The sequence below is a fragment of the Rossellomorea aquimaris TF-12 genome (assembly GCF_001648555.1).
Lineage (GTDB): Bacteria > Bacillota > Bacilli > Bacillales > Bacillaceae_B > Rossellomorea > Rossellomorea aquimaris.
Map to the genome: position 1 here is coordinate 1 of NZ_LQXM01000020.1, position 115,343 is coordinate 115,343.

The following is a 115,343-nucleotide window of genomic DNA, read 5'->3' on the forward strand; positions in this document are numbered from 1 at the left end:
CCATATATGGCTTAGAGGTTTTTTTACTTTTATCTTTATGTGTATCAAAATCCTTGCTAATAATAACTACCCAATGTCTTTAACATCAGAAGAACTCTTTTTCTTCCTTTTGCTGATTCCTTCTTTTTGAAAAGAAAGAATTAATCCATATGTCATTACAAATAAGATTATTCCTAACGGTAATGCCGTGATGATCGTAGCAGCTTGTAATCCGCTAATACCTCCTGTACCCATTAGAATGGCTGCGATCGCTGCCAAAATAAGTCCCCAACTAAACTTCACAAAGAAGGGTGGGTTTAAACTACCGTTTGAGGTTTGCATCCCAAGTACGAACGTGGCAGAATCGGCAGATGTAACAAAAAATGTAATGATTAAGAATAGTGAAATGACTGATAAAACGACACTTAAAGGCATCTGATCATAAACATAGAACAGAGCAGTCTCGAGACTTTGCCCCGATACATCTACACCTTGTACCAAGTCATAATACAATCCCGTTCCACCGAATACACCAAACCATAAAGCACATACTATTGTAGGCACAATGATGACGGCAATGATGAATTCTCGAACCGTTCTTCCTTTTGATACCCTAGCAATGAAGGTTCCAACAAATGGAGTCCAAGAAATCCACCAAGCCCAATAGAAAATCGTCCAATCTTTTACCCATTGGTTGTCCTCAACATTAAATGGAGAGAACCTCAATCCCATGCTCGGTAAATTTTGCACATAGCTACCAAATGTGGTTGAAAATAATTCAAGAACAAATTGAGTAGGACCTAAAATAAGAAATGTGAAGAATAATAATACTGCTAAGACCATATTAGCATTACTTAGATATTTTATCCCTTTTGATAGTCCGGAAGCAGCAGATGAAATAAATAAAACTGTGGCAACCGCCATAATGACAAGCTGTACTTTAAAATTAATGGGAATATCTAATAAGTAATTTAGTCCACTATTTATTTGCTGAGCTCCAATTCCAAGTGAAATAGCAACACCGAAGATCGTTGCAAATACTGCCACTATATCAACAATATAACCAATTGGACCTTTCACTTTTTCACCGAGAACCGGGTAAAGAGTGGCACTCATTAAACCTGGCATCCCTTTTCTGAACTTGTAATAAGCCAATGCTAATGCGACCACTGCATAGATTGCCCATGCATGGAATCCCCAATGCAGATATGTATAACGTAAACCAACCTTAGCAGATTCAATGGTCCCTCCTTCACCAAAAGGAGGAGATGAGTAATGAGAAACTGGCTCTGACACACCATAAAACAATAACCCAATTCCCATTCCAGCACTAAATAACATGGCAAACCATGTTGCAGTTGAATACTCTGGCTTGTCATCTTCTTTACCAAGCTTAATTCTTCCATATTTACTAAAAGCAAAGAATATTGCAACGACAAAAAAGAATGTTGCCGAAAATTGATAAAACCATCCAAACTTATCTAATAAAATTCCCTGGATGTTCGACATGACGTCCATTAACTGATCTGGTAATATTACTCCCCAGGCAACAAATATGACACCAATCGTAAAGGATATCCAAAACATTGGAGTAAAATTCTTCAACTAACATTTCCCCCTTATTTTTTTGTAGAGTTTAATTAAATGAGTAGATATGCAGAGGATTTAACAAATACACAATTTTATTAATACCCTATATTCGAATACTTAAACAGAAGTGGTTAACATTTGAGGGACGGACCTCCAAAATTGGAGGTCCGTCCCTCAAATGTTTTGTGTTTGGAATTGTTGAATTGCTTTTTGGAATTTGTCTCGCTCTTCCAGGAATGGGTAGTGGTTACTTTCTTCAAAAATAATCATTTCACTATTTGAAATACCTTCATGCATTTCATATGTTAGTTCCACTGGGCACTGAACATCATGCCTTCCACAAAGTAAGAGTGTTTGAGCAGTGATTTGCGGTAACTTGTTGGTAACATCATATATCAACAGTTCCGATGAAAAATGATTCAATCGGAGTACATTCATTTTTTTTTGAATCTTTCCATTAAACCAATCATGGTATTTTTCTGAATGGTACAAAGACAATTTTGTTCTCTCTTCTGAAAGTTCCTTTCTTTTTACTGTTGACAATTTTGGATTTTTTAGAGCAATTAATAAATCTTGCATAACTTTAAATTGAGGGTGCTCCTGATGATAAATACATTGCTTGCAATCTGTATAATCTCTCGGGGATGCTCCAGTAATGATAAGTTGTTCCAAGCTGGAAGAGTACCGTATTCCATAAATCACACCCAGTATACCACCTGTAGAATGTCCCGCGAAACTCCATGATGTATAACCCAATGACATTCTAATTTCTTCTAAATCAAGAAGGGTATAAATCATGCTTAAATCAAACGGTTCTTCAGATAAAACTGAATGACCACATTCCCTAAGATTAACCAGTATGACATGATAATACTGAGTAAAACAATCAGCATAATGGTCTCCTGTTTCATTAAATTCTGAATAAAGATGAGTAATACATAGGGGTTGACCAACCCCTTTCCTAAACACTTCGAAAGTTCCTCTTTTAGTATGAACCAGTTGTTGTTCCCATTGCATAGTCGGCCCCCCTATATATCAATCTAGAATTAATGCTTCTTAAAACGCAAACTAATATTGAGCTTCTTTTCTGTAAAGATTATGTAGACTATTTTTTGAATGTGTACTATCTATAATTATGATCCATAGAAATGACCCTAACTCAGCCTAGCATTGCCCACTAGTTAAAGGTATGTCAATCGTACCATTTTTATCTGTTTCTTCAAATATTCCCCTATCATACTCATCTTATTGTACTCTATAAATATATGAAAAAAGGAGGAAAGTTGCTTTGTTAAAATTAAATCATTCCATAAACTTATTAATTGTATTCTTAGCTTTTCTCTTAACAGGTTGCACTGAACTACCATCTAACTCTATTTCTCAACCTGACACAGTCCAAAAAATCCAGCCAAATGTTGAAAAAAACCTGGAAAACCTTTCAGTGAAAGAAGCAATGGAAAATCAAGATGGACGTATGGTTAGAGTTAGCGGTTATATTGTAGGACAACCCATTTCTGAGTCGAATATTGTTATGGACAATTATTCAAACAATTTCTCGCTTGCATTGGCTGATTTAAATACAGAACAAGATCCAAAACATATTCTCTATGTACAGATTCCATCTGAGTTCAGACATCGTTTTGGCTTACAAAGCAATCCAAGCTTAAAAGGGAAAAAGCTTTCCTTAACAGGCAATTTATCATTATATTTCTCTCATCCCGGTTTAAAGTCCCCCTCTGAAATATCTTTTATAAATGAGGATGATAAAAACGAGGATCCTAAAAATCCACCAGAATTAGAAGTGTATTATGCATCTGCTTCAGGTAAAAAAGGAGATGACTTAAAAAAAGCCCTTCATGAAATCATAGACAACCACACTGAGCTTTCCTACAAGGATGTGTGGGATGCACTAAGAAAAACAGACGAAGACCCAAATAACCCAAACAATGTCATCCTCCTGTATTCAGGGCGTTCACAATCAAAATACTCTAATGGAGGAGACATTGATGATTGGAACCGTGAACATGTCTGGGCTAAATCTCACGGAGACTTTGGAACAGCTAAAGGACCAGGGACGGACCTCCATCATATACGACCAACAGATGTTACCATTAATTCATCGAGAAGTAACCTGGATTTTGATTCAGGAGGATTACCTCACCCTGAAGCTCCTCTCACCTTTTATGATCAAGATTCCTGGGAACCACGTGATTCAATTAAAGGCGATGTTGCAAGAATGCTCTTTTATATGAGTGTTCGATACGAAGGGGACAACGAAGAAATTGATTTAGAGTTAAATGACATTGTAGAAAATAACCATAATCCTTTTCATGGAAAGCAATCTGTTCTATTACAATGGCATAATGAAGACCCTGTAGATGATTCAGAAAGACGAAGAAATCAAATAATCTATGAACAGTACCAAGGAAATCGAAATCCATTTATCGATCACCCTGAGTGGATTAATGAAATGTGGTAATCAAATGTACCTTCTGAATGAATGTCAAACTCTTAATACTTCCCTCCCAATAAAAATATCCATTAATTAATGTCGTGTATTATTTTTTGGCATCTCGGGCAAATTAAATGATATGGAGGTGATAATCATGACAAACAACAATAACAACAAAAAACCACAACAACAAAAAAATGAAGCTGAATTCGCTCAAGAGCAAAATGCTGCTCAAAAAGCTAGAAAAGCTGCTAAGCAACAAAACCAACAAAACCAACAAAATCAAAATAAGTAATCTAACATACTGACACAAACACTTACTTAAAAAGAGACTAGTTTACCAAAACTAGTCTCTTTCATGAGGTCCGTCCCTCCCTAAAAAGACCTTTTATTTTCCCGTTTTCTCTTTCTTTAGGGACTGGCGAATAAGGTTTAGCCTCTTTAATACTCTGGTGTATTCTTCTTCTAAACCATCCATATCCTTTTCTTCTTCTGGAAAACTTAATCTGCTTATTAATTCAACAAGTTTATTTTCTAACATCAGCTGTTCATCATTGTTATGACTCTTAGGTAAAGTGTGAGAATTCGATTGCTCCCAATCTCGTAGAGATCCGTCAAACATTTCCACTTGATTATCTTTTATGATCCATAGCTTATTTGCTACATTTTCAATAAACCGTTTGTCATGAGATACGAGCAAGATAGTACCTGGGTAATCGATTAATAACCCTTCTAGCGCTTCTAAAGTATCAAGATCCACATGGTTTGTTGGTTCATCTAATACCAGTAAGTTAAAGTCTCCCACTAATAATTTACCAATCGCAACCTTTACTCTTTCCCCACCGCTTAAATGGTTAATTTTTTTATGCACATCTTCTTCATAAAAGCGTAAACGAGCTAAAATGATGCGAATAACATGTTGCGGCAATGTGCTACCATTCATAATAAATTCAAGAATCGTTTTATCTAATGGCAAATTGGAAAGCTGTTGATCAAAATAGCCAACCTTCACACTTTTAGATATATCAACCCTATCGTCTTTTTCTTCTAGAAGTTGACGGATTAAAGAGGTTTTGCCGCTTCCGTTCTCCCCAATACACGCAGTTTTACTGCCTGTTTTTAATTTCAACTGAGAAATGGAATACAAACGTTTTTGATGAAATGTTTTTTCAATATCCTTCGCTATAAGCAATTGCTTTCGATGGACGGGTGATTGAACGGTATACTCCATTTTGACTTTTTCCCACTCAAATGGCTTTTCAACCTTTTCTAATCTTTCCACTCTTTCACGAATCACATTAGATACTCTTTCAATTTTCCCCTTTTTCCCAGCAGCTTTTCCTTTATAAAGACTTGACTCGGAAGTTCCCATTCTAGAAGGTGGTTTGTTCATATTTTGGGACTGCTGAACCTTTTTACGATACCGTTCCATCAACCGTTTCTTTTCTTTTGTATATTCTTCATATTTTTCCTCTTGTGATACTTTTTCTCTTTCTTTTGCTTTAAGATAGTCTGTATAATTTCCTTCATATTCTTTGAATTCCCCATGAGATAACTCCCATATTTTTGTGCAAACACCGTCAAGTAATGATCGATCATGTGAAGCTATAATACATGCTCCCGACCAATTTTTTAGCCTTACCTTTAAATCTTCCACTTTAGACCAATCTAGGTTGTTTGATGGTTCATCTAAAAAAAGTATATCCGGGTTATGAGCGAAGACTTCATTTAATTTACGAGTTGTTTTCTCTCCACCACTTAGTGGTTCGATAAAATCACTTTCACTACTTAATTGCTCAAAATAGCCTGTTGTCCCATACCATTCAACCTCTGTTTTATTAGAATTTATACCAAGCAGTGTTTTAATCAGCAATGACTTCCCTTGTCCATTTCTCCCAATAAGACCGATTTTTTCTCCTTTATAAATCGATAACTGGGGTAAAGAAAAGAATGTTTTTTCTCCAATTGAAAAGTGAATATTTTTAGCTTTCATATACAACATAAAAAAACCTCCCCGAAATGCTCCGGAAAGGTTATTTATAGCATATTCCTTTATAATCATTCTGTGCACATAATCAGAAAAGCCATCAGTTTATTTATAGAAAATAATTCTGTGGACTAAATAACACAAGTATCACTTGTGCTTATATATGAGCAATGAATGCCAAAAGGGCATACTACACCTATCCGGAACGAGCAAAATAAAATTATTAAAAATAGCTAAACTCGTTTGGGTCTGGACAGGTCATTTACTTCATTGCTCTACAATTCAGTCCTTTCATACTTTATATTTTCATTATATAAACCAAGAATATAAAGTGCAACCAAATTTTAACTTTTTTTCATTTTTTTAAACGGTTTATAGGCAATGATTACAGCAACAACTGCTGAAATCACATTTATCAATGTACCAATGATTGGATTTCCTCCATATCCGGAAGGGTAAAGATATGTTAACAATAGTCCTACCACAATACTCAATAGAAGCGTCATTAATACAAAAATTCCAATAAAAACGAAAAACTTTCTAGCATACTTCCACAAAACAAAATCACCTCTGAACTCTTTAAAATGGTATGTATGGGTTTACTATATCACACACAAAAAATGAAATAATGATTACATATTATAAATATTTATAAGAATTCAATATCCCTTTTATGTATGGTGTTTTTTCCGGAATGGCCACCCCACAACGAATTAATTCGCTCCATAAATATCGATCTAAGGAATAATAATCTCTATTAATTTTATTTTTTAAAATCCAATGGGGGATTTGTATTTCGTACACCTTATGTTCGTAAGTTAATAGTAGTTGATAGGTTGACCCCCAACCCATTATAAGGACAGAGCTATTTTGATCCCAATCCAATAATTGTTTTTCTACACATTCGATTACATGAAAAAAAAATTCTTTATGGGAAAATTCAGCTGCAATATGGTCTCTGGTCAAATCATAGAAATTCATTATCGATCTCCTTCGGAATGTAATGTACTACTATGCTATATAAAAGTAAACACTCCCTGCTAAAAGTATGGTGGAGTGTTTTTTTAAGGATATGTAGGGAAAATTCTAACAGATCTATATCATCACTATATTAGTATAGTACTTTTTCGATATATTGAATAGTATGATTCATTAAACTCTTCGATAATTCCTCAGATAATTTCAAACAACCTATAAAAAAACAGAGTACGTCAATGACGTACTCTGTTTGGAAGTTTTTACAATTGAATTACTTTTGAACGTTTGCTGCTTGTGGTCCACGAGCACCTTCAACGATTTCAAATGTAACGTCTTGACCTTCTTCTAATGATTTGTATCCTTCACCTTGGATTGCAGAGAAGTGAACAAAAACATCGTCTTGACCTTCTACTTCGATAAAACCGAAACCTTTTTCTGCGTTAAACCATTTAACTTTACCTTGTAACATAAAACAAGTACCTCCTAGTGCAATTGCACATTAAAAATTTATATTCTTGCTCTGATTAAAGTTCAAGACGAATGTTTTCAATCATGAGTATTAATCGAACAAAAATAACTATCTATACTATAACAGATTCAAGTTAGAAACTCAAGTTTGTAAATGGGACTAATTGTAAATCTCACTCAACGGTTATACGCTCTTTTTCTTTGATATGTAGTTTTTTTATCATACGAATTTGGCCTCTATGGTTAATTTCATCTTCGAAAACATGATACCACTTAAAGAAGTTGTTTCCTTTTTGACCATACCACCAATCGGTTTCTTCATAAAGCCATTCTTCCTCTTTCTCTCTAAATTCATAAATGGTCTTTTCTCTACTTTCTTTAAGTATATCCAAATAATACTCAACAGAATTCCCTTTAATGGTCTCAGCAGCTTTTGCTCCTAAACTTAAAGCAGGTTCTAAGGTTTCAGCATATTCCTCAATCTCATCATTATTCCAATTGGTAAAGGTAAGGGCTTGATAGATTTTCTCCACTGCATCAAAATGAGCAAGAAGCATACCAATTGAATTGGCTTCATCATGGCAACGATAATCCAATTCTTCAATCGATAAATTTTCAACTTCACGTATCGTCGTATAACGAGCATACTCCATCATAGATACTAAAAGTGAAAAGTCTTTTTTTAGACCATTCTTTTCTTTAATTAAATAAATTGAGTTCAAGTCCATTTATATTCCTCCATTTTTCTTCTGTTCTATATACAGATTAGATAAAAACATTAAATCCCCTTCAAAAATATGGATTTCTCTGTTGGAAATTTAATTTTATCTTCTATAAGCTACTTAAAAATCAACCTTCTAATTGGATCTGTAATGTCATCAAACTTTTCAATGTCATCGAGGGAAATCCATTTCAAATCAATAATATCATCATTGCATTTTTCCTTTTTATCTAAATATACATTTCCACCAATTTCTTCTACAAGAAAAGTATACTTGCCGTCCATTTTATGTAGCAAAGAGCATATCTTAACTTCCAAACCTGTCTCTTCTTTTACTTCCCGGATACAGGCTATTTCAGGGGTTTCACCCTTCTCAATTCCTCCTCCTGGAAAAATCCATACAATTGCTCCTCTCTGAACTCTTTGTTGTACCATTAATACTTCATTGTTTCTGAGGATAATTCCTCTAGCATGCATCGCTCCACCCCTTTCTGTATGATTTATCTAATATTACCATTTTAATACATACTTTTGTGGTGGGTAATCGTACATTCTGCTAAACTATTGTTCTATACAAAAAATGAGAAGGAGTTGGGTACAGTGTTGTTTCCAATTAGAATTAGAGCAGGAGCACTTATTATAGAACAAAATCAAATATTGCTAGCCGAGTTTCAAGATGAAAAAGGACTTCACTACAACCTTCCCGCTGGTGGCGTGGAAGAAGGTGAAGGAATAAAGGAAGCTGTGCGCCGCGAAGTGCTGGAAGAAACGGGAGAAGAGGTTGAGGTTGGTGATTTAGCTTTTGCATACGAGTATGCACCCCATTTAAATGAAAATTTTTATGGTGAAACTCATGCCTTGTCATTGTTCTTTCGGTGCATCAGGATGTCCAAGTCAGAAGAAATTATTCCTCAACAACCTGACCCCACTCAAACAGGAGCAAAATGGATTTCATTATCAGATCTGGATTCCATCGTTCTTTATCCAAAAATTCAACACCAAATTCTTGAATATGCTCGTCATTCAAATACAGATATTTTTATTGAAGAAACTTCTCTTTCAAAATAGTATTTACACTTGAAATCCCCATATCCTTTATTGTACTGATACAATAGAAGTGGAGGAGGAATAATATGGTATATATTTGGTTCATCTTCATTTTATATGCAATATTATTTGCACCTGGAGAAGAATTAAGGAATGACCCCATTGTTCAAGGTCTTTTAACTGGCCAATTTAAAAATTTAGATGCTCTTGTTGTTACGGTATTCATCTTTTTAGGACTTTTCCCATTATTATTTGCTACCCTTTTACTGCCTAAGGATAAAAACATCGTTCCAGCATGGCCGTTTGTTTTAGGATCGATGTTGTTAGGAGCATTTAGTCTTTTACCCTATTTTTTCTTAAAAAAAGACGGAAATTCACTTCCAGTACGAATACCAAGTTGGATGGTCACTCTACTTAACTCAAGATGGTATTCAATGCTTCTCTTTCTCATAACCATATCTGCATTAACGTATCTACTAAATGGATTTTCTTTTAAAGCCTATTGGCTATCTTTCAAGGAATCTAAACTCGTAAGTGTAATGACAATTGATTTCTTAATACTTACTTGGCTTTCCTATTTCATCATAAAAGAACAATACGGTATAAAAAAGTATACTTGGTTTAGCTTCTTTCCTATACTAGGTCCTCTTATGTTACGATGGAGGAAACTTAACGGGAGGAAACTGAAATGATTTTCACAAAAATTCCAAAAGAACAGAGAGATGAAATGATTGAGAGAATCCAAACGTTTTATTATGAGCAAACCGGGGATGAAATCGGAGAATTAGGAGCAGAGAATTGGTTTGATTTCTTCATGAAAGAGATTGGTCCTTTTCTTTATAATCAAGGAATTTCGGATTCTAAGGATGTGCTAATGGATAAAATGCTTCTTTTAGAAGATGACCTTTATGCTTTAAAGAGACCACTACATAACAAACGTTAATTGAATGTAAAAAAGTTCTGCCATCGGTTTTGTCAATCAGATTGGTTATATGGGGGAAGAAAAATATCGAATATAGTTTTCTCTGTATATTGCAAAAAAGAGTAAAGCTCATGAGCTTTACTCTTTTTCTATTTTATGAAGAACCATTTCATCGATTTTTCCGTTTTCATTTACTATTTCAACTGTGACAGTTTTTTTATCTTTGTCTTTAATTTCCTTAATCAATTGATCAATCTTTTCAGATTCTTTTATTTCGATGGTTTTCTCAACGCTATACTTTTTAGATTTTTCATTTTTTTTGTGACTTTTTAATTCTTCATCTGTGTAAACCAGGTCTATTCCAAGAGCATTCCTAATTGTACTCCCTTCAAGAAAGAAACGGGCTTGAAATGGAGTGTTTGGTTCTAATGCTTCATCCGTTAAGACACTTATAAATGTAATGGTTTTCAAATGTTCATTTATAATGACATGCCCATCAGTGACCATGTCTGCAGCATTACGATTACAGCCACTTAATATTGCAATAAATAATACTCCAACTATAAAAATTACCTTTGATGCCTTCACTCTTTTTCCTCCTAATATGTAAATGCTCTTCTATCTTATCAAAAAAAAAACATATCGTGCCAGAAGAACGGAAAATGTGTATGATACTAGCAAATAATAAACTTATTTATTCCTCAAATGGCAGCTCAATCATAAAAGTCGTTCCTTCTTTAGAGCTTTTAACATCTATTCTTCCTTGATGACTCTCAATAATTTTCTTAGAAAGGGACAACCCTAAGCCTGTTCCATCACTTTTTGTTGTAAAGAAAGGGTCAAAAATATGCTCCTGCATGGATGGACTAATTCCTATACCATTATCTTTAAACGAAATGACTAAATTACTCCCAATTTTTTTCGTTTCTATTTCAATAGCAAGTACATCATTGTTCTTCGCTCCAAGTGCATTTTGAAAAAGATTAATAAAAACTTGTAAAAGCTCGTCTGTGTTTACCTTCACTCTCAACTTTGTAGAGTCTTCAGACAGATGAAAATTCAAAGTCACATCGTGTAGTAAAGCCTCTGTTTTCAAAAACTTTCCGATTACATTTTTTATTAGGTGGTCAGATTGATACAGTTCCCTATGTAATTCTGTAGGCTTTGCAATACTTAAAAAATCAGAAATGATTTTATTAGCACGATCAATTTCAGGAATTAATAAGTTTCTAAATAATGACTCATGGTCGATATTTTTATCAGCAAGCAACTGTAAAAAACCACGAACTGTGGTAAGAGGGTTACGGATTTCATGTGCAATCCCTGCAGCTATTCTTCCGGCCAGAGCTTGTTTTTCAAATTCTTTAATGGCATTAAGAAATAAAAAAGTTCCAATTACTCGTTGGATATTCCCTTCTTCATCTCTTATTATTTCTGTATTCATTATTCCGTAATTACTGTCGAAGACTTCTTTGTTTTGAATTGATACTTCGGTCTTCAATGTTTGAATCATAGCAATATCATCATCAGGAATTTTTAGTAACTCCCTTATATGCTTTCCAATAATTTCGTTTTGATCAACCTGTAAGTCTAAGGCTGCTTGTTTATTACAAAGCGTTATGACACCATTGGCATCAATAAACGTAATATGGTGAGGCACAAGATCAAGAATTGGTAAAACAAAAGCTTCTAGCACCTCAATTGGAAGCTGGTTCTCCCCTCCCCATTTGAATCTGGAGCTTGTTTCACCTATATCTGTTTTGGGGATTTCAGTTAGGTTAACGGATTCATTCGTTTTATTCATTTTTAATCCAAGCTCAGGATTCCTGTACTCAAAGGATTGAGGAAGATCTTTAACTAAAGTTCGAAGGAACTCATTTTCTTTTTTCATCTGTTCCATATGTTGGTTCATAATGACTCCTCTGTATATATATAGGATATATGTACTATATTACCATAATTGATCTCTTTTCACTCTTTTAGTATTTTACCAGAATTCCACCACGATGTTTATTTTCAATGAAAATGGAAAAATAATAATTATAATTGGACGAGAGGAGTATATTTTCATTGATTGAAAAAATAGGAGAAGCCGCGTTTACTTCGTTAGGATTTTTTTGGAAATCCGGTTGGGCTTTTGTACTAGGGTACTTCATCAGTTCGATGATTCAAGCCTTTATCCCCCAAGATAAAATGGGTAAATATATGGGGAACGCAAAGCTTAAATCAGTTGGACTTTCCACTTTTTTTGGAGCGATTAGTTCTTCATGTTCTTTTGCCGCTCTTGCAGCCGGAAGAAGCTTATTTAAAAAAGGAGCTCATTTTATTCCAACACTTGCATTTTTATTTGCTTCCACTAATTTAGTCATAGAATTAGGCATCTTAATCTATGTATTTCTCGGATGGCAGTTTGTTGTTGCTGAATTAATTGGTGGAGTTGTATTAATCTTCGTTACTTGGATATTAGTAAAGCTTACTTATCCTAAGAAATTAATAGAGGATGCTCGAGAAAATGTAAATGACGAAGGGGAAGAAGAAGAGCAATTTGATTGGAAGAAAAAAATAAAAACAAAAAACGGTTGGCTGCAAGTCGGTCATGAATTTGTGATGAATTGGAAAATGGTATGGAAAGAAATCACAATCGGATTTACGATTGCAGGAATTATGGCAACGTTTGTTACAGATAATACATGGAAAACATTTTTCCTAGCTGATCAATCTGATTCTTTTTTGAAAATACTTGAAAATGCCATTATTGGACCATTGGTTGCCATGTTAACATTTATTGGCTCTATGGGTAATATCCCCATCTCTACCATATTAGCATCTAGTGGTGTCGCATTTGCAGGAATCATGGCCTTTATATACTCTGACTTAGTTGTACCACCTATTGTAGCTGTCCACAAAAAATATTACGGCTTAAAAACCGCACTTTATATAGCTGGAATTTTCTATATTTCAATTATTTTAACTGCTTTAGGGATGCATTACTCCTTCACTGCTCTAGGCATTATTCCAGAGCAGGCTAAGCAGATTATGAATGAACAGCCATTTAAAATTGATTATACTTTTTGGTTAAATATTGGTTTTATTCTTATTACAGCATTAGCTCTTTTCTTAAATTACAAATTTAAGCATAGCGATGCTAAAGCTTCAATGATGAAAATGGAAGGAGATTCCTCAATAAAAACGTGGATGACATATCTTTCTATTATATTTCTTGTCGTAGGAGTCATTTTAAAACTATTCATCTAAATTTCTTACTGTCTAAAGGGTCATTTCTTTAGACAGTTTTTTATCTGGCTACCTTTCTTCGTTTATCCTCAAGTTTAAACTGTTTGTTACACACAGCATTAAGAATAAACATCTTTTCCTGCACACTTAGCATTTTCCAACACTTTGCACGAATAATCATTCGTTACCCTCCCCAATGTTACTATTTAATAGTCTTTACCTCCTATATAACAAATACAAACACTTCAAATCATTACAAATAAGCAAATAAAAATACTTCCTCCGACAAGAAAACTTATCGAAAAAAGTATGAATTGAATACCCGTGTCAATATATATATAAAATTGAAGAAAATTATTTACTTATTTTTTTCAAGAAATTCGGTTTAGTGTTATCTGAACAAAGTGATGTAGCACACGAGCAGTAAGTCCCCAAATGACCTTATTTTCATAATAATAAAAATGCTCTTTCATATGACGGGCTTGCCAATCATAATTTTCGCCTCCAGGAATGTGTTCAAATGGAAAGCTGGCTTCCGGCTCCATTTTGAATTGAATATTATACAAATCAGGATCCTTTTTCACAAGAAAATCTAAAGGCGTTGTAAAGATTTCACTTACTTCATCTGGATTGGGGATTATTTTATCTAAGGACAAGTCAAGTTTTCCAACGTAAGGGTATATGATAGTCCCAAATGGAGACACAATATAGTCTAATGGATAAACATCTGAAATTTTATTACTATTAATCCCTAACTCCTCGCATGTTTCGCGTATGGCAGCGGACTTACTATCTGAATCACTTCGATCAACTCTGCCTCCTGGAAAACAAATTTCTCCAGGCTGTCTTCTCATGTTTAATGAACGTACCTCAAATAACACATGAATTTCTTTTTCAACCTCTATAAGGGGTAGTAAAATAGCATATTCAGAAAATTTTTCACTACCTAACACTTTTGGTGTTCTTGTTTTCATTTTGTTTAGAATGTCATTAATATTCATTCAGTCCACCTCCAAACTCTATGAACGATTTTCTTTATTATAGTATGAACCTATCCTGGGACCAAGTATAATGATTGGGCGTTACAATACTTTCATCCTATTAATCTATGATATAATAGAATGAACTTCTAGCTATGATAAGGAGTTCGTATGTAATGAAGAAAGGATTTGATGATATGTTCGGAAAAGTAGCAGCAGATGTCTTAGGCTTGAGTGATATTGGTACGGTTATTCCACCGGAAGATTACCACATGACCGATTCAGATGATTATATTATGCATGAAGACGGAGAAAAAGTTTACTTTCTTATCAAATCCAAATCTGACGAATATTGTTTTACAAACAAAGCTCTTATTCACTTGGATGGAACAAGCGCAACAAGTAAAAAACGTATACTTCGCCGCTTTGATTATTATAAATATCATTTATCGAGTGTTCTCCTCGAAACCGCTGGAACAGTCGATTTAGATGTAGAGATTAAATTCAGAATCGGTGCAGAAGCCTATTCGATTGATGTTCATAAAAAGCATTTATCGGATGTGAAAGACTTGTATAAGTCTTTAATTAAAATTGGAGAAATTATTAGTGATAATGAAGATTACTCTTCTTTTGCCAATAACAGCCTGCAATTAGCATCATCTACATTTAATGATGTAAAGTCTCAAGAAATGAATATGGTTGAACAATTCAAGGAGCTTAATGAATATGCTTTCGATTGGCTATCTCTGAAAAAGAAGGAGTATTCATTAAAAGACTTTGGATTTGTTTTTGAAAAATTCATCCAAAATTAATTCACAAAAATCCGGCTGGTACCCTCCAGCCGGATTTTTCTTTTTGCTGTATTTTTCCTATTGCTCCTTTTCCGCCTTCCAATTTTGAATACCGTTATCTTCAATAATTCCTAAAGTTACATCAGCTATATCAGGATCTTTCATTAATTTGTCCTGCATCAAAAATTTTATATCATCTGCCTCTGATAATGGTAATCCTTTTTTTAATTCAAGATAAGCTTCTACATGATAATACCTTCCTTCTTGTGTGATTCTTAGTCTATAAATATCTATGACGGCTTCATTTTCTAAAATCATATTTGCAACTCGATCTTCCACTTCTTTTGGAGCAGCAACTCCAATGAGACCTACCATATTGTCATAGCCAACTCGAAAAGCAACAGCAACCATAAGGAATCCAATGATTATCGTAACAATCCCATCTAATAGATCAAAAGCAGAGTAATAGGAAATTAAGACAGCTATCAATGCAAGAATAGCTCCTGTCACCGCTACAATATCCTCATAAAAAACAAGCCTTGTAGGAGGAGAAGCTCTTTTTACATTTTTAAATGCACCTGCCAAAATCCCTACTCCTCTTGCTTCTTCTCGTGCCTCTTGACCAATTTCTTTCATTACTTTTAGGAGAATTGCACCATCGATGATAATATTTAAAACTAAAACGGATACGTTTAACCAAATCCCCTTTACTTCTGCTGGATGTTGTAATAAGTGAATGCCTTCTCGAATCGTTTCATACGCCATGATGGAAACCACTATAACGGCAATCATACAAAAAAGATTAATGACTCTACCAAATCCAGTTGGAAACTTTTCAGTTGGTTTCTTTTCTGAAAGGACGCTTCCTATAAAGACGAAGCCTTGGTTAACAGCATCGGCTAATGAATGCATGGAGGATGCAAACATTGCCCCACTCCCACTGATAAAATAGGCAACTCCCTTTGCTACGGCTAATATGGCGTTTCCAACCATTGCAAAGAAAGATGATTTGTTTCCTTTTTTGACTAATGAAAAAAAGGATTGATCGTCCATTACTTCTTTCACTCCCCAAATTAAATCTATATTGGGTAGTATCCCTCAAAGTTTAACTTTCATGAGTTAATTGACGAACAGTTATACCTTTTCTATACTTTAACAATGAGCAAACAAGATTAAATACATAAATTATAGAATAGACAGGAGTACTTCAATGGATTTCATAATACAGAACCTTTCCTTTTATTTAATTCAAGTGGATGGAAAAGGAGAAGAAGCAGATAAACGTCATAAACATTTTCAAACCTTATCTCAATCTGAATACGATGATAGCCCATTAAAAACCTTTTTAGATGGTGAGTTAACTAAAATCGTAAAAAGAAAAGTAGATCGTCATGCTAAATCAGAATCTGTTCCTACTAAAATTGGTCGCTTTGTCGTCGAACCGGGACACGAGCTTACCTCAAATCCAAACTATAATTTATTTCATAAAACTCGATTCGCTGAGACGAAAGAGGATTTTCGCGAAGCCTGTGATCAAATCGTTCAAATGTACATTGACACGAGTGCGATACGAGGTGGAGCATTTTTAGTTGCCACTGCTAAATTAACCAAATTCTTTGATGATCCTTTTGTTTTTCTTATGAAATGTGATTTTGAACAAAAAGTAGCTACAATCACTGATGAATCCACTCTTATTCACAATGTAGAGATGGCTATTACAACCAAAAACATGAAATCCATCCAATACCCCTACATGCCTGAAGAAGGCATGATGGATTCAGCCGAGTTAAAAATCCATCAAGCATCCCATGCACGCTACTTTGAAGACTTCCTTAAATGGGTTGAGTATGAGAAGTCCATGCCCGAAATTGTGAAATCTCAAGTATACGGGATGGTAAAAGAACATATAGAAGAAACGTATGTTGAAGAGAGTGACGAGCGTGTAGAGTTCGAACAAGCGATGGAGGAATGGGCCATCAGTCCTAAGCGTGAGCTTCAAGAACGTTTCTCTACGGAACAAGTGGTAGAAGCTACCTCTCAAATCGTCGAGCAGTCACCTGAAGTTGAATTAAAGGTCAAGCTTGACCATGTGTCAGTGAAGGCTCTTCTCTCAGATTTCGGAGACAGCATTCATTTAGCGAAAGTAAACGGCCGGTATGTATTGATGATTGAAAGTGAATCGGTCATGTTTGAAAAAGGCTTTTCTCCATTAGAGTTTTTGAAGCCTGATGAATTACATGAGGTGATTGAGAGGATTCAGGGGAAGGAATAGTCGTTCAATCATGAAAAATAGTACTTGTTTCTTTTCTCTTTTTTTCATAAAATTTTGGTAAGGATTTCTTTTATGATAAGGGGATAACATATGCTGACATCTGAACAGCTCCAAGATATCAAACAATTACAGATTCGTTGCGAAAACTTTGATGATATTAATTTAAAATTAAATTGGGATATGCTTCAAAACAGAAATAACAAGTTAGATGATTTCTTTTATTACGAAGAAGATATATTAATTGGTTTTTTGGCTCTCTATGGATTTGGTGATACTTATGAATTGTGTGGTATGGTTCACCCTGATCATAGAAGGCAGCACATTTTTCAAGACTTATTTAAACAAGCTATTCTATCCCTTAACAATAGAACATTTCACAAGTTATTGATCAATGTTCCAGGTACTTCAACCTCAGGAAAAGGCTTTCTTTCTTCAATTGAAGCAGCCTATGATTTCACTGAATATGAAATGAAGTGGCATGAACAACCTTTAACCATTGAATCAGACCAAGTTTCTCTGCGTAATGCATCTCAGAAAGATATTGATTATATCATTGAACTGGATGAAAAATGTTTTTCTGTTATCCATAATGATGCTGTTACTTATACAAAAAATTTATTTAAAGAGTCTGGACTGGGAAACTTAATGATTGAGAATAACGGTCAAACCGTTGGGAAAATTCGTGTCCAAAGGTTAGAAAATCAGAGCGGGATTTATGGGTTCGCCATTGATCCTTCATTTCAGAGCAAAGGGATTGGTCGTACTGCCCTTTCTCTAACTGTACTCGAAGAAGCAAAACGAACTAAAGACATTTTTCTTGATGTTGCTGCTGACAATAGTACAGCATTAAAACTTTATGAATCAAGCGGTTTTCGTACTATTTATAGTCAGGATTATTATCGTTATCCATTAAGATGAAGTGATTTTATAGTTTTCCAGATGAGAAAGTTTGGTTGTTGGATTTAAAAAACGCAAGAGTTGTGAACTCTTGCGTTTTTTTGTGAATTTTTTTTTAGATAATTTCTCAAACTATACTATTTTTTCATATTTAAATAATAGAAGTTTTTCAGTAACTTGGACTTGATCGATTTTAACGTAACCTCTTTTTTCATAGAAATGTTGATTTCTTTTATTCAAATATGGTGTATATAGACTCCAATCTTTAATGGATGGAAATTCTGATTCTATTCGTTTTATTATTTTACTTCCCAGACCTTTGTTTTGGTATTCAGTAGACAAGAATAACTTACTTAACCGCATTCTTTTTTCATCCAAGGGGCGAATATCTATCCCACCAATTACCTGTTTACCCATCCATATTGTGAAGTGAATATAGCGTTCCATATTTTCCATTAATTTTTCTGGTGTATCATTAACAGGTGTAGAATCATGATCTTCATATATTGCATAATCTTCTGCAAAGACTTCTTTTTGAATTGATATTAATGTATTAATATCATGTGATTCAGTTCTTTTAATGCTCAACTCCATTTACAAACACACCCCTAATGTTTTTCTAACATTAACATAAAGATAGTTTACTATAATTAAGGATAGACATTATTCTTTCTCCAAAGGAATATCTATATATTTTTCATACCTTTGGGCTTCCGTGTTTAACTCATACACTCTAATAAAATCCACTTTGAAAATAGGGTATGGAGTCAATTCTTTTTCAGCTAATTTCTCCATATCCTTAAGATCTTCTTTCTTTAGTCCATACTGTTCTTTTCCAAGCGTTAAGTGAGGAACATAGTCTTCAAGTTCAAAATACTGTTTTATTAATTCTTCTGAAGGCGAAATTTCTCGGACTATTTTTTGATGTAATACGTATAAATCATCTGAAATAACGCTTAAATATAGAATGTTATCACCAAAAAATTCGGGTTTATCTAATGATATTTGAAAGGTTTTATAATTCCCACAAACCTTTATAACCTTATTTATCCACTTTTCATCTTGAGATAGCCCTCCTTGAGCTTTTAAGGTTATATGTGGTTCAACAGCAAATTTCATCCTACATTTTCGTTGGAAATTCACAATTCGTTCCATATATCTTTCAGGTGGGACAATCCCAATGAAATACTCTTTCTTCACTCTTTTCCTCCCCTTTATTTTTATAGATTTTCCCATTCATTTCTTAGCAAACTATAAGTAACTACGTCATTGTAATGATCATTTATACGTTCAGCATCACGACTTATCCCTTCTTGTTTAAACCCAAGGCGTTCAGGTATCTTTCTGCTTTTAATATTGGTTTCCGCACATTGAATTTCAACTTTGTTGAGTAACAGTTCTTCAAATGCAAAATTCATTAGTGCTTTAATACAACTTGTGATTATCCCTTTTCCTTCAGTTTCTTTTGCCAGATAATATCCTATGCTTGTATATTTTGTTTTCCAATTAATAAAATGAAATGATACCATCCCAACCAATTTTCCATTCAAGTAAATTCCTGCATTAAAGCCGTTATTTTCAGCAAACTGGTTTAACCAGATTGGTATAATCGTTTGACGGTAATCATCCGGAGATTTAATGTTATCAACCCAGCCGAGCCATTCTTTAAGATGTGTTCTATTCCTGTCAACTAACGCATAAACTTCCTCTGAATGGTGAGGTTGCAATAAACCTAAGGTAATTTCTTCATTCACCTTGAACTTAAACATAAGATTCCCTCCAGATATTCACAAAAACTGTTTTCGTGAAAATGTTGTTCTTAAGGTTTGTGCTTGGAGCAGGTGGTGTGAAACTCCTGAAGAAGCAGCAAGAGTGGTATAAATAATTAAAAACGGCCCCAAATGATAGGGACGAGTTTAAAGCACGTTACCACCCTGATTCAAGATTAGATCGTTTCCTTACTTCCTTCAGATGCCTATTCTATTTGGTACCATTATTCTATTACTCATTAATGAAAATAGAAATATTTGTTAATAAATACTATAGATCGTTTTAAGAGAACGTTCAACAAATAATTTTAATTAGTAAAAAATATATGTTCTATCCTCCACCCTTTCTCCATTGTAAGGATACCGTAAGAATAGAATGGCAGTTTGCGTTTGTCTACAGGAGACCCGGAATTAAATAGAAGTATTCCATTGGTATATCGTAAATATGGTATATGAGAATGACCGAATATAATAATGTCTACTTTTTCATTTTTAAATGCTTCCATCGCTCTCTTTTCCGTTGTTTTTCCTTTACCATCTCCGTGAACAATGCCTATTTTCACACCAAACAATTCTATCACCTGTCTTTTTGGTAAGACTGCTTGCAATTTTTCATCATCAACATTGCCAACGACACCTATTAAATCACCATATTTCATAATGTTGTTGTATACTTCTATGGTTTGAAAATCACCAGCATGAATGATAAGTTCACTACTTTCTAAGTCTTCTTTAAGCTGAGGTGGAAGATCTCTTCCTTTTTTAGGCATATGGGTGTCAGACATAATGACAATCTTCATCGTATCCTCCTATTCTAATAACCCTTGGAGTATTGGACTAAATATCCCCTCTCCAAATCAATCGTTTCTAAATCAATTCTTTCAAATAAGGGTGCTACATTTTCAATTGTAAATTCATTTGGTAATTCAATAGGATGCCATTTAGGTTCCTCTCCGATCTTTAGTTGTTCCCCAATATTTTGCGATGTAAAGGGTAGGAACGGGTGGATCAGGTTTCTAATAGAAGTTATGATATAAATAAAATCAATTAAGATAGACTTCCCTTTCTCTCGATCTTCTTTTATGATGCTCCAAGGTTTTTTTTCGTCAAATTGTTTATTTGCCCATCGGACAAAATCAAAAATAGTCTCTAGGCTAAAGCGAATACTGCCTTCCTCAATCAGTTCCCCCACGTTTTCAAAGGTTTCCTTTACTTTTTCTGTTATTTCATTGGATACCGTTGTAACGACAACTCTTTTTCCAAATTCCTTTTCATAGAACTTTATCGTACGTTGTGACAGATTTCCTAAAGCTCCAAGCAATTCACTATTGTGACTATAAATAAACTCTCTCCAAGAAAAGTCTGTATCTCTTTTTTCTGGAGCGTTAATGGTCAGATAATACCGAATGGAGTCAGGATGGTACCGATTAAGTAAATCCGGTATCCAAACCGCCCAATTGCCACTTGTAGAGATTTTTTTCTTTTCAAGAGTTAAGTATTCATTTGAAATGATAAAATCTGGGAGATTCTGATTTTCAATCCCGAGAAGAATAGCTGGCCAAATAATACTATGAAATGGAATATTATCTTTTCCATGTACATAATACGCTTTCGTTTCACTACTCCAAAAATCTTTCCAGTTACGATTGTTGTCTTTTGCCCATTTTTTTGAAGCACTTAAATAACCGCTCACTGCCTCAATCCAAACATAAATTTTTTTATCTTGAAAACCATGAATTGGGACCTCTACACCATTTCCCAGATCCCTTGTAACAGGCCGGTCATGTAGCCCTTCTTCTAGATATCTTTTAGTTAAATGAATGGCATTCTCTCTCCACTTGGATTCCCTTTCTTTCAGAAAATGTTGCAAAGGTTTTTGGAATTTTGATAATGCAAAATATAAATGCAATGTTTCCTTCAAGATTGGCTCTTGACCACAGAGTTTACAAGTCTTAACGATTAATTCTGTAGGATCTAGTACTGTGGAACAATGGTCACATTGATCTCCTCGAGCATTCGCTCCACAAACAGGGCATATTCCTTCAACAAACCGATCTGGTAAGAACTGTTTGTCTTTCTCACAATATGTTTGTTGGACTCTTTTTTCATATAACCATCCATTTTTGTGTAGAGTAGTAAAGATGTCTTGAACAACAGCATGGTGTTCTTTATCATCGGTTCTTGTATATATATCATAACTAAAACCCAATTCTCGAAAACAATCAGCGAATTCTTGATGAAATCGACTGGCTATTTCTTTAATCTCCTTGCCTTCCTGTTTAGCTCGAATGCCTATAGGTGTACCATTACAATCGCTTCCTGATACATATAAGACATCTCTTCCCTTCATTCTATAATACCTTGCCAAAATATCTCCGGGTAATAAGGCCGCTATATGTCCTACATGTAAAGAACCATTTGCATATGGCCAAGCGCCACCAATAAAAATTGACATTATCATTTCCTCCTCTATTCCTGTTCAAAATAAAAAACCCCTCGTCCTTAGATATTCTATTGAATATCTAAGGACGAGGGGTTAGCTCGTGGTACCACCTTAGTTTATAGCTTGCTCACACAAGACTATCTCGACAAGTACGGAGCGTGTGCTCGATACCGTGACATTGATAACGGATGTACACCCCCGTTCTACCCTACACCACACTGGCTCGAATAGAATGCTCCGAGATCATTTTCCATAAAACTGTACCTTTGCTTCTTTTCAGCTACCGAAGCTCTCTGATAAAGGACTATTCTATGTACTCTTCTCATCAATGCATGTTTATTTGTTTATATTATGCCACTATTTTCAAAAATTGCAACAAGGTTTTAACTCATCTATTCTGTGGAAAGATGCATATATAATGAAGATACTTAAAAAAATCCATTACATGAAGGTTGAACAAGAAAGAATAGAGGTGAGACATCGTTGTTTTCATTACAAAAACAATTTAAACGCCCAAAAGGTATTGTAGGGTGGGTTATTGGAAAAGTCATGGAGTTTGATAATAGAAAAATAAACAACTGGTCTATTAATCAATTATCCATTCAAAACAATGATCAAATCCTTGAAGTAGGTTTTGGTCCAGGGTATTGCATTCGACGCATTAGCACTAAGTTCCCTGATACAACCATCCATGGGGTAGATATTTCTGAAACAATGAAAGAAGCAGCAGCGAAGAAAAATCATCAAGCTATTCTTAAGGGACAAGTCTCTCTCTATGTACATGACATATCCAAGTTTGAACTAGATAGAGTTCAGTACGATAAAATATTCTCTGTCAATAATTATCCTTTGTGGACTGATAAAAAGAGCGCACTTTCCCATTTATACAATATGTTAAAAACAGGTGGAACGATAGTGATTACTGTCCAGCCTAGAGGAGATGAAGAAAAAGATAGTAGGGCACAGGAATATGGCGAGAGTATTTACTACGCACTTCATGAAGCTGGATTTAAAGATATTACTCTTTCCTATAAAAACATTAAACCTGCTATAACTGTTTCTGTCCGATGTACAAAGTAACAATATTGACGAGTATAGGACTATTTTCTATAAAAAAACTCCTTAATATTTATTAAGGAGTTTTCGTAATAATATAGATTTTCAACCGGTACAAATCATTAATAAATTTCCGTTCACATCACGAAAATTAAAATAAGAAAAGTCAGGAAAAGATATGATGTCTGACTCAATCACCACTTTTTTTGAAAGAAAGCTGTCACGAACTTTTTCAATTTGATTTGTATGTATATTACAAATTGGAATTTTTGAAGGGGAGGGTGTGAAATCACTTTCAACTTCGAGAGTAAGTGATGTTTCTCCCATTTGAAATGTATACACAGGAAGCTGTTCTATTTCTTTATATTGCTCTTCATCTACCTCAAACCCTAAAATACTTTGATACCAATTCACTGATTCTTTTAAGTTAGCAACAGGAATAAAAACTGTGTTCAGTTTCCTTTCAATCATTGAAACTCCTCCTTATTCAACAGGTTTTTCTAGTAATTGAAATTCAATATGATCTTCTACAACAACAAGTTTAGCTTTGATTCCATTCGGAAGGATAAACATAGGATCTGTATGTCCGAAATCTAGATCTGATATGATTGGAAATTCATATCCTTCTGTTACTCGGGAAAGTATGGATGATAGTTGATTATCCTTAAACCCCACATGATCATGAAAGCGGCCAACCAGAAGACCTTTAATTTTAGAAAATACGTCTAGGTGACGTAATTGAGTTAAGTAACGGTCAATTGAAGATGGGGTTTCATCCGGATCATCTTCAATACAGAGGATTGCTCCTTCTAAATCTGGAAAGTATTCGGTTCCGGCTAAAAGCAGCATCGTTCCTACATTTGCAGCTATTATTCTTCCTTCAGCTTTTCCTTCCTTAACGATGCTAGGTCCCTTATTCTCTAGTTGATTTCTTTCCCTGCTGTCTTCTTCGTCCCACCATAGATGTTCCATTACATACTGGGTAGATGGTTTGTAGTGAATGGACTCTCCTTCTACGAATGTCTTGATAAAGTGATGTTTCGTATAAGGGAGAATACCTCCAAATTCACCAAACTGAGGAAGAACAGCAGGTCCTAAATAAGTTATAAGAGATGTTTTCAGATGGATGGCCGTATGTAATGCAGTAATATCACTATACCCTAAAAATATCTTTGGATTTTCCTTTATTAATGAATAGTCCAAGTGTTCGAGAAGTTGGTGAGAACAAGTTCCACCTATGGTCGTAATGATTGCCTTCACCTCTGTATCTTTAAAAAGGGAATGAAGGTCCTCTATTCTCTCTTCAACAGTACCAGCCATATATTCTTGAACCCTTAGGGTGTTTGGAGCTACCCTCACCTTAAAACCCATACGTTCTAATTCCTCGATTCCTCTTTTCAGCCGCTTTGGGCAATGGGCAGCGACCGGAGATGAGGGTGAACAAATTCCGATGGTATCTCCTTTTTGTAATTTCTTAGGAATAATCATGATCAAATGCCTCTCTATTAGAAAATTCTATATAGTAAAAGATTAATAGTAATTATTCCTAAAATCAACATAAGATTCCAAATAGTTTATTCTCAATAACAGGATCTGGATTTTTCTTTATCTTCCACTCAGGTAGGTTTTATAACCCCCGCTTAAATTACTTGCTTTATACCCATTGTTTATAAGAATTTTTGTGGCAAGATACCCCCTTAACCCTACCTGACATGAGACGTATATATGCTGGTGTTTTGGTAATTCATGTAGACGTACTCTTAATTGTCCTAGTGGGATATTGACTGAACCAGGAATAAACCCACTCTCTCTTTCCTCCGGTTCTCGAACATCAACTAAAATACCTCCTTTTTTCACAATGTCATCAATTTCATGATGATGAACAATACTTAAATCCCCTTCAATGATATTTGAAGCAACGTAACCCGCCAGATTAACCGGATCTTTAGCAGAAGAATACGGAGGGGCATAAGCAAGTTCTAAATCTGCTAAATCCCATACTTTTAATTTACCTTTAATCGCCGTTGCAATAACATCAATTCGTTTTTCAACTCCTTTATACCCCACTCCTTGTGCACCAAATATGTCTCCTGTTTTCGGATCAAACAACAATTTCAACGATAACTGACTACCCCCCGGGTAATAAGTAGCATTGGAAAAAGGGTGGGTGTGAATCGCCTCATATTCTATTCCTAAACGTCGTAAAGCCTTTTCATTATTACCTGTTGCTGACACAGTTAAATCAAATACTTTTGCCACTGAAGTGCCTAGTGTTCCTTTATAAGAGATGTCTCTTCCATTGATATGGTCTGCCACTAACCTGCCTTGACGATTTGCCGGCCACGCTAGTGGTATCATGGTAGGGATTTGTTGAATATAGTCTTTCACTTCGATAACGTCTCCAATGGCATAAATATGTTCATCTTCCGTTTGCAAGTGCTCGTTTACTACTATTCCACCCCGTTCCCCTACTTCTAAACCTGCCTCAATAGCTAACTCATTTTCAGGACGCACTCCAATAGATAAAAGAGTTAAATCACTATTTAACTCTTTGCCACTTTGTAATACAATCTTTCTTCCTCCTTCTTTAAATTCTTTCACTCCATCCTTCAGAATGAGATTTACCCCATGACTTTTCAGTTCCCTGTGTACGAGAGCAGCCATTTCAATATCTATAGGGGCCATCACTTGATTTCCAACCTCAACTACTGAAACCTTTAATCCACGATGGTGAAGATTTTCAGCCATTTCTAAACCAATAAATCCTCCACCGATAATAACTGTTTCCTTTGGACTGTTTTCATCAATCCAAGCTTTAATTTTGTCTGTATCAGGAACATTCCGAAGTGTAAAGAAGTTTTTTGACTCAGTTAGACCTTCAAATTTAGGGACAATAGGACGAGCTCCTGGAGACAAAATTAATTGATCATAGCTCTCTTCATATACTTCTTGAGTCATCACTTTTTTAATAGAGACGGTCTTTTTCTCCCGATTGATTCCAATTACTTCACTGAGATTACGAATATCCAAGTTGAATTTTTTTGACATTCCATCCACTGTCTGAACCAGCAATGCATCTCGATTCGAAATGACTTCCCCAATGTAATAGGGTAATCCACAATTCGCAAAAGAAATGTACTCTCCTTTTTCAATAAGGATAATTTCATCTTCTTCACTTAAACGACGTAGTCTGGCTGCTGCAGTCGCTCCACCTGCAACTCCCCCAACAATCACAATTTTCTTTTTCATGATTATCTCTCCTAACCCATATACCCATAACGGTATTATTTTTGTTAAATTTTTTTAATTTCATACTTTTATTTTACTCTAGAAAAAGCAAATTTCAGTATACCCCTATATGTATATTTAGTGACAATTTCATATACAGGGCTAACGATTGCGAGGGGTCTCCTGGGGAAGTACGAGCGTGCCAAGAGCCTGAAAACGCAGGCGTTTTATATAAACACAACCTTTAAATAAAAATAAACAGCCAGTCCATAATGGACTGACTGTTCTTTATTATTATTCTTCGGTGCTACCTTCTTCAGTGTTAGATTCTTCTTCCATGTTTTCTTCTGTACCTGTGTCTTCTTCTGTGTCACTGCTGCATCCGGCTGCGAAAGCTACGACTGATAGTGCTGTCATTAACATTAATAACCACTTTTTCATACTTTTCATTATTAAGCCTCCTAATTATGCTGCATGTAATCAACTACATCTCTATCATACTGATTATCTGCGAAAACAGAAGGCTTTTTACTTTTATTTAACATAGATTCAGACTTTATTTACACTCTAACTACACCATTTACAATTCACCTATCTTGTAGACTTGGTACTTTCACAGGAGCAATCAATGCCTTTATTTCATCGATGTTATTCTTTTGAATAAGATCAATAATTTTACTTCCTACCACCACTCCATCACAACTTTTTGTCATTTCTATAACATGTTCAGGAGTAGATATTCCAAACCCCGCAAGAACCGGAACATCACTATATTCTTTTAGAATGTTGAGATGGTTAGAGATACTATTGTCAAATCCCCTTCGAGCACCTGTAATACCATTGATTGTAACAGCATACAGAAATCCTTCAGTCTTTTGAGCTAGTTCTTGAATTCTTTCAATAGAACTGGTTAACGTAGCCAGCTGGACGATGGCTATTTCATACCGTTCTGAAGGATTTTTAACTAAATCATGATGTTCTAATGGTAAATCTGGAATGATAACACCATCTACTCCGGCTTTCTGACAATCATGAAAGAAACAATCTACTCCATAAGCGAAAATAGGGTTAATATAAGACATAAATACTAATGGTACATTAATTTCATTTCTTCTTTCTCGTAATTTCCTAAACACTAGAGATAGTGAAGTCCCATTTTTTAATGCACGCTTTCCAGCTTCTTGTATCGTTGGACCGTCAGCCACAGGGTCGGAAAAAGGAATTCCCACTTCAATAGCTGTAGCTCCATTCTCTTCAAGCATAATGAGGTCATCAATGAATTGTTCCATCCCTCCGTCCCCAGCCATTACATAAGGGATAAATAGTTTATTCCCCCGGTCTAATTCAGATTGTAGCGTTTGTTCAAGAAACATCTTACCCACGATTATTACCTCCTATCAGCTCTTTTACTTGTTCAACATCTTTATCTCCCCTACCTGACAAACAAATAACAACGGATTCATCAGAATTCATTTTTTTTGCGAGCCTAACAGCGTATGCCACAGCATGTGAGCTTTCCAATGCCGGAATAATTCCTTCTGATTGAGATAATAGTTTAAATGCTTCTAAACTTTCAGAATCTGTAATAGATGCATAGTTAACACGATTGATTTCTTTTAAATAACTATGTTCAGGACCTACTCCTGGATAGTCCAATCCGGCAGAAATGGAGTGAGCTTCTTGAATCTGTCCTTCCTGGCTTTGGAGGAGATACATCATACTTCCATGTAATATACCAACACTGCCTTTTGTTAAAGTGGCAGCATGCTTTTCTGTCTCTACTCCAGAACCCGCTGCTTCTATTCCATATAGCTTTACTTCGTGATCGTTAAGAAAGGGATAGAACATTCCTATTGCATTACTTCCCCCTCCAACACACGCTACAATTGCTTGAGGTAATGAATTCTCCTTTTGTAAGAATTGTTCCTTCGTTTCTTTCCCTATTACACTTTGGAAATCCCTCACCATTTTAGGAAATGGGTGTGGCCCCAGTACTGAACCAATGATGTAATGTGTGTCTTCAACATTTGCCACCCAGTAGCGTAGAGCTTCATTTACTGCATCTTTCAAGGTTGCACTTCCTTGCTTGACACTAACAACTTTTGCACCTAATAGCTCCATTCTAAATACATTCAGCTTCTGTCTTCGAATATCTTCTTCCCCCATATAGATGACGCATTCCAGGTTAAGAAGAGCACATACTGTGGCTGTTGCAACTCCATGTTGGCCTGCTCCCGTTTCAGCCACAATTTTTCTTTTCCCCATTCTCTCCGCTAATAATGCTTGACCGATTGTATTGTTAATTTTATGAGCACCTGTATGATTGAGATCCTCACGTTTTAAGTAAATCTTTGCTCCACCTATCTGTTTAGATAAATTTTCAGCGTAATAGAGTGGGTTTTCTCTCCCAACATAATCTTTCAAGTAACTTGCTAATTTTGTTTTAAATTCTTCATCCTTTAAAGCCTCTTCATATGCTACTTCTAATTCCTTCACTGCCTTCATTAATGTTTCTGGAACATATCTCCCACCAAATTGTCCAAATAAACCCTTATTATCCGGTTGTGCATATACCATGTAATCTCCTCCTAGTTTTATAGGTTATAATGATAAATTTTCGTATTCTTCATCAGCCATCTGGACAATTCTCACAAACTCTTTTATCTTCTTTTGATCTTTTATCCTTTCTGTCTCTACTCCGCTAGATACATCCACCATATAGGGACGGACCTTCATTACTGCTTCACGGACATTTTCTGAGTTCAATCCCCCAGCTAAAATCAATTTTTTCCCTTTTAAATCTATGCTTTCTAAATAGTTCCAATCAAAAACGGTTCCATTTCCCCCTCGATAAGGACCTTTACCACTATCCACTAATACCATTTCTTCTTCATAATCCTTTACAAGAAGTAAATCGTATTTTTCTTTTACCGAGAATGCTTTCACATAAGGTATACCTAATTGCTTACAGAATCTCGCTGTTTCATCCCCATGGAGTTGAACATAATCTAGTTGCACTCTTTTGGAAATCTCGATTAATTCCTGTTTCGTCGCATTTACAAAGACACCTATTTTGATGACATCTTTAGGTAGTTGTGCACTAATATTAGCAGCAGACTCCACATCTATGTTTCTCCTGCTCTCTGCAAAAACAAACCCAATGGCATGAGCCCCTGCTTCAATGGCCCATTTTGCCTCCTCTATTCGTTGAATTCCACAAATCTTTATTTTTGTCATCGGATCACGCCCTTTGGTACCTTTAGGGTTACTAGTTTAGAAGATACATTGTCACTTTTCATTAATGTTTCCCCAACTAATAGACCATGTGCACCTGCTTTAGCTGCACGAGCAGCATCCGCTTCATTTTCAATACCGCTTTCACTTATGAAAACAATATCCTTATCTTTCATGAAAGGCCCTAGCGTTTCAGTAATGGCTAAATCCACTTGAAATGTTTTTAAATTTCGATTATTTACACCAATGATTTTTGCACCAATGAAAAGGGCTGTTTTTAACTCATCTTCATTATGGACCTCTACAAGTACTTCAAGATCTCGTTCCGTTGCATATACATATAGTTCTTGTAATCGATCAAGCTTTAATGCTGCTACTATTAATAAAATGACGGTTGCCCCTGCATCTCTGGCTCGATCAATTTGAATCTCATCAATTATAAAGTCCTTACATAAAATGGGGAGATTGACTGCTTCCCGAACATTCGCCAAGTCATCTATACATCCTTTAAAGAAAGGAGTATCGGTTAAGACCGATATAGCAACAGCACCTGCTCTTTCATATGCCAAGGCTTGGTGGGGCGGGTCTACCTCCACCTTAATATCTCCTTTAGAAGGAGAGGCTCTCTTTATTTCTGCAATGACTTGTAATGATTGAGCATGTTTCAATGAATGGAATAAAGAATGGGTAGGGTGAGGCTCTTGATTGAAAATCTGATATCCTTTTTTCTTTAACTCCATTACTTCTGTTTTCTTTTTTTCAATGATTGTATCTAACATCGTTGTCATTTACATCACCTGCTTTCTTTGTTCCTGACTAAACCTGATAAGGGATTGTAGTTTTTCTCTCGCACTGCCAGAGCATATGCTTTCCCTTGCTAATTTCACACCCTCATTAATGGAGGATGCTTTCCCATGAGCAAAGAGAGCGATACCAGCATTAAAAAGGACTGTATCCAAATAAGAGCCTTTTTCCCCCTTTAATACTTGTTCAAGAATGCCCGCATTTTCCTTTGCATTTCCACCTCTAATTTCGGAATTTGGATAATAAGGTAACCCCACTTCCTCACCAGTTATGGTAAATGGAGTGAGCTTTCCGTTCTCCAGAAGGACTAAATGGTTTTCTCCAGCTAGAGATGCTTCATCCATATAGTCAGCTCCATTTAGAATGATGGCTCGACTTCTTCCTAATTCATGTAAAACCTTCCCCATTGTTTCAAGCTTATCCCGGCGGTAAACACCAACAAGTTGTGAGTCTAGCTGAATGGGGTTTGTTAAGGGACCAATTAAATTAAAAATGGTGGGAATGCTCAATTCTTTGCGTACATTCATTATCTTCTTTAGTCCAGAGTGAACATGCGGTGCAAAAAGAAACGCCATGTTGAATTCCTCAAGTAAGTTCTCTATCTCATCAGGTTGAAAATCTAGGGCTATCCCAAGATGCTCAAGAACATCGGCACTTCCCGTTTTACTGGAAATACTTCTATTTCCATGTTTCGCTACCTTCACTCCAGCTCCAGCTAAAACAAATGCACTTGTAGTACTAATGTTAAAGCTTTGAGAACCATCTCCACCTGTTCCACAATTATCTATTACACCAGACACACTACTCTTAATTGGCATGGCTTTTTCCCTTAACACTTCGACTAAGCCTGTAATTTCTTCAACTGTTTCACCCTTCATTGTTAAAAAAGAGAGGAAACTGGCGATTTCACTTTTCTTTGTTTCTTCCAAAAACAATTCTCTTACTGCTCTTCTCATCTCTGCTCTGCTTAATGAATCACCGTTAGAAAGTTTCAATAGATACTGTTTCACGGTTATTCTCCTTTCTCATCTCATCTAAAAAATTTCCAATCATTCTTTTTCCTGAAAGTGTACCAATGGATTCAGGGTGGAATTGGACCCCATATAATGGGTATTTTCTATGCTTAATGGCCATTATTTCTTCATCATCCATAGCAAGTGCCACAGCTTCTATTGATGGAGGCAACGTTCCTTTTTTTATAACAAGTGAGTGATATCTCATCACTTCCAGTGGTTGTGATAAATACTGAAACACCCCTCCTCCATTGTGTTTAATAAGTGACGTCTTACCGTGCATAATTTGTTTAGCCACTTCAATTCTCGCTCCAAAAGCTGCCCCTATCGCCTGGTGACCTAAACAAACACCTAAAATCGGAATATCTGCATGAAAATTCCGTATAATCTGAATACAAATCCCTGCATCCTCTGGATTTCCTGGTCCTGGAGATAAGACAATTCCTAATGGATTCAATTGTTTAATCTCTTCCAGGGAAATTCTATCGTTTCGTTTGACGATTACGTCTTCTCCTAACTCTTCTAGATATTGATAAAGGTTATACGTAAAAGAATCGTAGTTATCAATGAGTACTATCATTCTTTCACCTCCAATAAAGACTTTGCTTTATTCATGGTTTCTTCATATTCACTTAAGGGATCTGAGTCATAGACAACACCCGCTCCAGCTTGGACGTATGCTATATTGTCTTTTAGTACCATTGTTCGAATGGCTAATGCAAAATCCAGATTTCCATTTACCCCAATGTATCCAACAGCTCCTGAATAGACTCCACGTTTTGCTGCTTCTAGCTCATTGATTAGTTGCATTGCTCTAATTTTTGGTGCACCGCTAACTGTCCCAGCTGGCAAACAACTTTTTAAGGCTTCTAAAGGAGAGACCTCTTCTTTTAAAACACCTTTCACTTCTGAAACGATATGCATCACATGTTTATAGCGCTCTATAATCATTGTTTTAGATAGTGAAATCGTGCCAATATCACATATTCTACCTAAATCATTTCTTCCTAAATCAACAAGCATTCGATGTTCTGCTAATTCCTTTTCATCTGACAGTAATTCCTTTTCTAAATCATGATCTTCCTCTTCTGTTACCCCTCTCTTACGAGTACCTGCTATTGGATTAGTCGTAACGGATTGCCCCTGAACACTTACTAAACTTTCCGGTGATGTTCCAAGTATTACATATTCATCAAAATCAATAAAAAACATATATGGAGAAGGATTTGACTTTCTTAAGCTCCGGTAAAAAGAAAAAGGATTTCCACTAAAAGGAGCTTCTAGTCTCTGAGATAGTACCACCTGGAACACTTCTCCTTTTTTGATATGCTCTTTGGCGATTTCCACTTTTTTCATAAATTCTTCTTTTGATGTACTACTTTCAAAGTTCATTTCATTTACTCGATCTTTGTCTATATCTAGATATACACTGGTTAATTCATTTTCAATCTCTTCGACCTTATCATGAAGGTTAACCTGTTTTTCTTTTATCCATGGTTCTAAAACAACAATAAACACCTTTTGTTCAGCGTGATCAAATACGACGATATTTTCATAAAACATGAGATGAATATCTGGCATCTTTATCTGATCACCTATTACAGGACCAATCTCCTCAAATTGACGAATGACATCATAAGCCAAGTATCCAACCCCACCTCCAACAAAAGGGAGATCAACTTCCATTAACTCATTTGTAGGAATCATTCCCTGAATATGCTCAATTGGATTTCCTTCCAGTTCTTCCACTTCACCTGAATGTAGATGGTTGATTTGAATGTGATTCCCTGTAGCTATGCATTCTAAAAATGGATTACTGCCGACAAATGAATACCGACCGGATTGTTCATGCTTTAAAGAACTCTCCAATAAAAATTTTTTCCTGCCCTTTAAGGATTGAAATAATGAAATAGGAGTAAATAAATCTCCATTTATTTCTTTTACCTCATATTTTAACGATTGTTTTGTTATCAATTGAATTCCTCCACTTCTTACTTTCATTTCAGACCAACAAAAAAAGCCCCCTATGAATCACATGTTTTCTGTGTTCATAGAGGACGATCCTAACCGCGGTGCCACCTCAGATTGGGGTAAATGCATTACCCCCTCTTCTTCAAGTACGGGGTTTTAATAACCCGATACTCTATCCTGATAACGGTGGAATTCCGTACAATCCTACTTCCATTCAGACTGTCTCTCATAAGTCCATTCCAGACAAGCTATCATGTTAAGGTCTCACCATCCTTAACTCTCTGTAATGCATCACTTGAATGTACTCCTCTTACTCAACGATTTACTATTAAAATGTTAGCTGAAGAAATTTGAAAATAAAAAAAGGCACCTCGATATCCTAAAAAAGGACGAGATACCCGTGGTGCCACCTTCGTTGACTGTAAAAACAGTCCACTTAATCGTATCGAAGCCAACAAAGCTTGAATACGTGTCTTTTGTAACGATAAGACATTCGCCAAAGCCTACTCTCTGGAAAAAAGATTTCGGTTTGGAAGCTCAGAAGTCCATTCCTTTAAACATTCACACTAGTTCACACCAACCACTAGCTCTCTTAAGTGCCTGTTCAAAATACTCCTCTTCGTCAAAGCCATTCGCTCATTTAATTAATTGTTTATTATAATAATAGGTTTGTGATTGAATGTCAACCAAATTTATTAATCATTTTATTTAACCAACTCTTATTGCTTATTTTAAGGTAATCATTATGGAATCACATATAGGTTTAAAACCTATGTTCATATAGATTTTATTAGATGTAGGGTTGTCTAGATCTGTGTAGAGAGTACAAAACGAGTAGTTATTTAATAATTCACGGCTTAGCTCAGCCACAACTGAGGATGCATATCCTTTCCCCCTATATTTCTTAGGCGTATATACTAGGTTGACGGTTATTCCATTATCCGTCTTTCTTGCCCTTCTAGCCATGGAAACAGGGTGATTATCAACTACCCAAAGATATACAGACTGCTCATTCTCCACCATTTCTTTCGCACGATCAAGTGCATTTTTCATTGCCATTTCGCCAGTATTATCGATAAACCCAAGTAACCATTCTGATATTAGTTCGATATCTTTTGTATCAGCTCGTACCATTTCCCCTTCTGATATCGGTATCTGATTGACTTCGTCTAGTTGATAAATTCGCTGATTCATGCGTACTTCATAACTTTTTCCTGTTAAATCACACCAAGCATGAGTTAGGAGAAGTGCTGTATTTTTTTCAGCAATTATCCCCGGAAAAGCCATATCTGATTCCTTACAAAATTGAAATAGTGCTTTTGCCACAGTTAAAACATCTTCTTTCTCAACTTCTTTTGTACTGACAAGATAATGAGGAGGTGTAAGGAGTCTCAACTCGCGCCCCGCGGAAAGCGAGCACCTGGAGCGGAAATCAACTACTACTCGCTTTATCAATACCCACAAAGTTTACGAAAACAGTCTTTATATTTTATTTCCTCTACTATTTAGTACAACGTAAAAAAGGATGGGTTATCCCCACCCTTTTTGATTATTTGACTTAGTAAAAATTGAAACGACAATATACACAACAAAGGAAAGAATGATTGGAAAGACAACTGTATGCATATCCAGGTAATTAGGTAAAAACATATGAAATAGAATATAGGAAACCAAACCCGTTACCATGGATGCCAGTGCTCCATTAGCATTCCCTTTTTCCCAATAAAGCCCAAGAACAATTGGCCAAATAAATACAGCTTCAAGTCCTCCAAAGGAGAATAAATTTAACCAGATAATTAATTCCGGCGGACTTAAAGCCATAAGGAAAACCAAGACTCCAGTAATACTCGTTACCCAAAAGCTTATTTTCTTTACTTGTTTTTCTTCTGCATCTTTATTGATATAGTTCATGTATACATCTTTTACAATAGCAGATGACACAATGAGTAATAATGAGTCGACAGTCGACATAATGGCGGCCATAGGAGCTGCGAGGACAATTCCCGCTAACCAGGGGGGCAGCACTTCTAATGCAAGAAGCGGCATTACTTTATCTGCTACTTCAATTCCTGGTACAACCGCCCTGGCAAGTACACCTGTTAAGTGCATTCCTAACATAATCGCTCCAACCACAATCGTTCCTATTATTAGCGCACGATGAAGAGATCTGGAATTCTTATAGCTCATTGCTCTAACGGCAACTTGAGGTAAACCAACTACACCGACACCTACTAAAATCCAAAAAGAAGAGATATATCGTGAGCTTAACTCTCCATTTGGACCATGAGGACTTAGTAGGTTAGGGTTCTCTGTCTGTAAATCCATCATGATCTTTTCCATGCCCCCACCAGCCATAATAGTGGCACCTAATAAAATGATCGTCCCAATAAGCATTACGACACCTTGAATTGAATCAGTAATAGCTACAGCCTTGAATCCACCTATTATGACATACACCAGAACAGATACAGCAAAGATAAACAAGGCGCTTTCGTAAGTTAGCCCAGTTAAAGATTCAATTAGTCGAGCTCCTCCAACCCACTGAGCAATCATGGCAGCAAATAAGAATAGAATAATGCTAATTGCTGCTAGAATGGTAATGTAATTGTTTAGGTAACGTCCTTGTAAGTAATCGATAAGCGTAACGGCTTTATATTTCCTTGACATAATGGCGAATTTTTTCCCTAATATTAACAGAACAAAATACCCTGTTACAACTTGAGACATGGCGAGAAGTACCCAGGATAGACCATACGTATATGCAGCACCGGGACCGCCTATAAAACTACTGGCACTGCCATATGTCGCAATCATCGTCATCGCTAATATGAAACCACCAAGTTGTCTACTCCCTAGAAAATATTCTTGTACAAAAGAATCCGCTTTATAGATATTTTTTGCAGAATATATTCCAACTAAGAAGATTATTACTAAAAATACAAATAATGGAATAATCGCAATGCTATTCATGATACTCCTCCTCTTCATCATCAAAAGGAATATCTGTTAGTAAGTATTTTACAACGAAAATAACGAGTAGGACCATCATAAGGAACCCTACAATACAACTATAAAAAAACCAGGCGGGCATCCCTAAAATCCAATCATATTCCGAAACGGATTGTCCCCCTAAACCAAAAGCAAAACCATACCACCACAAAAAATTGATGAGTACGAGAGCGATTCCAATTAAAGCTTCGTAATAAGCAATGCGAAACCGTTTATCTTCTCTTTGGTTCACTTACGCATCCCCTCCTTTCAAACAGTTTTCTTTATACAATTTACGACAGAAAAAAGTGAAATGCAATAAACATTTGGATTTGGTCTAATCAAGTATCAGAATTATATCTAATCTATCTCTACATCAAAAAACAACCCGAGACATATGGTCTCGAGTTGTTTTTGAAAGGGGGGTTCTCATGAATCATTCTTATTTAATTAAGAGGGGGAACTCTTTAGTCTAATGAGAATGATTTTCAATATCATTGTAATTCTAATCGTTTCAAATGTCAATCACCTTTACAATAATCAAAGTGCATGTGTTGTATCACTTGTTCGATCAGTAAGTCTACTCCTTCTTCTCTCTAAATAAGTGAAAAAGAGAAAAGTAATGAAGAATACTAGCATGCCGGCTAATTCTAGATTCACTATATAGTAGATGCCTTCCCCAAACCATAATAAAGGTGTGTTTCCTTCAGGAGGTCCGCCTAGAAAAAAATAATTGGAACCTATCCACCAATTTAACAGATAAATTGGAATGGCCAATATATTTAATAACACCATCCCATATACAATTGATTTCTTTGGAATCTTATAGTTATCAGAGAAAAACAAATACAATACCATAAAGGGAATTGCTGTGTGGTGAATAAAGTATTTAATGTATCTAAAGTGAGGAAAGCTATATGGGATATCTGGTGTGATGAGGGCGAGAATGGGGGGAATAAATCCAATATATAAAAATAAGAAAAAAATCTTTTCACTTCGTTTATAAAACAGGTAAATCCCTAAGAATGTACTGATACTGCATAATTGAAGGGGCAGAGTAGATTGTACAGTCCAAAGACCATTCATTATTGACCAGGTTTGAAAGGTTAATTCAGAAATAAGTAATGTCCAAACAAGGATTATACCAATCTTTTTTATATATATTGAAGTTGAAAACGTAGTAATAAACAGAACAATCATGATCGTAAATAAAAGAAGTGTCATGATATGTTCCATGGAAAATAACTGAAAGTCCATCATATCATCAGGTGAAAACATGAATTCCTCTCCTTTCCTTCACACGGAAAAAAATGGTGCACAGTTCTTTTCTAAGATACCCACCACTTTACGAAAAGAGCCGTTGAAAAATGAAAAACCCTTTATACAAGTAAATATGAATTATGTTTAACCTCCATTGTATTATATGGATGAAAACAAAAGAATAGTCAAAAAATCCTTTAAAATGTAAATGTTTCAATCCGTCACAATAAAAATAGACCTCTGTTATATTTAATGAAGGACCTTGTCCAAAAGGAACACTCTCATATAATTGTAGTCTGTCATATACATGAATTTAGACAGGAAAAGAGCCTAATAGTAAAAATTCTATTAGGCTCTTTTTACAGTCTATTGTGGATTTTTATTTTTCCAATGATTGCGTTTATAAAAATAAGTATATAAAACGATACAAAGGGTTAACCATGCTCCTCCTGCTGTAAACCCAGCTAATATATCACTTGGATAATGAACTCCTAGATATACTCTACTTAAACCGATTAGTAAAACCAACGTACATACGAACACAACACTTGCCCATTTGTATCGCTTATGATCTAATGCACGGAACAGAATAAATGCCAGCGCTCCATAAAAGATAAAGGATCCCATGGAGTGCCCACTAGGAAAACTATATCCCCCCTGCTCTATTAGCGCTTCAATATCCGGTCGTTCCCTTTTAAATATCCATTTTAGTAGCCAATTAAATCCTGCTCCTGAACTAATGGTTAAAGCAATAAATAAAGCTAATAGATGTTTTTTTAGAAATAATAGAATGACTACGACACAAATAGTAAAAATGGTCAACCATTTCACTCCACCCATAAAGGTAATGGATTTCATAAAAGTGGTTAATTTAGGGGAAATAAAGGCATGGACAACTGCAAATACCCCATTATCAAAATTTGCAATTTCATTCTCCTTCCACTCTTCTACAAGCGTGACAAATCCCCACGTAAATAATGCAAAACTTGTTATAGATAAAATGACAAATAAAACTTTTTTAATTTGTTTCTCCTCCACAGGGCTTCTCCACTCCTTGTTCAAACGACTTTTATTGAGCTTTCTTCTTTGTTGTCGTTTTCTTTTTTGATTCTTTCCTTTGCTTTTTTGGTTTTGTTGAATCAATGGATGCTTGCAGGGCCGCCATAAGATCCGTCACATTTTCTTTAGGTGCTTTTTCCTTCGCTGTAACTACCTTTTCCCCATTTTGCTTCGCTTCAATCAACTGACTTAAACGTTCACGATAATGATCTTTATAATTTTCCGGTGAAAAATCAGTTGTTAGTTGTTCAATGAGCATCGTTGCCGTTTCTAATTCTTTTTTTGTAATATCATTTTCTTCAGGGACGTTCGGGACATCCCCAGTCCCCCTCACTTCATCAGGGTAATGAATGGTTTCCATTACTAAAGTGTTTTCGTACACTCTGACTACAGATAGTTGTTCTTTGGAACGCATTGTAATCTTTGCGATCCCTACCTTCCCAGATTCCTGAAGGGCTTTTCTCAGTAAGGAATATGCTTTTTTCCCTCCTTCATTTGGAGATACAAAATAACTTCGATCATAAAAAATCGGGTCTATTTCTTCCATCTTTATAAAATCGAGGATTTCCACAGCTTTTTCTCCATCAATTTCCTTCAATTTCTTGAGTTCCTCGTCTTCAAGAACAACAAATTTTCCTTTTGTTACTTCATATCCTTTAACAATTTCGTTTTGTTCTAGTTCCTTCTCACATACAGGGCAAACTTTCTCATATTTAATCGGTGTATGACACTCTTTATGAAGTGAACGAAGCTTGATATCTCTATCTTCTGTTGCTGAATGAAGTTTTATGGGAATATTAACGAGACCAAAACTGATGGATCCCTTCCAAATGGTATGCATATTCATACCCTCCTTAACTTTTCTTTTAGCATTTAGTTCTTTCCCTGACTTCATTCCCATAAAGATTTGGAAATAATATACGTCTCACTGGTAAAACTAAGGGTAAAACTAAGGTGATACTGTCATGAGACCAATGATTCCAACACTACATCTAGATCCTCCAGGGAATGGAGATTGGCTTTTCGAAGTGAAATATGATGGGTTTCGAGGAATACTAAACATCCAATCAAAAGATTCCATTAGTTTAAAAAGTAGAAATGGGAATGAGCTACTCCCTTTTTTTCCAGAAATAAAGGAACAGATTCTTACAATGATCAATGATCATAAAGTTCAATTACCTATAAAACTCGATGGAGAAATCGTTCTTTTACGATCCCCTAATAGCTGTGAATTTTTTGAGCTTCAAAGAAGAGGGAGAATGAAAAACCAAAAAAGAATTGAAGAAGCTTCTAAAATTAGACCGGTTAAATTCTTAGTCTTTGATTTACTTCATTCCGAAAAAAAAATATGGGCAGATGAACCCTACATGAAGAGAAAAGAAGAACTTCAAAAGTTTTTTACCGCTTTCGACCTTCCACTTGAACCTACTCCTAACCACCCTTCTTGCCTACAGATGATTCCCAATCATAAAGATTGGAATAAGGTGTGGGGCTATGTAGTAAACGAGGAGGGTGAAGGTGTTGTTGCTAAAGCTAGAAAGAGTAAGTGGGAAGGAAAACGAAGCACTTCTTGGATAAAAATCAAGAATTGGAAAAGATGTCTATGCTTTATTACTGCATTTGATTCGAATAATGATTACTTTCATATTGGCGTTTACCAAGACCAACAGGTGGTATCAATTGGACTGTTCCATTTCGGAATTTCTCCCAAAGAAAAAAAGATATTAAAAGAAATTATACTTAAAAACACCATCAATCAGGAGGGTTCACTCCATATTGTAAATCCGGGAATTTGCGTAGAGGTATTTTACCTTAATTTCCATGATGGCCAAATTAGAGAACCACATTTTCATCAATTTATGCTATCTTCTTTACCTGAAGAATGCACATTGGAACAATTTCTTCTCGATGAAGCTTCATTACCAGTGAATGTGGAATTAACCTCTCTTGATAAAGAATTATGGAAGAAACCTTTCATTCAAAAACTTGATTACATTCGATTTCTTAGAAAAATGTCAGTGGTCATTCTTCCCTTCTTAAAAAACCGACCACTAACTTGCATTCGTTATCCACACGGTATATTTGGCGACTCCTTTTTCCAAAAAAACCGACCGGAATATGCTCCTTCGTTTATCCAAACGGTACCTTTAGATCAGATTAATTATATTCTTTGCAATGACTTATCATCTCTAATTTGGCTTGGAAACCAACTTGCCCTAGAATTCCATATTCCTTATCAAAAATGGAACCAAGTGGATGTAAATGAAATTGTATTTGATTTAGATCCACCTAATAGAGATAGCTTCCCCTTAGCTATTAAAGCCGCGAGAGTGATGAAAGAAGTGTTTGACTCTTTGGATCTACATAGCTTTATAAAAACTTCAGGCAACAAAGGGTTACAAATATACTTACCTCTCCCTTCAGGTTACTCGTGGGAAGATACAAGTTTATTTACTGAATTCATTGCAGATTATCTCGTTTCTAATTTTCCAGAGCACTTTACTATTGAGCGGTTAAAGAAGAATCGGCATGGTCGACTTTATGTGGATTATATTCAACATGCAGAAGGCAAAACGATTATTGCTCCATACTCATTAAGAGGAAATGATCATGCATTAGTGGCTACACCTCTTTGGTGGAGCGAGGTCACGGAAGATCTTAACCCTGAGAATTTTACAATGGATGTCGTTTTAAAGCGATTCCAAAAATTCGGCTGCCCATTCAGTCAATACGATAGGGTTAAAGAAATTCAACCGTTTAAGGAAGTCATTCAATTTTTAAAAAAACATCCTGAAGCTCATTGAGATTCAGGATGTTTTTACTTATGCACTATGAAATACAGTTGAATTAACAACAGTCTTCGCGTGGGATTGTAACAGTTGATACTCTTCTTCTTCAGCAAAGTCATCATGGGATAGTATTTTATACTCGAGTGGTTGAGACGGGGACCACTCAATCTGTGATTGATATAAATAAGTGGCATTACCAATTAACTCCATATAAAAAAGGTCTTCACCTTTGCGATTCACAATAACTCGGACCTTACCTCCATTATTATATACGTCAATTTCTTTTCCAAATTCATTTTGTTGAAGTAAGCAAGATACTAAAGTAGAGGCTGACATGGCAGTACCACAAGCATTTGTAAATCCTACTCCTCTTTCAAAGGTACGTACATATATGGCTCCCTCCTTTAATGGATGAACAAAACTAACATTCACACCATCTGGAAAAAGATTGTTTGGTCCATTAACTGTTTCTGCAATTCTTTTTTGTTCATTGGATACAATATTTTCTGTATTGACGATACTGATTAGATGAGGATTTGGTACAGCTAATGCGGTAAAAGTTAACAAATCTGAAATCTCAGGGATGCTTTCATTTATTAAACTAGACCGATCTAAGTTCATTGGTAATTTATCAAGTGCAAATAACACTGGTGATATTTCCACGTTGTACGTGGGAATGTTTTCATAAATTGAAGGTGCTGATGACACTCTTAAATCCGCTTTCATTGTCTCGATCACAATCGATGGCTTATTCAATCGTTCACAGACGTAACGTCCAACACATCGAAGTCCGTTTCCGCACATGGAAGCTTCTGAGCCATCGGCATTGAATACTCTCATTTTCGCGTCACAAGTTGAGCTTTTTAATACAAACAAGATTCCGTCTGCTCCGATACCTTCCTTGCGTTCACATAATGTAATGGCAAGATTTTGTCGGGCATCCTCGGTGAAATCATACCCGTGTGTCATTTCATCAATAAGTAAAAAGTCATTTCCGGAGCCATGACATTTAATAAGATTCAGATTCATCGTGAATCCCTCCACGTACTATTCTAGTAAACTATATTCTTAATAGTCTAAGCTTGCCACAAACAAGCTTAATTCGCAATCATCAGATTTTCATATAATAAGATGAATATTGATTTATTTTATTAGCTGTTTTGGTAAACTTTGCTGATATCTAATTGCAGCGAGAGGTACTCGCTTTCCGCTGGGCGTCAGTTGAGCCTCCTCGTGCTATGACCTGTGGGTTTTCACTGTTTAGCTTCTGGGCTTAGTGCTCTAGGTCATAGGCGATTCCTGCCAAAAAAGAAAAAACACTTTTCTGGCAGGAATCACTTTATGCTTGTCTCTTCTGAACAAAGTCCCTACGACAGAGCCCTGGTAAGCCATGTGTTTTAAAAAAACAATCTTTGCTAAACGAGGATTTTATTAAAACTAATTAGTTGAACAATGGTGTCTTAATAAGAGACAATAAAGATGGTGATAAAAATGAAAGAAGAATATTCTTTTCGGTTCCGAGTACAAAAAGTTGAAGGTTCAGGTGATGAATACAACTCTTTAGTCGTATTTGTTTTCGCAAGAATGTTCAATAACAAAAAAGACCTCGTACAAGAAGGTCTCTTTCGTGTGAAATTTAATTCAATTGGCATTTATCCAGTTCCTCATGATGTGGCGAAGCAAATCACATCAAAACATATCCAGCGTTTACTCATAGTCGAATTAAAAAGATATATAAAACCACAAAGAAAATTTTTAACACCAGGAATATACAAACCTGTATGGTAACGATGGTTATTTTTCTGTTAATTCATGGGACATTAATTCCTTTGACCATTTACAAGCCTCCTGATAACTGGCTGTAATGTCCTCCCTGGATAAATTAAACTGCTGCATTTTTTTATCTAATAACACCCAATCTGCCTGTTCAATGGAAATCACTAAGTCTAACATGTCTTTCAAACCATTTGACTGCCCTTTCAAGGCGTTGCTTATTTCATCATTTAAAGGTAGATCAACAAGAATCCGATCGATTGGAATGGATAATATGGTCTCCATTAATGAAAACATACCCGTCAGGAAATAACTTGAGACAAGATGATTTTTTTCCTTTTTAAGCGCTAATAGCTCACACATTTTCGCTCTTGTTAAACATAATGTAATCACTTCATTCTCAAGTTGTTTTCTTTTTCCAACTTGTTCACGAACGGCTAAGACGTAAATCCAGCGTTTTATTTCTAATAAGCCTAAAAGCACAATGGCTTGCCGAATAGAATGAATTTTGTGTTTTGGACGATATGCTGGAGAATTAATCAGCTTCAATAGCTTATAAGAGAGAGATAGATCTTGTTCAATTAATTGACTGATAACATCAATACTAGGTTCCGAGATTTCTAAACTTTGAATGATAGAGTAATAAGAGTGAAAATAAGTGGGAATATCATGTGTTGAAATCACTTTAGGTTTGCTAAAGAAATACCCTTGAAAGTATTGGTATCCTTTTCTTTTAGCCTCATGATATTGATCTTGCGTTTCTACTTTTTCCGCCAAAAGCTTAAAACCTAGTAAGCCTGAAAGTATTTCAATACTCCCTCTTGCTTCTTCTGTGGTGCTAAGAAAATCAACCTTTACATAATCTGCAATCTTCATTAACTCTCTACAATACGGATTCGATTCTACAAATACAAAGTCATCCAATGCTATTTTATAGCCTAACGATTTTAGTTCTTCGCAAATAGAAACAATCTCATTGTTAGGTATAACACTTTCAAGAATTTCTACTACAATTTCTCTTGGATTAAAATATGTAGGTACTCTAAGCTTTAATAGGTTCTCTGTAAAATTTATAAAACAAGGCTTTCCTGATGATAACGAATCGATCCCAATATTTAAAAAGCTATTTATAATGACATCAGCAGTTGCTTGATCTCCATCAATATTAGGAAACAGGTTTAGTTCATTATTCCTATATAATAGTTCATAAGCAACTGTTTCCTCATTTCGATCAAAAATTGGCTGCCTGGCAACAAATACTTCCATTAAGTTCACTCCTGCTAAGTTCCTTTTCAACTCAAGACGTCTGCACTAGTCTAAAAGTAACATTCTATAGTAATCTTATAGTATCAAGAAATATGTGGAAAGTCTATGCGAATTGGAAATGATAGTATATTCCATAAAAAGTCATAAAAAAATTGATCCAACTAGTGAATTACTTTCATCTGGTAAAGATAAAATAATTCCTAATTGAATCAATTTTTGTTTTCTTAATGAATGGAATGAACAAAGAAGTTCATTAAAAACAATCCTGCAATAATATAAAGTGGAATGGATACCTCTTTAGCTTTACCAGTCGCCATTTTAAGAATAGGATACAGAATAAATCCAATGGCAATTCCATCAGCAATACTATAAGTAAAAGGAATCATAGCAATGATAAAGATGGCTGGAAATGCTTCAGTTAGGTCACGAAGATCCATATGTCGTATATTTTGAATCATTAGGCCACCAATGATAATAAGAATTGGGGCAATGGCATGATCAGGAATCCATTTTAAATAAGGAATAAACAGTACAGACCCTAAAAATAACACTCCAGTCGTTAATGAGGTTAATCCTGTTCTTCCCCCTGCAGTCATAGCTGCTGCACTTTCCACCGTTGATACCGTTGGACTTGTACCTAAAATCCCTGATGTAAAAGCAGAAAAAGCATTTGCTTGAAAAGCTTTGGAATATTTGTGCTGTTGATTAATCATATCAACATGCCCATGAACAAGGCCAATGTTTTCAAATACTAGAACCATTGTTACCGAGAACACAGCAATCCAAAAAGGTATTTCCAAGATTGAAGCAAATGAGATTTGTCCAAAGACTTCTCCATATTCACTCCATTTAAACGTACTTCCTTGAATAGACGGCTCGATGCCAAATAAGAATCCTAGTACGGTTCCAAATGCGATACTCCATAAAAATTGTCCCTTTACATTCCGAATAAAAAGAAATATCGTCACCAAGAAGGTAAGCACAGTAGCCAAGACCTTCAACTCCCCAAAATCACCAATCGTGATTAAAGCACTGTCTCCTCTTTGAATAAGACCGCCCTTTTCAAGACCAATGAACATTAAAAACATACCTAAACCGACTGTAATGGCTTCTTTTAATGTCTTGGGAATGGCTTCGGATAATACTTTTGATAATTTTGTAAATGCAATGATCATAAAGAGTATTCCTGACACCACAACAACTGCTAATGCTTCCTGCCAAGTTAGTCCTGATGACTTCACTAAAGTAAAGGTAAACATTGCATTAATTCCCATACCTGGAACTAGAAGAATAGGTGCATTAGCCCAAAAAGCCATGACCAAACATCCAATAAAGGAAGCGAGGATAGTTGCCATAACTGCTCCTTCAAATGGAATTCCAGCTTCAGAAAGAATGAGAGCGTTAACTGCGATAATGTACACAATCGTAAAATAGCCGATTGCTCCAGCCATTACCTCTTTCTTCATTGTGGTACCATGATTCTTTAACTGAAAAATACTTCCAAGTGCTTTCATATAATCTTCCTATAAAACTGCCCTCTCCCTACCCGCTCCTCCTACATGAGGGGAGCCACAAGATTCTATTCTAGCAAAAAGGATTGAGGTTGCCAACATAAATCACATAGGAAATTTATTAATTTTTAACTATTGTTTTTCTATGAGCACATACGCCAGGCTTAAAACTCTAGTTTTTTGAGAAGTTTCCCCACCTAAGAGCTTTTGGAAATTGAACAAGCCGATTTCCATATGGAGATCGGCTTGTTCTTAATTCATTCGAACGATTATTTTTCGATATCGCGTATTAGGTTAGCCATTTCAATTGCAGAGACAGCCGCTTCCCATCCTTTATTTCCTGCTTTTGTTCCAGCACGTTCAATAGCTTGTTCGATCGTGTCAGTCGTTAGCACTCCGAAAATCACAGGTATATCTTCTTGTAAGCCAAGATTTGCTACTCCTTTTGCTACTTCTCCGCTAACATATTCAAAGTGAGCGGTAGCTCCTCTTATGACAGTCCCCAAAGTGATCACTGCATCATATTTTCCCGAACGAGCTAACTTTTTTGCGATCATCGGAATTTCAAATGCCCCTGGGACCCAAGTTATTGATACATTTTCTTCTTCCACACCGTGTCTTCTTAATGCATCCTCTGCTCCTCCTAATAGCTTAGAAGTAATAAACTCATTAAAACGTGATACCACAATCGCAACTCTTAATCCAGTTCCTACCAAATTACCTTCATATATCGTTTTCATACTAAATTCCTCCTACAATTTTATAAGTATTGTTTACTGATGATTATCTATGAAAAGGCCAATCTGCTCTTTTTTTATGGTGATACTTTGATTACCATAATGGCCTACACTAAAACTTCAAAATATGACCTAATTTTGAATGCTTGGTCTTTAAATATTTTTCGTTTTCAGCTTTTGATGGCATTTGAATTGGAACACGGTCAACAATCTCTAATCCATATCCATTTATCCCTGCAATTTTCTTAGGGTTATTGGTTAGCAATCTCATTTTGGTGATGTTTAAGTCACTTAGTATTTGAGCCCCAATTCCATATTCTCGTAGGTCATCACCAAAACCTAACTTTTTATTTGCTTCTACAGTGTCATACCCTTCTTCTTGGAGCTTGTAGGCTTTTAGTTTATTGATTAAACCAATTCCTCTTCCTTCCTGACGCATATAAAGGAGAACCCCTTTTCCTTCTGCTTGAATTTGCGTTAATGCAGTGGTTAATTGTGGACCACAATCACACCTATTCGATCCAAATACATCTCCCGTCAAGCATTCTGAATGAACTCGAACAAGAATAGCTTCATCCTCGGACCAAGTTCCCTTTACTAAAGCAATATGCTCTTTTCCAGTAAGGTTTTCAGTGTAGGCTACGGCTTTAAATTGACCAAATTCAGTTGGTAGTTCGATTTCAACTTCACGAGTGATCAATTTTTCTTTTTTTCTTCGATAGCGAATAAGGTCTTCAATTGAAATCATCTTCAAATCCCATTTTTCTGCCATCTTCATTAATTCAGGAACTCTTGCCATTGTTCCATCTTCATTCATGATTTCACAAATAACACCAGATGGTGCCGATCCTGCAAGCATAGCCAAGTCAATAGCTGCTTCTGTATGACCGGCTCGTTTTAATACTCCGCCTTTTTTTGCAACGAGAGGAAATATATGTCCTGGACGTTTAAAATCTTCTGGCTGTGAAGCTGGATTTAACAATTCACGAATCGTTGTTGATCTTTCAAATGCACTAATTCCGGTTGTAGCAGACTTATGATCTACTGAAATGGTAAATGCAGTACCATGAGGGTCTGTATTTAATGTTGCCATGGGTTCCAATTTTAATTTAGCAGCTATACCTTCCGTAATAGGCGCACAAATTAACCCTCTTCCTTCTTTTGCCATAAAGTTAACCACTTCAGGAGTCGCCTTATCTGAAAGGGCAATGAAATCACCCTCATTTTCACGATTTTCATCATCAACTACAATAACCACTTTTCCTGCTTTGAGATCTTCAATGGCTTCTTCAATACTATGAAACACGGCTCTTCCTCCTCTATACGTTACCAAATCCGTTTTTGGTTAAGAAATCATAACTAATTCCACCTGAAGTGCTTGATGATTCTTTACTAACTTCATAGAATCGATGGAAGTACTTCGCCATCACATCACACTCAAGGTTGACTATATCTCCTATCTTCTTTTCCCCTAGGATGGTGTCTCCCCTTGTTTGTGGAATAAGAGAGACTGTCAGGGAGTCTTCAGTAATTCTAAATACTGTTAAAGAGATTCCATCTATTGCAACAGAGCCTTTCATGATAAACAAGTGCTGTAATTCTTTTGGAAAGGAAATATCTACATAGATAGCATTTTCAACTTGTTTCATGTCTTTAATCAAACCAACGCAATCAACATGTCCATTTACAAAATGACCGCCAAATCGACCATTGGCTGACATAGCTCTTTCTAAATTAACCTTTGAACCAATTGTCAACTTTCTTAATGTCGTTGCTTCAAAGGTTTCTGGCATGACATCAACTTGAAATTGTTTATCTGTAAAACGAGTTACTGTCAAACAAACTCCATTTACACTGATGCTATCACCTATATGGGCATCACGTAAGACATTATTTGCTGAAATAGAAAGTTCCATAGAAGATGAAGACTTTTTTATTCCATTTATCCTACCAATTTCTTCTATAATTCCAGTAAACATTCCATTCTCCCCCTTTAATCCATTAAGTTAGCGGGATATTTCTATTTTTGGCAAAGCAACTATTTTTATATCCGGACCAATTCGATTAATATACTGAATATCCATCTTTAGCCCTTCTGCAATCGTATTAAAGCCTTTACCGCCAAAGCTTTGAAATGCATCACTTCCCCCAACAAGAGTCGGTGACATATACATGATCAGCTCTTGAAAAGCTTTTTCTTTAAGGAAAGTAGAATGAATCGTTGATCCACCTTCTACATACAAAGAAAGAATATTACGTTTCCCTAATTCAACAAGAACAGTATTGATATCTATCTTTTCCATTTGAAGTGAAATAATTTCACATCCTTTTTCCAGATAGGGTTTTTTCTGCTCTTCCGATATTCCATTTCTTGTGAAAATGATAGTAGGACTTTCATTGTCCTGTACAATATTTGAAAGTATAGGTGTTCGAAGGTTGCTATCTAAAATGACTCGAATGGGGTTTTTTCCGCCTTGGGGCAAACGGGTGGTAAGGTGTGGGTTATCACGAATGATTGTATTCACTCCAACTAATATCGCGTCATGCCGATGACGATCATAGTGGACATTTTCTCTAGATGCCTCTGAGGTAATCCATTTGCTATCTCCTGAAGCAGTTGCTGTTTTACCATCTAATGTAACAGCAGTTTTTAATGTTACAAACGGTGTACCGAATTGAATAAAATGAAAGAAATGCTTATTCAGTTCTAATGCTTCCTCTTGATGGTCGCCAATTTCCACCTCAATGCCTGCTTCAATTAATTGTTTTATTCCCTTACCTCCTACTAACGGATTTGGATCGGTACTTGCAATAAAGACTTTTTTAATACCGCTTGAAATAATTAATTGAGAACAAGGAGGTGTTTTACCATAGTGTGAACAGGGCTCCAGAGTAACATAAATGTCCGCTCCTTTTGCTTTTTCCCCTGCTGCAGTAATTGCATGAACCTCTGCATGACCACCACCTGCCTTAAGATGAGCACCCATCCCGACAATTTCACCATCCTTGACCACGACAGCACCAACTGCAGGATTTGGAGACGTTTGGCCCAGAGTAGACTTAGCCATGTTAAGAGCAAGTTCCATGTAATCTATTCCATTCATTCTGTTCACCTCCGATTTTTATAAAGTCTAAGAATAATAAAATTTAAAAACCCCAAGTACAAAAAACTACTTGGGGGGAAGTTTGGCATGACTAAATAAAGCACTCATAGGTATAATTAAAAAATGAATCATTTCATACATTAAACCATTAGAATACTGCCGTTCCTTCTCCCATCCAGACTTTCACTGTCGGCTTTGGAGTTTCACCAAATCCACCGCCTAATATAGCATTAGCCGGGTCACGGACTAAGAGCCATTGCTCATCACCGCCGGTAGGGAATTTCACCCTGCCCCGAAGGAAACCTATTCGATTACCTCTGATTATCTATGTTAGAATACTTAACTGTCAAGTTTTCCACTTTATCATATCGGAGGTGTATTTTGGGGTTCTCATTCATTTGCACTATTCCATTAGAGTTTACTGATATAAATAGAGATAAAAATTGAGAGTGAGGACTGTTAATTATCATTCCATTTAACTGTTTGTACATTTTTGGAAGGAAATGTCTTAATTTAAGTTCTTTTCGTAAGTTTTTCTGCTTTTGAAAAGAGAGTGGAGGTTGATTTCCGCTTCACGTGCTCGCTTTCCACGGGGCGTGAATTGAGCTAAGGAGGATAGGCCGAAAGCTAGCTGTAAGCGGAGCAGTCCCCCTCACCATCTAGCGTATACTGTTTGACAGAGACACAGGCAAAAATTTTTCAAAAAAATAACAAGCCTTGCGAAAACAGCCTAAATTTTAAACTTATTTATATTTATCGTATTAATAAGGAAAGAGCTTCAGTATGGTAAATAACAAAAGAGATGGAAAGTCCCATCCCTTTCGTTATTTATTTGTTTCCTTAATTATTGATTCAACAAATTCAAATGCTTTTTCTTTATTCAATCCTTCTCTCAAAGCAAAATCAATCGAATAAGAGCCTTCATTTACGTTAAAGAACGTAAATAACCTTTCTTCATCCTTAACCATAATTTCTCTAACATTAACAGCTACACCATTAATGATCTTAGTTTCGCTATCGCCGTTTCCATCTGAAAGTTCATAATTACTGTATGTTATCCTAAAAAGGAAAGGTTCTCCATCATACAATCCGTATAAAACTTTCGAACCTACATTTTTTTCGTGGTTTTTAATGAAATTCTCATCCATCAATTCACCTTTTTCTTTAGAATATACAACAGTTAATTCCTTTTTGTCGCCAGTAGGTGGATATATTATCTCTGCTGATGTGATAGGGTACTCTTCATACTCGGGTATAAATAGTTCTGTGCCAAATTCTTCTGTTGATTTTTCCAAAAAAGAATCTACAATTCCATTTGATTGAGAAGAACAACCACTGACAATTAACAACAAGCCAATTAGCAAAATAATAATTCTCTTATTCAATTCATCAGACCCCTATATTTTTATTGTGTCTTCATTATTTCATTTTAACATATACTTCCATAATCTTTTTAAATAAGGAAAAGTTTTACAAGAAAATTCAGTAGACAGGATAGCTTCTGTTAAGTTAGCGACAGACTTGAAGACTCATTTCTTTTCCAAAGAGATTGTTGACTGCACAACCAATGTAAGTGAGTATGACGCAGATTATATAGCAAACTTGATATTAAATGTTAGTGACAGACCAACCAATAATTTTATGCAACATATCAGGCGTAGGTTATCAGTGCTCGAAAGACCACTTGTGACAGCTAGAGGAAAGGGCAAGAGCTATATATATGCGAATTTCAACCCGAAGTATGCTCAGATGTCTTCGACCATTTTGAGAACATATTATAATTTTTGTCTAGAATCGAAGAAGACAAAGCTCACGCCAGCTCAAAAACTGGGCTTAACGGATAAACAGTTTACATTAAATGACGTTCTTTATTTTAAATAGGCTTGTAAAAATCCTCCTGTAATTGAGGGAGGATGATTTTTTAAAAGGTAAAATGGAATTTTATGTTAAACTAATAATAAGATATTTGAAAATTGCTTATTCAATTAACGGGCAGGATTATTTAATAAGTCTATAAATAAGGATGATTAACAAAGAGGAGGTGCTTGATAATGAAAAGGAGGAAACTATTGTTTGTTACTTTTGGTATATTGGTTGTTTCAATTTTAACTTTTTATTTTAATGGTACCAAACAGTTATATGGGAATGATGAAGCATCAATAGTTAAATTAATTAATTCTATTGAGGGATATGAACATAAATTAATTGAAATCTTGGAGATAAAAGATTTTGATGATTTAAGAATTGTAGCGTTTTTAGCTAATAATAAACCAGGCTACATAGAGTTTACTGAAAATAAAAAAGGTAACTTTATATGGAGATATATAGAAGTTAAAGAGAATGAGACATTTAGTTCTTTTAATATTTCTCCTCGAAAAATGATGTTTGTGACCAATAACGAAAATAAAATTGCTAAATTGCAAGTAGATATAAATGAGCAAAGATTTAAATGGGATTTTATCCCGAATAAAGCAACTGTAACTTGGGCTGATTTACCACAAACAGATAATAACCAATATACATTTCGGAACTATAAGTATTTTAATAAAGATGGAATTATTATTAAGGAATTTGAATAACCAGCTAGTAAACAATCGGGTGCATATCAAAAGCAATTCGCATGTTCTATCGATTCAAGTATTCCAGAAAAGGGCGCTTTATTTGAATAAGACATTCTAAACTTAAAAGGACTGACTCTAATTTAGAGTCGGTCCTTTTAAGTTTAGAATTATACTGTGGTTTACTCAGAGAAATTTGTGTGATTTTATATGAGATTTTATACGTTTTTTATCTGTTTGCACCTCACAAGTAAACCCGTTATTCTCAAAAAGGGGGGTTATTATTTAGTGAATTTCACTTCTGAACAAGGTCAATATTTAAATAAGTTTTCTACATTCCTCAGCACAATCAAAACACGCTTTTGCACAATCCTGACAATGCTGATGGTCATGTGACTTGCACTCACTTCCACAGGCGTCACAAATTTCTGCACACAGATTTAAGATTTGAGGTACAAACTTACTGCTCCGTTGCATGGCATTTATTGTGTAAGAACAAATATCAGCACATTCTCGATCCAGCTCAATGCAGGCCATCATTCTTTGTTCTTCTTTTAAGGATGCATGATAACATACATTGCAAGCCTCCAGACATCTTTCTAATGCAGTTAAACATTGCTTGTAATCGGCATTCATATCCTCACCTCCATACACATTCCTTAATAGAATACCCCATTTAAAAAAAAGGATAACTTAAGTGGAAACAAAATAATCACTATCGATATACCATAGAAAGATGAGAAGCCAATCCTGCTCTTCTGAATAGGTTTCAAAAAAAGAGATGTAGCTATGATGGAAGTCAAATAACTGTTGAATACTTTGAGGAAGGTATCCCTTTTGCAAGGATAAATAATTTTTCCCATTATAATTTAATATCCATCGCTTGTTCCCCCTGTAAAGAAGGATGGTTTCACCACTTATTGATTTCCATTCAATGGCTGTAGAACTTTGATACTTTAATTGAAATGACATTTTTACATTTTCATGATCAATTTGAATACTCTTACTCCATTTAAGGAAAGAGACAGCTTGCTTATCTTTACGGTGAAGAATATAGTGCTTTGGCTTATTCAATAGGGAAGTTCTTTGAATAAAATAATCAGACCAGCCATTGGTCTTTAAGTAATAAAACCCTTCATTTGTATTGACACCTATTAACGAATGTTGGGAAACGGGCAGATCCTCGTAATAGAGTCTACTAGCTTTTTTTATTTCCTTTTTACAGGTGAAGCTTAAGTAAAGGTTCGAAAACGCAGGTAAAAAAACTAGTAAGGGAAAATAGAATAACTTTTCCATTACTATCAGCATACCTACACCAATAAGAAAATACATCACGCTACGAAAAAGAAATGTATATTGTTCATTTTTATAAATATGGTAGAGGTTCATGAAATGCTCGTCCTTTCAATGAATCTTTACCATATGTATGTGACTATTCACAAATTAGAACAATGTTAAAGATGTTGTTCACTTTCTAAAACGCTCCTTTCGTCACCCTTGGTGGGTTTGAGAGTCAATGGATGAAAAGCAGAAATCTTTTTGAAACAGCTTATTTATTAAAAGAAATAAATTCTAAAACATTTCATACTTTATGAATTTACTGATTCTTGTAGTTGATCTGAACTCCATTCACGAATTTGATGAAGTTTTTCTTTCGCATCATGGTATCCCTGCCAATACAATTGATCTAGTTTTTTTCGATTTTTTTCAATTCGGCTTACTTTTAACGGTACTTGAGGTTGTATGATAAGAACTTCTCCGTTTTTTTCCCTTTCCTCTAGCTCTGCCACCGTTTGATTATAATGTAAATAACGATTCATCATGGTTTCGTGTAACAGTGGGTATTGTGGATATTTTCTTTTGATTAAAAAGGAAAATCGGGATGGCTTTTTTAAGTATCCCTTGTTTCTTGTTAAAATGACTACATTTTTTTGATAGCCATCTTGTTCAGCTTTCTTAATTGGAACAGGATCACTAATCCCACCATCCAATAAGTGTTGGGATTGATGCTCTACAATCGGTGCCACAAATGGAAGGGAACTGGATGCACGAATAATCGTCAGAAGATCCTCACCATAATTTTCTTTAGAAAAATATTTCGGTTTGCCTGTATGACAATCCGTCGTCCCTATGACAAACTCAGAAGGGTTCGAATGAAAAGTTTCATAATCAAATGGAACTAGTTTATTAGGTATTTCATTAAAAACATAGTCCATCCCAAATAGCTCCCCGGTTTTCCAATAATTTCTCCATGAGAGGTATTTAGGATCTCGGATAAAGTCTACATTCACTTTCTTATTGCGACCGTTTTGTTTGGATAAATACGAAGCTGCATTACATGCCCCTGCTGATACTCCTATAACATAGGGAAACTCTATTCCTTTTTCTAAAAAGCATTCAAGAGCTCCTGCTGTGTAGATCCCCCTCATTCCCCCACCTTCTAGAACGAGTCCAGTATTTTCAATCAACATGTTTAGTACCTCCCTATTGCTTCAAAATACACATACATACTTTTTAGAAAATAAGTTTTAACAGAACCAAATATGTTCCAATTTCACATTTTCTCAAGCACCTGTTTCAAACACACCTCTAATTTTCCCACAAAAAAATAAGCGTGAGTACCATTTTGCTTAAATGTTAACGTATGTTTAAATTCTATTTCATTACCAGGTTCTTTCATAGCTTCTTGGAGTGGGATATTTTCAAAACGATTTAAATCATCTCTTTTTTTCTAGTGGAATGAGTCTGGCCTCACATGTCTTTTCATAAAATTCAATGGGTCCAGCTTCTTTTAATAGTGCGTACATATACCCTTTTTCTTTCATTTTTTGAAGAGCTGTATAAAGTAGACCTTTCCCTACACCTTTATGTCGTGTTGTAGGAACCACTCCCATTGGCCCATATATGCCTTTTTTATTCTGAAACACATCGAAGGCTGCAAATCCAATAATTTCATCATTTTCTGAAGCCATTACAAGTGGAATTTTTTGGTGTGAAGGATGAAACCCATTTAGCAATGTTTTTGACCAAAGCTTTCCAAAATGGGTTTCAACAAATTGGGTTAGAGCATTTTGGTCATGATGCTGTACTTGTTTAATTAGAATAGAAGAATCGATTGAATAGGACCAATCTTTCTTTACTACATTCACTATCAAATCCCTTGCTGTTGTGGCGCATTGGATGATTTCCTCATGAGGTAGCCCCTTCAGTTCATATTTCAGTTGGGGATTTTCATGGAGATGGGTGTAAAAAGCCTTAATGATATGTCCTTCATTTAAGAACGTTTGATTATATCTCCTCATGACCTCAACAGATGTTTTCCAGATTCTCATTGCTTTAGTGGATAATGACATGGTAAACGGTACGATTCTTTCAAGGCTGGATTTTTCACAGGGAGTGTCTTCATAGATGCTTTCCAATTGGTCTTTATATGGCTCAATTAGATGATACATCTCAAGTAAGGTTCCCTCTTTTACGAGAGCTGCTCCTAAAAATAAATCTAAGCTTCCAACTGATTCTCGATTACTGCTTTTAGCCCTTGATTCAGCATGTTGGATCAGAGTTTTTACTTTATTCGTAAGTTTATATGGCTCCATGTAGGTCCGTCCCTCCTATTTCACTATTATTTCGACAAAAATTTTGGAAATCCTGTTGCTTGGGAGAGGTCCGTCCCTAAAAAAAGCTGACTTATTGTCAGCTTAGTTCTTTTTTCTTGAAGAGGACGGGTGTGATGAGAAGAATGATAAGGCATAGTGTGCTTGTTAGGATTATGGTGATGGTAAGATTTTTTGGCCAGGTTTGATTGAACAATATATTATCTAAGTAGTTTGAAAGCTGCGCTGGTGACCACTTTAGTTTTTTTGTAAGATAGCCAGATACAAAGTTTAGAAGAATGGATAGTCCAATTGTAAAAAAGGCAGCTAGTCCAGATACATTTACAATACTACTGAAAAAAATCACCAGGGTTATAATGAAGGTCAGCCAAATACCATATACAAAAAGGGTTTGAAGAAAGGCAGCTGCTTGAATGTCTTCAAATAATAAATTGATATAGTACCAGCTCGATAGCATTCCGAGAATGTAGGAAACCCATATTAGTACCGTAGCAGATAACCACTTAGAATAAATATAAGCATGATAGGATACAGGCTTAACCAGCACCATTACAGCATTTCCACTCTTTCTTTCTCCTGAAACGATTCCCATAAAACCTAAAACGACAACTAGGATACCAAACGTATTAAATTGACTAATAGTCGACAATAAGACTTCTTCAGAGGAAGGTGTTGGAATTTGAATAACGGTGCCTTCTGGTAAATCTCCTACAGAATTTAATATTTCCGGTAAGTAGTATGCTGTTAACGGTTCTGTTAGACCAAAAAGAATAAACACCATTGGCATCCACATCCATTTGTAATTTCGTGTTAATTCCATCATTTCTTTTCTAAATAAAACCCACAGGATTTTCATTTCTTCATCACCTTCATAAAGAGTTCTTCCAAGCTATGGTCACTGCTTTCAAATCTTGATACAGGCAAGTTCTTTTCTGCGATGAGTGTGAATATTCTTGCTCTATCCTTTTCCAATTCCTTTACTTCGAGTGATAATGTATTTCCTTCAGCTCTAACTTGCTGAATCCACTCTTTATTCACAAAGTAAGACTTATATACCTCAGCACCATCGTTAAAATGGAGATTGAACTTAGGAGTCTGATGTTTTTCTTTTACTTGAACTAATGGACCTTGTTCAATTAGAACGCCTTCGTGTAAAAACAATACATCATCACATACTTGCTCTGCATCATTTAGAATATGAGTCGAAAAAAGGATTGTCGTTTCATCCTTTAACTTCTTTAAAAGCTCCAGCACTTCTCTTCTCCCAAAAGGATCTAAAGCAGATACAGGTTCATCCAGAATGACGAGATTCGGTTTGTGTATAAGCGCCTGAGCAATTCCTAGACGTTGCCTCATTCCACCGGAATATTGACCAATTCTTCTATTTTTACCTTCTGAGAGCCCAACTAACTCTAGGATTTCATCACAACGCAATATAGAATTCTTCCTTGAAAGTCCAGCAATTTCACCCGAAAACACAAGATATTCAACCCCCGTCATCCAATCAAAGAAAGAGGGGTACTGTGGTAAATAACCGATCATGCTCCGCATGTCTTTGTTAGAAGTATTGGGATTCAAAATAGTTCCAGTAGTCGGGGTAATTAACCCAGCCAGCATATTTAAAGTGGTTGTTTTACCTGCTCCATTAGGACCTAATAATGCTGTACAGTTACCTTTCTTCAATTGAAATGAAACTGATTTCACTGCATGTTTATCTTGGTACTTTTTTTCTAATGAAATTACTTCTAATACATTTATCATCCATTTTGCCTTCTTCCAAAGATAAAATAAAGGATGGGTCCGATAATATTTACAAATAAAATAATGAGGAGCCAAACCCACTTAGGACCCTTTGTTTCCTTTATTCGAATTACATCCACTAGAGCCACCACGATTAATAATAATTGTATTAGAATGACTGGAGCAATTAATCCCCAATTAATGCTTTGTAAAGCTTCTTGAAATTCATTCATTTACATTTCCTCCTCTACATTAAATAACTATAAGACGGTTAAGTACTGAAATCGTTCATAAATTCAGAAGAAATTTATTTTCTATTTTTTCGCATTAAAAGAGCCACTATGGTAGTGGCTCCAAATTAGGGTTGATATAACTTGTTCATTTGTATCACTTCTTGTTTTACCTTTTCTAATAAGGAAGGCGGTGATATGATTTTTGCTTGATTTCCAAAGCTTAATATCCAATTAATCAATCCGTCACTGACAAGTGCTTTTGTAGATAAAACAAAATAGCCATCCTCTGCTTTCATGATTTCTACATCTTTTCCAAACTTATCGATAATTACGTTGATCAGATGATTCTGGAACTTTATTTTTATCCACTCTTCATTCCCTGCAAACATATGAAATGTAGATTGGACATACTTTGAAACATCAAAATATTCATATGGGAAGCTCTCTTCAAGTGCTTCTACATTTCTCAATCGATCTACTCGATAATGTCGAATTTCCTTAGCTTCATAGTAATAAGCAATTAAATAATAATAATCATTTGCCCACGTTAAAGCGTAAGGCTTCACTTTATATGTACGACCCTTATGACTTAAGTTGAATTTTTTATCCAAATCATAGCGTCCGTATTGAAACGTTATGATTTTCCGTTCAGAAATAGCTTCATGTAAATCATGAATGATTAATCGAATTTGAGGACTCTCACTTTTAATAGATGAATCAATCTGTATTTCATTTTGAAGTTTCTTTCCTTCATGATCACTTGTCAGTTTTTTAATTTTAGAAATTAACTGTTTCGTTTCTTGCTTAGTAATAAATTTAGCAGACACAACGGCATCAATGATCATCCGAAGCTCATACAATTCGAAAAGACGATATTGATGACTATAAAACTTTGGTAATCCATCCTTTACTTGATTAATTGTTACATCAAATCCACTTTTAATTAAGTGATCAATGTCATCCTTTAATGAATTCTTATTTAATTTTACATCTGATCCATATACCTGCCTGAAGCGAAGGATAATATCATCTAATCCTAATTCATGATCCTCATCGGTTTCACTACTCAAAATATCCATCAGCTTTAACAATCTTTCTTTATTATCAATTCTGGTCATTGCCTCACACCCTTCCTTGTAAAACACTTATTCAACACTACACCCAATTTCTTAATACCAATTATTTCAAATTATCCTTATTAACTCAATCCTATATTTCATAAAATAATATTTCTATAGACATGTAATCATACCTCCTTTCTACGATGTCACAGGAAATCGAATTCATCCATTTGAAATTCATCCATTTTTCAAATAGATGTTCTTTCAAATTGGCATCAAGGTTACGCTGACTTTTTAAAAATACTCGCCTTAGCCTACAATTGAATAATCAAAAATATTTTCCTATCCATATTACATAATGTAATTTATAACTGACATTTTGTAATATATTTCATAGTATAAATATGGAAGGAGATGAAAGTTTTTGAAAAACAAAAAAATGAAGATTGCCAGAATTGAAGCTGATGTATCTCAAGAAGAATTAGCAGGTATCGTTGGAGTTACAAGGCAAACCATTAATTTAATCGAAGCAAGGAAATATAACCCGAGTCTCAACTTATGTACAGCAATATGTAAAGCATTAAATAAAACATTAAATGATTTATTCTGGGAGGAATGAAAAATGAGTAGTAATAAAATCATTAAAGAAACAAAATTAACCATCAGTGTATCGTTACTGATTAGCATTTTCCTTTTAGTAACTTGGGCTGTTTTCGAAACAATGGATATTTCCTTTACTGACAACAAAGCCTTTTTAGCTCTATCGCTGATTCCATTTAGTACAGCAATAGCTTTTTTCATTAAACTAATGAAAATAAAGAAGGATCCAAAAGTGATTGTATCGGAGACAGATGAGAGACTTGTAGCCGAGAAGAATGAAGCCGATGCGAAAACATTGAAGGTACTTCAAGGATTATTGTTCTTAATATACCTGGGTTACACATTTATGTTTCCAGAGGAGGTTTTTAAATCAATAGGATGGTGGATCGCGTTGATTATTCTATTTTTCTCTATATTCGCTCCTTTCATGTTTCGACATATCGTAAAAGAAAATTGGCAATGATGCTTTAAGAAAAGCCGGATCATTCCTTGTGTATCTTGTTTTCGCTAAACACCACTGCTTCAAGTCCATTTGTTCCCGATACAGATTCTACCCCTCACAGTCTGTTGATTTCTACACATTTTACAATCATCCTTATGAAAACAACTTTTTCAACAAAATGAATCGTTTTAGCTCAATAAAAAGAACTCATAGGTATTCTCTATGAGTTCTTTGAACGTTTATTTAATTATACGAAACACAGTTGGAATTCTGTAGCTTTCACCTTCGTAAGCTTTAATTGCTCCTAAAATCGTAAAGATTAGTGCTAGAACGCCAACAATCGGTGCTAATACAAAGCCGATTAATACGATCATCAAAATAGAACTGACAATGCCATATACTGCATACGAAATTAAAAAGTTTAAATACTCTTTCCCATGAAAATCTACAAATTCTGATTCATCTTTTTTAATCAACCAAATAATGAGTGGTCCAATAAATGTAGTAAATAAACTTAAGATATAAATAAGTGCAGCCATCATTCTTTCATCTTTTGTAGGCATACTATTCTACCTCCTTTTCTGCTTGCCAACTACTCGTGTCTAACTCTTTAAACACTGGGTTGTTGTCAGCGAATCTTACTCTCCTTATATTTACGTTTTTCATTGCTGAAAGTTTCATAAATTTTATGTTCTGAGATTTTATTTACCATTTTTCATTTATTTAGGTTCAGTTCTCATGAAACGCCCGAGACTCGAATATATGTAGAAAAGAGATGTTTGTCCATAGAGAAGCATTCCTCAAATCCATACATTTTGTGAAGGGTAGAGATGTCTATGAATAAAATAGAAGCGTTTATCCTAGGGATCATCCAAGGTTTAACCGAATTTCTTCCTATCTCAAGTACTGGTCATTTATATCTCGGGAGACGGGTGTTCGGTTTAGAGGAAGCAGGATTATTCCTTGATACCATGCTACATATCGGAACTCTCATTGCCGTTTTAGTTGTTTATCAAAAGGAACTTCTTTTTATGCTACGTCATCCCTTTAGTAAGTTATCCTTTATCCTTGTGATTGGAACCATTCCGGCAGTCATTGTTGGATTGCTGTTTGAAGATTATTTTGACGCGATTTCTAAAACAGGCTCCACTATCGGCTGGGAATTTATCGCCACTGGTTTCATAATGTATTTTGCAGATGGGGTGAAAAATGGTTACAAAAAGTTAGAAAATATAACCTTCAAAGATGCTTTCGTGATTGGAGGTTTTCAAGCTGCAGCTATCTTCCCCGCCCTTTCACGATCCGGCCTTACCATAGCAGCAGGGTTATTTCGTAAGCTCGATCGAGAAACTGCTGCATACTTTTCCTTTCTTCTTTCTACTCCCGCCATAATAGGTGGTATTGTTTTTCAAGGAAAAGAGATGCTTTCCGGTCATACAGAAATCGTACCGTTCTCAAGCTTGGCAATTGGTACCATAAGCGCAGCTGTGTTTGGATATTTCGCCATTGTTACGATGGTTAATTTTTTAAAGAAACATTCATTAAAGATATTCTCCTATTATGTTTGGGCTTTGGGTTTTCTTATTCTCATACTTCAATATTCAGGAATTATGTAGGAGGATTATGATGAATCATGATTGGATAGTCACCATTCTTGCACAGCTTACGGATTGGGGGTATGTGGGCATTGCACTTGCTCTCATGATTGAAGTGATTCCAAGTGAGGTCGTCCTTTGTTATGCAGGGTTCATGGTAAGTTCAGGAAAGCTACATTTTGTTGGGGCATTCATGAGCGGAGTAATAGGTGGAACCCTTGCCCAGATTTTTCTTTACTGGCTTGGATATTACGGAGGGCGCCCTTTTTTTGATAAATACGGGAAATACCTTTTTATCAAAAAAAGCCATTTAGAAGGGGCTGAAAAATGGTTTGAACGTCACGGCACTATGGTAATATTCACAGCTCGATTTATACCAATCGTACGTCATGCCATTAGTATTCCAGCTGGAATTAGTCGAATGCCTCTCTCCATTTTTATTTTGTATACCTTTGCGGCTATGCTCCCTTGGACATTATTGTTTATGGTAGTTGGCATGGAGCTCGGCATACACTGGAAGCATATTGAAGTGATTGGCGGAAGATATATTAAGCCCTTAAGCATTATTGCTATTTTGGGGATGGGAATATACTTATTTTATTCCTTTCAGAGCACGAAGAAGGATACTTGACTTCATTTTTCATTATAAATTGTTTACAATAAACATAAGTACACTTTTCTTTCATGAAAGGATACCATATGAATTCATTATTATTAATAAACGCAACCATTTATCCTGTTACTTCTAAACCAGTAAAAAATGGGTCAGTACTGATTGAAAATGGATTGATTAAAAGTATATTCTCTTATCCCATTGATGTACCCAGTAATATTCCTGTCATTGATTGTAAAGGGCTTTATTTGTTTCCTGGATTCATTGATACACACACCCACTTGGGGTTATATGATGAAGGTACCGGTTGGGCAGGAAATGATGCTAATGAAACAATAGAACCGATGACTCCCCATATTAGAGCTTTTGATGGGGTAAACCCATTAGATCCAGGGTTCAGTGATGCACTAAAATATGGTGTTACTGCAGTCAATGTGATGCCTGGAAGTGCTAATGTAATTGGTGGAACCACTTCCGTTATCAAAACCTTTGGGACCACAATGCGAAATATGGTGATTAAAGAAACTTCAGGTCTAAAAATTGCACTTGGAGAAAACCCAAAACGAATTCATAGCACTGGGAATAATGACTCCATAACCCGTATGGGAATTATGGGGATGTTAAGGGAGGCTTTCTTTTCTGCAAAATATAGTGACCAGCCAGAAGAATTAAGAGTTGCTCCTTTAGTATCTGCATTAAAGAGAGAAATTCCAGTTCGTATTCATGCCCACCGTGCTGACGATATTCTCACAGCAGTCCGATTAGCCGATGAATTTAATCTCGATTTGAGAATCGAACACTGCACCGAAGGACATCTCATATCTGATGAGTTAAAAGGAAGAAATTTAAAAGTATCAGTAGGCCCTACCTTTACTCGACGTTCTAAGGTTGAGTTGAAAAACAAAAGCTGGATTACCTATCAAAAACTAACTCAAGCGGGTGTCGAAGTTTCGATAACTACAGACCATCCTTATACTCCCATTCAATATTTAAATATGTGTGCAGCCATTGCCGTAAGAGAAGGATTAGACGAACAAAAGGCAATTGAAGGAATAACGATTATTTCAGCTAGAAACCTTGGAGTTGAAGATAGAATCGGTAGTGTCGAAAAAGGGAAGGACGCTGATTTAGTGCTTTGGAGTCGGCATCCCTTTCATTTTATGGCTAAGCCAATCTTAACGATTGTAAATGGGAAAATCGCCTATCAAAACATGTAGAAAATTGTTAAAAAATATCAAAAAAAATTAACGTTTTACCTATTTCCTTTTTAATTAAATTCATATATGATACATATGGATATTATATTTCCGATTACATTGTTCTTAAACGCTATATATTTTATATAGAGCGATTGTAATGGAGGGAAGGCAAAAGGTGCGCCACCAGTTTCTTGACTGGTCTTAGTGGGTTCGATTCCCACCCCGAAATTTTTTAGTTAACTTTTAAAAATTTCGAGGGTGGGATCGTACGCAAGTAGACTGCCCTCAAGGAGGGTCTACTATGATCAAGAAACGTGAATTACATGAGTGTCATGAACTATTTGACCTTATGACGCACCCGGAAGTCTTCCCTTTCGTTCGTCAAAAAGCAAATTCATATGATGAGTTTCTATTCTTAACAAAACAAACGATTGAAGCAGAGGAACGTGGAGAACTTGTTTCTCGTACCATTATGGATGAGTGGGGTAACCCCATTGGGACCATTAATTTATTTGACATTCAAGAAAATGCAGGGTTTCTTGGCACATGGATTGGTAAGCCATTTCATGGTAAAGGTTACAACAAACCTGCCAAAGATGCTTTTTTCCACGAGCTCTTTTTTGAATTAGGTATGGAAACCATATTCATGAGAATTCGCAAAGTGAACACTCGCTCACAAAAAGCAGCTGAAAAGCTACCTTATGTCATTAAGGCGAATGATATTAGACGCTCTCTATATGAACAATTAAATGCTCATGAAGAGGTTTATGATTTATATGAAATCCCTAAAGATCTTTATACACTCCATTTATATCAGTATCAACCATCACAGGAAGAAGAACAGGCATTGGAAGCATAATCGATAGCATGAATTAAAAAAGAATTGAATTCCCTGTGAGGAATTCAATTCTTTTTTTACTTTTGCCGGAAGAAATCGGTCAGCTTGAAAGCGGCGCTAATTACTTTTTGCACGTTTCTCAAAGTAAAGATTTCTTACTACAAAGGTTTTATAATTTTCCAGCTTTCTTTTTTCAGTTGGATGATAATAGATCCCCATGTTTTTCAGTTCCTGAATGTACCAACCCTTTGAATATTGATACGCCATTCGTCTTCTCCCCTTCAGTCATTTGTATACTATATGCTGTAAAGGGGATGGAATGACTTCTTTTATCTAGACATGGAGGAGAGCTCTCTGTACATATCTTGAATCGTGTATGCTTTCTCTCCATTTTTCATATTGGAAATATACATCTCTTTATTTTCTGTCAGTTCTTTCACTTTTTTGATAAAGCTCTCTGGGTTTAATTCTTCTTCCTCTAACTTCATGGCATATCCATGTTTCTCGAAGGAGTTTGCGTTCAATATTTGATCTCCCCTACTTGCTTCTCTGGAAAGGGGAATTAAAAGCATAGGTTTTTTTAATGCTAGAAATTCAAAGATAGAATTAGAGCCTGCCCTAGATATAACAAAGTCAGTCATGGCTAAATAGTGAGGTAACTCACCCTTAATAAATTCATACTGACGATAGCCTTTTTGCTTATAGCCCTCTTCAATATTACCTTTTCCACAAATATGAACGATTTGAAAGGATTGAAGCAGCTCATCGAGATTCTCTCTAACTGATTCATTTATTTTACGTGCTCCGAGACTTCCTCCCATGATAAGAAGTACAGGCTTCTCTTCATAATAACCTGTTAATCTTTTCCCTTCCTGTGGATCACCAGAAAAGAGCTCTTCTCTAATAATAGCTCCAGCGCATAAAGCTTTTTCTTTTGGGAGAGTTTCGACTGTTTCCGGGAATGTGGTGAAAATTTTTGTAGCAAAAGGTACAGCCAACTTATTTGCTAATCCAGGAGTAACATCTGACTCATGGATCGCTACAGGAACTTTGGCTAATTTAGCAGCCATTACTACGGGTACAGATACAAACCCACCCTTTGAAAAAATGATATCCGGCTTTGTTTTTCGAATAATCGTTAGTGCATCAAGAACACCTTTCATTACACGAAATGGATCTGTGAAATTCCTCCAAGAAAAGTACCTTCTAAGCTTTCCACTTGATATACTTTCGTAAGGAATATGAGGAAATTGATCAGTAATGATTTCTTTTTCAATTCCATCTTCAGAACCAATGTAGGTTACCTTCCAGCCCTCTTTTTCAAAATGGGGAATTAAAGCCGTGTTCACTGTGACATGCCCAGCTGAACCGCCACCTGTGAATAAAATATGCTTGTTCATATGTATTTACTCCAATCTACTTTTCATTCATTTCATTATACACTTTATCAAGAATCGAATGAGGATAGAACCTTAAATCATAAACATAATTTTTTAAAACAATCTGGCTGTTTTCGATATCGATTATGTTTGATTGCCAAGCAATCCTCATAAAGGTTACTTTCTATATATACCTGAAAATAATAGTCTCTTAAACCTTATCACGATTCAATATATAATTTGCTACATTCCTTCCACTAATTGTCACCATTGGAGAACCCCCACCCGGGTGAGTTGTTCCTCCGACATAGAATAATCTATCAATATCCTTGCTTACATTCGAAGGTCTAAGAAATGATTCTGTCATACTGTGAGAAGCAATACCATAAAGTGCTCCTTTGTAGGCTGAGAATTTAGATTTAATGGTATTTGGTGTAAAAATCTTCTCTACCTCAATTGAATCTCTAATGAAAATTCCATGGTTTTCGAGTTTATCATAGATTTTCTCTTTATACTGTACTATCTCATCCCTTTTAAGATCAATTGCAGGAGCATTCACAAGTATAAACAAGTTACTTCCTTTAGTAATATTTGGGTCAGTTGCAGCAGAATGGCTAATATAAATGGTAGGATCTCCAGGAAGCCTTTTATCCTTAAAGATCTCATCAAACTCCTTTTTATAGTCTTCACTATAAAACAGTTGATGGTGATGAATAGATTCTTGATATTCCTTCACTCCTGCCAGAATAACAAATGCAGAGATGGATGGTTGATATGAATCCAGTTTCTTATTAGGAAAGCTTAGACGGTCCTCTTCCCTAATAAGATTTCGAGTAGCTGTAATGAAATCACCATTTATGATCACGTCGTCACCCATCAGGAACTCACCATCTGAAGTGCTAACTCCTATTACCCTCTTCTTCTTCACAATAATCTCTTCCACACGAGTTCCAAACTTACAAACTCCACCAATTTCTTCAAAGAACTGACGAAATCCCGTTGCAATGGAAGTGTTTCCCCCCTTTGCATAATACACTCCGTCATTCATCTCTAAATGACCTATGAGAGAAAATGTAGCAGGACATGAAAATGGAGAAGAACCTACATACGTCGCATACCTATTAAACACCTTCAACACATCCTCATCCCGAAAATACCTCCTGTGAAAATGATTCATTTTTTCAAAGGGACGGACCTTCATAAAACTTCGGGATAATTGTGGTGAAAGATAATCCTTCCAGGAATCAAAGACTCGGTAAAAGAAACTTTTTTCTGCCAGAAGATAAAGCCTATTTACTTCCTTTAAATATTCTCGATATCGAGAAGCACCGAGAGAATCAAATTTTCGTAGCTCTGCAATCATTTCTTCAGGGTTAGCACTTTGAAAAAGTACTTTCCCATTGGAAAATACATTTTTTGTATGTTTTTCAAGTTTCTCAAACTGAAAATAGGATGAGGAGTCACCACCAGCATCATTGATAACAGACTGAAAAACCTTTGGCATGGTAATGGTGTTTGGACCAAAGTCAAATGAATATCCCCCCATTTTAACAGACATCATTTTACCACCTGGATGTTGATTTTCATCTATTATTGTCACTTGATACCCTTTGCTCTGCAGAGAAATGGCGGCTGATAACCCGCCTAAACCGCCACCGATAATGAGAATATTTTTCATGAATAGGTTCTCCCTTTCCAAACATAACCTTGTTTACGAATACTTTTTACCATGGAAGCCCACATGATCAAGATGAAGCTAATAGAGGCAATAGGCATAAAAAGAAAATGTATAGGGGATTGCTTAGAAGCAACATCAACCATCCAAGTCTGAATCCATACTGCAAATAAAGGGAGCAAATACAACCAATATTCATTGATTATTCCATAAATAAATAAAGGAAGAGGAAAAACATAAAATACGAAATAAAATAAAGATAGGACGATGACTGAAATAGGATTTCTTCCAATTCCTATATATACATTCTTTAAAAAACCATTCCATACCTCTTCATTTGTGTTATACATATTACAAGAAACGTCAAGAGTATTATTTATTAACGAAACCTTCCATCCACTGCTTTTCACCCTTCTTGCAAGGTGAACATCTTCTACCAGAGAACCATTTACCGATTCATGTCCTCCACAATCCTTATATGCCTCTCTATCAAAGAACATGAACGCTCCATGAGCAGCTGTAAAAGAAGGGGCTGTGGACTTATTGGCAACCATTAGCGGTAAATGGAAATAAACCAAAAAATGCTGAAATGGAACTAGCATCTTGCCTAAAAAAGGTTTCACAGGAAACCTTGGGAACCCTGTAACTAAACCTGATTGATGCTTTTTCATCTGATACAGTACTTTTTCAATAATAGTTGATGAAACACGTACATCTGCATCTAGAAAGAAATAATACCTTCCTCTGGCTTCCTTACTTAATTGATGACATGCATGTACCTTCCCTATCCAACCATCAGGAAGAGGCTTCCCATTCATTACTTTAAACCGCGTATCTTTATTAATCCTTTGAGTTAATCTTGATAAAGTTTGATCAGTGGAGCCATCATTTAGAATAATAAATTCAATTGGGGAATATGTGATTCCTTTTAAACTATCGATCACACCTTCAACATTTCGTTCTTCATTTCTCATAGGTATTAAAATAGATACCAGCTCTTTTGAAGACGCTTTTTTAGAAAGTTTGGGTAAAAATAAAAGATTTAAAAAAGTAAACACAACAAATACTAATGACAATACTATGTAGATAATCAATCCCATTCCACCTTTATTTCCTTCTCTTCCAAAAGCTTAACCATTCACTGCTCGTTCTAAATCCTTTTACAAATAAGTCAAAAGACATCGTATTGTTATTTATAATATTATCCCTTAATTCATCTAATTGCTGTTCCAAAAGCATCCTAATGGAGTTTGTCTGTTCAATCCGTGTATGGTGCTCCTGACGAAAAAGAAGCTTAGAATCTACATTTCGCAATTGAATATAAAGCTCAGGTCTTTGATTGTGGTGGAAAGTATAATAAAAGGTGACAAACGTAACATCCACCTCAGGTTTCTTTTCGAGGAGATAGCTAGGACCTTTCATAAACGATAAGGGTCTTTTTTCAAGATGCTCTTCTTTTCCTTGTGGGAAAATCCATACGGTTTTTTGTTCACTGAGACATTTTTCTGCAAAACGTAATGAGACGATTAAGTCTTTTGGTGACTCTGGATTTACAGAAAAAGCACCAATCTTCCGAAAAAAAGAAAAATCTTCAATCCCTTTCTGACTCATCATTGCATAGCTATCTTCCTTTACTACATATTGATTTAAATAAAATATCATTAAACCGTCCCACCAATTAGAATGGTTTGCAAGGATTAAATGACCTTTTGATAGATCACGATTATTTCTTCTGTCATCAATCCATACTCTGTAGAATTGTTTTTTCAGCTGAAAAGTTAAGTATTGAGCCAGCATTTTCTGGAACCCTTTGCTCTTTTTTGCTTCAATCATTTCACTTTCTCCATTCGTTTACGGATTAATAGTGGAAAACTATAAAATATAATGGTGACGACGACAGCTAACCATAGTCCTTCAACCATCGCCGTTACTAAAAACATGAGAATAACGAGAAAATAAAGAGCCCGCATCCGACTTCCCCACTTTTTTTCAATGGACGGGTAGTGAATATATAAATATAGTGCAAACTGGATAACAAATGAAACGAAAAACCAACCCAGGAAATTTTGAGCAGGGATGTCATAATACCATCCACCCTCATCCCAAATCCAATACTCTCTACCTTTATAGGCAACTGGATCAATAATTAAATCCATCGTTACTGCGAATATTGAAGTTAAACTACTATAATATATCGCTCCTAGTAAAGACTTTGGTTTCATTAAAAGTCTCTCAAAATAAGCCATACTTGTCATAATTACCATTACCCATGCAAAACCTATAGTGATAGGCACTCCTATTAATTGAAAACCAAAATCTTTCTCATAATGATACGAACCAAATATGATACCGTAATGAACACCCAAGGATTCAGCAAGGATTGTTAAAAGCATGATGAATACTCCAATTAGGCAGCCTCTAAATGCTCCCAAAACTTTAGAACTATATACAACTGCTAAAAATCCTGCTAAATATAAAAAGACTGCGTTGGCCCATTGAAGAGAGGAAGGAAGCCAATCAAGGGAAACAAGAATAATTCCTACTCCGTACCAAATTAAGAAGAAAAACCATACCCAATTCTGCCATGTTTGCTTCACTCCCACTCCCCCTCCTTTTAGAAGTATCATTTCTTTCAAAATTAATTAGTTAATATCGAACGAAAAACAGAAATAACTCTCTTACTCTTTCTTTTATGGTACAGTATGAAAGTGCATTTTCTTTTTCACTATTAATTGACTATGCTTTAAAGGAGTTAGAATATGAGAGAGACATTTACGTTAGCCCAGAAATTAAAGCAATTTTCCTATATATTAGTTCCCATTCTCATTACACAACTAGGCATGTTTGCCATGAATTTCTTCGATACCATTATGTCAGGGAAGTTTTCACCGACCGATCTTGCTGGTGTCGCCATCGGTTCTTCCTTATGGGTGCCCGTTTTCACAGGATTAAGCGGCATTCTTCTTGCCGTTACACCCATTGTCGCTCAATTAATAGGTGCGGGCAGGAAAAAGGATGTACCTGTGACGGTAATACAAGGAGTTTATGCAGCTATCGCTTTATCGTTATTTGTCATGATTAGTGGTGCACTGGTTTTGAACCCTATATTAAATGGAATGAATTTAGATAATCACGTAAGAATGATTGCTAAAGAATACCTTATCGCTCTCTCCTTTGGCATGATTCCATTATTTATTTATAATGTCCTCCGTTCATATATTGATGCCTTAGGCATGACACGTGTAACCATGTTTATTACTCTATTATCGCTTCCGGTAAATATCGTATTCAATTATGTCCTTATTTTTGGAAAGATGGGCTTTCCAGCTTTAGGAGGAATCGGTGCTGGTTATGCCTCAGCGATCACCTATTGGGTCATTACCATCGTTGCTTTTTGGGTTGTCCACTCAAAGAGGCCATTTAATCACTATCGCATATTTAAGACTTTCCACAAGCCGGAACTTTCAAAATGGAAAGAACTTTTCCATATCGGTGTACCCATTGGACTCTCAATATTTTTTGAAGTTAGTATTTTTTCAGCAGTAACTTTATTAATGAGTGATTATAAAACAGTCGTTATCGCCGCTCATCAAGCAGCAATAAACTTTGCTTCATTTTTGTATATGATTCCATTAAGCATTTCCATGGCATTGACAATTGTTGTTGGATTTGAAGTTGGAGCAAACAGACTCCGCGATGCCAAAGTATATAGTTGGATGGGAGTAAGTTTCGCCTTATTTCTAGCATTAATTTATGGAATTATTCTGTTTATATTTCGAACAGAGATATCCTCTTTGTATACAGACGATTCAATCGTATTACAGCTTATAAGTCACTTCTTATTGTACGCCGTATTCTTTCAACTTTCAGACGCTATTCAAGCACCGGTACAAGGTGCACTCAGGGGATATAAGGATGTAAATATTACGTTTTTGATGGCCCTCATTTCCTATTGGATAATCGGGTTGCCACTTGGGTATTTTCTAGCTAATTACACTGGTTTCGGACCTTATGGGTATTGGTTAGGACTGACATCAGGTCTTACTGCCGGAGCCATCACTTTAACTGGAAGATTGCTGTACATCCAAAAAAAATACAGCAAACAATATTTCATGGAGTCATAATAGAAGTATTGAGAAAAGGGGCTCACTATAAAGAGCCTCTTTTATTTAGGCTGTTTTCGTAAACTTTGTTGCTCTAAAAAAAGCGAGTAGTGGTTGATTGCAGCGAGAGGTACTCGCTTTCCTCGGTGCGGGCGATGAGGAGGCTCGGCCGAAAATCCGCAAAAAGCAAAGTAGTTCCCCTCACCATCCAGGCATACTGGTTGACAGAGCCATTAAGAGACTCATATATAAAACAACAATCTTTGCGAAAAGAGCCTTTATTTATGAAAAACCTTGCCCAATACATCTTTTCCGCCTGTAACAGGTATGACGGATCCTGTAATAAAGTCCGACTCATCCTTACATAAGAATAAGATGACCCTCGCAAGATCCTCACCGGTACCTGGACGTCCAATTGGTGTTGAGAAATCCGTCTCTTCCTTAGCAACTTCAATATCTTCTTCTTTCCATTCCCCAATAATATCTCCAGGGCAAACCATGTTGGCAGTAATCCCATTACTTGATTCTTCAATCGAAATCGTTTTGGTAAAAGAAGCTAATCCAGCTTTGGCAGCAGCAAAAGCAGAACGGTATATCCATCCTGGTGCAGTTTCCACTCGGTCATATCCAAATGTTATAATTCTACCCCACTTTTTTTCTCTCATTTTCGGAATAATCAATCGTGTTAAATAAAATACACTGTTTAAATTTCCATTGACTATGTAATTCCATTGCTCAGGAGTGTATTCATCAAACGATATTCTTTCCTTTACATATGGACCAGCATTATGAATTAATATATCAACACTCTTTACAAGACGCCAAATCTCATTTACCATTCTTTCACACTCAAGTGGTTCTGATATATCTCCTTTAATGGCATACACTTTATTTTTATGGGTTTCACTCATCTGATGAACAAGGTCATGAACAAACTGATCATTTTGACGGTAATTAATCAAAACTGTATACCCTTGTTTTGAAAATTCATTTGCGGTGCGAAGACCGATTCCTTTAGATCCACCCGTAATAAGAACTACTTTATCTTTATTCAAACTGAACTCACTCCACGTACTCGTTATAACTTAATACTAAGAATCCTTCCCCCTAAATGCAAATGTAAACTCTTATTTCCACTCATTCCTTACCCAAAATATTTGAGTATTTTGTATAACCTATCATTATTGGGTTAAACCTACTTTAAGCAACAAAAAACAGCCCCTCAAAGAGAGGCTGTTTAGTATAAAAGATAGAGTTACTTACCGATAAATTGTTGAGTCCAATAATGTCCATTTTCAACATACCCTACACCAATATGAGTGTAATTAGAGCTTAGAATGTTTTTACGGTGTCCTTCACTGTTCATCCATGCATTAACCACTTCTTCTGGAGTTGGTTGTCCCATGGCAATGTTTTCACCTGCTGAACTGTATTGAATTCCAAACTGCTTCATCATATCAAAAGGTGAACCATACGTTGGACTATCATGTGAAAAATAGTTATTTGCTTGCATGTCTCGAGATTTTTCTTTTGCTACCTTACTTAATTCTGTATCTACTTTAAGGGCTGGTAAACCTTGTTTAGCACGCTCTTGATTTGTTAATTCAACAACTTGTTGTTCATATTGGCTTAATTGATCGGATTGCTTCGTAGCTTGCTGCTCTGGTTGCTTCTGCTCAGGTGCCGGTGCAGGCGCTTCTGCTTTAGGTTGTTCTTTGGCTGGTGCCTCCTGCTTTGGTGCCTCTTGTGTTGGAGCAGGTTGAGCTTTAGCCGGTTGTTTCTGCTCAGGAGCTTGTACTTGATTAATGTCTTGAATATTAATTTGATATTTTGATAGAATGTCTTGAATATATTTATTTAAATCTTCTTGATTACCATTATATTGATAAGTGTGTACCTTTGTATACACTTTAGCTTGTTCTTGTCCAGCAGCGTCAGCTTTCCCCGCTGCAAAAGGTGCTGCTAATAATGTAAATGCTGTTGCAGTTGATAAAATCATTTTTTTGTTCATAAAAAAGAAGTCCTCCCTTAATGAAAGTGTTTTTCTTGCTGCACAATCATCATATCACCTGAGTTTCGTTACATTTACGGGAGAACTTGGAAACTATTAAAATATTGTTCAGTTTTGAAAGACAATTTGAGATAGTATTATTGGAAAGTACGATAGTTATAGGAAAAAAGCTTGATATTCATTACTTTACTTACATTTCCAATTGTTGAATAATTTAGTGTTGATATGAATTAATTACCGGTTTATTCGTATTGACAGTATTTTGGTTTGCACTGTATTGTAACGCTTGTTACAAATTCGTTTCAAATTAGCTCATTGATAATGTTTCTTGGCATGGTCTATTTTGAAATTCATTCACATAGCCAACAACATTTATACCTAGTTTCTTTAATTGTCTAACTCCAACATTGCATTCAACAGAGGAACTACCTAATACAACGATATTACCTTCGGGAATTTCATGATAATATCGATCTAGGTACCCACACGGTATCGTAACAGCTCGTTCGCAGCTTAATTTAGAAGAGTCCTGATAATCTCTCACATCAACGATTATGTGATGTTGTGAAATATCTTCCAGTTTCCACCTCTTCACATTAACTGGAACATATCGATAAAAAATCATATAAGAAAGTACACTAAAGAATAAAAGTCCTAGAAATAGCATACTACATCTCCTTCTCAATTTATGTATCTTTCATTATATACCTATAAGGGTATTTTGTGAAGAGTTTTGATTTATCTTTTTTTGTACGGATTGTTGGGTATTCTAAGTATATCTATTCTTCTAATTGATATAACAATTGAATGTGAAGGTTCACCAACGCTACTTTTACATCATTTGTAAGATCCGAGTTGATTATCCTGTTTGTAGCAAGAATAAACTTTCTATCCTTTGATTTCCTCGCTCGAGGGTGACTATTCTCGTCGGATAAATCACGTTTGATTGCCTCTTTTATGACTTCTTCAGCAGAAATGGAATCACTATCTACAAGAAACCGATTTTTCCAGAGTTGGCTATATGCCTTTAATAAACTCTCATAGGAATTTGATAACATGAAAAATTCAATCCTTACATAAATTTTTTCAATTATGCCCATACTATTAAAAAAACAGAGAAAGGTGATATTAATGACCACACCCTATCGTTGTCCCAGCTGTAAAACAAATCGTACTCGGTTTAATATTATACAACAAGTCGCACAAAGTGTGAAACTTGATCCACAGTCTGGCGAGGTTGTTCAACAATATGATCAAGGTCAACTTGAACCCTTCCACTTAGCTTATAGTGGGCCACCATTAAAAGTACAATGTGCTACTTGTGGATTGGTAGAAGATGAAACGACATTTAAAAAATTTGGTGAAAATAATAGTTAATAAAAATGGGTAAACCTGGACGTCTCTTCCTCCCACCTTGCTAGAGGAAGAGACTGAATGGTTTACCCTTTTAATGATTTGAAACTTCTTTAAGACTTTCATCTGTTTCTTCTACTTTTTCTTCTTTGTTGGACATACGTAATGGTATTTCTTTAATGAAAAATGTAAGGACAAATCCAACTAACAGAATGAGGGCCCCTATGAAGAAAACATTTGTTAGCGAATAGCTTAATGACTCTCTTACTCCATTTAAGATAGTCTCAAACATTCCTTGAAATTCTTGAGGCAGAGTGGATTGCAGCTCCTTCAATTTATCTCCGTTCATTATGTTTTGTGGATCAGAAATCTTTCCCATTGCTTTTGCAGCTTCTGGATTAGAAAGCAAAGTTGAATCTTTAACCAGTGACATTTTTTCACTCATCTTCGATTCCATCGACTGATTCATAACAGTACCCATTATAGCCACACCAATGGTACCCCCAATTTGTCTAAACAGTTGTGTTGCTGCAGTAGCTACACCAAGAAATTTATGTTGTACTGCATTTTGAACAGTAAGTGTAAAGACTGGAAAGCTAAGCCCGAGCCCTGTCCCTACAATAATAATATTTAAGACGGCGGTAATATTAGTTGTACTAGAATCCATAAAGGATAACAAAATCATCCCACTACTCATAACAAATAGACCAATTAGGGCAAGAAATTTATACTTCCCTGTTTTCGTTATGATCTGTCCACCGATAGCGCTGGCAATAACCATACTTAAAGTCATGGGCATCATAACTAAACCGGACTTCGTTGCAGAAGTCCCCATTACACCTTGAATGAAAAATGGCATATACATAATGGCTCCAAACATTCCTGCACCCAAGATAAATCCAATTGCATTTGAAAGAGTAAAAATTTTATTCTTAAACAATTGTAAAGGTAGAACAGGATTACTTGCCTTCTTCTCTGTAATAATAAATAAAACAAAAGAAATGATCGTAGCTGTAAAGAGCCCAATAATTGGAGCTGAAACCCAAGCAAAATCATTTCCTCCCCAAGTAAATGCAAGCAATAAAGGAATGATTGTTAAAGTAAGCATAACAGAACCTAAATAATCTACTTTTTGACCAGTACTTGGTTTTTGTGAAGGAAACATCTTTAATATCATGAAAAATGCAATGACACCTACGGGTAAAAACACCCAAAAAACCCAATGCCAATCCGCATTATCTACGATCCACCCGCCTAGTGTAGGACCGAATACACTAGCAAGACCAAATACACTGCTCATTAACCCTTGCCATTTCCCTCTCTCTCTTGGTGAAAATAAATCCCCCACAGCTGTAAATGCTGTAGACATAATCATACCTGCTCCAAAACCTTGAATACCTCTAAAGATAATTAATTGAAGGATAGAAGAGGACAATCCATTTAGAAATGATCCAACCATAAATACCCCGATACCGAGTAAAATAAATGGCTTTCTTCCATACATATCCGAGAGTTTTCCAACTAAAATGGCCGTCACAGAACTTGTTAGCATAAATATGGTAAACACCCAGCTATAATATTCCATTCCGCCTATTTCTGAAATGATTTTTGGTAATGCTGTACCTACAATGGTCTGATTTAAAGCTGCAAACAACATGGCAGACATAATTGCAATCATAATCATAACTTTTTTTCTGTGTTCTAAGTGTTCCATCTTATTTGTCTCCCTTAATATTTATTCGTTTAATAGTTAACTAACTTAAGTATTAAAGCAAAATTGTAGGGATGACCACAAATGGCCAACCCTTGTTTTTTCTAAATTGCAAAGCTCATTGATTTGAAGAATGGAGTAATTTTTCGAACAGCTCAATGAGCTGATTGATTTCTTCTTTTTTAAACGTATGAAATAATTGCTGAAAGTATTGAGACTTTTTTTCTTCAAAATGAGACAGCATTTCATTACCTTTTGAAGTAATCGCAAGTTCAACTACTCTTCTATCTTCTACTGAGCGCTGTCTTGTCATATATCCTTTGTTTACTAATGAATCTGTAATTGAAGTAATGTGACTTGCCGATACTTCCATTTTCTTTGACATTTCTGAGGATTTCATTGCACCATATTCCCGTATCATATGGAGTACACTAAATTCCCCACTTGAAAAAGAATCACCAAAAATTTCTCTTATATCGGATTTCATCATTCTAAAAACAGATCGAAATAAACCTTCTAACTTAAACAATTCCTTGTCCATTTATTTATCGACCTTTCCTGCACAATAAAATACTTCACTAAGTTAACTATTTAATAGTAAAGGATTTTTTTAAATATGTCAATTTCAGAAATGGGTATTGTACGAATAAGCACTAACCTTACAAAACTTGGCGAGAAAAGAACTTTTAATTCTTTTTCCGCCTTGCTTAGTGTTTTTATGCTATCATGTACCCATTTCAATTATGCCGTCTCAATTTCTTTTAATGAATGCATTATTTCAGCTTCTTGCAGGTTTTCACCTATGATGACAAAATTGGTTGGGTATTTCATATCTCCTGGCATAAATAAAGGCATACCATAGGAATATTGAAACATTGTTGGATACTTTCTTCCTTTAAAAGGAATATATCCTTTCATTCGATAAATCGTATCTGGTTGCTCTTTAACCCAGGTTTCAAATGCTTCTCCTTCAACAGATCCTTTAAATGTATATACAACTGCCTGAAGAGCCAATTGATTTCCGATAGATGATTTTTCATACTCAACCTTCTCATTTTTCCCACTCATCGAAACAATATCATTCATAGATATCTTGGCGTAATTAGTCAAGTATATTTTTGCATGTGGATTTAATTGTTGAAGTTCAAAGGCGAGTGTCCCCTGCTCCATCTCTGATATTAGGTCCATTTTGTTTGCAACGATAAATTGAGCATGACGTACTTGTTCTCTCATTAAATGTAAGACAGCAGGACTAAAGGAAGTTCGATCCTTCCATTGTTTAGCATCAACCACAGTTACAATTCCTTTGAAATGAAATTTATCTGCAAATAATGGAGAAAGAATTGAATCAACAACCTCAACAGGATGTGCTGCACCAGTTGTTTCAATTACAAGCACGTCAAAATCTTCATTCATGAGCAACTCTTGTAGTTGAGATTCAAGTTTTTCCGATATGGTGCAACAAATACAACCATCTAATAATTCTCTAAGTGCTGTATCTTCTTCCACTACATCACTGTCAATGGATACACTTCCTAATTCATTCATTAATACAGCAGGCTTTTTTTCCTGTTCCTTAAAGGATTTCAATAGGTCCTTTAATAAAGTGGTTTTACCACTCCCTAAAAAACCTGATAGAATATACACTTCTTTCTTCATTTATTTCTTCCTTTCTACACTTTCTCGACTCATTTCATTCTATAAAAAAAAGTATGTAAACACAATGAGCTTAGTACTCTGATATAATTGTGGTGACATCATCATTTGAATTTTTTTCATATTTTTATTGAGAGGGTGCTTTTATGTCTATTGGAAATTTTGATCAATCATTACTTAGTGAAGAAATTTTAGAAAGTATCTCAGAACCGATTCTATTGGCTAATTTACAATATGAAATACAGTGGATGAACAATAAAGCAGCTGTTAGCCTAACCCCGCTCTTTCAATTGTATGGTCTGAGATCCTCAGAGGAAGCTATTGGTCAGAGCATGGATTTTTTCCATTCTAATCCTCATAAACAAAGAGAAATGATGAAAGAAGTGACGAAAAGTATAAGAACTCGAATCACCATTCAAAATCAATATGTGGCAGAAACTGTCATAAGTCCGATTAAAAATCATAATAGAGAAATCATTGGCTATGTATTAATGCTCTTAGATGTCACTCATCAAGCAGAAGAAGAACAAAGAAAGAACGAACTTATTTCAGCCTTATCCATCCCTATATTAAGAATATGGAACGATGTGATGGCTATTCCTATCTTGGGTGATCTTACAAACGACAGAGCAGATAAATTAGTAGAAAAGGCCTTAACTTATTCTGTTAAGCATAGAATGGAATATATATTAATTGACCTCTCTTCATTAGCAGCCATTGACGAAAGTACGGGATATCATGTTAACCGATTATGTGAGGCTGCAAACCTTATTGGTACCAAATGTTATGTAGTAGGTGTTTCACCTTCACTATCCTTATCTATTGTGCAATCAAATATGAAATGGGAAACTTTCACACATGTACAACAGGCCATTCAATATATTTTAGCTTCCAACCACTTAGAGATCTCTCAAAAATTGTAGGTTTTTTTAGGAGATGGTGTTTCATTTGAAAGGTGGGATTATCTTTGTATTATGAGAATATTGTTCCGCTTAAACTTAGAGACTTCTTAAAAAATCCTTCTCATGAAACATTGAAGGACCTGCTACTTCACAATACCGGTGAAACAGATTATGTTGACTTCAAATCTGATTGGATTGAATTCACGAAGATGGCTAAGCACATTTTAGCCATCTCTAATTCTGGTGGAGGATGTATCATTGTGGGTGTCATGCAATTTGATGACGGTGCAATAGAGCTGAAAGGTTTGTCGGATGAGGAATTTCTTGATAAAGCGGATGTAGATAATAAGCTCCAACACCTTCTCCCAAAATATTTACGGTATCGAACTGAAGACTTTATTTTTTCTACTAATATCCACCCATCCCTCGATAATAAACGTTTGCAGGTGCTCATCATTGACTATGATCCACGTTATGTACCTTACACATCTATTGTGACTCGTGGGGAACTTCGCTATGGAGCTATTTATGCCAGGCAGGGCACGAAAACAATTGAAGCTTCTCATGAAAAATTAGTTGATGTGATTCTTAGGAAAGTTCAATCAGGGGGTTCGGACAGTGATGAGAGAACTCTACAAGAACATTTGGAGCACCTTAGAATTCTTCATCTTGAGCATGAGCATTCAGAAGATAAGAAATATAAAAACTACCTATACGGATTAATATTAAGAAAGATGAAACGAATAGAACATTATCTCGATCTGGACTCATCTGAATCCAACTCTTGGTAGAAAAATATTCTCTACGTTTCACCAAAAGGCTGTTAGTCATTATTCCCAAAAAAAGCTTCAATTGCCTTCTTATTTTTCCTTTCATCTATTTCCAATACTAAACCAGATTTCATAGTAGAGAGATTTGAGTAACTCCCCTGAATGGGTATTCTTAAGGTATCAACTTTCTCAATTGGATTCAGCATAAGGATAGTACCATATTTAATGACCTCATCAATGGAGGTAGACGTATCAACATTTTTAATACTTTCTCTTATTAAGGTAACAACAGTAGCAATTCCTTCACCGGATTGAATTTGATTCATCAAGCTTTCTTCTGCTAATTGAATTATCTCCTGTTGTCTTTCCACTCTTCCAAAATCATTATTGATATCTCCTCTAAATCGAACATATTGCAATATTTCTTCTCCCTTAATGACTTGTTTCCCTTCCTGTTTAGCCCATTTCCAATGATCTATCATCCCTTTAGATAGTTCTACTGAAACCCCAGTAGGAAATAGGACATTCATAATGTTAACAAAACCTCCAAAATCAAAAACGGCTGTATGAGTAACGCTTATATTAAAATTATTATGAATGGTTTGTTTCAATAGTTCTTCTCCACCCCAAGTATAGGCATGATTAATTTTACTCTTTCCATAACCGGGAATATCTACATAGGTATCTCTCATAATAGATACAATTTTCATTTTGGTGGAATTAGGGTCATAATTAGCAATCATCATAACATCTGCACGAGCAATGTCTTCCTGGTGCTTATCCGAACCAATAATTAATAATTGAATTGGTTTCTGTTTTTCAGTTTTAACTAATGGAAATATAGACTTCTCATCTTCGAATGTATTTATCGGATGAATCTTTATTTTTTGGCTGGATTGAATATCCCTCTCGCCAAGAGAAATGAATACAACAAAAACACAACAAATCAGACCTGCTATCACCATAAACCTTTTCAAATGCCACACCTCGTTTCCTACTCTCATTGTTGGTATAAGTAGGCCTTTCTATACGAAGCAAGAAAAGCTAATGGAAACAGATTATGATAAATTTATGGAATGCTCTGGCAATTAGAATGTGCATGATGGTAGGCGAAACTGCTAGCGTTCGGCCGAGCCCGTACTTCCACAGGAGTCTAGGTAGTTCCCCTCATTATCAAAAAGTTTCATGTGACAAAGTATAGTTGTGAAAAAAATCAATCGAAAGAAGCTGCTTTTCATAAGAAATGATCATCAAAAAAAGACCCTAGGCATTTACCTAAGGTCTTCATATGTTACTCTTTATTCTTGTTTAATACTTCAATTGCTTTTTTGAATTGTGGATCATTTTCTTTTAATTTCTCTCTAAGATCAGACATCAGTTTTGCAGTCGTTTCTCCATTTAATGTGCCAGTCACCTCTAGCTTGTTTTGCTCTTGGAATTGCTTAACGGCTTTTGTTGTATCTTCATCAAAGTAACCATCAACATTTCCAGGATTCAATTCTAAAGCTTGAAGCATTTGCTCGGCTGTTTTAACTACGTCAGAAAGATCCTTTTCTTTAAGCTCTTTATCAGGGTTAATATATGGTAATTGGGCATAGTCAGGCATTTTCACTTCATAGTCAGGCTTAATACCCTTCTCATGAATCCAATTGCCTTCAGGGGTTAACCATTTAGCCGTTGTAAATTTCATATTTGACCCATCTTTAAAGTTTTCAGCTGTCTGCACTGTCCCTTTACCAAAGGTCTTTGTTCCGATTAAAGGAATATTATTGGATTCACTTACAGCTGCTGACAGAATTTCGGCTGCACTTGCACTGCCTCCATCCACAAGAACGGCTGTTGGAACATCCACTTTCTTCCCACTTTCAGAAACATACTTTTCTACCTTCCCATTACTATCTTCAACTTGGAAAAGGACTTCACCTTCTGGAACAAATAGGTTAGATATTTTTACTGCTTGGTCTAATAAACCACCTGGATTTTGTCTTAAATCCAATACAAGCTTCTTCATACCTTTTTCATTCATTTCGTTTAACGCATCAATTAATTCTTTATGAGTATTTTCAGAAAAGCTAGTGATCTGAATTTCAGCTACTCCATTTTCCTTCATTTCTGCATAAACGGTTTCAATTGGTATTTCATCTCTTGTAATGGTTACATCCATCGTTTTTTCCTGTCCAGGACGTTGTATTGTTAATGTAACCTTTGTCCCTTTTTCGCCTCTAATTAAAAGGACAGCATCGGTTACCGACATACCTTGTATGCTCTTTCCGTCTACTTTAATAATTTTATCATTTGGCTGAAGCCCTGCTTTTTCTGCTGGGGAGCCTTTGATTGGAGATACAATTGAAATATAACCTTCTTTTTCTTGAATCTCAGCACCGATTCCTTCAAAAGAAGATGAGATGCTTTCTTGGAACTTCTTAGCTTCATCTTCATTCATATAATCAGAATAAGGATCACCTACACTATCTAGCATTCCATTAATTGCACCGTTGACTAAAGTATCTTGATCAAGATCCTTATAGTAATTTTCGTTTAACTTATCAAATGCTTCGTACAGTTTCTGAAACTCAGAACGCTCAGTAACTCCTACATTGACAGCTTTTTCATCCCCGAATGCTAAGGCGAATGTTGTGATTCCTGCTGTTGCAAACACAAGAAAAAACAGGAGCATTACAAATTTAAATTTTTTAATTTTTATAAAACTTGAATGACTTTCTTCTTGACTCTTTGACTGTTCTGTATGATCTTGTTCCAAAGCTTCCACCACTTTCGTTGCTATGTATCTTGTGTGAATTTTGTTTAGAATATCATGAAAACCTTATGTGAGCAATCATGAGCTAATAACTTCTTTATTCTATCAGCTTTCATAACTTAACGAAAGGAAAATCGATTGTTATAATTATGATGTGTCAAAATGGTTGTAAAAAAACCTACTGTACTTACAGCAAATAAAGAATATAAAAATGATTCTAAACCAATTATTGGCCATCCCATTATTAATACGAGACTATCAATGGCAAAAATTAATTTTCCTACGTTCCAATTAAGACTTTTTCCAACAAGCTGTGCGAGGAGGTCCGTCCCTCCAGTAGCTGAGTTACCTCTTAACATTATTCCAATACCAATTCCTACAAATGATCCACCACAGAAAGCACTCGGCAAAGGTGGAAGTATGAATTGGGTACTCCATTGATTAAAAAAGTCAATCATGAATGATGATAACCATAACCCGTGGATACTATTGTAAAAAAGTGTTCGATCCATAAAATAGGCTAAGGTATAGAGGGGGATACTTAAAATGATGATGGTAAGACCAGGTTTAAACCCAAACCAATAATGTGAGATCAGCCCAATCCCTATCATTCCTCCATCAAGAAAAAGATGAGGCACGAAAAATAAATTGATTCCCACCCCAACCAATAAACTTCCAAAAATAATAATTCCGAAGTCTCTAATCATACCCTTCCCCCATTTATGACAGTTTGGACATCCTCTATTATTGTTGTATGTGTGTATCATTCAAATCATTAATGATTTCCAATAAATATTTATATTTCTTTATAGAATATTGCATTCTCAAACTGATTGCAGGGAGGGCAGTGACCATCAAGGTACATACTGTTTGAAAAGAGTCGTTATAAAACAGCAATCCTTACGAGTAAACCCTATTATTTTTTTTAGTAAGCGTAATGAAAAGAATCATCATCGGTAGAAACAAACCTAAAATTAATTTATATACGAGGGATACTTCAATGAATTGCTGAAAAAAAGCAATATTGGGGTAAATAATATTAGAGAAATACCAAAGAACGATTCCTAGTGGAAAAGCAAAGATTACACCTTTTTTAAACCTAAATAGATGGGATAATGATAAACAAGTAACATAATAGCAGAGTAGTAATTTCACAAATAAACTAATGACCCATACAGCTGCTATAATGGTTTCTACTCTTTCCAAAATATTTGCTACACTAATTTTTTGTGCTAATAAAAAAGTAGGGTATGTATAGAAAGACGATAATTCATGTCCTAATACACCTATGATCAATAAAGTAAGAATGATTAGTAAAACTCCCCCCACCACTCCTCCTTTCATCAAATTTTTTAATACTTTATCTTTTTCATTAACATTTGGGATAAGCATCATTAAAATAAACATTTCTAAATAAGGTAATGAAAATATGGATAAAGAACTTTTTAATATTGGCTTTGTACCTGATTGTGCAATTGGCTCAACATTCTTCCAATCGATTTCTGGAATGATAAAGATGAAGAAAATGATAAATAAAATGAGGAAGGAAGGATATAAGGTTTCTGATGTTCTTGCTATGACCTCTATCCCTTGTCTCACTCCATAAAAAATCGGAATGAGAAATAACAAATGGATATATTCTTTCGGAGTGCGCATCAACACTGACCCCGTTAAAAAATCTCCTAGATTACTTAATACCTGTGCGCTCAAGAAAAAAAAATACAAAAAGAAGAGAAAATTTATTATCTTCCCTAGGCTCTTACCAAAAACAATATCGTTGATTTGAAAAAGGTTTTCTGAAGAGTAGTTCTTTAAAATAAAGTAATATAAAAATAATAAAATAATTCCTATAAATGACCCAATTATCCCTGAAATCCATCCATCATTTCCTGCTTTTAAAAGAGCAGGTGGAACTAATAGGATTGAGCTTCCAACTGTATACATAAGAGTTAATACATAAAGTTGCTTGGATGAAATACTGGTTTTTTCTGTTTCCAATACTCTCCCTCCTTACAATGAATTATTTCATGAAGTTGTTTGCTTGGATTGAACTTTTTTCTGAATAATAACAGATAATAGACTTAGAATGGGAATCACCAAACCAAAAAGTAAGGTGTATGAAAGGATGACCTCACTCACAAACATTGTAAAAAATGAAACATTTGGATAAATCGTGACCGAGAAATATAAAATAGAAATAATTAATGGAAATATAAGCACCTTATCATTTTTTATTTTCAATATTTCTCCCAATCCTACTACTGATGAATAGAAGCAAATGATGACTTTAAAAAATAAACTTATAATCCAGACAGCAGCCGCCACTACCTCAACTCTCTGTAAAAAATCTGCAATGTTTATTTTTTTAGCCAATACATATGTTGGATATTGTAAATGCGGAGTGAATGAATACCCAAGAACTAACACAATGAGAAGGGTTATAAGAATTAGGATTCCACCTCCTACAACCCCTCCTGTAATAAAGGATTTACCTATTGTCTCACTTTCCATAACGAAGGTAGAAATTAATATCAGCGTGAACATTTCTAAATAAGGAACTGTTAGAATGGAGAAAGACCCCTTTAGTATAGGCTTTATCCCTTCTCCAAAAACAGGCTCTAAATTAATCAATTGACCTTCTGGTATTAAAAAGATCACTAAGAAGCTTAATAACATAATAAATGTAGGATAGACAACTTCAGCAGATCGAGCAATTACCTCTATCCCATGTTTCACCCCATATGCAATCGGCAAAAGAAAGAGCATATGAATAAATATTTTAGGTGTTTCCACCATAATTTGAGTGATCATAAAATCCCCTAAATTACTTAATACCTCACAGGTGAGAAAGAAGATAAAGAAAAAATAAAGCACAGATAACATTCTTCCTATGGTTTTCCCAAATGCTTTTTCTAGCATAAAAAAATATGATTTTCCTGGAAATCGTTTAATTAAAGAAACATATATATAAATTACGCTGGCACCAAGGAATACCCCAATTATTCCAGATATCCAGCTGTCTTGAAGACTTGCAGCAATCAATGCTGGAGGAGTTAACAAAATGGAACTTCCAATTGAAAAGAATAAGACAAGAAGCATGAATTGACGAGGGGATATTTTCTGTATTTGGTTATCCAAGCTGCTCTCTCCTTATTCGAACAATTTATTAATCCATTCCGTAACAGGTTTAAATACAAAAATAATTGCATTTAATGGATTGGGCACTTCAATATGAAATGCTTCCGCTACAAATAAACTCAAACCAACTATTACAAGGGAAAGATAAACAATTAATTCCTTTTTATTGTTCTTAAGATTAGGGAAATCTACCAAAAACATAATGATCGATACGCTTAAAACAAGTAAAACATTAATCAAAATTGTTATCCTCCTTAATCCTTAAGCGACTTACCTAAAGTTCCTGTATTATGAACCTTAGCTGTAACCTTGACTTCCGATTGCGTACTAGGAAATATATCGTTCCATTCTTTCTTATGCTTTTTCCAATAGGAAGGCTCCTTTCGATGGAGAGTACTTCCAAATCCGAGGATATCGGACTGAAATTCCTCTTGAGATGCCTTAATGCTATCTTTAACTGATGACTTTATTTTGTTAGATAAATCCTTTTGAATTCCTTCTAATACTGTTAATTCAGTTGGATTTAGTTTACATTCGGCATCCGTCAGGTTCCCCTCTACTTCAATATCTATGTTGATTTTGGGAGACCCCTTATAAATATTGGCAGTCATCTTGCTTTTTGTCCGAATAATCTCAATGGTCATTTTTTCTTCTTCATTATTGGGACATTTCAATATTTCTGTACTGCTTTGAATATTCCCTTGAGAATAATTGTATCCTTTACTTTGTTCCTCATTAAACCATCCGACTAATTTATCCTCTTTAAAAACTCCTAAATTATCTAATTTCACTACTGAGTCAGGTATTGAAGTATCAATATTACTAGAGGTTTTCCCTATGTTGGGGTCGCCCATTACTTTTATTCCTGTTACAGCCAGTTCTTTTCCTGTCGTTTTAAGATCCTCAAGCAATTCATCAAATTTATAGGCCGTAACACTTCCAAAATTCTCATAAGATGATGTAATCATCGATTGTAATGACAGGGCAGGTATCGGTTCAATAAACGTTAAGATGGATAGTACTTCTTTTGCGGAATTGTTTTTAGCAACGACTACATAAAAATCATTTCTTAGTTCATGATCTCTTATTAGTGGATCAAGGAGCTTTTTCAGACCCTCTTTTACTAATTCCTCATCAAGAACTAAAAGTTGAACGTGAGCAAAGTAGACCTTTCTTGGTGTTAATTTGGTAAGCTTTCTCCAAGCCTCGAACAATGTTTCACCTTCAGCAGAAACGGTTCTTATTGTTACACCTACTGCTCCTTTCTTAGTCGCTTGAGAGGAAGTCGTAGGGTTGATTAGTTGTACTGTAAACAAATAACCCTTTTCTGTTTTATCCACACCAATTGCCAATGCGACGACTAATTCGTTTAACTCCCTTCTATTCCAACACCCAGTAAGAACACTTAATGACAATAAGACGATTAAACCTATCTTCAATCGTTTCACCCTACTCACATCCTCTCATTGAGATTTTTATTTTTTTTGAAATTTACCTTTTGATTGTTGCCGACTCATATTTGTTTGATTTATCAATCTCGGTCGTGTCGATAGCCATTTTAGTGGGAGATGAAAGATCGCATCTTTTTGATCGGTTTTATTATAAGGGGCAATCGGAGACATGTAAGGAACTCCAAAGGACCTTAAACTGCATAAATGGATAACTAATAAAAACAATCCAACTGTAACACCGTATAGACCGAAGGAAGCAGCCAAGATCATAAATGCGAACCGTAATCCCCGAACTGCAATAGCTAGATTATAAGCAGGGAAAACGAAAGTCGAAATGGCTGTTATAGAAACCACAATAACCATTGCTGGAGTAACAAAGCCTGCCTCAACAGCTGCTTGGCCAATTACCAATGCACCAACAATAGAAATTGCCTGACCAACTGCTTTCGGCATACGTATTCCAGCCTCCCTAAGGATTTCGAAGGTCAGTTCCATTATTAATGCTTCTACAAACGCTGGAAACGGAACTCCTTCCCGCTGAGCGGCCAGTGTAATCATTAAAGGGGTTGGAATTAACTCTTGATGAAAAGTCTTAATGGCAATGAACATTGACGGACTTAACAAGGCTAAAAAGAATGCTGCATATCGAAGTAATCTTATTAAGCCAAAATCCGACCGTTGATAATAGTCTTCAGATGACTGTAGGAACTGAGTAAAAACCACGGGTACGAGAAGTACAAATGGGGTACCGTCTATCAATATGGCAACTCTACCCTCTAGCATTCCAGCTGCAATAACATCTGGCCGTTCAGAGTTAAAGATTGTTGGAAAGGGTGTTACGGTACTATCCTGGATTAATTCCTCAATATAGGCACTTTCTAAAATGCCATCAATGTCAATTTCATCTATTCTTCTACGCACTTCTTCAATAATACTTTGATTGACTATCCCATTTATATACATAATGTTTACTTCTGTTTTGGTATATCTCCCAACGGTTTTATGTTCAAGTCTTACATTCTCACTTTTTATTTTTCTTCTTATTAATGTGGTATTGGTTCGAATATCTTCTGTAAATCCTTCTTGAGGCCCTCTTACTACACTTTGGGTTCGAGGCTCACTGACATCCCTTTTGGTTGGATCTTTTGTTTTAGCTATAATGGATTGGTTATAACCATGGATTAATATGGCTGATTCTCCTGAGAGAATATATGAAAATAATTCTTTGAATTGATTAGTGTAAGCGATATCTGCAATAGTCATGCTTGAATCAGCTAAATTTGAAATTAAAGTAGCAGGTTCCTCAATTACAGGATATTTCCCGAACCATTCTAACAATGATTTAATCACACTATCTTGGATCTGCTGAGATCCGGCTAAACCTTCCATATAGATAATAACCATTGAAACATCTGGATGAGGATGAAGTTTTCTTATAACTAAATCCGCACTCTCACCAAATGTTTGTTTTAAGTAAGCGATATTGCTTTCTAAGTCTGAATAAATCTCTTCATATTCCGGACCACTTAGATTATCAGCTACTTCAATCGGTTCATCCCTTTTGTAATGTGGGTTTTTTTTCGTCTTTTTCTTTTTTGGAATAATCTTAATTGGTGTCATTATGTGGTCCCACCTCTAAATCCGGCCTTTTATCATAATGTTTACAGATTCCTTCCAATTATTCACTTTGAAATGATATCCAATAACTGTTTTTGATAATAAAAGGGTCTTTTCGCAAAGATTGTTGTTTTACGTACATCATTTCTGCTAATGCCTCTGTCAACAAGTAAGTGTAGATGGTGTGGGGAAATTTGATTCGAGCGGAAGGTGTTCGACTCTTCCGGTAAGGACAGGTGAGACCCGAGGCTCACCTCCCACCCCGCAGAAAGCTAGCATCCTCTCGCTGCAATCAACGAATACTTTCTTATATTAAATAGCAACAATCGTTACGAAATGAACAAACTAAAAAAAGGTTTAGAAGTTAAAAAACTTCTAAACCTTTTCCTTATATCTCTTTAACATTTGAAAAATATTCTTCTAGAGTCCAATTGTTATCTTTGATCACTTCAGCTGCTTCTTTCCCAACATATCTAAAGTGCCAAGGCTCATATTGGTATTTGGTAATATCGACTTTATCTTCAGGATAACGGAGAATAAACCCGTATTTATATGCGTTCTCTTTTAACCATTTGCCTTCCTTTGTATCTCCGAACTCTATATTTACTTGGAAGTTGTTACTTTTACTTGAAATATCCATCGCTAATCCAGATTGGTGTTCACTTTGTCCTGGAGGAGCAACTGCCATAACGGCTTTCTCTTCTCCAAATTGTTCTATCTCTCTTTCAAGTAGCATTTCTTGGTATTCATACGAACGATAACCGGAAATAGCCGTTAAATATATTTGTTGAGATTTAGCATCAATGAACATCATTTCCAGTTGCTGTGCAGCTTCTTGACGTAAATGTGCTTTTTCAAGCTCTTGATTACCAAATACAAAAGGAACGTTTGGACGAATCAAATCCTTTGGTTTGTATTCACCTAGAGCGTATTCTTTATTGACGAGGGCTAATTTATTCTCTGGGTTTTGAATCACTTGTTTTCCATCAACTAATTTTACCTCATTAAAAAATTGAGATTCCAGCTGAAGTTCTGGAGGAACAGGCTCCTCATCTGATTTGGAGTTTTGATCATCATTTGGACTTTCCGATTGTTGATTTGAGTCAGTAGGACTTTCTGAAGTTTCTTGATTTGGTTGATTATGTTCTTGCTGATTTGTTTCTTCTTGTTGTTTTTGGCCTAATAAATCCTGCGACCACTCTTGTATCTGCCCACAACCCGTTAGAATAAACAGGGAAGTAGCAGTAACCAAGATGACCTTCTTCATATTTTCACCTAGTTTCTCTTTATTGTTCCATTTTCCATCTTATCATGTTATATGATTTCTGTAAGCAGGATAAAGTTCACAAAAGAAAAAAACTGCTTATCAAAAAAAGGCTGATAAGCAGATTACTTTTTCACTTTTTTTATTACTCCTTAATAGCTGCTTCCAAAGCAACTTCAATCATTTCATTGAATGTTGTTTGACGCTCTTCGGAAGTCGTTTCTTCACCAGTTAAGATATGATCACTGACAGTTAAGACAGATAAAGCATTTCGTCCATATTTTGCTGCAAGTGTGTATAGAGCAGATGTTTCCATTTCTAATGCTAAAATTCCATATTGTGCCCATTTTTCGTGCTCAGCATTATCATTATAGAACATATCAGCCGTAAAAACATTTCCTACTTTTAAATTAAGACCCTTTTCAACACCAGCATCGTATGCTCTTTTAAGCAAATCAAAGTTGGCCGTAGGAGCATAATCAATTCCATTAAAGGTTAATCGATTCATTTGAGAATCAGTTGATGATGTCATTGCAAGAATAACATCCCTGACCTTTACATCCTTTTGAATGGCACCACATGTACCAACTCGAATTAAGTTTTGTACATTATAGCTTTGCATCAACTCATTAATATAAATAGAAATGGAAGGAACACCCATCCCCGTTCCTTGAACACTAATTCTTTTCCCTTTATAGGTACCTGTATATCCAAGCATGTTACGAACTTCATTATAGCACGTTGGATTTTCAAGGAATGTTTCTGCTATGTACTTTGCTCTAAGTGGATCACCTGGTAATAAAACTGTTTCTGCTATTTCGTTTTCTTTTGCATTAATATGTATACTCACTTACTATTCCTCCTTAAAACTGTTGAATTATTATTGTAATCCTTTTTGATAACATATGCAATTTTACCTTAGCCCTAATGGATAATATGTGAACCTGTCGGTAAAGCTATACATAAAGGAGGGATATATATGACAAAAGAAAAAATGAGCAAAAAGCTAAAGCAAGCCGTTCAACACGCAAACGAAACGAACCCTTCTACTCGTAACCGAACACAACCTAATTCATCTAGAAGTGAAAGACTTAAATCATAACGAGGAGGAACCTGATATGGGAAAAAAGCACCGTAACCGTATTAACTCTCCCAAGAAAAACAATCATATTCCTAAAGAAGCTTTAGATGCTGAACATAACGCCCACGGGAAAGAAAATTCTACTCAAAAGAGAAAAAACGGTCCAGGACATCACCTTTGATAATGGAATGAATATTACATGGAAAAGAAAGAATCTCACTAAAAAGAGATTCTTTCTTTCGTTATAGATAGATATTATTTTTCAGAAAGCACATTAATGAATCAAAATTCGATTTACTCTTTTCCACCCATTCGGTTGAAGTCGATAATAATAATGTCCTCTTCTTCCTTCATCAATAAAGACAATGTCACGGGTTGTGATGTATCTCCCTTGATAATCCTTAGGAATTAGATCGGGTACATTAAAAATTCTAAAGGTTTCATATAGAGCTTCTTCATGATTAGAGGCTTCAATTGAAATTCGGTATACCCGTTCATACCCTTTATCTTCTCCATAATTGGGAGTTTGAAAAACGGTAATGTCATAGTTCGATCTCAACAGCTTAGGTCCAATAATTTTTTCAAGTAATGGCATGAGTATCCCTCCGACATTAGATAGTACTCATACTATTACACATTGGCTTTGTCGAATCCTTCATCAAAATTAGGGAACATTTGTCGAATTTGAACTTTTCTACTGCAATCGACTAATTTCTTCTTTAAGTTTAGAAGGAAAGGATGGAAGTTCTGATGTTCTTACTGTCATTCTGATCATTGATTCATCCATTTCTAAAGCTTCAGCTAAAAACCCACCTAACCCTCTTGCTCTTCTATCTACCTCGATAAGTAAGTCAACTTGATCTTCTGATTGATTATAGAACATAATTTCAAGCTCATCTAATGTCCGTTGGAATTGTCCATTCACCGGAACAAATTCAAATTCTTGAATAAATGGGTATCGACCTCTAAAGCGGCGTGGAGCTTCTTCACACTCCACTTTTCGAATTCTAAAACCTAGATCCTGTACAGAGTTTAATACATTATTTATTAATGTGTTAGGTAAGATCTCAATATAGTCTTTATCCTTAGGATCCACAGCATTCTTAATATCCAAGCCTGTAGCTACCCAAACTCTTGTGTTACCATACGTAATAGGTGTTTCAAATGGCAGTGTGAAGGTAAATGGCAATTCTTTTTTCTCATTTTCACCAATGGTAAATGGTTCGGAAATTTGCACTTTTTGAATTGGAGCATAATCTGTATAATTTTTATCATCAGATTCGCGAATGTATGTAGTGAAAAGAGTAAGGTAAATTGAATCGATGGTCTGTTCAGCATTTCCACCTGTTACCTCTACGATTCCTTTAGCAGTTTCTCCAGCTTGGTAACTTGATTTTTCTAATTTCGTATCAACAGTTGCTGCCCCTATACCGATTGAAGCAAACACTTTATTAAAAAATGACATTTTCATTCCTCCATTTTGTTAGTCTTCTGTTCTTAACATTCTTAGTAATTCCTGCCTTACCTCTCTTGAGTTCAGAAACGGGACATCTATTTGTAATAATCTTCTTAAAAATTGACGGGTTTCTTCCTTTAACATTAATTCTTCTTCCCAACTTCTTTCCTTTTTCGTCGTTGGTTCATAAGCAGAGTACAATAAAAATAATAAGAAATGCCCCAGGGCGTAGAAATCACTTTTCACTGATTTTTCTCTCATTAATTCCTTATGTTGAGTAAGCTTTGGTTGATTAGTTGAACTAATTTCACACGATAACCCGAAATCAATGACATAAAGTGTGCTGTCATCTAATAAAATATTAGGTATTCTCAAATCCCGATGTATATACCCTTTATCATGAATAGAATTCAAAAGATTTACTAATTGGAGTCCTAACATTAATGATTCTCTTTCTGAATATGTTTTTCCTTCTCTAAAAATTAAATCTTCGAATGTTCTTCCTTTCATTTTCTCCATGATAAAATAAGGGGTTTTATTGTATTCTCCATAACAATAAACGTTTGGAAACTGTGAATGAGATAGAATTTGTAACGTTATGAATTCATTTTTCACATATTGAACGGGATCAGAAAAAATTCTTTTGTAAGGTCGTATTCTTTTTAAAATAGCTTCTTGTCCCGTGATGGTATGCTCTAGAGAATAAGTAGTACCATAACTCCCTTTACCGACTAAATCAACTATTTTGTAATCATCAATAACAGTCCCTTTACTCCAAGGTTTCTCAAATCCATTTACAATCCTTCGTAATAAAGTGGAGACCATACTAGTAAGCTTTCATTCTCTTAGCTACTAAAAAAACTAGAAAAACTTTTACTTTTATGCTTTTTCTTGTAGTAGTGATGACCATAATGTTTGGTAGATCGATGCTTCCTCCAAGAATCACTGGAACTGTAATGATGACGATGGGAATTTAAACCTAATAGTTTTTTTATCAGCTTTCTTAACATTTAATCCCTCCTATAGGACTTTGTATTTTCGGTATTTAAAAGGAGACTAATGATTTTGTCACAGATGTTTACATCCTATATTGAAATGTATTACTATCTACGTTTATGGATTCGTTAAGTTTCATTAAAGGAGTGATAATGTGTTCATTACACCATTTTTTAAATTCTTAAACCTTTTAAGCTTTAAGAAAGACACTTCCAATGAACCTCTTTTATCACAAGAAGCGGTTAAGAAGCTATTTTTAAATATGACGAAACAACAAAATCCTATGGTGTATTTCCCTCATGATCAAAGGTTAGTGCAATCCATCAAAAACAGTGTGAAGGAAGGAAATATCAATAATATTACCCGAACAAAATGTTATATATCTTTTTTCAAAAGGAATCCGGAAATTCACTGGTCATTCTTAGCTCATATGGTTTCTAGAAATGCAGGTTATCATATGACAGATTTAAAAAGTGATTTTCTCAGTGAAGTTCTTCAGGATGTAGAAAGATTATCCTTTTATTCATTTCTAGAGTTATGCAATGCAGAGATTTTCAGAGATGCTTATCCTCAACTTTTACTTTATGAGCATTGGAAACGAACAGGAACATCTCAACTCCACCTTCTACGGAAATTTAATGTTTCTAGATTTATGGTTTCGATTTGGCAAGAATTTATGACCCAAAAAAATACTAAAGTTTTAACTATTGGACTGATTATGAATGAACAACATATGATTCAAAATAGGATCATAAACGATTTCTGGAGAAAGTTCAGATTTGAAAAATGGTTATTTCTATTACAAGATCGACTTGAGGTTGGTTCAGTACTCTTTCCTTATGGTAAGGGGCAGCCATTCGCCTTGGCTGGTTTGCCCATTTCTCATTTTGAACAAGTTGAGAAAAGAATTGACATTGGAAAAAGACTATACAGCATTCTTTTTCACAAGGGGATTTTCCCTACAACCTTTACCTACGCAATTAGTTATCCTCACACAGCTTCGAGATCAGATTACTGGCCATTTGTATACTCGAAAAATAAAAAGGAGAATTATCTTTTCAGTCCTGAATTAAAAAACGCATGGCCTAACAAAATTTTATCCACTGGTAAAACAAGTGATTGGATTTATCAAAAGTCTCTTAAAGATATGTCCCCTTTGCTGACAAATTCTCTGCCTGGAAACTTTCATATGACTACCAGATGGAAGATACTCACAACTTTATTGTTAAACGTTAAAAAAAAGTAACACAAATAAGAGTGCCTTCATTCCCTATACTAGGTATAAAGAATAAAAGGCACTCCATTCGTTACTTGTAAACTTCAATATAAAAAGCAATATATTTATTCATCATCTTCCCATTCTTCATCAATGATGCACTTGGCAATCAGATACTCAAACGCAATGTCTGCGATTTCATCCAGCTCATCTTCTGTTGGTACAAAACCTCTTTGGACAAGTTCTTTTAAAAAGAACTCTGCGATTTCCTCAGTGTCAATAAAGACTTCTATCTCACGCATATGATCGCCCCCTTTGATTCTCAATTTATGACAATACCTTCTTAGTTATGCTAATAGAAAAAAGTTTTCATAAGATTGGGTGGACAAGCATAGACTTTATCAACAAAGATAGAGGAGCGATCTTATGAAAAACAAATTCACAAAAAAAGCCAAGAAAATAGTAAAAGAATTGGAACATGGTGAAGGAATCATCGTATTAGGTATGCAATGGATTTTACGAGCTGTTCTTATCTCTTTTTTGTTAATAAGTGTTCCAGTGTTTTTATATATCATGTGGCTTATTCCTTCTCTTTAACAATAGATTCAGAGCTTACATGATTTCTTAATTGTTCTAAAACATAATCCATTTTTTTCTTGTATTTGCTGTCTTGAAATAAAAGGTACAATGTTTTGTAATCATTATAATGATCAAGAAGATGATCAATCCAGTTGGCCTCTCGAGGTGTTGGTGAATTTAGAAGCTTGGTCTTCCCTTCCTTCTTCTGTGGAAAGACGAATCCATATTTTTTTATAAATGCTTCTGCTTGTTCTTCATCAGCAACAAGTGTGATTTCATCTTCATCAGCTTCTAGCCATTCGCCATCTGTTATTCTCATTAATTCGTAGATTACATCTTCCCATGCGTCATCTTTATATCTCCAGATTTCTGTTCTAAAACCCACTACTTTAAAAAGGTCTTCTTCGTAACCCTTTACAATAACGAGGTCTCCAAACAGAAATTTGTATTCAATGTCGATCTGTTCTTGCTCAAATATATATCCATCATAGGTATCAAGGAGCTCTAACGCCTTCTCCTTAAACAGCCCTTCGCTTTCATTTACTTCATATAAAAACTCACCATCTATTTTTTTAATATTTGTTATTTTTCCTACAGTACCGTAAATCGTCACTACCACTGTTTCCCCAACTCTGAACCTAGGCTCTTTTCGTTTCTTCATGCTCCCCTCACCCTTAATCGCCTTTTTTATATGATATGCAAATAGCTTCATATCGGTATACACGAAATCCCCTTCTATTTATTTTAAGGAAATCAAATATTATGGATACTTTTATTGTATTTGTTAGAGAAACCAGGATAAAAAGACAAAAAAATAGACTGACTAAAGTAATATTTCACTTAAAAGTCAGCCTATTTTATATATGCGTTTTTATGGACATTATTCTTTTTCTTCGAATAGATAGTAATCCCAAGCCTTATCAAAAACAGACATGCTTTCTAAATAATGACCATTCATTTCAAGATATGAGCTAATATCATCGTACAATTTGGATTGCTTGGGAAAACTATGGTCATCATATGCGGAATTAGCGAATTTTGTTAAATCGTCATTTGCAGAAGGTTGTCTGTATTTCATTAAATAATGGTAAAAAGATTTTCTCATTTAATCCACCGACCCTTGTTTGTTCACTTCTTTAGTAAAGGATAGCGGATGAATGAGAATTCGTAAAGTATCGCCTCTTTCAAAAGCGAAAATAATTTCTCTTCAGCATTCGAGGCAGCTTCATTAATTCTTTATGGGTAATGACTTTTTCGATTTGACTTGTGTCCACAAGCATCAATTGATCCTCTATTTCTCCAATGACCTGTTCTTCCTGATAATTCATCCTGCACTCTTCACAGCTTACACTAGGTACATCTGTAATTTGAATAGCACGTGTACCACAAGGGAGCTCCCAATAGACAGGTAAAATGGTTTCCATGGCTGCTTCACTATTACACCACTCACAACGTTTATCATTCTTATCCATTAATAGATTCTTCCTTATTATCATTCTCTTTTTTCATCTTTGAAAGGATAGACTTATGTTTTTTTTCTTTTAACTGATCTCGTTTACCTCTAAAATCTTTTAGAGAGTTGTGTTCCGGGTCCTCTTCATATTCCTTCCTGCGTTCCAACCGTTTTAAACCTGCAGGAGTTAGGGAGGAGTGGGTTTGATTCATCAGACCTGCAATTCCAATGGTTGGTTCTTTTATCTCCTCATCGTGATATACCTCTTTGAAGTACTCATCTGCTCTACCTGAAACGTATTGATCTGGTTCTGGATAAGTCGAGATAACGCCTTCAAAATTCCGAACCACTACTTTGGAGGCACTTTGGGATATGAGGTAATTCGGTTGAAGAGAGATTTTGCCTCCACCACCAGGTGCATCTAAAACAAATGTAGGAACGGCATATCCGGATGTATGCCCTCTTAGGCCTTCAATAATTTCTAATCCTTTAGATACAGGAGCTCTAAAGTGCCCAATTCCTTCAGATAAATCACATTGATAAATATAATATGGTCGAACTCGAATCTTGACTAAATCATGCATGAGCTTTTTCATTATCGGTACGCTATCGTTAATTCCCGCCAAAATTACCGCTTGATTTCCTACAGGGACACCTGCATTCACCAACATTTCACATGCCTTTTTGGATTCTTCTGTGATTTCAATCGAGGTATTAAAATGAGTGTTTAACCAAACAGGGTGATACTTTTTGAGAATATTACATAAGTTTTCTGTGATTCTTTGTGGAAATACAACAGGTGCTCTTGTCCCAATGCGAATAATTTCAACATGAGGAATTTCTCGTAGGTTCTTTAAAATATATTCAAGGATTTGGTCATTAATTAAAAGCCCGTCGCCCCCAGATAATAGAACATCCCTGACACTCGGTGTCTCTCTAATATATTCTATTGCTGCATCTAATTGCTTCTTAGGTACACCCATTCCAATTTGTCCGGAGAATCGTCTCCTCGTACAATATCGGCAATACATGGAACATTGATTCGTTACAAGGAATAAGACTCGATCAGGGTATCGATGTGTCAATCCAGGTACAGGTGAATCTTCATCTTCATGTAATGGATCCTCGAGGTCGAATTTCGTTTTATGAAGCTCTTGACCAATGGGTACAGATTGCATTCGAATCGGACACCTGGAATCATCTTCATTCATAAGCCAGGCGTAGTAAGGCGTAATATTCAAAGGAATGGTTTTGGTGGAAATTTTGACTCCTTCTTCTTCTTCAGGAGTTAAATTGACAACTTTCTTCAAATCATCAAGAGTTCGAATGGTATTGGTCAGCTGCCAAAGCCAATTATCCCATTGTTCTTCCGATACATTTTTCCAAAGCTCAATATCCTTCCAATGTCTTTTAGGTTTATATAAATTCATCTTCACCCTCAACACCAACTTTCGAAAGATTATCTTTCTTTACATAATTTTGATGTCCTCTATGTTAGCCTATGAATGAAAGTACAATTAGGTTTAGGATTCTATGCTTAAGTTTTTTTCCCAAATATTCATATCTTCGATTTTATCGAAAATGAAACAGTTGTTTGCCAACCTTCCTCTATACTGATAATCAAGCTGATGAAATACAGCATTCATTCCATAAGATAATGCCCTTGCAATGGTGTATGCACAATATATTCCCCGTTCTATCAACTCTTGTTCTAACCGAGCTAACAAATGTTTCATATAGCCTCCTTTTCGATATGAAATTCGTGTAGCACAATCAGTAAGCTCAGCGTTATTGTAGGTAGTGGATATTTCTGCTGATGCAGCACTAATAATCTTCCCATCACGCTGAATATAGGCAAAGATTGTCCCACTTTTCATTGCATCCTTAATATACTCAGGATTATGCAAAGGGACTGGATAAATGGGGAATACCTCTTGATATAAGTCTGCCAAAAGTTCGGCCTGCTCTTGTCCCGCAATCAAAACATTTATAAAACTTGATTGCAATTTCTTTTGTTTACCAGCAGCTTGAACAGCTTGAAGGATTTCATCTTCTTTGACCCAATACATGCTATTTCTTCTTTCAGTTGTCAGAAACTTACTCATAAACAAAACTTGATTTCCGTTAAAATATTCATTTACCTGCCCTTCCTTGATAAAACCCCTTTCCAAAAAAAAATCACTCTGGAGGGCTCTGGCTTTAATGATGATTTTCTCATAATGCTGACCATTCAATTCATTTCCTAAGTACTCCATCATACTGAGGATATTCCCTCTTACATCATCGACACGAAGTCTTTGATTAAACAAATCTTTATAAATAGTCGCACAAAAGGTTGGTTGTGTTACATATTCATAACTCTGCATCAATAAGCACCCTTTTTTATCAACATATGAACATTAAAGGGAAGTTATGAAACAAACCTTTACAAAAAGGAACAACCTTTATGAAAAATAGGTTGTTCCTTTTTGGGAGTTGCTTTTTTTCTGATTTAAAATGCAGTTATTGTACGATATTCATTTGTAATTCTAGATCTTTTACTTTTGCCTGAGGCAGTAGAATTTTTTCAAAATCAAATTCTTTTAGGTCCATACCTTGGCGTACCTTATTTGGTAAGTCTGGATTAGCTAAAGCGCTTGTACCTAATGATACTAAATCAGCCTGATGCTCTTCTAATAATTTTTCTGCTTTATTAGGATCACCTAATTTACCGTTAGCGATAACCGGAAGTTTCCCGAAATCTTTAGCTGCCTGTGCCAACGTTCTCGAATTCTCTCCGAATGCAGGGACTGTGGCATCGCCATCAGTAACATGAATATAGTCTAAAGAACTCTTACCTAATTGAGAGAAAATATATTCTGCCTCGTTTTCCCCTTCAGCCCATTTATGATTCGGATCAGCTACTTTGATTTGAGATATACGAATTCCAACCATATATTCAGGGCCAACTGCTTTTCGAATGTTTTCGATAATTTCTAGTACAATACGCAGTCGATTTTCTTTAGAGCCACCATATTGATCTTCACGATGGTTCAAATAATCAGTTAAGAATTGATCTAACAAGTACCCATTTGCACCATGAATTTCCACGCCATCAAATCCAGCTTCCATAGAGCGGATAGCACTTTGGACGAATGCATCTTTTACTTGTTCAATATCTTGTTCAGTCATATCTTTAGGTGTTTGGAATGGACCAGAGCCACCATAGAACCCTAATTGTTCACCCTTTGGAGGAATACCTGAAGGGGATATCGTTTCATTTGTATAAGCATTCCCTTGACTTTGACCACCTGCGTGCATAAGCTGTGCAATCATTAAAGAATCATGGTTATGAACTGCGTCTACTACTTGTTTCCATGCCTGTAAATGTTCATCTTGAGCAAGTCCAGGTTGATCGTCATAGCCTTGACTATAACTATGGTCTATATAAATTCCTTCTGAGATTATGGCACTAAATCCACCTTTAGCATAACGTTCATAATATTTTTGCATGGTTTCATTAGCTCTACCGTCTGGTTCTGCACTAATTCGTGTCATTGGAGCAACAACATATCGGTTACTAAATGTATTATCTTTAATTACTGTATTAGAAAATAGGCTTTCATGATTCAACCAAAAACATCCTTTCTTTATTTAACTTAGATATGCATCTTAATGGATATATATCTTTAATTCAAAGTTTTTGCTTGTTACATAATTTTCGTTAAATAGGTTAACTTAAAATCTCAAAAACATGTACGCTTTTTAATGGTATTAAAACTCAATGATGTAAACTTGTCACTTAACTGAAAAGCCATCCTCCAAATTAGCTAAGGTCTATTTACAGTATTGTTTGGAACACTATAATGACATCCTTTCTAGCATCCTCTCAAAAAACACTGATTTATTGGCTAGTTTGTTTGTTTAAACATACGGGTGAATTGATGTGAAAATAAAGAAAAGAGGTGGAATTAGCATGCTAATTCCACCGACAAAAACTATGTTTTTTTGTGTTTGTGACTAATATTCCCAGTCATCTATAGAATGTGATGGTCACAAATTATTCTTTTGAGGAATTAGGAGAGTGCTGAGATCCGGAAACGAAGCTTCGGGGGCTTGTCCCCCCTTCCGCTGGAAAACCGGATGGATTCCCTTCACCATCCAGTAATAACTGGTTGACAGAGCCATTAGCAGATCTCATGTTAGAATACATAAACCTGTAAAAAATGAGCCCATTAATTAATTCAGTTTAAAACTTACCAGCTTTAATTCAGTCATTTCTTCAACTGCATATTGAATTCCTTCTCTTCCCATGCCACTATTTTTCACTCCTCCATAAGGCATATGATCCACCCGGAAGGTTGGAATATCATTAATCATAACTCCTCCTACTTCCAGCTGTTGAGCAGCTGCAAACGCACGCCCAACATGATTCGTAAATACACCTGCTTGAAGACCGTATTGTGAATCATTTACATTCTTTATCGCTTCTTCAAAAGTTTCAAAGGAATTAATATGAACGACCGGAGCAAAAACCTCTTCACAAGACACCTTTGTGGATAGGGGGGCATCAGCCAGGACAGTTGGGATGAGCATATAATCCTGCTTCTCACCTCCATATAATAGTTCTGCTCCTTCTTTCTTTGCTTCATTAATCCAATTTAGTGCTCTATCAATATCATCTGGGGAAATCATAGCTGATACGTCTGTTTCTTCATTCAAAGGGTTTCCTAAAGTTAACTTTTTTGTTTCCGAAATAAATCGTTCCTTAAATTCTTCGATGATATCCTCATGAACAAAGATTCTTTGTACAGAAATGCAAACCTGTCCTTGATACACGAAAGAACCCGTTACAATTCGCGGAACAATTTCTGAAAGGTTAGTATCTTTATCTACAATCACCGCAGAATTCGATCCTAATTCAAGGGTAACTCGTTTTAATCCAGCCTCTTCCCTGATTTTCGTCCCCACTTCGGGACTACCTGTAAAGGTGATCATTTTAACCTCTGAGCTTTTTGTCAACACTGAGCCAACTGTACTCCCACTTCCTGTTATGACGTTAAGAGCCCCTTCTGGTAAACCTGCTTCGTGAAAATATTGAGCAATTTTATAGGCGGAGAGTGGAGTCTGACTAGCTGGTTTTAACACCACGGCATTACCTGCTGCTATGGCAGGACCAACCTTATGGGCAACCAAATTCATGGGGAAATTAAAAGGAGTTATCGCTCCAATAACGCCTAGCGGTTCTTTAACCGTATAAGCAACTCTTCCTTCTCCACCAGGAGCTGCATCCATTGGTATCGATTCTCCATACAATTTCCTTGCTTCCTGGGAGGCAAATTTGTAAGTCATAATAGTACGGTCTACTTCACCTCTTGCTGCTTTTAACGGTTTTGAAGCTTCTTTGGCTATCAACTCAGCACATTCTTCTTTATTTTTCTCTAACCTGTGAACCACACCTTCTAAGATGTCTGCACGTTTATGTGCAGGAAGTTCCTTCAATTTTTTAAAGCCTTCTCTTGCACTTTCTATTGCGTTTTTCACTTGTTCATGAGAAGCTTTCGCAACCTCACAAATGATTTCTTGATCATAAGGAGATTTAAGTAGATGATAATCAGTTGCTTCGACATATTCTCCATTTATCCATAAATGCTGTTTCATTTCCTTTTCCTCCTTATTAAAATTCCCACATTCGTTTACATTGATTCTTTACCCTCTTTTTACCCTAAATATCACTCCTTATTACACCAATCTATAATGAACAATGAAAGGATTTCAGCTGTCTGAAAGATTCGCTCTAATTCAATATATTCGTTTGTATCATGGGCCATTTCTGTCGTTCCAGGACCAAATACGACAACAGGGATCTTCCCTCCCTGTGAAAGAATGCCTCCATCTGTTCCCCATGGAGAAGCTTCAATAATTGGAGTTGCCGATAGTACACGTTTATAGTGATGCAGCAATTCCTGCACTAATTCATGTTCGGGAGATAAATCTCCAGGCTGCCAACGTCCACCAAACCATTTAATGTCCACTGGATGTTGTTCAAACCAAGGATCAGAATCTTTTAGCTTCTCCAGACAAGATGTAAATTCCTTTTCTACTTCTGGTAACGTTTCCCATGGACCTACACCTACCCTGCCTTCAATCACAGCTGTATCTGGGACTGAAGAAGGCCATTTACCACTGTCTATTCTCCCAACGTTAATTGGAAGCGGGATAGGGGTCCTTTTATAAAGAGAATCTTTCACACGGCTGTTTCTCTCATCTTCTAATTTTTGGAGTGCATGAATGACTTTATAAGCTTTTTCAATGGCATTGACCCCTTCGTATCTTGTACCACCATGGGCAGATTTCCCTTTTACCGTTAAACGAAACCACATAGACCCCTGTTGTTTGGGGAAAATTTTCATGTTGGTTGGTTCTGGAATGATCGCCGCATCCGCTGTATATCCTCTCATTAAAGCAGCTAATGTACCTGTCCCTCCACTTTCTTCTTCAATGACACTTTGAAAGATAATGTCACCCTTTATAGGAATATTTAACTCAATTATTACCTCCATTGCAAGAAGAAGTGCCGTTGTTCCACCTTTCATATCAGTTGAGCCTCTACCGTATAGTTTTCCATTCTTGACAACTCCACTAAATGGATGGTCGATCCAATTTTGTTTATCACCCTCAGGTACAACATCAATATGACCATTTAGGATCAAACTTTTTCCTTTCCCATTTCCTGAATAAACACCTACAACATTTGGATTACCGGTAAAATCCACTCGATCGCAGCGATAGAATGGATGGTCTTTCAGTTTGTTCTCTTCAACTTCCCAAATATCAAGCTTCAAACCTAGCTCTCTACACTTCTCAATAATAATGGCTTGAGCATTGAATTCGTTTCCCCTAATACTATCTTCTTGGACTAGTTTTTGAAGAAATTCGATGGTTGCTTTCTTTTTTTCTTCTATACTTTTTTTTATGAGATGCTGGATATCCATTTGGTTTCCTCCTCTCTCAGGTATTAGTCTATATAGGCTAGGTTTGGACAAATCATGTAGTTAGCCTCTGTTGAATCTTTTATATCTTGTAAAGAAAACGGTTTAAATACTTCTTTTAGGATTAACTGATTTTGATCCATTGAAAATACAGCACGGTCAGTAATAATCATCGATATACATTTTTTAGCCGTTAGGGGGAGAGTACATTCCTTTACTATTTTACTATTTCCGTACTTGTCTAGATGTGTCATCAATACAATAACTCTAGATGCTTTTGTAGCTAATTCTGTTGCTCCACCCATCCCAGGAACCTTTTTTCCAGGAATAATCCAATTCGCCAGATCACCTTCTTCACTAACCTGTAATGATCCAAGAATCGTTAAGTCTATTTTCCCTCTACGAATCATGGCAAATGCAATCGAACTATCTGTGTAACAACCTCCTTTATTTAATGAAACTGGAAACCCTCCTGCATTGCATAAGTTTCCATTTTCATTACCTGGTCGAGGAGCCGGTCCTATGCCTATAATTCCATTCTCAGAGTGAAAAATAACAGGATAGTGGGATGGGAGATGATTAGGGACTAATGAAGGAATCCCTATCCCAAGGTTTACTACCATATTTTCTTTCACCTCTAAAGAAGCTCGCTTTGCCAACTTATTTTTCATTTCATCTCCCAAACCCATTCCCAGTCGACTCCTTTTGAACGAACAATATGATCAACAAACACACCTGAAGTGACAATTTCTTCAGGATCAAGTTCCCCAATTCCAACTACCTCTTCTGCCTCCACAATCGTAATATCTGCAGCCATAGCTACTAGTGGATTAGTATTCCTTGCACTCTTGTCATATATGAGATTGCCAAATGAGTCAGCTTTTTTAGCGTAAACAATTCCTACATCCGCTACTAAAGAGGATTCAAACAAATAGCGTTCACCGTTGGCTACAAGGATTTCTTTGCCCTTATTTAGATAGGGGTCTTCTACTCCAATTTCTGTAACGATTCCCTTTATTCCAACTCCACCAGCACGAATCCTTTCAGCTAAAATCCCTTGAGGGGAAAATTCCACTTCTAATTTCCCTTCACTCATTAATTGACCAGCAATAGGGTTTGAACCAATATGCGATGCAATCACTTTCTTTACTCTGTTTTGTGCGATTAATTGACCAATACCAATATGTGGGAAACCAGTATCATTTCCGATAATCGTTAAGTCCAAATATCCCCATTCTATTAGATGAGTAAGAATACTTGGAGGAGTGCCGACTCCTCCAAATCCTCCAAACATTAACGTCATACCATCATAAAAAAAGGACCTTATATCAGCATAGCTCCTTACCTTACTGTGATGAGAAGTCATTCTATTTTCTCCTTCCAATCCTCATCTAACATTTGAAAAGTACTATTTAACCTATGAATCATTTCTACTAAATCATCTTTGGAGGAGTTTAATGGAGGCGAAAGGATAATAGCTGATCCCTTTCTCCCGTCAATCCCTGCAGCTGCTGGGTATAATAAAATGCCGTTTTCGATTCCCTTTTTTACAACTAATGAAGTAAATACACTTCCTAGTTCTTGTTTTTTTTGAAACTCTATTCCTAACATTAATCCTTTTCCCCTAATGTCTAATATAAAAGGAAAACGTTTTTTCAATTTTTCTAATTGATTCTTTAAAAACATCCCTTTTTTTTCAACCTCTAAAATGATTCCTTCTGTATCTATTAACTTTAAAACAGCCAGTGCAGCAGATGAAGATAATGGATTGCCACTAAATGTATGGCCACTCATAACCACTTTCGATCCGCCAGTTATTGGCTCCATAACTTTTTCAGAAATAAGGGTGGCTGCAATGGGAGCATAGCCTGCGCTTAAGCCTTTACCAATGGCTACAATGTCTGCCTTTACTCCCCAATGCTCTAATGCTAAAAATGTTCCAGTTCTGCCACAGCCAGTCATGACTTCATCAGAAATAAACAAAATCTCATTCTTCTCACAAATTTCTTTAATTCGTGGATAGTATTCCTTAGGTGGTGTAATGACACCACCAGCTGCACCAATAATAGGTTCTGCGATAAATGCTGCTATGTTCTCTGAGCCAATTCTAGAAATCATTGTCTCGAGCTGTGTCGCACAAACAAGTTCGCATGTTGGATACGCTTTACCAAAAGGACAGTGTACACAATAGGGTGGCTCTATTGTTGGCCAATCTCCCAGATGAGAATCAAATCGCTCTCTCCTGACAGGGTGTCCTGAAGCCGATAAGGCTCCAAAAGTAATCCCATGATAACTTAACCACCTTGATAATATTTTTCTTTTTAAAGGTCTCCCTTTTTCTTGCCAATGCTGGATAGCAATCTTAATCGCCGTTTCTACTGCCTCAGAACCACTATTGACAAAAAAACTCCAAGGGTATTCGGTTTTCTCATGAAGGAAGGCTGCTAAATCCTCCGCCGGCTTATTACTAAATTGAGAGCGGTAGACAAATGCAACTTTACTTCCTTGATTTAATATAGTTTGAAGGATTTCTTCCATCCCATGACCTAAATTTGCCGTAACAGCTCCTGAACAAGCATCTAAATATTCTTTACCACTCGTATCATATAAATAAATTCCCTTACCGTAATCAATAATTGGATATTGTTCTCCAATCATAGGTTTTATTAAATGTGTATGAGGCATAATACCCCCTCCTAAAAGAATCTATTGCATTCTTTCTTTTCGATTCGATCCTCTAGGTGAAAATAAAGTTTCTCTTACTCTCATTTATATGATTTTAAAATCGAATCTTTCTTTCGTTTTTAAGAAAAATCTAATCACAAAAGGATATTACACCCTTTCCTCGGATGATTTGCCACCTCCTTGCTGTATTTCCGGGAGGCGACTAGACTTGTAAAAAATTGCATCTTTGTGATTTTTCATAAACAAATATTAAACTTCTCCGATATAAAATGAAGACGAGACTTTCTTGGATGAAGTGTGGAATTTCAGGATTTTATAATATTTGATAAAATTCTAAAAAATTCGACACAAAGTATACAAATTAACTAGATTAATTAGTTCGATATGTATAAAATAATGTTAAGTTCATCCATTCATGCTACTTTTTGCTTAATTTCAGGGGGGGAACACGGTGAAAAAGAAGATAGAAATGCCTAAATTCATGAAAACAAGGGAGAATAAAAAGAAAAAGAAGAAGGAAAGACCTAAAAAAAACAGTGGTTTTTTTAGTTACTTTCGTACTATTCGCGGAAAAGTGGTTCTTTCATTCGGTTTATTAACCATTGTCCTACTAGTATTAGCCTCAACTTCATATTTCAATATGATGAAACTTGAAAGCGAAATTGATACATTAATTAATTACGATATGCAGGTTGATACAAAAGTTAAGGATTTATCAAAAGTGTTGAATGATATTGAAATCGGAGAGCAAGGTTTTGTAATAACTGGGAAAACAGGGTTCTTAGCACCTTACGGAAACGGAAAAAATCAAATCGAAGATCATTTTAAAGAATTGAAAACGTTATTAAAAGGTGATCCCGAACAGATTGAAAGACTCGACAAAATTGAGAAACAATATGAATTTTGGATTCAATTTGTCGATAGAGTTATTGAAACAAGGAAAGATAAAGGATTAGAGAAAGCGGCAACACTTGTGGAATCAGGTACAGGGGAAAAATACTTAAGTGGAATTCGTTCTTATGTAGAAATGATCGTAATTGATCAACAAGAAGATTTGAACAATAGGATTGACTCCCTTCACCAGCAGGTTCTCTTATCTAAAATTGTGACCATTAGCTTATCCATTTTTGCTGTCATTTTGGCTATATTCTTTGGAATTATTTTATCTAATAATATTAAAACGAATGTAAAAAAAATCAGTCAATCGATTTTAGAAATTGCCAATGCAGGTGGAGATTTAACCAAACGAATCCATGTTAAATCTAAAGATGAATTGGCAGGCTTAGCCTCTGATACAAACCAATTAATTGAAGGTATCGCTATTCTAGTGAAACAAGTTTCAGAAATGGCAGAAAATGTATCCGCCAGTAGCCAAGAGCTGTTGGCCTCTGCTGAGGAAACTTCAAGAACCATTACTTCTATTGCGGAAACATCCAGTGAAATTGCTGCTGGTAGTGACCAGACCACGATGAGGATGTCCAATTCATTAGATAAAATGAATAGTTTAGAAGAAGCAGCTCGTTTCTTGTTCGATCAAGCAGACCTTGTCCGTAATACAGCTCTTGATATGAGAGCTGTTGCTGAGAAAGGTGGTAAAACGGTTCAAGCTTCCTCCTCTAAAATGATGAGTATTGAAGAAACCATGGCTAACACAAGTGAAACCGTAGAAGCATTAGGAAAGCGTTCTTCTCAAATTACAACCATTATAGGTACTATTACAGAGATCGCAGAGCAAACAAATTTATTAGCACTTAATGCAGCTATTGAAGCCGCTCGTGCCGGTGAGCATGGCAGAGGGTTTGCCGTTGTAGCTGATGAAGTCAGAAAATTAGCAGAACAGTCTCAAAATGCAGCTAAAGGTGTAACAGAGATTGTTCATAGTATTCAAGAAGAAGTGAATGTCATCATTAAGCAAAACTCAGATGGGGTCAAAGAGGTTATTGCAGGTGTAGAAATAACCAATGAAACCAATGCTTCACTTGAAGATATATTAAATCAAACAAACAAAACCACAGTTGTGGTAAACGAAATGGTTGATCATATTCAATCTACTTTAAACCTTAGCCAGGAAGTCGCTACTTCCTTTGCTCATGTGAACGAAATTGCTGAAGCTACGGCAGCGAACACAGAAACTACTGCAGCTGCATCCGAGGAAGGTTCAGCGGCCATGGAGCAAGTTACAGCCAGCGCATCTGAACTATCACAACAAGCAGAGAAATTGAAAGAACTTGTTTCAAGTTTTAAAATTTAACAGGCATAGAAAGGGAGCTGTCAAAGAATGGTGACAGCCCCCTTTTCTATTAATAAATGTCCATCTTAATAGTTACTTCCCGCAGAAACATACAGCTCCAATGATAATCAACAGAATAAATAATACAACGATTAACGCAAAATTGTTATATCCTGCAGCAGGATAAGCGTAGCCACCTTGATAGCATGGATCACATCCGTAATGCATACCTATCACTCCTCTTTTTTTCTAATTCTTTACCAATATATGATAAATACCTAAAATGGTTTGGGCTTTTACCTAATTATCTTTTCGACTCTCTTTTATCCTAACAAACTTTTCTATATACTAATGTTATGTGTTTTAAGAACACGAAAAAGTAAGGAGTCATGCAGAAATGAAATGGTTTATCAAGTCCTTTATTAATGGTGTACTGACCATCGTTCCTATTGGACTCGTGGTTTATGTTGTATATAAAATATTTTTCTTCTTAGATGGATTGTTAGGAAATGTATTAAAGCCCTACCTTGATGAAAATTACATTCCCGGGATTGGAATTTTATCAACCATTATCCTTTTAACTTTCTTAGGGTGGTTGTCAACTCGGTTTATTTCTGGAGCAATCATTCGTTTATTAGACCGACTGTTACGAAAAATCCCCTTTGTAAAGACGATTTATTCCGTGATCAAGGACACTATTCATTCTTTCATAGGAGAGAGAAAATCATTTTCCAAGGTTGCCCTTGTACAAATGCCAGGAACGACGATGAAGTGCTTAGGGTTTATTACAACAGAAAATCTTGAGGGCTTACATAGCCATCTTACGGATCATGTTGCTGTTTACATTCCTCAAACCTTTCAAGTTGACGGGATCACGTTTATTATCCCTAAAAAAGATATTGAAATTCTTAATATTAACCCTGAGGAAGCAATGAAATTCATACTATCTGGTGGAATGACTACTACAAAAAAGTAGAATTTTCATAAAAAGTCACCTTGAGTCCCTTACTTTACTTAAGTAAGGGACTTATGTTTAATTGTTTAGAGGAACTACTTGTGGATAAAAAGACAAAAAAAAGAGTATACAACCAAAATGGTGTATACCCTTTTTCATATTTTACTTTGATGTCACTTCAAATACTTCATCTTGACCGGCCGTTACTTGAGTAGCTTCCTTTTTAATCAATTCAGCCATGCTGTCACCGTTTGTTAAGATGATAGGTGTAATCGTACTTTTTGCTTTTTCATTTACAAGGTCTAAATCAAACGTAATCAACGTGTCACCAGTTTTAACCTTAGCCCCTTCTGATACATGAGCTTTAAAGCCTTCACCTTCCATTGAAACGGTTTCAAGCCCAATATGAATTAATATTTCCGCGCCATTTTTCGCTCTTATACCAACAGCATGTTTAGTAGGGAATAATTGCATAATTTCTCCATCTACCGGAGATACAACTATCCCTTCCGTAGGGTCGATCGCCATACCATCGCCCATCATTCTTTCAGAAAAGACTGGATCTGGAACCTCTTCAAGAGGCTTAACAGTACCTGTTAAAGGTGAAATCCCATTGATCGTCTTTGGAGCTTCTTCTTTTTTCCCAAACAATTTTTTTAACATATTTTTTCACCTTCCTATTCAGTTATATACACAAAACAGCTTTTAACTAAACATAGGATCTTATTACAAACCAGATGTGATTTTATGAAAATCTAAAATAATTTTTTATATTTCCCATATCCTTCTTCTTCAAGCTTGCTATATGGTATGAATCGTAAAGCGGCAGAATTGATACAATATCGAAGGTTCGACGGACCTGGACCATCATCAAAGACATGACCTAAATGTGAGTCTGCCGTTTTGCTTCTCACTTCTGTTCTCACCATGAAGTGACTTTTATCCTGTTTTTCCTCTATTTCCTCTAAGTTAATGGGCTTTGTAAAACTTGGCCACCCACATCCTGCATCATATTTATCCTTAGAGCTGAATAATGCTTCTCCCGAAACAATATCAACATAAATTCCATCCTCAAATGTATTCCAGTATTCATTTTTAAATGGAGGCTCTGTTCCATTATTTTGTGTGACTTCATATTGTTCAGAGGTCAGTTTCTTTTTTAATTCATCTTTATTCATTTTGATTCCCCCAGTGCTTTTCGATAAATGCTACTCTTCCGGATCCTTTACTGTATCGATTATAGTGTGAAGGGTTTTTCTTATAATAATCTTGATGATACTCTTCAGCTGGATAAAACTCACTTGCGGGCAGTATTTTGGTAACGATAGGATTTTTAAATATACCTGAATCAATAACTTTTTGTTTAGAGTCCTCTGCTAATTGCTTTTGCTCTTCGTTATGAAAAAAGATGACGGTTTTATAGGAATGTCCTCTATCAAAAAATTGACCACCAGGATCTGTTGGATCAATTTGTTGCCAATACATTTCCAATAATTTTTCATAAGGGAATATCGAAGGATCATATAGAATCTGCACAGCTTCATAATGTCCCGTTGTTTCTGAACAAACTTCTCGGTAGGTTGGATTTGGCACTGTACCTCCTGTGTAGCCTGAAATCACACTATGAATTCCCGGTTCCTCATCAAACGGTTTCACCATGCACCAAAAACACCCACCTGCAAATGTAGCTTTTTGTATGTTTGAAGCTCCTGACATTCTCCTCATCCTTTCAAGATCATTCTCTTACACTATTCCCTTTGTCTGAGATTTTAACGCATTAGTGATATAAAGGTAAACCATAACGCTTTCTTTATACTAAAAAATTCATATTTGCTCTATGGTAAATTAAAAAGGCACTTTTTTCAAAGGTTGTGCAATTTAAGACATAGAAAAAGAGACCCATAGAAGGACCTCTTTTATAAAAGTTATTTCAATTTTCTTTGCTTCACAGCGCTTTTCCATTTCTTTCGCTCTAAAGATTCTAATCGTTTATTGCCCTTACGTTCCATATAAGCAATTTCCCGCTGCAATTTTTGATAATGTTCGAATCGTTCCCTAGTTAGGTTGTTTAATTCGATGGCTTCTTTTATGCTACATCCCGGTTCGTCCACATGACTGCAATCATTAAACTTACATCCAAGTGCTAGTTCTTCTATGTCATTAAATTGAGTAGATAGACCTTCTTGCCCTTGCCACATTTGAATTTCCCTCATGCCTGGAGTGTCGATTATAGACGTTCCATTCTCTAACAGAAATAACTCCCGGTGAGTAGTCGTATGTCTCCCCTTATCATCTGCTTCTCTTACCTCTTTTGTAATTTGTTCTTCTCTTCCTAACAAAAGGTTGGTTAAGGTTGATTTCCCTACTCCTGAAGAACCAACCAGAGCTACGGTTTTTCCCATTTGCAAATATGGTTGTAAATCTTGTATTCCTTCCATGTTAACAGAGCTGATAGTGTGAACCTTAACTCCTCCTAATGCATTTTCTACTTCTCTTTTCTTATCCTCTACGTTCGTGCACGTATCTGATTTAGTAAGAACTATAACGGGATTTGCGCCACTTTCCCAGCAAAGAAGTAAATATCGTTCTATTCTGTTAACATTTAAATCGTCATTTAGTGAAGAAAGAATAAATACAGTATCAATATTTGTTGCAATAATTTGCTCCTCAGCCTCTAATCCAGCCTTTTTCCTTGAAAATTTACTATTCCGAGGCAATACCCTTTCAATTAAACCGCCTTCTTCACTAAGAAGAACCCAATCACCAACCGCTGGCAAGTCATCACGTTTCACTGTTTGAAATCGGAGTTTTCCTGAAATTTTACTAAGCAATTCATTTTCACTGGTCATAACCATAAACGATCCTTTTTGCTCTGTCACTACTCTTCCAAGCTTATAACCTTTTAAATCAATGTCCGTTAATGAGTCTTCCATTGTTTGAAATAACATGTTTCTGCTGTTCTTCAATTCATTTCCTCCTAAAATAAAAAAGATTCGTTGGTGTAATCTACACGCCAACGAATCTTTTAGAGGAAAAAATTACCAGCATAAAAAGATTAGACCAATCCGCTAAAGTTAAGGTGACGTGTAGAAACTTCTATATACAATTGATTGATTTGATTATTGTTCAATCGTTTCATAACACATCACCTACCTTCTCATTTGTATTTTTATTATCCTTCATTTCTAAGCAAATTTCAAGGTGATTTTCTGATTTTTTAAAAAAATAGGTTTTTTCACCATTTTTTAGTCTTTGCATAATTTATTGTGTTAATAAAGTTTAAAGGAGAGAAATGTAATGAGCCAACATGCTTATTTAAATAAGGCAGCGATATACAATTTATTATCTGACTACTATAAGTATTCTAACCCTTCCTTACACACCCATTATTATCATAAACATCTGAAGTATATGAAATTAGCCTTGCAAGCACAGCGGGCCGATATGACAATGTCAAGTCAGCCATCCTATGTACGTGTTCTTCATGCAGTACCTGATGCACCAAATGTAGACGTATATGTGAATGGAAACCGTGTATTAAAAGACGTTGCCTTTAAAGATGTAAGTGATTATTTAACCTTGCCAGCCGGCAAATACCATATAGATATTTATCCAGCCGGTACAAGTGTAACAACCGTTATTAGCAAAAAAGTAAAGATTGATCCTGGAAAAGTATATACACTTGCCGCAGTTGGAAGTGGAGAAAAATTACAACTTTTACCCTATATAGATGATCCAAGTGTCCCAAGTGGGGAAACAAAGGTAAAGTTTATTCATCTCTCTCCTGACGCTCCGGCCGTGGATATTGCAGTAAAAGGCGGAGATGTTATATTCTCTAATATAGCATTTAAACAAGCTTCCGATTACTTAACCTTAACCCCAATGACTGTTAACTTAGAAGCACGGGTAGCCGGAAGTAAAAACACGGTTCTAAGCGTACCTAATGTCCAACTTAAAGCAAATCAAGCTTATACCATTATTGCCGTTGGATTTGCGAATGGGACACCTGAATTAGAAGCGATACTACTTAAAGGGTAAAGCATTGCATATAAAAGTGAAGTAGCAACAGTCATAAAAAAGAGTGACCAAAAATTTGGTCACTCTTTTCCATTATTGTGCACGGTCTACTGGAACTAATAATCTAAAAGCGATATTATCTTCTTTTAGGTTAAATTCTTTTGCTCTTACTTTAATATCACTTTTCAGCTTCATATTCTGTAACGATACATAAATTAATTCATCATTAGGTTGGATTTTCACCCAATCTGGAAATTCATATGAATCTCTAATTACTTTCAAAACGTAAGAAACTGGTAAATTTAACGAACCTACTGAAATGGATTTCTGCTTAAGGAGAATGTCTCCATTTTCTAACGCTTTTGGTTCAAAGGATAGTTTAAAGTCTAAGTTTGAAGTGAAAACTGGTACAGTACCAAGTAACTCAACTTCATCTTTTAGCTGGACCTTATAATTAACTGGACCCCTAAGACCTTCCTCTTCAATATAATGCTCAATGATGAGGTTAAGGTCACGTTTGTTCGTCTGAACATCAAAACCAACCTCTCGATTGACCTTTTCATTATTTTTAGGTAATGTATCATCTTTTATAGGAGTGAAAATCATGGATAAAATGATGATTAGTCCAATTAACACAGCTCCCAGTAATACAAAAAAACCTACCTTCCACTTGTTCTTCATGATGATTGCTCCTCTTCGTCTAACAATTTCTTTCTATTTGTTAACGTAGCTAATGTTTCCCCATTTGTGAGTTCAATAAACATACGGTCGGCGATCATCTTATATCCTTCATCATTAGGATGAAAATAATCGTCATATAACAAGGTATCTCCTGTGTTAATAAATAAATCATCGATCTCAACGAATAATGTCTTGTCATAATCATTTAATACCTCTTGGCTGGCACGGTTCCAATCATGAATGATTTGATCTACTTCTTGCACATCAGAAAACCATGTATTAAATGGGTTGTACAATCCAACAAGTACAATACCAGCTTCAGGATTTTCGTTTCTAATGGTTTCAAGAATCTCATTTAAGCGAGATTGATATTGTCGTTTTTCATCTTCAAAGACATCTAATCGCAAGTTTGAAAGATT

The 115,343-nt window shown here is 35.6% G+C and carries 126 protein-coding genes, 1 pseudogene, 1 riboswitch and 3 other annotated features (1 of these 131 running past the window's edge); of the genes and pseudogenes, 31 read left to right on the forward strand and 96 right to left on the reverse strand.

All coding sequences use genetic code 11. The features are described from left to right. Positions 1–66: 66 nt before the first annotated feature. Both IQI_RS02985 and IQI_RS02990 read right to left on the reverse strand, forming a co-directional pair. The gene (locus tag IQI_RS02985) at positions 67–1,584 is read right to left on the reverse strand and encodes a glycine betaine uptake BCCT transporter (RefSeq protein ID WP_328585724.1); all 1,518 of its coding nucleotides are present in this window, start codon (positions 1,582–1,584) and stop codon (positions 67–69) included. 159 nt (positions 1,585–1,743) lie between these two features. Continuing rightward, positions 1,744–2,586, reverse strand: a complete 843-nt coding sequence (locus IQI_RS02990; RefSeq protein WP_064091249.1) for an alpha/beta fold hydrolase — start codon at positions 2,584–2,586, stop codon at positions 1,744–1,746. A gap of 358 nt (positions 2,587–2,944) precedes the next feature. Here IQI_RS02990 and IQI_RS02995 point away from each other — a divergent pair, with 358 nt between their 5' ends. Both IQI_RS02995 and IQI_RS20500 read left to right on the forward strand, forming a co-directional pair. Next, on the forward strand, positions 2,945–4,048 hold the full coding sequence (locus IQI_RS02995; protein WP_231893376.1) for an endonuclease: 1,104 nt from the start codon (positions 2,945–2,947) through the stop codon (positions 4,046–4,048). A gap of 127 nt (positions 4,049–4,175) precedes the next feature. After that, entirely contained in the window at positions 4,176–4,316 is a 141-nt protein-coding gene (locus IQI_RS20500; protein WP_156509823.1) for a hypothetical protein, read from the forward strand. 93 nt (positions 4,317–4,409) lie between these two features. Here IQI_RS20500 and abc-f read toward each other — a convergent pair whose 3' ends face one another. From abc-f to IQI_RS03025, 6 genes are all read right to left on the reverse strand, one after another. Continuing rightward, entirely contained in the window at positions 4,410–6,023 is a 1,614-nt protein-coding gene (gene abc-f / locus IQI_RS03000; RefSeq protein ID WP_064091250.1) for a ribosomal protection-like ABC-F family protein, read from the reverse strand. A gap of 329 nt (positions 6,024–6,352) precedes the next feature. Beyond that, positions 6,353–6,565 carry a hypothetical protein gene (locus tag IQI_RS03005; RefSeq protein ID WP_064091251.1) on the reverse strand — a complete coding sequence of 71 codons (213 nt, stop codon included), beginning with the start codon at positions 6,563–6,565 and terminating at the stop codon, positions 6,353–6,355. Positions 6,566–6,647: 82 nt separating this feature from the next. Next, positions 6,648–6,989, reverse strand: a complete 342-nt coding sequence (locus IQI_RS03010) for a hypothetical protein (protein ID WP_064091252.1) — start codon at positions 6,987–6,989, stop codon at positions 6,648–6,650. Between the two features lie 268 nt (positions 6,990–7,257). Continuing rightward, on the reverse strand, positions 7,258–7,455 hold the full coding sequence (gene cspD / locus IQI_RS03015) for a cold-shock protein CspD (RefSeq protein WP_032088076.1): 198 nt from the start codon (positions 7,453–7,455) through the stop codon (positions 7,258–7,260). A 172-nt stretch (positions 7,456–7,627) separates the two neighbouring features. Then, entirely contained in the window at positions 7,628–8,182 is a 555-nt protein-coding gene (locus IQI_RS03020; protein WP_064091253.1) for a DinB family protein, read from the reverse strand. A gap of 110 nt (positions 8,183–8,292) precedes the next feature. Further along, complete coding sequence (locus tag IQI_RS03025) at positions 8,293–8,652, reverse strand: NUDIX hydrolase (RefSeq protein ID WP_064091254.1); 360 nt, start codon at positions 8,650–8,652, stop codon at positions 8,293–8,295. Positions 8,653–8,775: 123 nt separating this feature from the next. Here IQI_RS03025 and IQI_RS03030 point away from each other — a divergent pair, with 123 nt between their 5' ends. The 3 genes from IQI_RS03030 (at position 8,776) to IQI_RS03040 (ending at position 10,165) form a co-directional block, all read left to right on the forward strand. Next, positions 8,776–9,243, forward strand: a complete 468-nt coding sequence (locus IQI_RS03030; protein ID WP_064091255.1) for an NUDIX domain-containing protein — start codon at positions 8,776–8,778, stop codon at positions 9,241–9,243. A gap of 65 nt (positions 9,244–9,308) precedes the next feature. Then, the gene (locus IQI_RS03035) at positions 9,309–9,914 is read left to right on the forward strand and encodes a hypothetical protein (protein WP_064091256.1); all 606 of its coding nucleotides are present in this window, start codon (positions 9,309–9,311) and stop codon (positions 9,912–9,914) included. Next, positions 9,911–10,165: a DUF2164 domain-containing protein gene (locus IQI_RS03040; protein WP_064091257.1), complete on the forward strand. Its 255-nt coding sequence runs from the start codon at positions 9,911–9,913 to the stop codon at positions 10,163–10,165. The genes IQI_RS03035 and IQI_RS03040 overlap by 4 nt, the downstream gene beginning before the upstream one ends. A 117-nt stretch (positions 10,166–10,282) precedes the next feature. Here IQI_RS03040 and IQI_RS03045 read toward each other — a convergent pair whose 3' ends face one another. Together IQI_RS03045 and IQI_RS03050 are read right to left on the reverse strand one after the other, a co-directional pair. Beyond that, on the reverse strand, positions 10,283–10,732 hold the full coding sequence (locus IQI_RS03045; RefSeq protein ID WP_064091258.1) for a hypothetical protein: 450 nt from the start codon (positions 10,730–10,732) through the stop codon (positions 10,283–10,285). A gap of 106 nt (positions 10,733–10,838) precedes the next feature. Beyond that, positions 10,839–12,056, reverse strand: coding sequence for a two-component system sensor histidine kinase NtrB (locus IQI_RS03050; protein WP_064091259.1), 1,218 nt, complete (start codon positions 12,054–12,056; stop codon positions 10,839–10,841). Between the two features lie 158 nt (positions 12,057–12,214). Between IQI_RS03050 and IQI_RS03055 the strand changes: the two genes are divergently transcribed. Further along, positions 12,215–13,399, forward strand: coding sequence for a permease (locus IQI_RS03055; RefSeq protein ID WP_197489699.1), 1,185 nt, complete (start codon positions 12,215–12,217; stop codon positions 13,397–13,399). Positions 13,400–13,749: 350 nt separating this feature from the next. On the opposite strand, the gene IQI_RS03060 is transcribed toward IQI_RS03055, so the two are convergent. Beyond that, a complete protein-coding gene (locus IQI_RS03060) occupies positions 13,750–14,379 on the reverse strand; it encodes an NUDIX hydrolase (RefSeq protein WP_064091260.1) in 630 nt (209 codons plus the stop codon). A 176-nt stretch (positions 14,380–14,555) separates the two neighbouring features. Here IQI_RS03060 and IQI_RS03065 point away from each other — a divergent pair, with 176 nt between their 5' ends. Continuing rightward, positions 14,556–15,170: a PH domain-containing protein gene (locus IQI_RS03065; RefSeq protein WP_064091362.1), complete on the forward strand. Its 615-nt coding sequence runs from the start codon at positions 14,556–14,558 to the stop codon at positions 15,168–15,170. Positions 15,171–15,227: 57 nt separating this feature from the next. Here IQI_RS03065 and IQI_RS03070 read toward each other — a convergent pair whose 3' ends face one another. After that, positions 15,228–16,202: a cation diffusion facilitator family transporter gene (locus IQI_RS03070; protein ID WP_064091261.1), complete on the reverse strand. Its 975-nt coding sequence runs from the start codon at positions 16,200–16,202 to the stop codon at positions 15,228–15,230. A 157-nt stretch (positions 16,203–16,359) separates the two neighbouring features. On the opposite strand from IQI_RS03070, the gene IQI_RS03075 reads away from it, so the two are divergent. After that, entirely contained in the window at positions 16,360–17,421 is a 1,062-nt protein-coding gene (locus IQI_RS03075) for a DUF3900 domain-containing protein (RefSeq protein WP_064091262.1), read from the forward strand. Positions 17,422–17,511: 90 nt separating this feature from the next. Beyond that, on the forward strand, positions 17,512–18,339 hold the full coding sequence (locus IQI_RS03080; protein ID WP_064091263.1) for a GNAT family N-acetyltransferase: 828 nt from the start codon (positions 17,512–17,514) through the stop codon (positions 18,337–18,339). Positions 18,340–18,450: 111 nt separating this feature from the next. On the opposite strand, the gene IQI_RS03085 is transcribed toward IQI_RS03080, so the two are convergent. The 5 genes from IQI_RS03085 to metG all read right to left on the reverse strand — a co-directional run bounded on the left by IQI_RS03085 (position 18,451) and on the right by metG (position 22,542). Continuing rightward, a complete protein-coding gene (locus tag IQI_RS03085) occupies positions 18,451–18,912 on the reverse strand; it encodes a GNAT family N-acetyltransferase (RefSeq protein WP_064091264.1) in 462 nt (153 codons plus the stop codon). Positions 18,913–18,981: 69 nt separating this feature from the next. Continuing rightward, on the reverse strand, positions 18,982–19,518 hold the full coding sequence (locus IQI_RS03090) for a 2'-5' RNA ligase family protein (RefSeq protein ID WP_064091265.1): 537 nt from the start codon (positions 19,516–19,518) through the stop codon (positions 18,982–18,984). Positions 19,519–19,538: 20 nt separating this feature from the next. Then, a complete protein-coding gene (locus IQI_RS03095) occupies positions 19,539–20,087 on the reverse strand; it encodes a GNAT family N-acetyltransferase (protein WP_064091266.1) in 549 nt (182 codons plus the stop codon). Positions 20,088–20,395: 308 nt separating this feature from the next. Beyond that, on the reverse strand, positions 20,396–20,887 hold the full coding sequence (locus IQI_RS03100; protein WP_064091267.1) for a metallophosphoesterase family protein: 492 nt from the start codon (positions 20,885–20,887) through the stop codon (positions 20,396–20,398). A gap of 14 nt (positions 20,888–20,901) precedes the next feature. After that, the gene (metG, locus tag IQI_RS03105; protein WP_064091268.1) at positions 20,902–22,542 is read right to left on the reverse strand and encodes a methionine--tRNA ligase; all 1,641 of its coding nucleotides are present in this window, start codon (positions 22,540–22,542) and stop codon (positions 20,902–20,904) included. A gap of 66 nt (positions 22,543–22,608) precedes the next feature. Continuing rightward, positions 22,609–22,868: a binding site (T-box leader), on the reverse strand. Positions 22,869–23,013: 145 nt separating this feature from the next. On the opposite strand from metG, the gene IQI_RS03110 reads away from it, so the two are divergent. Beyond that, positions 23,014–23,610 carry a class I SAM-dependent methyltransferase gene (locus IQI_RS03110; RefSeq protein ID WP_064091269.1) on the forward strand — a complete coding sequence of 199 codons (597 nt, stop codon included), beginning with the start codon at positions 23,014–23,016 and terminating at the stop codon, positions 23,608–23,610. Between the two features lie 81 nt (positions 23,611–23,691). Here the strand turns inward: IQI_RS03110 and IQI_RS03115 are convergent, their stop codons facing one another. The 17 genes from IQI_RS03115 to ku all read right to left on the reverse strand — a co-directional run bounded on the left by IQI_RS03115 (position 23,692) and on the right by ku (position 39,984). After that, positions 23,692–24,057 carry a VOC family protein gene (locus tag IQI_RS03115; protein WP_064091270.1) on the reverse strand — a complete coding sequence of 122 codons (366 nt, stop codon included), beginning with the start codon at positions 24,055–24,057 and terminating at the stop codon, positions 23,692–23,694. A 12-nt stretch (positions 24,058–24,069) separates the two neighbouring features. Continuing rightward, positions 24,070–25,074 (reverse strand): S66 family peptidase, encoded by a 1,005-nt coding sequence (locus IQI_RS03120; protein ID WP_064091271.1) that lies wholly within the window; start codon positions 25,072–25,074, stop codon positions 24,070–24,072. A gap of 117 nt (positions 25,075–25,191) precedes the next feature. Next, entirely contained in the window at positions 25,192–26,835 is a 1,644-nt protein-coding gene (locus tag IQI_RS03125; RefSeq protein ID WP_064091272.1) for an FAD-dependent oxidoreductase, read from the reverse strand. A gap of 273 nt (positions 26,836–27,108) precedes the next feature. Beyond that, positions 27,109–27,264, reverse strand: coding sequence for a hypothetical protein (locus IQI_RS20785; RefSeq protein WP_197489700.1), 156 nt, complete (start codon positions 27,262–27,264; stop codon positions 27,109–27,111). 137 nt (positions 27,265–27,401) lie between these two features. Next, positions 27,402–28,187, reverse strand: coding sequence for a tryptophan synthase subunit alpha (trpA, locus tag IQI_RS03130; RefSeq protein ID WP_064091363.1), 786 nt, complete (start codon positions 28,185–28,187; stop codon positions 27,402–27,404). Between the two features lies 1 nt (position 28,188). Next, positions 28,189–29,391, reverse strand: a complete 1,203-nt coding sequence (gene trpB / locus IQI_RS03135) for a tryptophan synthase subunit beta (protein WP_064091273.1) — start codon at positions 29,389–29,391, stop codon at positions 28,189–28,191. Positions 29,392–29,415: 24 nt separating this feature from the next. Continuing rightward, entirely contained in the window at positions 29,416–30,051 is a 636-nt protein-coding gene (locus IQI_RS03140; RefSeq protein ID WP_064091274.1) for a phosphoribosylanthranilate isomerase, read from the reverse strand. Then, on the reverse strand, positions 30,048–30,836 hold the full coding sequence (gene trpC, locus IQI_RS03145) for an indole-3-glycerol phosphate synthase TrpC (RefSeq protein ID WP_064091275.1): 789 nt from the start codon (positions 30,834–30,836) through the stop codon (positions 30,048–30,050). Before trpC ends, IQI_RS03140 begins: the two co-directional genes overlap by 4 nt. Then, the gene (gene trpD / locus IQI_RS03150; RefSeq protein WP_064091276.1) at positions 30,837–31,862 is read right to left on the reverse strand and encodes an anthranilate phosphoribosyltransferase; all 1,026 of its coding nucleotides are present in this window, start codon (positions 31,860–31,862) and stop codon (positions 30,837–30,839) included. Then, positions 31,834–32,445 carry an anthranilate synthase component II gene (locus IQI_RS03155; RefSeq protein ID WP_064091277.1) on the reverse strand — a complete coding sequence of 204 codons (612 nt, stop codon included), beginning with the start codon at positions 32,443–32,445 and terminating at the stop codon, positions 31,834–31,836. Before IQI_RS03155 ends, trpD begins: the two co-directional genes overlap by 29 nt. Then, positions 32,442–33,866, reverse strand: a complete 1,425-nt coding sequence (gene trpE, locus IQI_RS03160; protein WP_064091278.1) for an anthranilate synthase component I — start codon at positions 33,864–33,866, stop codon at positions 32,442–32,444. The genes IQI_RS03155 and trpE overlap by 4 nt, the downstream gene beginning before the upstream one ends. Before the next feature lie 49 nt (positions 33,867–33,915). After that, positions 33,916–34,163 (reverse strand) — a binding site (T-box leader). A gap of 55 nt (positions 34,164–34,218) precedes the next feature. Next, positions 34,219–34,471, reverse strand: a binding site (T-box leader). Positions 34,472–34,562: 91 nt separating this feature from the next. Then, the gene (locus tag IQI_RS03165) at positions 34,563–35,231 is read right to left on the reverse strand and encodes a GNAT family N-acetyltransferase (protein ID WP_064091279.1); all 669 of its coding nucleotides are present in this window, start codon (positions 35,229–35,231) and stop codon (positions 34,563–34,565) included. 135 nt (positions 35,232–35,366) lie between these two features. Beyond that, positions 35,367–36,806, reverse strand: a complete 1,440-nt coding sequence (panF, locus tag IQI_RS03170) for a sodium/pantothenate symporter (protein ID WP_064091280.1) — start codon at positions 36,804–36,806, stop codon at positions 35,367–35,369. Beyond that, positions 36,799–37,077 (reverse strand): YhdT family protein, encoded by a 279-nt coding sequence (locus IQI_RS03175; RefSeq protein ID WP_064091281.1) that lies wholly within the window; start codon positions 37,075–37,077, stop codon positions 36,799–36,801. Before IQI_RS03175 ends, panF begins: the two co-directional genes overlap by 8 nt. A gap of 287 nt (positions 37,078–37,364) precedes the next feature. Beyond that, complete coding sequence (locus tag IQI_RS03180; protein ID WP_064091282.1) at positions 37,365–38,102, reverse strand: YwaF family protein; 738 nt, start codon at positions 38,100–38,102, stop codon at positions 37,365–37,367. Positions 38,103–38,450: 348 nt separating this feature from the next. Beyond that, on the reverse strand, positions 38,451–39,122 hold the full coding sequence (locus IQI_RS03185) for a phosphatase PAP2 family protein (RefSeq protein WP_064091283.1): 672 nt from the start codon (positions 39,120–39,122) through the stop codon (positions 38,451–38,453). A gap of 31 nt (positions 39,123–39,153) precedes the next feature. Continuing rightward, positions 39,154–39,984 carry a non-homologous end joining protein Ku gene (gene ku / locus IQI_RS03190; protein ID WP_064091284.1) on the reverse strand — a complete coding sequence of 277 codons (831 nt, stop codon included), beginning with the start codon at positions 39,982–39,984 and terminating at the stop codon, positions 39,154–39,156. A gap of 124 nt (positions 39,985–40,108) precedes the next feature. Between ku and ligD the strand changes: the two genes are divergently transcribed. Next, positions 40,109–41,947, forward strand: a complete 1,839-nt coding sequence (gene ligD / locus IQI_RS03195; RefSeq protein WP_064091285.1) for a DNA ligase D — start codon at positions 40,109–40,111, stop codon at positions 41,945–41,947. A gap of 18 nt (positions 41,948–41,965) precedes the next feature. Here ligD and dapF read toward each other — a convergent pair whose 3' ends face one another. Further along, positions 41,966–42,961 carry a diaminopimelate epimerase gene (dapF, locus tag IQI_RS03200; protein WP_064091286.1) on the reverse strand — a complete coding sequence of 332 codons (996 nt, stop codon included), beginning with the start codon at positions 42,959–42,961 and terminating at the stop codon, positions 41,966–41,968. Positions 42,962–43,411: 450 nt separating this feature from the next. On the opposite strand from dapF, the gene IQI_RS03205 reads away from it, so the two are divergent. Beyond that, complete coding sequence (locus IQI_RS03205) at positions 43,412–43,720, forward strand: hypothetical protein (RefSeq protein ID WP_064091287.1); 309 nt, start codon at positions 43,412–43,414, stop codon at positions 43,718–43,720. Between the two features lie 6 nt (positions 43,721–43,726). Here IQI_RS03205 and IQI_RS03210 read toward each other — a convergent pair whose 3' ends face one another. From IQI_RS03210 to IQI_RS03240, 7 genes are all read right to left on the reverse strand, one after another. Further along, positions 43,727–44,971, reverse strand: coding sequence for an EAL and HDOD domain-containing protein (locus IQI_RS03210; RefSeq protein ID WP_064091288.1), 1,245 nt, complete (start codon positions 44,969–44,971; stop codon positions 43,727–43,729). Between the two features lie 224 nt (positions 44,972–45,195). Next, the gene (locus IQI_RS03215; RefSeq protein WP_064091289.1) at positions 45,196–46,485 is read right to left on the reverse strand and encodes an NCS2 family permease; all 1,290 of its coding nucleotides are present in this window, start codon (positions 46,483–46,485) and stop codon (positions 45,196–45,198) included. 266 nt (positions 46,486–46,751) lie between these two features. Then, a complete protein-coding gene (gene ribH / locus IQI_RS03220; RefSeq protein ID WP_064091290.1) occupies positions 46,752–47,222 on the reverse strand; it encodes a 6,7-dimethyl-8-ribityllumazine synthase in 471 nt (156 codons plus the stop codon). Positions 47,223–47,331: 109 nt separating this feature from the next. Continuing rightward, the gene (locus IQI_RS03225; protein ID WP_064091291.1) at positions 47,332–48,525 is read right to left on the reverse strand and encodes a bifunctional 3,4-dihydroxy-2-butanone-4-phosphate synthase/GTP cyclohydrolase II; all 1,194 of its coding nucleotides are present in this window, start codon (positions 48,523–48,525) and stop codon (positions 47,332–47,334) included. A 13-nt stretch (positions 48,526–48,538) separates the two neighbouring features. Then, the gene (gene ribE / locus IQI_RS03230) at positions 48,539–49,198 is read right to left on the reverse strand and encodes a riboflavin synthase (RefSeq protein ID WP_064091292.1); all 660 of its coding nucleotides are present in this window, start codon (positions 49,196–49,198) and stop codon (positions 48,539–48,541) included. A 27-nt stretch (positions 49,199–49,225) separates the two neighbouring features. Further along, positions 49,226–50,323: a bifunctional diaminohydroxyphosphoribosylaminopyrimidine deaminase/5-amino-6-(5-phosphoribosylamino)uracil reductase RibD gene (ribD, locus tag IQI_RS03235; RefSeq protein ID WP_064091293.1), complete on the reverse strand. Its 1,098-nt coding sequence runs from the start codon at positions 50,321–50,323 to the stop codon at positions 49,226–49,228. A gap of 159 nt (positions 50,324–50,482) precedes the next feature. Beyond that, positions 50,483–50,627, reverse strand: a riboswitch (FMN riboswitch). Positions 50,628–51,147: 520 nt separating this feature from the next. Continuing rightward, positions 51,148–51,708, reverse strand: a complete 561-nt coding sequence (locus IQI_RS03240; RefSeq protein ID WP_064091294.1) for a hypothetical protein — start codon at positions 51,706–51,708, stop codon at positions 51,148–51,150. Positions 51,709–51,874: 166 nt separating this feature from the next. On the opposite strand from IQI_RS03240, the pseudogene IQI_RS21245 reads away from it, so the two are divergent. After that, positions 51,875–52,204 (forward strand): annotated as a pseudogene (locus IQI_RS21245) (insertion element protein); the annotation flags it as partial. A 188-nt stretch (positions 52,205–52,392) separates the two neighbouring features. Then, positions 52,393–52,902 carry a hypothetical protein gene (locus IQI_RS03245; RefSeq protein ID WP_156509824.1) on the forward strand — a complete coding sequence of 170 codons (510 nt, stop codon included), beginning with the start codon at positions 52,393–52,395 and terminating at the stop codon, positions 52,900–52,902. Between the two features lie 297 nt (positions 52,903–53,199). Here the strand turns inward: IQI_RS03245 and IQI_RS03250 are convergent, their stop codons facing one another. The 8 genes from IQI_RS03250 to IQI_RS03285 form a co-directional block, all read right to left on the reverse strand. After that, positions 53,200–53,517 carry a four-helix bundle copper-binding protein gene (locus IQI_RS03250; RefSeq protein ID WP_064091296.1) on the reverse strand — a complete coding sequence of 106 codons (318 nt, stop codon included), beginning with the start codon at positions 53,515–53,517 and terminating at the stop codon, positions 53,200–53,202. Positions 53,518–53,574: 57 nt separating this feature from the next. Next, on the reverse strand, positions 53,575–54,270 hold the full coding sequence (locus tag IQI_RS03255; protein WP_064091297.1) for a hypothetical protein: 696 nt from the start codon (positions 54,268–54,270) through the stop codon (positions 53,575–53,577). A gap of 200 nt (positions 54,271–54,470) precedes the next feature. After that, the gene (locus tag IQI_RS03260; RefSeq protein ID WP_197489701.1) at positions 54,471–55,352 is read right to left on the reverse strand and encodes a patatin-like phospholipase family protein; all 882 of its coding nucleotides are present in this window, start codon (positions 55,350–55,352) and stop codon (positions 54,471–54,473) included. A gap of 246 nt (positions 55,353–55,598) precedes the next feature. Then, positions 55,599–56,477, reverse strand: coding sequence for a GNAT family N-acetyltransferase (locus tag IQI_RS03265; protein ID WP_064091298.1), 879 nt, complete (start codon positions 56,475–56,477; stop codon positions 55,599–55,601). A gap of 97 nt (positions 56,478–56,574) precedes the next feature. After that, positions 56,575–57,351: an ABC transporter permease gene (locus IQI_RS03270; RefSeq protein WP_064091299.1), complete on the reverse strand. Its 777-nt coding sequence runs from the start codon at positions 57,349–57,351 to the stop codon at positions 56,575–56,577. Then, on the reverse strand, positions 57,348–58,256 hold the full coding sequence (locus tag IQI_RS03275) for an ABC transporter ATP-binding protein (protein WP_231893372.1): 909 nt from the start codon (positions 58,254–58,256) through the stop codon (positions 57,348–57,350). Before IQI_RS03275 ends, IQI_RS03270 begins: the two co-directional genes overlap by 4 nt. Further along, a complete protein-coding gene (locus IQI_RS03280) occupies positions 58,253–58,468 on the reverse strand; it encodes a PLD nuclease N-terminal domain-containing protein (RefSeq protein WP_064091300.1) in 216 nt (71 codons plus the stop codon). Before IQI_RS03280 ends, IQI_RS03275 begins: the two co-directional genes overlap by 4 nt. A 125-nt stretch (positions 58,469–58,593) precedes the next feature. After that, complete coding sequence (locus IQI_RS03285; RefSeq protein ID WP_064091301.1) at positions 58,594–59,586, reverse strand: helix-turn-helix transcriptional regulator; 993 nt, start codon at positions 59,584–59,586, stop codon at positions 58,594–58,596. 367 nt (positions 59,587–59,953) lie between these two features. On the opposite strand from IQI_RS03285, the gene IQI_RS03290 reads away from it, so the two are divergent. Together IQI_RS03290 and IQI_RS03295 are read left to right on the forward strand one after the other, a co-directional pair. Further along, positions 59,954–60,148 (forward strand): helix-turn-helix transcriptional regulator, encoded by a 195-nt coding sequence (locus IQI_RS03290; protein WP_064091302.1) that lies wholly within the window; start codon positions 59,954–59,956, stop codon positions 60,146–60,148. A gap of 3 nt (positions 60,149–60,151) precedes the next feature. Beyond that, positions 60,152–60,592: a hypothetical protein gene (locus IQI_RS03295; protein ID WP_064091303.1), complete on the forward strand. Its 441-nt coding sequence runs from the start codon at positions 60,152–60,154 to the stop codon at positions 60,590–60,592. 218 nt (positions 60,593–60,810) lie between these two features. Here IQI_RS03295 and IQI_RS03300 read toward each other — a convergent pair whose 3' ends face one another. Then, a complete protein-coding gene (locus IQI_RS03300) occupies positions 60,811–61,134 on the reverse strand; it encodes a DUF4870 domain-containing protein (protein WP_064091304.1) in 324 nt (107 codons plus the stop codon). A gap of 273 nt (positions 61,135–61,407) precedes the next feature. Between IQI_RS03300 and IQI_RS03305 the strand changes: the two genes are divergently transcribed. The 4 genes from IQI_RS03305 to IQI_RS03320 all read left to right on the forward strand — a co-directional run bounded on the left by IQI_RS03305 (position 61,408) and on the right by IQI_RS03320 (position 64,837). Then, on the forward strand, positions 61,408–62,187 hold the full coding sequence (locus tag IQI_RS03305) for an undecaprenyl-diphosphate phosphatase (protein WP_064091305.1): 780 nt from the start codon (positions 61,408–61,410) through the stop codon (positions 62,185–62,187). 10 nt (positions 62,188–62,197) lie between these two features. Then, positions 62,198–62,797 carry a DedA family protein gene (locus IQI_RS03310; RefSeq protein WP_064091306.1) on the forward strand — a complete coding sequence of 200 codons (600 nt, stop codon included), beginning with the start codon at positions 62,198–62,200 and terminating at the stop codon, positions 62,795–62,797. 68 nt (positions 62,798–62,865) lie between these two features. Continuing rightward, a complete protein-coding gene (locus tag IQI_RS03315) occupies positions 62,866–63,996 on the forward strand; it encodes an amidohydrolase (protein ID WP_064091307.1) in 1,131 nt (376 codons plus the stop codon). A gap of 283 nt (positions 63,997–64,279) precedes the next feature. Next, positions 64,280–64,837: a GNAT family N-acetyltransferase gene (locus tag IQI_RS03320; protein WP_064091308.1), complete on the forward strand. Its 558-nt coding sequence runs from the start codon at positions 64,280–64,282 to the stop codon at positions 64,835–64,837. 96 nt (positions 64,838–64,933) lie between these two features. On the opposite strand, the gene IQI_RS20215 is transcribed toward IQI_RS03320, so the two are convergent. From IQI_RS20215 to IQI_RS03345, 6 genes are all read right to left on the reverse strand, one after another. Then, positions 64,934–65,083, reverse strand: a complete 150-nt coding sequence (locus IQI_RS20215; RefSeq protein ID WP_082892563.1) for a DUF2639 domain-containing protein — start codon at positions 65,081–65,083, stop codon at positions 64,934–64,936. Between the two features lie 62 nt (positions 65,084–65,145). Continuing rightward, complete coding sequence (locus tag IQI_RS03325) at positions 65,146–66,216, reverse strand: undecaprenyldiphospho-muramoylpentapeptide beta-N-acetylglucosaminyltransferase (protein WP_064091309.1); 1,071 nt, start codon at positions 66,214–66,216, stop codon at positions 65,146–65,148. A gap of 190 nt (positions 66,217–66,406) precedes the next feature. Next, a complete protein-coding gene (locus IQI_RS03330) occupies positions 66,407–67,873 on the reverse strand; it encodes a phytoene desaturase family protein (RefSeq protein WP_064091310.1) in 1,467 nt (488 codons plus the stop codon). Then, entirely contained in the window at positions 67,870–68,964 is a 1,095-nt protein-coding gene (locus IQI_RS03335) for a glycosyltransferase (protein WP_064091311.1), read from the reverse strand. Before IQI_RS03335 ends, IQI_RS03330 begins: the two co-directional genes overlap by 4 nt. A 13-nt stretch (positions 68,965–68,977) precedes the next feature. Further along, on the reverse strand, positions 68,978–69,703 hold the full coding sequence (locus IQI_RS03340) for a lysophospholipid acyltransferase family protein (protein ID WP_064091312.1): 726 nt from the start codon (positions 69,701–69,703) through the stop codon (positions 68,978–68,980). Then, positions 69,700–70,467 (reverse strand): carotenoid biosynthesis protein, encoded by a 768-nt coding sequence (locus IQI_RS03345; RefSeq protein WP_197489702.1) that lies wholly within the window; start codon positions 70,465–70,467, stop codon positions 69,700–69,702. The genes IQI_RS03340 and IQI_RS03345 overlap by 4 nt, the downstream gene beginning before the upstream one ends. Positions 70,468–70,629: 162 nt before the next feature. Here IQI_RS03345 and IQI_RS03350 point away from each other — a divergent pair, with 162 nt between their 5' ends. Beyond that, positions 70,630–71,994 (forward strand): MATE family efflux transporter, encoded by a 1,365-nt coding sequence (locus IQI_RS03350; protein WP_064091314.1) that lies wholly within the window; start codon positions 70,630–70,632, stop codon positions 71,992–71,994. Positions 71,995–72,251: 257 nt separating this feature from the next. Here IQI_RS03350 and IQI_RS03355 read toward each other — a convergent pair whose 3' ends face one another. The 4 genes from IQI_RS03355 to IQI_RS03370 form a co-directional block, all read right to left on the reverse strand. After that, positions 72,252–73,028 (reverse strand): SDR family oxidoreductase, encoded by a 777-nt coding sequence (locus tag IQI_RS03355; RefSeq protein ID WP_064091315.1) that lies wholly within the window; start codon positions 73,026–73,028, stop codon positions 72,252–72,254. Positions 73,029–73,228: 200 nt separating this feature from the next. Next, on the reverse strand, positions 73,229–73,984 hold the full coding sequence (locus tag IQI_RS03360; protein WP_064091316.1) for a CAP domain-containing protein: 756 nt from the start codon (positions 73,982–73,984) through the stop codon (positions 73,229–73,231). Positions 73,985–74,291: 307 nt separating this feature from the next. Further along, positions 74,292–74,651 (reverse strand): hypothetical protein, encoded by a 360-nt coding sequence (locus IQI_RS03365; RefSeq protein ID WP_064091317.1) that lies wholly within the window; start codon positions 74,649–74,651, stop codon positions 74,292–74,294. A 112-nt stretch (positions 74,652–74,763) separates the two neighbouring features. After that, complete coding sequence (locus IQI_RS03370; RefSeq protein WP_064091318.1) at positions 74,764–75,042, reverse strand: hypothetical protein; 279 nt, start codon at positions 75,040–75,042, stop codon at positions 74,764–74,766. 73 nt (positions 75,043–75,115) lie between these two features. Between IQI_RS03370 and IQI_RS03375 the strand changes: the two genes are divergently transcribed. Continuing rightward, entirely contained in the window at positions 75,116–75,361 is a 246-nt protein-coding gene (locus IQI_RS03375; protein ID WP_064091319.1) for a hypothetical protein, read from the forward strand. Positions 75,362–75,431: 70 nt separating this feature from the next. Here the strand turns inward: IQI_RS03375 and IQI_RS03380 are convergent, their stop codons facing one another. The 3 genes from IQI_RS03380 to IQI_RS03390 all read right to left on the reverse strand — a co-directional run bounded on the left by IQI_RS03380 (position 75,432) and on the right by IQI_RS03390 (position 78,707). Next, positions 75,432–77,051 (reverse strand): MDR family MFS transporter, encoded by a 1,620-nt coding sequence (locus tag IQI_RS03380; RefSeq protein ID WP_064091320.1) that lies wholly within the window; start codon positions 77,049–77,051, stop codon positions 75,432–75,434. 115 nt (positions 77,052–77,166) lie between these two features. Beyond that, positions 77,167–77,589, reverse strand: coding sequence for a MarR family winged helix-turn-helix transcriptional regulator (locus IQI_RS03385; RefSeq protein ID WP_064091321.1), 423 nt, complete (start codon positions 77,587–77,589; stop codon positions 77,167–77,169). Positions 77,590–77,789: 200 nt separating this feature from the next. Then, positions 77,790–78,707 carry a CobW family GTP-binding protein gene (locus tag IQI_RS03390; RefSeq protein WP_064091322.1) on the reverse strand — a complete coding sequence of 306 codons (918 nt, stop codon included), beginning with the start codon at positions 78,705–78,707 and terminating at the stop codon, positions 77,790–77,792. 143 nt (positions 78,708–78,850) lie between these two features. On the opposite strand from IQI_RS03390, the gene IQI_RS03395 reads away from it, so the two are divergent. Together IQI_RS03395 and IQI_RS03400 are read left to right on the forward strand one after the other, a co-directional pair. Beyond that, positions 78,851–79,627, forward strand: a complete 777-nt coding sequence (locus IQI_RS03395) for an STAS domain-containing protein (protein ID WP_064091323.1) — start codon at positions 78,851–78,853, stop codon at positions 79,625–79,627. A gap of 44 nt (positions 79,628–79,671) precedes the next feature. Further along, positions 79,672–80,397 carry an AlbA family DNA-binding domain-containing protein gene (locus tag IQI_RS03400; RefSeq protein WP_064091324.1) on the forward strand — a complete coding sequence of 242 codons (726 nt, stop codon included), beginning with the start codon at positions 79,672–79,674 and terminating at the stop codon, positions 80,395–80,397. A 32-nt stretch (positions 80,398–80,429) separates the two neighbouring features. On the opposite strand, the gene IQI_RS03405 is transcribed toward IQI_RS03400, so the two are convergent. The 10 genes from IQI_RS03405 to deoD form a co-directional block, all read right to left on the reverse strand. After that, complete coding sequence (locus IQI_RS03405) at positions 80,430–81,353, reverse strand: LCP family protein (protein ID WP_064091325.1); 924 nt, start codon at positions 81,351–81,353, stop codon at positions 80,430–80,432. A gap of 314 nt (positions 81,354–81,667) precedes the next feature. After that, positions 81,668–83,137, reverse strand: coding sequence for a lmo1851 family serine protease (locus tag IQI_RS03410; RefSeq protein WP_064091326.1), 1,470 nt, complete (start codon positions 83,135–83,137; stop codon positions 81,668–81,670). Positions 83,138–83,253: 116 nt separating this feature from the next. Next, positions 83,254–83,841, reverse strand: coding sequence for a YitT family protein (locus IQI_RS03415; protein WP_064091327.1), 588 nt, complete (start codon positions 83,839–83,841; stop codon positions 83,254–83,256). Between the two features lie 193 nt (positions 83,842–84,034). Continuing rightward, positions 84,035–85,132: a GerAB/ArcD/ProY family transporter gene (locus IQI_RS03420; protein WP_064091328.1), complete on the reverse strand. Its 1,098-nt coding sequence runs from the start codon at positions 85,130–85,132 to the stop codon at positions 84,035–84,037. Positions 85,133–85,159: 27 nt separating this feature from the next. Continuing rightward, on the reverse strand, positions 85,160–86,272 hold the full coding sequence (locus tag IQI_RS03425) for a GerAB/ArcD/ProY family transporter (protein WP_082892566.1): 1,113 nt from the start codon (positions 86,270–86,272) through the stop codon (positions 85,160–85,162). Positions 86,273–86,284: 12 nt separating this feature from the next. Beyond that, the gene (locus tag IQI_RS03430; protein WP_064091329.1) at positions 86,285–86,512 is read right to left on the reverse strand and encodes a hypothetical protein; all 228 of its coding nucleotides are present in this window, start codon (positions 86,510–86,512) and stop codon (positions 86,285–86,287) included. 14 nt (positions 86,513–86,526) lie between these two features. Next, positions 86,527–87,720: a Ger(x)C family spore germination protein gene (locus tag IQI_RS03435; RefSeq protein ID WP_197489703.1), complete on the reverse strand. Its 1,194-nt coding sequence runs from the start codon at positions 87,718–87,720 to the stop codon at positions 86,527–86,529. A 27-nt stretch (positions 87,721–87,747) separates the two neighbouring features. Beyond that, positions 87,748–89,343, reverse strand: coding sequence for a spore germination protein (locus tag IQI_RS03440; RefSeq protein WP_064091330.1), 1,596 nt, complete (start codon positions 89,341–89,343; stop codon positions 87,748–87,750). A 385-nt stretch (positions 89,344–89,728) separates the two neighbouring features. Then, a complete protein-coding gene (locus IQI_RS03445) occupies positions 89,729–90,607 on the reverse strand; it encodes a M15 family metallopeptidase (protein WP_064091331.1) in 879 nt (292 codons plus the stop codon). Between the two features lie 142 nt (positions 90,608–90,749). Further along, complete coding sequence (deoD, locus tag IQI_RS03450) at positions 90,750–91,454, reverse strand: purine-nucleoside phosphorylase (RefSeq protein ID WP_064091332.1); 705 nt, start codon at positions 91,452–91,454, stop codon at positions 90,750–90,752. Positions 91,455–91,583: 129 nt separating this feature from the next. Here deoD and IQI_RS21135 point away from each other — a divergent pair, with 129 nt between their 5' ends. Both IQI_RS21135 and IQI_RS20790 read left to right on the forward strand, forming a co-directional pair. Beyond that, the gene (locus tag IQI_RS21135) at positions 91,584–91,706 is read left to right on the forward strand and encodes a hypothetical protein (protein ID WP_268874470.1); all 123 of its coding nucleotides are present in this window, start codon (positions 91,584–91,586) and stop codon (positions 91,704–91,706) included. A 16-nt stretch (positions 91,707–91,722) separates the two neighbouring features. Beyond that, positions 91,723–91,866, forward strand: a complete 144-nt coding sequence (locus tag IQI_RS20790) for a hypothetical protein (RefSeq protein WP_197489704.1) — start codon at positions 91,723–91,725, stop codon at positions 91,864–91,866. 93 nt (positions 91,867–91,959) lie between these two features. Here IQI_RS20790 and IQI_RS03455 read toward each other — a convergent pair whose 3' ends face one another. The 3 genes from IQI_RS03455 to IQI_RS03465 all read right to left on the reverse strand — a co-directional run bounded on the left by IQI_RS03455 (position 91,960) and on the right by IQI_RS03465 (position 93,966). Beyond that, entirely contained in the window at positions 91,960–92,280 is a 321-nt protein-coding gene (locus IQI_RS03455; RefSeq protein ID WP_064091333.1) for a YodL domain-containing protein, read from the reverse strand. A 99-nt stretch (positions 92,281–92,379) separates the two neighbouring features. Continuing rightward, positions 92,380–93,150, reverse strand: coding sequence for a sporulation protein (locus tag IQI_RS03460; protein WP_064091334.1), 771 nt, complete (start codon positions 93,148–93,150; stop codon positions 92,380–92,382). 18 nt (positions 93,151–93,168) lie between these two features. Further along, complete coding sequence (locus IQI_RS03465) at positions 93,169–93,966, reverse strand: serine/threonine protein kinase (protein ID WP_064091335.1); 798 nt, start codon at positions 93,964–93,966, stop codon at positions 93,169–93,171. 325 nt (positions 93,967–94,291) lie between these two features. On the opposite strand from IQI_RS03465, the gene IQI_RS03470 reads away from it, so the two are divergent. Further along, positions 94,292–95,383, forward strand: coding sequence for a DUF2515 family protein (locus IQI_RS03470; RefSeq protein WP_064091336.1), 1,092 nt, complete (start codon positions 94,292–94,294; stop codon positions 95,381–95,383). A 95-nt stretch (positions 95,384–95,478) separates the two neighbouring features. On the opposite strand, the gene IQI_RS20110 is transcribed toward IQI_RS03470, so the two are convergent. Continuing rightward, a complete protein-coding gene (locus tag IQI_RS20110; RefSeq protein ID WP_064498962.1) occupies positions 95,479–95,655 on the reverse strand; it encodes a YozD family protein in 177 nt (58 codons plus the stop codon). Between the two features lie 124 nt (positions 95,656–95,779). Between IQI_RS20110 and IQI_RS20505 the strand changes: the two genes are divergently transcribed. Further along, a complete protein-coding gene (locus IQI_RS20505) occupies positions 95,780–95,950 on the forward strand; it encodes a hypothetical protein (RefSeq protein WP_156509825.1) in 171 nt (56 codons plus the stop codon). Here IQI_RS20505 and IQI_RS03475 read toward each other — a convergent pair. From IQI_RS03475 to IQI_RS03525, 11 genes are all read right to left on the reverse strand, one after another. Beyond that, the gene (locus tag IQI_RS03475; RefSeq protein WP_064091368.1) at positions 95,934–96,593 is read right to left on the reverse strand and encodes a hypothetical protein; all 660 of its coding nucleotides are present in this window, start codon (positions 96,591–96,593) and stop codon (positions 95,934–95,936) included. The genes IQI_RS20505 and IQI_RS03475 overlap by 17 nt on opposite strands. Positions 96,594–96,812: 219 nt before the next feature. Continuing rightward, positions 96,813–97,037, reverse strand: coding sequence for a YozE family protein (locus IQI_RS03480; protein ID WP_064091337.1), 225 nt, complete (start codon positions 97,035–97,037; stop codon positions 96,813–96,815). A 79-nt stretch (positions 97,038–97,116) separates the two neighbouring features. Continuing rightward, positions 97,117–97,404: a YokU family protein gene (locus tag IQI_RS03485; RefSeq protein ID WP_064091338.1), complete on the reverse strand. Its 288-nt coding sequence runs from the start codon at positions 97,402–97,404 to the stop codon at positions 97,117–97,119. Beyond that, positions 97,397–98,815 (reverse strand): lysine 2,3-aminomutase, encoded by a 1,419-nt coding sequence (gene kamA, locus IQI_RS03490; RefSeq protein ID WP_064091339.1) that lies wholly within the window; start codon positions 98,813–98,815, stop codon positions 97,397–97,399. Before kamA ends, IQI_RS03485 begins: the two co-directional genes overlap by 8 nt. Positions 98,816–98,908: 93 nt before the next feature. Then, the gene (gene ablB, locus IQI_RS03495) at positions 98,909–99,751 is read right to left on the reverse strand and encodes a putative beta-lysine N-acetyltransferase (RefSeq protein ID WP_064091340.1); all 843 of its coding nucleotides are present in this window, start codon (positions 99,749–99,751) and stop codon (positions 98,909–98,911) included. Positions 99,752–99,887: 136 nt separating this feature from the next. Beyond that, complete coding sequence (locus IQI_RS03500) at positions 99,888–100,997, reverse strand: oxidoreductase (RefSeq protein WP_064091341.1); 1,110 nt, start codon at positions 100,995–100,997, stop codon at positions 99,888–99,890. 606 nt (positions 100,998–101,603) lie between these two features. Beyond that, entirely contained in the window at positions 101,604–103,025 is a 1,422-nt protein-coding gene (locus IQI_RS03505; protein ID WP_064091342.1) for an aldehyde dehydrogenase family protein, read from the reverse strand. A 71-nt stretch (positions 103,026–103,096) separates the two neighbouring features. Beyond that, complete coding sequence (locus IQI_RS03510) at positions 103,097–104,359, reverse strand: peptidase (RefSeq protein WP_064091343.1); 1,263 nt, start codon at positions 104,357–104,359, stop codon at positions 103,097–103,099. 23 nt (positions 104,360–104,382) lie between these two features. Beyond that, complete coding sequence (locus IQI_RS03515) at positions 104,383–105,045, reverse strand: 3-oxoacid CoA-transferase subunit B (protein ID WP_064091344.1); 663 nt, start codon at positions 105,043–105,045, stop codon at positions 104,383–104,385. Continuing rightward, positions 105,024–105,722: a 3-oxoacid CoA-transferase subunit A gene (locus IQI_RS03520; protein WP_064091345.1), complete on the reverse strand. Its 699-nt coding sequence runs from the start codon at positions 105,720–105,722 to the stop codon at positions 105,024–105,026. The genes IQI_RS03515 and IQI_RS03520 overlap by 22 nt, the downstream gene beginning before the upstream one ends. Continuing rightward, positions 105,719–107,041, reverse strand: coding sequence for an aspartate aminotransferase family protein (locus IQI_RS03525; RefSeq protein ID WP_064091346.1), 1,323 nt, complete (start codon positions 107,039–107,041; stop codon positions 105,719–105,721). Before IQI_RS03525 ends, IQI_RS03520 begins: the two co-directional genes overlap by 4 nt. 451 nt (positions 107,042–107,492) lie before the next feature. Between IQI_RS03525 and IQI_RS03530 the strand changes: the two genes are divergently transcribed. Then, a complete protein-coding gene (locus IQI_RS03530; RefSeq protein WP_156509827.1) occupies positions 107,493–109,292 on the forward strand; it encodes a methyl-accepting chemotaxis protein in 1,800 nt (599 codons plus the stop codon). Between the two features lie 72 nt (positions 109,293–109,364). Here the strand turns inward: IQI_RS03530 and IQI_RS20220 are convergent, their stop codons facing one another. Next, on the reverse strand, positions 109,365–109,505 hold the full coding sequence (locus IQI_RS20220; RefSeq protein WP_408006914.1) for a YjcZ family sporulation protein: 141 nt from the start codon (positions 109,503–109,505) through the stop codon (positions 109,365–109,367). A 163-nt stretch (positions 109,506–109,668) separates the two neighbouring features. On the opposite strand from IQI_RS20220, the gene IQI_RS03535 reads away from it, so the two are divergent. Continuing rightward, positions 109,669–110,247 carry a DUF502 domain-containing protein gene (locus IQI_RS03535; RefSeq protein WP_064091347.1) on the forward strand — a complete coding sequence of 193 codons (579 nt, stop codon included), beginning with the start codon at positions 109,669–109,671 and terminating at the stop codon, positions 110,245–110,247. A 141-nt stretch (positions 110,248–110,388) separates the two neighbouring features. On the opposite strand, the gene IQI_RS03540 is transcribed toward IQI_RS03535, so the two are convergent. The 4 genes from IQI_RS03540 to rsgA form a co-directional block, all read right to left on the reverse strand. Further along, a complete protein-coding gene (locus IQI_RS03540) occupies positions 110,389–110,889 on the reverse strand; it encodes a PTS sugar transporter subunit IIA (protein WP_064091348.1) in 501 nt (166 codons plus the stop codon). 92 nt (positions 110,890–110,981) lie between these two features. Beyond that, the gene (gene msrB, locus IQI_RS03545; protein ID WP_064091349.1) at positions 110,982–111,404 is read right to left on the reverse strand and encodes a peptide-methionine (R)-S-oxide reductase MsrB; all 423 of its coding nucleotides are present in this window, start codon (positions 111,402–111,404) and stop codon (positions 110,982–110,984) included. After that, positions 111,397–111,942 carry a peptide-methionine (S)-S-oxide reductase MsrA gene (gene msrA / locus IQI_RS03550; RefSeq protein ID WP_064091350.1) on the reverse strand — a complete coding sequence of 182 codons (546 nt, stop codon included), beginning with the start codon at positions 111,940–111,942 and terminating at the stop codon, positions 111,397–111,399. Before msrA ends, msrB begins: the two co-directional genes overlap by 8 nt. A 209-nt stretch (positions 111,943–112,151) precedes the next feature. After that, a complete protein-coding gene (gene rsgA, locus IQI_RS03555; protein ID WP_231893373.1) occupies positions 112,152–113,192 on the reverse strand; it encodes a ribosome small subunit-dependent GTPase A in 1,041 nt (346 codons plus the stop codon). Positions 113,193–113,523: 331 nt separating this feature from the next. Between rsgA and IQI_RS03560 the strand changes: the two genes are divergently transcribed. Then, a complete protein-coding gene (locus IQI_RS03560; protein ID WP_064091351.1) occupies positions 113,524–114,264 on the forward strand; it encodes a DUF4397 domain-containing protein in 741 nt (246 codons plus the stop codon). A 72-nt stretch (positions 114,265–114,336) separates the two neighbouring features. Here the strand turns inward: IQI_RS03560 and IQI_RS03565 are convergent, their stop codons facing one another. Together IQI_RS03565 and IQI_RS03570 are read right to left on the reverse strand one after the other, a co-directional pair. After that, positions 114,337–114,924, reverse strand: coding sequence for a YpmS family protein (locus tag IQI_RS03565; RefSeq protein WP_064091352.1), 588 nt, complete (start codon positions 114,922–114,924; stop codon positions 114,337–114,339). Beyond that, positions 114,921–115,343, reverse strand: the 3' portion of a protein-coding gene (locus IQI_RS03570; RefSeq protein ID WP_064091353.1) for an SGNH/GDSL hydrolase family protein. It continues 408 nt past the right edge of the window; only the last 423 of its 831 coding nucleotides appear in the window; the start codon falls outside the window, past its right edge — the gene reads right to left on this strand; the stop codon is at positions 114,921–114,923. The genes IQI_RS03565 and IQI_RS03570 overlap by 4 nt, the downstream gene beginning before the upstream one ends.

Coding starts and splice junctions, on each gene's coding strand:
- IQI_RS03315 (WP_064091307.1), top strand. CDS start 62,866: ATGAATTCATTATTATTAATAAACGCAACCATTTATCCTGTTACTTCT.
- msrB (WP_064091349.1), bottom strand. CDS start 111,404: ATGAATAAAGATGAATTAAAAAAGAAACTGACCTCTGAACAATATGAA.
- ablB (WP_064091340.1), bottom strand. CDS start 99,751: ATGCAGAGTTATGAATATGTAACACAACCAACCTTTTGTGCGACTATT.
- IQI_RS03255 (WP_064091297.1), bottom strand. CDS start 54,270: ATGAACCTCTACCATATTTATAAAAATGAACAATATACATTTCTTTTT.
- IQI_RS03215 (WP_064091289.1), bottom strand. CDS start 46,485: ATGAAAGCACTTGGAAGTATTTTTCAGTTAAAGAATCATGGTACCACA.
- trpA (WP_064091363.1), bottom strand. CDS start 28,187: ATGTTTCTTGAACAAACGCTACAATCTGAATTAGACCGGGGGAATAAA.
- IQI_RS03155 (WP_064091277.1), bottom strand. CDS start 32,445: ATGATAGTACTCATTGATAACTACGATTCTTTTACGTATAACCTTTAT.
- IQI_RS03565 (WP_064091352.1), bottom strand. CDS start 114,924: ATGAAGAACAAGTGGAAGGTAGGTTTTTTTGTATTACTGGGAGCTGTG.
- IQI_RS03380 (WP_064091320.1), bottom strand. CDS start 77,051: ATGGAACACTTAGAACACAGAAAAAAAGTTATGATTATGATTGCAATT.
- IQI_RS21135 (WP_268874470.1), top strand. CDS start 91,584: ATGACAAAAGAAAAAATGAGCAAAAAGCTAAAGCAAGCCGTTCAACAC.
- IQI_RS03540 (WP_064091348.1), bottom strand. CDS start 110,889: ATGTTAAAAAAATTGTTTGGGAAAAAAGAAGAAGCTCCAAAGACGATC.
- IQI_RS03070 (WP_064091261.1), bottom strand. CDS start 16,202: ATGGACGATCAATCCTTTTTTTCATTAGTCAAAAAAGGAAACAAATCA.
- IQI_RS03285 (WP_064091301.1), bottom strand. CDS start 59,586: ATGACCAGAATTGATAATAAAGAAAGATTGTTAAAGCTGATGGATATT.
- abc-f (WP_064091250.1), bottom strand. CDS start 6,023: ATGTTGTATATGAAAGCTAAAAATATTCACTTTTCAATTGGAGAAAAA.
- IQI_RS03120 (WP_064091271.1), bottom strand. CDS start 25,074: ATGATTATTCCTAAGAAATTACAAAAAGGAGATACCATCGGAATTTGT.
- IQI_RS03465 (WP_064091335.1), bottom strand. CDS start 93,966: ATGGTCTCCACTTTATTACGAAGGATTGTAAATGGATTTGAGAAACCT.
- IQI_RS03390 (WP_064091322.1), bottom strand. CDS start 78,707: ATGAAGAAAGAAGTGTATATTCTATCAGGTTTTTTAGGGAGTGGTAAA.
- IQI_RS03260 (WP_197489701.1), bottom strand. CDS start 55,352: ATGTTGATTGAAAATACTGGACTCGTTCTAGAAGGTGGGGGAATGAGG.
- IQI_RS20110 (WP_064498962.1), bottom strand. CDS start 95,655: ATGCGTGAGATAGAAGTCTTTATTGACACTGAGGAAATCGCAGAGTTC.
- metG (WP_064091268.1), bottom strand. CDS start 22,542: ATGTCAATTTTTATTGGTGGCGCTTGGCCATATGCAAATGGTTCTTTA.
- IQI_RS02990 (WP_064091249.1), bottom strand. CDS start 2,586: ATGCAATGGGAACAACAACTGGTTCATACTAAAAGAGGAACTTTCGAA.
- IQI_RS03460 (WP_064091334.1), bottom strand. CDS start 93,150: ATGTCATTTTTTAATAAAGTGTTTGCTTCAATCGGTATAGGGGCAGCA.
- IQI_RS03180 (WP_064091282.1), bottom strand. CDS start 38,102: ATGTTTTCACCTGATGATATGATGGACTTTCAGTTATTTTCCATGGAA.
- IQI_RS03305 (WP_064091305.1), top strand. CDS start 61,408: ATGAATAAAATAGAAGCGTTTATCCTAGGGATCATCCAAGGTTTAACC.
- IQI_RS03395 (WP_064091323.1), top strand. CDS start 78,851: ATGTCTATTGGAAATTTTGATCAATCATTACTTAGTGAAGAAATTTTA.
- IQI_RS20785 (WP_197489700.1), bottom strand. CDS start 27,264: ATGAAAAGTATGAAAAAGTGGTTATTAATGTTAATGACAGCACTATCA.
- IQI_RS03115 (WP_064091270.1), bottom strand. CDS start 24,057: ATGATTGAAAGGAAACTGAACACAGTTTTTATTCCTGTTGCTAACTTA.
- IQI_RS03060 (WP_064091260.1), bottom strand. CDS start 14,379: ATGAATATTAATGACATTCTAAACAAAATGAAAACAAGAACACCAAAA.
- IQI_RS03440 (WP_064091330.1), bottom strand. CDS start 89,343: ATGACACCAATTAAGATTATTCCAAAAAAGAAAAAGACGAAAAAAAAC.
- IQI_RS03325 (WP_064091309.1), bottom strand. CDS start 66,216: ATGAACAAGCATATTTTATTCACAGGTGGCGGTTCAGCTGGGCATGTC.
- IQI_RS03415 (WP_064091327.1), bottom strand. CDS start 83,841: ATGATTAGAGACTTCGGAATTATTATTTTTGGAAGTTTATTGGTTGGG.
- IQI_RS03340 (WP_064091312.1), bottom strand. CDS start 69,703: ATGATTGAAGCAAAAAAGAGCAAAGGGTTCCAGAAAATGCTGGCTCAA.
- IQI_RS03330 (WP_064091310.1), bottom strand. CDS start 67,873: ATGAAAAATATTCTCATTATCGGTGGCGGTTTAGGCGGGTTATCAGCC.
- IQI_RS03300 (WP_064091304.1), bottom strand. CDS start 61,134: ATGCCTACAAAAGATGAAAGAATGATGGCTGCACTTATTTATATCTTA.
- IQI_RS03510 (WP_064091343.1), bottom strand. CDS start 104,359: ATGGATATCCAGCATCTCATAAAAAAAAGTATAGAAGAAAAAAAGAAA.
- IQI_RS03050 (WP_064091259.1), bottom strand. CDS start 12,056: ATGAACCAACATATGGAACAGATGAAAAAAGAAAATGAGTTCCTTCGA.
- IQI_RS03140 (WP_064091274.1), bottom strand. CDS start 30,051: ATGACAAAAATAAAGATTTGTGGAATTCAACGAATAGAGGAGGCAAAA.
- IQI_RS20215 (WP_082892563.1), bottom strand. CDS start 65,083: ATGGCGTATCAATATTCAAAGGGTTGGTACATTCAGGAACTGAAAAAC.
- IQI_RS03535 (WP_064091347.1), top strand. CDS start 109,669: ATGAAATGGTTTATCAAGTCCTTTATTAATGGTGTACTGACCATCGTT.
- IQI_RS03370 (WP_064091318.1), bottom strand. CDS start 75,042: ATGTTATCAAATTCCTATGAGAGTTTATTAAAGGCATATAGCCAACTC.
- IQI_RS03520 (WP_064091345.1), bottom strand. CDS start 105,722: ATGACTTCTCATCACAGTAAGGTAAGGAGCTATGCTGATATAAGGTCC.
- trpC (WP_064091275.1), bottom strand. CDS start 30,836: ATGACAACGATGTTAGATACAATCATTGAAAAAAAGAAAACAGAAGTA.
- IQI_RS03265 (WP_064091298.1), bottom strand. CDS start 56,477: ATGGAGCCATATAAACTTACGAATAAAGTAAAAACTCTGATCCAACAT.
- IQI_RS03515 (WP_064091344.1), bottom strand. CDS start 105,045: ATGGGTTTGGGAGATGAAATGAAAAATAAGTTGGCAAAGCGAGCTTCT.
- IQI_RS03525 (WP_064091346.1), bottom strand. CDS start 107,041: ATGCCTCATACACATTTAATAAAACCTATGATTGGAGAACAATATCCA.
- IQI_RS03205 (WP_064091287.1), top strand. CDS start 43,412: ATGGTGATAAAAATGAAAGAAGAATATTCTTTTCGGTTCCGAGTACAA.
- IQI_RS03100 (WP_064091267.1), bottom strand. CDS start 20,887: ATGAAGATTGTCATTATGTCTGACACCCATATGCCTAAAAAAGGAAGA.
- IQI_RS03085 (WP_064091264.1), bottom strand. CDS start 18,912: ATGGAGTTGAGCATTAAAAGAACTGAATCACATGATATTAATACATTA.
- ku (WP_064091284.1), bottom strand. CDS start 39,984: ATGCATACCATTTGGAAGGGATCCATCAGTTTTGGTCTCGTTAATATT.
- IQI_RS03480 (WP_064091337.1), bottom strand. CDS start 97,037: ATGAGAAAATCTTTTTACCATTATTTAATGAAATACAGACAACCTTCT.
- IQI_RS03560 (WP_064091351.1), top strand. CDS start 113,524: ATGAGCCAACATGCTTATTTAAATAAGGCAGCGATATACAATTTATTA.
- IQI_RS20790 (WP_197489704.1), top strand. CDS start 91,723: ATGGGAAAAAAGCACCGTAACCGTATTAACTCTCCCAAGAAAAACAAT.
- ribH (WP_064091290.1), bottom strand. CDS start 47,222: ATGAAAACGATATATGAAGGTAATTTGGTAGGAACTGGATTAAGAGTT.
- IQI_RS03365 (WP_064091317.1), bottom strand. CDS start 74,651: ATGCTATTTCTAGGACTTTTATTCTTTAGTGTACTTTCTTATATGATT.
- IQI_RS20500 (WP_156509823.1), top strand. CDS start 4,176: ATGACAAACAACAATAACAACAAAAAACCACAACAACAAAAAAATGAA.
- IQI_RS03320 (WP_064091308.1), top strand. CDS start 64,280: ATGATCAAGAAACGTGAATTACATGAGTGTCATGAACTATTTGACCTT.
- IQI_RS03375 (WP_064091319.1), top strand. CDS start 75,116: ATGACCACACCCTATCGTTGTCCCAGCTGTAAAACAAATCGTACTCGG.
- dapF (WP_064091286.1), bottom strand. CDS start 42,961: ATGAATCTGAATCTTATTAAATGTCATGGCTCCGGAAATGACTTTTTA.
- IQI_RS03035 (WP_064091256.1), top strand. CDS start 9,309: ATGGTATATATTTGGTTCATCTTCATTTTATATGCAATATTATTTGCA.
- IQI_RS03010 (WP_064091252.1), bottom strand. CDS start 6,989: ATGAATTTCTATGATTTGACCAGAGACCATATTGCAGCTGAATTTTCC.
- IQI_RS03360 (WP_064091316.1), bottom strand. CDS start 73,984: ATGAACAAAAAAATGATTTTATCAACTGCAACAGCATTTACATTATTA.
- msrA (WP_064091350.1), bottom strand. CDS start 111,942: ATGTCAGGAGCTTCAAACATACAAAAAGCTACATTTGCAGGTGGGTGT.
- trpB (WP_064091273.1), bottom strand. CDS start 29,391: ATGGTATATGCACAACCGGATAATAAGGGTTTATTTGGACAATTTGGT.
- IQI_RS03075 (WP_064091262.1), top strand. CDS start 16,360: ATGGATTTCATAATACAGAACCTTTCCTTTTATTTAATTCAAGTGGAT.
- IQI_RS03020 (WP_064091253.1), bottom strand. CDS start 8,182: ATGGACTTGAACTCAATTTATTTAATTAAAGAAAAGAATGGTCTAAAA.
- cspD (WP_032088076.1), bottom strand. CDS start 7,455: ATGTTACAAGGTAAAGTTAAATGGTTTAACGCAGAAAAAGGTTTCGGT.
- IQI_RS03475 (WP_064091368.1), bottom strand. CDS start 96,593: ATGAAGAAACGAAAAGAGCCTAGGTTCAGAGTTGGGGAAACAGTGGTA.
- IQI_RS03095 (WP_064091266.1), bottom strand. CDS start 20,087: ATGTTTAAGTTCAAGGTGAATGAAGAAATTACCTTAGGTTTATTGCAA.
- panF (WP_064091280.1), bottom strand. CDS start 36,806: ATGAATAGCATTGCGATTATTCCATTATTTGTATTTTTAGTAATAATC.
- IQI_RS03445 (WP_064091331.1), bottom strand. CDS start 90,607: ATGAAGAAGGTCATCTTGGTTACTGCTACTTCCCTGTTTATTCTAACG.
- IQI_RS03065 (WP_064091362.1), top strand. CDS start 14,556: ATGTTCGGAAAAGTAGCAGCAGATGTCTTAGGCTTGAGTGATATTGGT.
- IQI_RS03295 (WP_064091303.1), top strand. CDS start 60,152: ATGAGTAGTAATAAAATCATTAAAGAAACAAAATTAACCATCAGTGTA.
- IQI_RS03040 (WP_064091257.1), top strand. CDS start 9,911: ATGATTTTCACAAAAATTCCAAAAGAACAGAGAGATGAAATGATTGAG.
- IQI_RS03270 (WP_064091299.1), bottom strand. CDS start 57,351: ATGAAAATCCTGTGGGTTTTATTTAGAAAAGAAATGATGGAATTAACA.
- ribE (WP_064091292.1), bottom strand. CDS start 49,198: ATGTTTACTGGAATTATAGAAGAAATTGGTAGGATAAATGGAATAAAA.
- IQI_RS03280 (WP_064091300.1), bottom strand. CDS start 58,468: ATGAATGAATTTCAAGAAGCTTTACAAAGCATTAATTGGGGATTAATT.
- kamA (WP_064091339.1), bottom strand. CDS start 98,815: ATGAATTTATATAAACCTAAAAGACATTGGAAGGATATTGAGCTTTGG.
- IQI_RS03250 (WP_064091296.1), bottom strand. CDS start 53,517: ATGAATGCCGATTACAAGCAATGTTTAACTGCATTAGAAAGATGTCTG.
- IQI_RS20505 (WP_156509825.1), top strand. CDS start 95,780: ATGAAAAACAAATTCACAAAAAAAGCCAAGAAAATAGTAAAAGAATTG.
- IQI_RS03485 (WP_064091338.1), bottom strand. CDS start 97,404: ATGGATAAGAATGATAAACGTTGTGAGTGGTGTAATAGTGAAGCAGCC.
- IQI_RS03385 (WP_064091321.1), bottom strand. CDS start 77,589: ATGGACAAGGAATTGTTTAAGTTAGAAGGTTTATTTCGATCTGTTTTT.
- ligD (WP_064091285.1), top strand. CDS start 40,109: ATGAGACCAATGATTCCAACACTACATCTAGATCCTCCAGGGAATGGA.
- IQI_RS03350 (WP_064091314.1), top strand. CDS start 70,630: ATGAGAGAGACATTTACGTTAGCCCAGAAATTAAAGCAATTTTCCTAT.
- trpE (WP_064091278.1), bottom strand. CDS start 33,866: ATGAAAGTAAGAAGTGGAGGAATTCAATTGATAACAAAACAATCGTTA.
- IQI_RS03455 (WP_064091333.1), bottom strand. CDS start 92,280: ATGCCATTACTTGAAAAAATTATTGGACCTAAGCTGTTGAGATCGAAC.
- IQI_RS03275 (WP_231893372.1), bottom strand. CDS start 58,256: ATGATAAATGTATTAGAAGTAATTTCATTAGAAAAAAAGTACCAAGAT.
- IQI_RS03025 (WP_064091254.1), bottom strand. CDS start 8,652: ATGCATGCTAGAGGAATTATCCTCAGAAACAATGAAGTATTAATGGTA.
- IQI_RS03125 (WP_064091272.1), bottom strand. CDS start 26,835: ATGAAAAAGAAAATTGTGATTGTTGGGGGAGTTGCAGGTGGAGCGACT.
- IQI_RS03310 (WP_064091306.1), top strand. CDS start 62,198: ATGAATCATGATTGGATAGTCACCATTCTTGCACAGCTTACGGATTGG.
- ribD (WP_064091293.1), bottom strand. CDS start 50,323: ATGAATGGAATAGATTACATGGAACTTGCTCTTAACATGGCTAAGTCT.
- IQI_RS03080 (WP_064091263.1), top strand. CDS start 17,512: ATGCTGACATCTGAACAGCTCCAAGATATCAAACAATTACAGATTCGT.
- IQI_RS03505 (WP_064091342.1), bottom strand. CDS start 103,025: ATGAAACAGCATTTATGGATAAATGGAGAATATGTCGAAGCAACTGAT.
- IQI_RS03210 (WP_064091288.1), bottom strand. CDS start 44,971: ATGGAAGTATTTGTTGCCAGGCAGCCAATTTTTGATCGAAATGAGGAA.